This is a genomic window from Mucilaginibacter phyllosphaerae (genome assembly GCF_004378255.1).
GTDB lineage: Bacteria > Bacteroidota > Bacteroidia > Sphingobacteriales > Sphingobacteriaceae > Mucilaginibacter > Mucilaginibacter phyllosphaerae.
This window is the reverse complement of record NZ_SNQG01000005.1, coordinates 230687-346029: the sequence shown is the minus strand read 5'-3', so window position 1 is coordinate 346029 and position 115343 is coordinate 230687. Positions and strand designations below refer to the sequence as shown.

The 115343-nt window shown below is 43.0% G+C and carries 117 protein-coding genes and 1 riboswitch (2 of these 118 running past the window's edge); of the genes, 42 read left to right on the top strand and 75 right to left on the bottom strand.

Annotation, left to right across the window (positions count from 1 at the left end; genetic code table 11):
* The 16 genes from E2R65_RS15085 to upp form a co-directional block, all read right to left on the bottom strand.
* On the bottom strand, positions 1-299 hold the start of the coding sequence (locus tag E2R65_RS15085; protein ID WP_373867799.1) for a gliding motility protein RemB. It extends 1270 nt beyond the left edge of the window; the window shows 299 of its 1569 coding nt (coding positions 1-299); the start codon lies at positions 297-299; the stop codon falls past the left edge of the window.
* 70 nt (positions 300-369) lie between these two features.
* Positions 370-1506 (bottom strand): GDP-mannose 4,6-dehydratase, encoded by a 1137-nt coding sequence (gmd, locus tag E2R65_RS15080; protein ID WP_134337307.1) that lies wholly within the window; start codon positions 1504-1506, stop codon positions 370-372.
* A gap of 65 nt (positions 1507-1571) precedes the next feature.
* Entirely contained in the window at positions 1572-2135 is a 564-nt protein-coding gene (locus tag E2R65_RS15075; protein ID WP_134337306.1) for a DUF3109 family protein, read from the bottom strand.
* 7 nt (positions 2136-2142) lie between these two features.
* Complete coding sequence (locus E2R65_RS15070; protein ID WP_134337305.1) at positions 2143-2925, bottom strand: DUF3108 domain-containing protein; 783 nt, start codon at positions 2923-2925, stop codon at positions 2143-2145.
* A gap of 34 nt (positions 2926-2959) precedes the next feature.
* Positions 2960-3475: a DUF2480 family protein gene (locus E2R65_RS15065; RefSeq protein WP_134337304.1), complete on the bottom strand. Its 516-nt coding sequence runs from the start codon at positions 3473-3475 to the stop codon at positions 2960-2962.
* 72 nt (positions 3476-3547) lie between these two features.
* Positions 3548-5644 carry a peptidylprolyl isomerase gene (locus E2R65_RS15060; RefSeq protein ID WP_260172225.1) on the bottom strand — a complete coding sequence of 699 codons (2097 nt, stop codon included), beginning with the start codon at positions 5642-5644 and terminating at the stop codon, positions 3548-3550.
* A 108-nt stretch (positions 5645-5752) separates the two neighbouring features.
* Positions 5753-6319: an LPS export ABC transporter periplasmic protein LptC gene (lptC, locus tag E2R65_RS15055; protein ID WP_134337302.1), complete on the bottom strand. Its 567-nt coding sequence runs from the start codon at positions 6317-6319 to the stop codon at positions 5753-5755.
* 6 nt (positions 6320-6325) lie between these two features.
* Positions 6326-7648, bottom strand: a complete 1323-nt coding sequence (locus E2R65_RS15050; protein WP_134337301.1) for a hypothetical protein — start codon at positions 7646-7648, stop codon at positions 6326-6328.
* Positions 7641-8384, bottom strand: a complete 744-nt coding sequence (locus E2R65_RS15045) for a type III pantothenate kinase (protein ID WP_134337300.1) — start codon at positions 8382-8384, stop codon at positions 7641-7643. Before E2R65_RS15045 ends, E2R65_RS15050 begins: the two co-directional genes overlap by 8 nt.
* Positions 8385-9077 (bottom strand): phosphoribosylformylglycinamidine synthase subunit PurQ, encoded by a 693-nt coding sequence (purQ, locus tag E2R65_RS15040; RefSeq protein ID WP_134337299.1) that lies wholly within the window; start codon positions 9075-9077, stop codon positions 8385-8387.
* A 45-nt stretch (positions 9078-9122) separates the two neighbouring features.
* On the bottom strand, positions 9123-10109 hold the full coding sequence (locus E2R65_RS15035; RefSeq protein ID WP_134337298.1) for a DUF6427 family protein: 987 nt from the start codon (positions 10107-10109) through the stop codon (positions 9123-9125).
* Positions 10110-10321: 212 nt separating this feature from the next.
* Positions 10322-11305: a glycosyltransferase family protein gene (locus E2R65_RS15030; RefSeq protein WP_134337297.1), complete on the bottom strand. Its 984-nt coding sequence runs from the start codon at positions 11303-11305 to the stop codon at positions 10322-10324.
* 32 nt (positions 11306-11337) lie between these two features.
* Positions 11338-12192, bottom strand: a complete 855-nt coding sequence (locus tag E2R65_RS15025; RefSeq protein WP_134337296.1) for a UDP-2,3-diacylglucosamine diphosphatase — start codon at positions 12190-12192, stop codon at positions 11338-11340.
* A 447-nt stretch (positions 12193-12639) separates the two neighbouring features.
* Complete coding sequence (locus E2R65_RS15020) at positions 12640-13170, bottom strand: DinB family protein (RefSeq protein ID WP_134337295.1); 531 nt, start codon at positions 13168-13170, stop codon at positions 12640-12642.
* Positions 13167-13889 carry a YjjG family noncanonical pyrimidine nucleotidase gene (locus E2R65_RS15015; protein WP_134337294.1) on the bottom strand — a complete coding sequence of 241 codons (723 nt, stop codon included), beginning with the start codon at positions 13887-13889 and terminating at the stop codon, positions 13167-13169. Before E2R65_RS15015 ends, E2R65_RS15020 begins: the two co-directional genes overlap by 4 nt.
* A 62-nt stretch (positions 13890-13951) precedes the next feature.
* Positions 13952-14608, bottom strand: a complete 657-nt coding sequence (gene upp, locus E2R65_RS15010) for a uracil phosphoribosyltransferase (protein ID WP_134337293.1) — start codon at positions 14606-14608, stop codon at positions 13952-13954.
* Between the two features lie 250 nt (positions 14609-14858).
* Here upp and uvrB point away from each other — a divergent pair, with 250 nt between their 5' ends.
* The 4 genes from uvrB to E2R65_RS14990 all read left to right on the top strand — a co-directional run bounded on the left by uvrB (position 14859) and on the right by E2R65_RS14990 (position 20130).
* Positions 14859-16886: an excinuclease ABC subunit UvrB gene (gene uvrB, locus E2R65_RS15005; RefSeq protein ID WP_134337292.1), complete on the top strand. Its 2028-nt coding sequence runs from the start codon at positions 14859-14861 to the stop codon at positions 16884-16886.
* A gap of 127 nt (positions 16887-17013) precedes the next feature.
* Positions 17014-17262, top strand: coding sequence for a DUF4834 domain-containing protein (locus tag E2R65_RS15000; protein WP_134337291.1), 249 nt, complete (start codon positions 17014-17016; stop codon positions 17260-17262).
* Positions 17263-17266: 4 nt separating this feature from the next.
* Complete coding sequence (locus tag E2R65_RS14995; protein ID WP_134337290.1) at positions 17267-17563, top strand: hypothetical protein; 297 nt, start codon at positions 17267-17269, stop codon at positions 17561-17563.
* An 89-nt stretch (positions 17564-17652) separates the two neighbouring features.
* A complete protein-coding gene (locus E2R65_RS14990) occupies positions 17653-20130 on the top strand; it encodes a YfhO family protein (RefSeq protein WP_134337289.1) in 2478 nt (825 codons plus the stop codon).
* 259 nt (positions 20131-20389) lie between these two features.
* Here the strand turns inward: E2R65_RS14990 and E2R65_RS14985 are convergent, their stop codons facing one another.
* Together E2R65_RS14985 and E2R65_RS14980 are read right to left on the bottom strand one after the other, a co-directional pair.
* Positions 20390-21139, bottom strand: a complete 750-nt coding sequence (locus tag E2R65_RS14985) for a glycosyltransferase family 2 protein (protein ID WP_134337288.1) — start codon at positions 21137-21139, stop codon at positions 20390-20392.
* Complete coding sequence (locus E2R65_RS14980; RefSeq protein WP_134337287.1) at positions 21136-22398, bottom strand: glycosyltransferase family 4 protein; 1263 nt, start codon at positions 22396-22398, stop codon at positions 21136-21138. Before E2R65_RS14980 ends, E2R65_RS14985 begins: the two co-directional genes overlap by 4 nt.
* 99 nt (positions 22399-22497) lie before the next feature.
* Here E2R65_RS14980 and E2R65_RS19940 point away from each other — a divergent pair, with 99 nt between their 5' ends.
* From E2R65_RS19940 to E2R65_RS14965, 3 genes are all read left to right on the top strand, one after another.
* Positions 22498-23031 carry a serine acetyltransferase gene (locus tag E2R65_RS19940; protein WP_134337286.1) on the top strand — a complete coding sequence of 178 codons (534 nt, stop codon included), beginning with the start codon at positions 22498-22500 and terminating at the stop codon, positions 23029-23031.
* A complete protein-coding gene (locus E2R65_RS14970; protein WP_134337285.1) occupies positions 23031-23777 on the top strand; it encodes a class I SAM-dependent methyltransferase in 747 nt (248 codons plus the stop codon). The genes E2R65_RS19940 and E2R65_RS14970 overlap by 1 nt, the downstream gene beginning before the upstream one ends.
* Before the next feature lie 131 nt (positions 23778-23908).
* Entirely contained in the window at positions 23909-24130 is a 222-nt protein-coding gene (locus tag E2R65_RS14965) for a GIY-YIG nuclease family protein (RefSeq protein ID WP_317131554.1), read from the top strand.
* 201 nt (positions 24131-24331) lie between these two features.
* Here E2R65_RS14965 and E2R65_RS14960 read toward each other — a convergent pair whose 3' ends face one another.
* The gene (locus E2R65_RS14960) at positions 24332-25396 is read right to left on the bottom strand and encodes a branched-chain amino acid aminotransferase (RefSeq protein WP_134337284.1); all 1065 of its coding nucleotides are present in this window, start codon (positions 25394-25396) and stop codon (positions 24332-24334) included.
* Positions 25397-25499: 103 nt separating this feature from the next.
* Between E2R65_RS14960 and E2R65_RS14955 the strand changes: the two genes are divergently transcribed.
* Positions 25500-25946: a hypothetical protein gene (locus E2R65_RS14955; protein ID WP_134337283.1), complete on the top strand. Its 447-nt coding sequence runs from the start codon at positions 25500-25502 to the stop codon at positions 25944-25946.
* Here the strand turns inward: E2R65_RS14955 and E2R65_RS14950 are convergent, their stop codons facing one another.
* Complete coding sequence (locus tag E2R65_RS14950) at positions 25947-26900, bottom strand: tryptophan 2,3-dioxygenase family protein (protein WP_134337282.1); 954 nt, start codon at positions 26898-26900, stop codon at positions 25947-25949.
* A 109-nt stretch (positions 26901-27009) separates the two neighbouring features.
* A riboswitch (Fluoride riboswitch) is annotated at positions 27010-27074 on the top strand.
* A gap of 28 nt (positions 27075-27102) precedes the next feature.
* Between E2R65_RS14950 and E2R65_RS14945 the strand changes: the two genes are divergently transcribed.
* Positions 27103-28431, top strand: coding sequence for a voltage-gated chloride channel family protein (locus E2R65_RS14945; RefSeq protein WP_134337281.1), 1329 nt, complete (start codon positions 27103-27105; stop codon positions 28429-28431).
* 67 nt (positions 28432-28498) lie between these two features.
* Positions 28499-28975: a universal stress protein gene (locus tag E2R65_RS14940; RefSeq protein WP_134337280.1), complete on the top strand. Its 477-nt coding sequence runs from the start codon at positions 28499-28501 to the stop codon at positions 28973-28975.
* A 62-nt stretch (positions 28976-29037) separates the two neighbouring features.
* Here the strand turns inward: E2R65_RS14940 and E2R65_RS14935 are convergent, their stop codons facing one another.
* Positions 29038-30327, bottom strand: coding sequence for an HAD-IB family phosphatase (locus E2R65_RS14935; RefSeq protein ID WP_134337279.1), 1290 nt, complete (start codon positions 30325-30327; stop codon positions 29038-29040).
* Positions 30328-30536: 209 nt separating this feature from the next.
* Between E2R65_RS14935 and ku the strand changes: the two genes are divergently transcribed.
* From ku to E2R65_RS14895, 8 genes are all read left to right on the top strand, one after another.
* Positions 30537-31310 (top strand): non-homologous end joining protein Ku, encoded by a 774-nt coding sequence (gene ku / locus E2R65_RS14930; protein ID WP_134337278.1) that lies wholly within the window; start codon positions 30537-30539, stop codon positions 31308-31310.
* 102 nt (positions 31311-31412) lie between these two features.
* Complete coding sequence (locus E2R65_RS14925) at positions 31413-32006, top strand: YciE/YciF ferroxidase family protein (protein ID WP_134337277.1); 594 nt, start codon at positions 31413-31415, stop codon at positions 32004-32006.
* A 152-nt stretch (positions 32007-32158) separates the two neighbouring features.
* Positions 32159-32851, top strand: a complete 693-nt coding sequence (locus E2R65_RS14920) for a hypothetical protein (protein ID WP_134337276.1) — start codon at positions 32159-32161, stop codon at positions 32849-32851.
* Positions 32852-33017: 166 nt separating this feature from the next.
* Entirely contained in the window at positions 33018-33479 is a 462-nt protein-coding gene (locus tag E2R65_RS14915; RefSeq protein WP_134337275.1) for a ferritin-like domain-containing protein, read from the top strand.
* Positions 33480-33635: 156 nt separating this feature from the next.
* Entirely contained in the window at positions 33636-34370 is a 735-nt protein-coding gene (locus E2R65_RS14910; protein ID WP_134337274.1) for an acyl-CoA desaturase, read from the top strand.
* A gap of 235 nt (positions 34371-34605) precedes the next feature.
* On the top strand, positions 34606-35862 hold the full coding sequence (locus E2R65_RS14905; RefSeq protein WP_134337273.1) for a pyridoxal phosphate-dependent aminotransferase: 1257 nt from the start codon (positions 34606-34608) through the stop codon (positions 35860-35862).
* Between the two features lie 91 nt (positions 35863-35953).
* Positions 35954-36664, top strand: a complete 711-nt coding sequence (locus tag E2R65_RS14900; protein ID WP_134337272.1) for an SAM-dependent methyltransferase — start codon at positions 35954-35956, stop codon at positions 36662-36664.
* A gap of 7 nt (positions 36665-36671) precedes the next feature.
* Positions 36672-38270, top strand: a complete 1599-nt coding sequence (locus tag E2R65_RS14895; protein ID WP_134337271.1) for an FAD-dependent monooxygenase — start codon at positions 36672-36674, stop codon at positions 38268-38270.
* Between the two features lie 104 nt (positions 38271-38374).
* On the opposite strand, the gene E2R65_RS14890 is transcribed toward E2R65_RS14895, so the two are convergent.
* The 12 genes from E2R65_RS14890 to E2R65_RS14835 form a co-directional block, all read right to left on the bottom strand.
* A complete protein-coding gene (locus E2R65_RS14890) occupies positions 38375-39319 on the bottom strand; it encodes a hypothetical protein (RefSeq protein WP_134337270.1) in 945 nt (314 codons plus the stop codon).
* 52 nt (positions 39320-39371) lie between these two features.
* Positions 39372-39749: a response regulator gene (locus E2R65_RS14885; RefSeq protein ID WP_134337269.1), complete on the bottom strand. Its 378-nt coding sequence runs from the start codon at positions 39747-39749 to the stop codon at positions 39372-39374.
* Positions 39750-39822: 73 nt separating this feature from the next.
* Positions 39823-40347 carry a hypothetical protein gene (locus E2R65_RS14880; protein WP_134337268.1) on the bottom strand — a complete coding sequence of 175 codons (525 nt, stop codon included), beginning with the start codon at positions 40345-40347 and terminating at the stop codon, positions 39823-39825.
* An 11-nt stretch (positions 40348-40358) separates the two neighbouring features.
* Positions 40359-41105: a dioxygenase family protein gene (locus E2R65_RS14875; protein WP_134337267.1), complete on the bottom strand. Its 747-nt coding sequence runs from the start codon at positions 41103-41105 to the stop codon at positions 40359-40361.
* A gap of 111 nt (positions 41106-41216) precedes the next feature.
* Positions 41217-41918, bottom strand: a complete 702-nt coding sequence (locus tag E2R65_RS14870; protein WP_134337266.1) for a LytR/AlgR family response regulator transcription factor — start codon at positions 41916-41918, stop codon at positions 41217-41219.
* 4 nt (positions 41919-41922) lie between these two features.
* Entirely contained in the window at positions 41923-43041 is a 1119-nt protein-coding gene (locus E2R65_RS14865; protein ID WP_134337265.1) for a sensor histidine kinase, read from the bottom strand.
* A 70-nt stretch (positions 43042-43111) separates the two neighbouring features.
* A complete protein-coding gene (gene miaE / locus E2R65_RS14860; RefSeq protein ID WP_229704667.1) occupies positions 43112-43711 on the bottom strand; it encodes a tRNA-(ms[2]io[6]A)-hydroxylase in 600 nt (199 codons plus the stop codon).
* A 46-nt stretch (positions 43712-43757) separates the two neighbouring features.
* The gene (locus tag E2R65_RS14855; RefSeq protein WP_134337264.1) at positions 43758-44069 is read right to left on the bottom strand and encodes a type II toxin-antitoxin system RelE/ParE family toxin; all 312 of its coding nucleotides are present in this window, start codon (positions 44067-44069) and stop codon (positions 43758-43760) included.
* A complete protein-coding gene (locus E2R65_RS14850; protein WP_134337263.1) occupies positions 44060-44251 on the bottom strand; it encodes a hypothetical protein in 192 nt (63 codons plus the stop codon). The genes E2R65_RS14855 and E2R65_RS14850 overlap by 10 nt, the downstream gene beginning before the upstream one ends.
* 29 nt (positions 44252-44280) lie before the next feature.
* Positions 44281-44856: a nicotinate (nicotinamide) nucleotide adenylyltransferase gene (nadD, locus tag E2R65_RS14845; RefSeq protein ID WP_134337262.1), complete on the bottom strand. Its 576-nt coding sequence runs from the start codon at positions 44854-44856 to the stop codon at positions 44281-44283.
* Positions 44857-44944: 88 nt separating this feature from the next.
* Positions 44945-45526, bottom strand: coding sequence for a guanylate kinase (gene gmk / locus E2R65_RS14840; protein WP_134337261.1), 582 nt, complete (start codon positions 45524-45526; stop codon positions 44945-44947).
* Between the two features lie 98 nt (positions 45527-45624).
* On the bottom strand, positions 45625-46500 hold the full coding sequence (locus E2R65_RS14835) for a YicC/YloC family endoribonuclease (RefSeq protein ID WP_229704668.1): 876 nt from the start codon (positions 46498-46500) through the stop codon (positions 45625-45627).
* Between the two features lie 178 nt (positions 46501-46678).
* On the opposite strand from E2R65_RS14835, the gene E2R65_RS14830 reads away from it, so the two are divergent.
* Positions 46679-47401: a hypothetical protein gene (locus E2R65_RS14830; RefSeq protein ID WP_134337260.1), complete on the top strand. Its 723-nt coding sequence runs from the start codon at positions 46679-46681 to the stop codon at positions 47399-47401.
* A gap of 40 nt (positions 47402-47441) precedes the next feature.
* Here E2R65_RS14830 and E2R65_RS14825 read toward each other — a convergent pair whose 3' ends face one another.
* Genes E2R65_RS14825 through E2R65_RS14810 form a run of 4 tightly spaced genes read right to left on the bottom strand, consistent with a single transcriptional unit; the run spans position 47442 to position 50095 of the window.
* On the bottom strand, positions 47442-47801 hold the full coding sequence (locus E2R65_RS14825) for a four helix bundle protein (RefSeq protein WP_134337259.1): 360 nt from the start codon (positions 47799-47801) through the stop codon (positions 47442-47444).
* 41 nt (positions 47802-47842) lie between these two features.
* Entirely contained in the window at positions 47843-48568 is a 726-nt protein-coding gene (gene rnc, locus E2R65_RS14820; RefSeq protein WP_134337258.1) for a ribonuclease III, read from the bottom strand.
* 9 nt (positions 48569-48577) lie between these two features.
* Positions 48578-49831 carry a beta-ketoacyl-ACP synthase II gene (gene fabF / locus E2R65_RS14815; protein WP_134337257.1) on the bottom strand — a complete coding sequence of 418 codons (1254 nt, stop codon included), beginning with the start codon at positions 49829-49831 and terminating at the stop codon, positions 48578-48580.
* Positions 49832-49855: 24 nt separating this feature from the next.
* Positions 49856-50095 carry an acyl carrier protein gene (locus E2R65_RS14810; RefSeq protein WP_067058906.1) on the bottom strand — a complete coding sequence of 80 codons (240 nt, stop codon included), beginning with the start codon at positions 50093-50095 and terminating at the stop codon, positions 49856-49858.
* 502 nt (positions 50096-50597) lie between these two features.
* On the opposite strand from E2R65_RS14810, the gene E2R65_RS14805 reads away from it, so the two are divergent.
* Positions 50598-51017, top strand: coding sequence for an IPExxxVDY family protein (locus E2R65_RS14805; protein WP_134337256.1), 420 nt, complete (start codon positions 50598-50600; stop codon positions 51015-51017).
* Between the two features lie 63 nt (positions 51018-51080).
* A complete protein-coding gene (gene pyk, locus E2R65_RS14800; protein ID WP_134337255.1) occupies positions 51081-52517 on the top strand; it encodes a pyruvate kinase in 1437 nt (478 codons plus the stop codon).
* A 134-nt stretch (positions 52518-52651) separates the two neighbouring features.
* Here pyk and E2R65_RS14795 read toward each other — a convergent pair whose 3' ends face one another.
* From E2R65_RS14795 to E2R65_RS14755, 9 genes are all read right to left on the bottom strand, one after another.
* On the bottom strand, positions 52652-53182 hold the full coding sequence (locus E2R65_RS14795) for a thioredoxin family protein (RefSeq protein WP_134337254.1): 531 nt from the start codon (positions 53180-53182) through the stop codon (positions 52652-52654).
* A 99-nt stretch (positions 53183-53281) separates the two neighbouring features.
* A complete protein-coding gene (locus E2R65_RS14790) occupies positions 53282-53554 on the bottom strand; it encodes a hypothetical protein (RefSeq protein ID WP_134337253.1) in 273 nt (90 codons plus the stop codon).
* A gap of 331 nt (positions 53555-53885) precedes the next feature.
* Positions 53886-54644, bottom strand: a complete 759-nt coding sequence (locus tag E2R65_RS14785) for a DUF4846 domain-containing protein (protein WP_134337252.1) — start codon at positions 54642-54644, stop codon at positions 53886-53888.
* Positions 54641-55351 (bottom strand): M23 family metallopeptidase, encoded by a 711-nt coding sequence (locus E2R65_RS14780; RefSeq protein WP_134337251.1) that lies wholly within the window; start codon positions 55349-55351, stop codon positions 54641-54643. The genes E2R65_RS14785 and E2R65_RS14780 overlap by 4 nt, the downstream gene beginning before the upstream one ends.
* 519 nt (positions 55352-55870) lie before the next feature.
* Positions 55871-59266, bottom strand: coding sequence for a methylmalonyl-CoA mutase family protein (locus tag E2R65_RS14775; protein WP_134337250.1), 3396 nt, complete (start codon positions 59264-59266; stop codon positions 55871-55873).
* 63 nt (positions 59267-59329) lie between these two features.
* Positions 59330-61009, bottom strand: a complete 1680-nt coding sequence (locus E2R65_RS14770) for an LIC_10190 family membrane protein (RefSeq protein ID WP_134337249.1) — start codon at positions 61007-61009, stop codon at positions 59330-59332.
* A gap of 140 nt (positions 61010-61149) precedes the next feature.
* A complete protein-coding gene (locus E2R65_RS14765) occupies positions 61150-63669 on the bottom strand; it encodes a nucleoside triphosphate pyrophosphohydrolase (RefSeq protein ID WP_134337248.1) in 2520 nt (839 codons plus the stop codon).
* Entirely contained in the window at positions 63666-64205 is a 540-nt protein-coding gene (locus tag E2R65_RS14760) for a hypothetical protein (RefSeq protein WP_134337247.1), read from the bottom strand. Before E2R65_RS14760 ends, E2R65_RS14765 begins: the two co-directional genes overlap by 4 nt.
* Positions 64198-64851 (bottom strand): HIT family protein, encoded by a 654-nt coding sequence (locus E2R65_RS14755; RefSeq protein ID WP_134337246.1) that lies wholly within the window; start codon positions 64849-64851, stop codon positions 64198-64200. The genes E2R65_RS14760 and E2R65_RS14755 overlap by 8 nt, the downstream gene beginning before the upstream one ends.
* A gap of 814 nt (positions 64852-65665) precedes the next feature.
* Here E2R65_RS14755 and E2R65_RS14750 point away from each other — a divergent pair.
* The 5 genes from E2R65_RS14750 (at position 65666) to E2R65_RS14730 (ending at position 72255) form a co-directional block, all read left to right on the top strand.
* Positions 65666-66616 (top strand): TIGR01212 family radical SAM protein, encoded by a 951-nt coding sequence (locus tag E2R65_RS14750; RefSeq protein ID WP_229704670.1) that lies wholly within the window; start codon positions 65666-65668, stop codon positions 66614-66616.
* Positions 66617-66798: 182 nt separating this feature from the next.
* Positions 66799-68040, top strand: coding sequence for an acyltransferase family protein (locus E2R65_RS14745; protein WP_158285286.1), 1242 nt, complete (start codon positions 66799-66801; stop codon positions 68038-68040).
* Between the two features lie 57 nt (positions 68041-68097).
* A complete protein-coding gene (locus E2R65_RS14740) occupies positions 68098-69363 on the top strand; it encodes an acetylxylan esterase (protein ID WP_158285285.1) in 1266 nt (421 codons plus the stop codon).
* A gap of 9 nt (positions 69364-69372) precedes the next feature.
* Complete coding sequence (locus E2R65_RS14735) at positions 69373-70218, top strand: hypothetical protein (protein ID WP_134337243.1); 846 nt, start codon at positions 69373-69375, stop codon at positions 70216-70218.
* 15 nt (positions 70219-70233) lie between these two features.
* Positions 70234-72255: a tetratricopeptide repeat protein gene (locus tag E2R65_RS14730; RefSeq protein WP_134337242.1), complete on the top strand. Its 2022-nt coding sequence runs from the start codon at positions 70234-70236 to the stop codon at positions 72253-72255.
* A 165-nt stretch (positions 72256-72420) separates the two neighbouring features.
* On the opposite strand, the gene E2R65_RS14725 is transcribed toward E2R65_RS14730, so the two are convergent.
* The 4 genes from E2R65_RS14725 to E2R65_RS14710 all read right to left on the bottom strand — a co-directional run bounded on the left by E2R65_RS14725 (position 72421) and on the right by E2R65_RS14710 (position 76330).
* Entirely contained in the window at positions 72421-72888 is a 468-nt protein-coding gene (locus E2R65_RS14725; RefSeq protein WP_134337241.1) for an SRPBCC family protein, read from the bottom strand.
* A 92-nt stretch (positions 72889-72980) separates the two neighbouring features.
* Positions 72981-73823 (bottom strand): sulfurtransferase, encoded by an 843-nt coding sequence (locus tag E2R65_RS14720; protein ID WP_134337240.1) that lies wholly within the window; start codon positions 73821-73823, stop codon positions 72981-72983.
* Positions 73824-73977: 154 nt separating this feature from the next.
* The gene (locus E2R65_RS14715; protein ID WP_134337239.1) at positions 73978-74451 is read right to left on the bottom strand and encodes a ribonuclease H-like YkuK family protein; all 474 of its coding nucleotides are present in this window, start codon (positions 74449-74451) and stop codon (positions 73978-73980) included.
* A 244-nt stretch (positions 74452-74695) separates the two neighbouring features.
* Positions 74696-76330 carry an SUMF1/EgtB/PvdO family nonheme iron enzyme gene (locus E2R65_RS14710; RefSeq protein ID WP_134337238.1) on the bottom strand — a complete coding sequence of 545 codons (1635 nt, stop codon included), beginning with the start codon at positions 76328-76330 and terminating at the stop codon, positions 74696-74698.
* A gap of 230 nt (positions 76331-76560) precedes the next feature.
* Between E2R65_RS14710 and porV the strand changes: the two genes are divergently transcribed.
* Positions 76561-77736: a type IX secretion system outer membrane channel protein PorV gene (gene porV, locus E2R65_RS14705; RefSeq protein ID WP_134337237.1), complete on the top strand. Its 1176-nt coding sequence runs from the start codon at positions 76561-76563 to the stop codon at positions 77734-77736.
* Positions 77737-78219: a 2-C-methyl-D-erythritol 2,4-cyclodiphosphate synthase gene (gene ispF / locus E2R65_RS14700; RefSeq protein WP_134337236.1), complete on the top strand. Its 483-nt coding sequence runs from the start codon at positions 77737-77739 to the stop codon at positions 78217-78219. It abuts the gene before it with no gap.
* A 107-nt stretch (positions 78220-78326) separates the two neighbouring features.
* On the opposite strand, the gene E2R65_RS14695 is transcribed toward ispF, so the two are convergent.
* From E2R65_RS14695 to E2R65_RS14660, 8 genes are all read right to left on the bottom strand, one after another.
* Positions 78327-78905, bottom strand: a complete 579-nt coding sequence (locus tag E2R65_RS14695) for a hypothetical protein (RefSeq protein WP_134337235.1) — start codon at positions 78903-78905, stop codon at positions 78327-78329.
* A 127-nt stretch (positions 78906-79032) separates the two neighbouring features.
* Positions 79033-82413, bottom strand: coding sequence for a glycosyltransferase (locus E2R65_RS14690; protein ID WP_134337234.1), 3381 nt, complete (start codon positions 82411-82413; stop codon positions 79033-79035).
* Between the two features lie 54 nt (positions 82414-82467).
* Positions 82468-82629, bottom strand: a complete 162-nt coding sequence (locus E2R65_RS14685; RefSeq protein ID WP_134337233.1) for a FeoB-associated Cys-rich membrane protein — start codon at positions 82627-82629, stop codon at positions 82468-82470.
* A 55-nt stretch (positions 82630-82684) separates the two neighbouring features.
* Entirely contained in the window at positions 82685-83881 is a 1197-nt protein-coding gene (locus tag E2R65_RS14680) for a hypothetical protein (RefSeq protein ID WP_134337232.1), read from the bottom strand.
* Positions 83882-84020: 139 nt separating this feature from the next.
* Positions 84021-84866: a type 1 glutamine amidotransferase gene (locus tag E2R65_RS14675; protein WP_134337231.1), complete on the bottom strand. Its 846-nt coding sequence runs from the start codon at positions 84864-84866 to the stop codon at positions 84021-84023.
* 107 nt (positions 84867-84973) lie between these two features.
* A complete protein-coding gene (locus E2R65_RS14670; protein WP_134337230.1) occupies positions 84974-86071 on the bottom strand; it encodes a carboxylate-amine ligase in 1098 nt (365 codons plus the stop codon).
* 150 nt (positions 86072-86221) lie between these two features.
* Positions 86222-87292: an ATP-grasp domain-containing protein gene (locus tag E2R65_RS14665; protein ID WP_134337229.1), complete on the bottom strand. Its 1071-nt coding sequence runs from the start codon at positions 87290-87292 to the stop codon at positions 86222-86224.
* A gap of 116 nt (positions 87293-87408) precedes the next feature.
* Entirely contained in the window at positions 87409-88116 is a 708-nt protein-coding gene (locus E2R65_RS14660) for an alpha/beta fold hydrolase (RefSeq protein ID WP_134337228.1), read from the bottom strand.
* 128 nt (positions 88117-88244) lie between these two features.
* On the opposite strand from E2R65_RS14660, the gene E2R65_RS14655 reads away from it, so the two are divergent.
* On the top strand, positions 88245-89057 hold the full coding sequence (locus E2R65_RS14655; protein WP_134337227.1) for an alpha/beta hydrolase: 813 nt from the start codon (positions 88245-88247) through the stop codon (positions 89055-89057).
* 101 nt (positions 89058-89158) lie between these two features.
* On the opposite strand, the gene E2R65_RS14650 is transcribed toward E2R65_RS14655, so the two are convergent.
* On the bottom strand, positions 89159-89488 hold the full coding sequence (locus tag E2R65_RS14650; RefSeq protein ID WP_204986320.1) for an Imm32 family immunity protein: 330 nt from the start codon (positions 89486-89488) through the stop codon (positions 89159-89161).
* A 269-nt stretch (positions 89489-89757) separates the two neighbouring features.
* On the opposite strand from E2R65_RS14650, the gene typA reads away from it, so the two are divergent.
* The 8 genes from typA to E2R65_RS14610 all read left to right on the top strand — a co-directional run bounded on the left by typA (position 89758) and on the right by E2R65_RS14610 (position 98178).
* On the top strand, positions 89758-91569 hold the full coding sequence (gene typA / locus E2R65_RS14645; protein WP_134337226.1) for a translational GTPase TypA: 1812 nt from the start codon (positions 89758-89760) through the stop codon (positions 91567-91569).
* Positions 91570-91661: 92 nt separating this feature from the next.
* Positions 91662-92660, top strand: a complete 999-nt coding sequence (locus E2R65_RS14640; RefSeq protein WP_134337225.1) for an Ig-like domain-containing protein — start codon at positions 91662-91664, stop codon at positions 92658-92660.
* Between the two features lie 86 nt (positions 92661-92746).
* On the top strand, positions 92747-94078 hold the full coding sequence (locus E2R65_RS14635; RefSeq protein WP_134337224.1) for a flippase: 1332 nt from the start codon (positions 92747-92749) through the stop codon (positions 94076-94078).
* Complete coding sequence (locus tag E2R65_RS14630; protein ID WP_134337223.1) at positions 94075-94728, top strand: FkbM family methyltransferase; 654 nt, start codon at positions 94075-94077, stop codon at positions 94726-94728. The genes E2R65_RS14635 and E2R65_RS14630 overlap by 4 nt, the downstream gene beginning before the upstream one ends.
* 2 nt (positions 94729-94730) lie before the next feature.
* Entirely contained in the window at positions 94731-95501 is a 771-nt protein-coding gene (locus tag E2R65_RS14625; protein WP_134337222.1) for a class I SAM-dependent methyltransferase, read from the top strand.
* A 134-nt stretch (positions 95502-95635) separates the two neighbouring features.
* Positions 95636-96481: a sugar transferase gene (locus tag E2R65_RS14620; RefSeq protein WP_308472301.1), complete on the top strand. Its 846-nt coding sequence runs from the start codon at positions 95636-95638 to the stop codon at positions 96479-96481.
* A 241-nt stretch (positions 96482-96722) separates the two neighbouring features.
* Positions 96723-96965: a hypothetical protein gene (locus E2R65_RS14615; protein WP_134337220.1), complete on the top strand. Its 243-nt coding sequence runs from the start codon at positions 96723-96725 to the stop codon at positions 96963-96965.
* A gap of 118 nt (positions 96966-97083) precedes the next feature.
* Complete coding sequence (locus E2R65_RS14610) at positions 97084-98178, top strand: AI-2E family transporter (RefSeq protein WP_134337219.1); 1095 nt, start codon at positions 97084-97086, stop codon at positions 98176-98178.
* A gap of 5 nt (positions 98179-98183) precedes the next feature.
* On the opposite strand, the gene E2R65_RS14605 is transcribed toward E2R65_RS14610, so the two are convergent.
* Genes E2R65_RS14605 through E2R65_RS14590 form a run of 4 tightly spaced genes read right to left on the bottom strand, consistent with a single transcriptional unit; the run spans position 98184 to position 100450 of the window.
* The gene (locus E2R65_RS14605) at positions 98184-99128 is read right to left on the bottom strand and encodes a hypothetical protein (RefSeq protein WP_134337218.1); all 945 of its coding nucleotides are present in this window, start codon (positions 99126-99128) and stop codon (positions 98184-98186) included.
* 52 nt (positions 99129-99180) lie between these two features.
* Positions 99181-99906, bottom strand: coding sequence for a DNA repair protein RecO (gene recO / locus E2R65_RS14600; protein ID WP_134337217.1), 726 nt, complete (start codon positions 99904-99906; stop codon positions 99181-99183).
* Complete coding sequence (locus E2R65_RS14595) at positions 99896-100261, bottom strand: diacylglycerol kinase family protein (protein ID WP_134337216.1); 366 nt, start codon at positions 100259-100261, stop codon at positions 99896-99898. The genes recO and E2R65_RS14595 overlap by 11 nt, the downstream gene beginning before the upstream one ends.
* A gap of 3 nt (positions 100262-100264) precedes the next feature.
* A complete protein-coding gene (locus tag E2R65_RS14590; protein WP_134337215.1) occupies positions 100265-100450 on the bottom strand; it encodes a hypothetical protein in 186 nt (61 codons plus the stop codon).
* 125 nt (positions 100451-100575) lie between these two features.
* Here E2R65_RS14590 and E2R65_RS14585 point away from each other — a divergent pair, with 125 nt between their 5' ends.
* Positions 100576-101352, top strand: coding sequence for an SDR family oxidoreductase (locus tag E2R65_RS14585; RefSeq protein WP_134337214.1), 777 nt, complete (start codon positions 100576-100578; stop codon positions 101350-101352).
* On the opposite strand, the gene E2R65_RS14580 is transcribed toward E2R65_RS14585, so the two are convergent.
* Positions 101346-101540 (bottom strand): hypothetical protein, encoded by a 195-nt coding sequence (locus tag E2R65_RS14580; RefSeq protein WP_134337213.1) that lies wholly within the window; start codon positions 101538-101540, stop codon positions 101346-101348. The genes E2R65_RS14585 and E2R65_RS14580 overlap by 7 nt on opposite strands.
* 146 nt (positions 101541-101686) lie before the next feature.
* On the opposite strand from E2R65_RS14580, the gene E2R65_RS14575 reads away from it, so the two are divergent.
* Entirely contained in the window at positions 101687-102304 is a 618-nt protein-coding gene (locus tag E2R65_RS14575) for an HAD family hydrolase (protein ID WP_134337212.1), read from the top strand.
* A 34-nt stretch (positions 102305-102338) separates the two neighbouring features.
* Positions 102339-103127 carry a tRNA pseudouridine synthase A gene (locus E2R65_RS14570; protein ID WP_134337211.1) on the top strand — a complete coding sequence of 263 codons (789 nt, stop codon included), beginning with the start codon at positions 102339-102341 and terminating at the stop codon, positions 103125-103127.
* Between the two features lie 32 nt (positions 103128-103159).
* Here E2R65_RS14570 and uvrA read toward each other — a convergent pair whose 3' ends face one another.
* The 3 genes from uvrA to E2R65_RS14555 all read right to left on the bottom strand — a co-directional run bounded on the left by uvrA (position 103160) and on the right by E2R65_RS14555 (position 107449).
* On the bottom strand, positions 103160-106006 hold the full coding sequence (gene uvrA, locus E2R65_RS14565; RefSeq protein ID WP_134337210.1) for an excinuclease ABC subunit UvrA: 2847 nt from the start codon (positions 106004-106006) through the stop codon (positions 103160-103162).
* 260 nt (positions 106007-106266) lie between these two features.
* Positions 106267-106464 (bottom strand): hypothetical protein, encoded by a 198-nt coding sequence (locus E2R65_RS14560; RefSeq protein ID WP_134337209.1) that lies wholly within the window; start codon positions 106462-106464, stop codon positions 106267-106269.
* A gap of 196 nt (positions 106465-106660) precedes the next feature.
* The gene (locus E2R65_RS14555) at positions 106661-107449 is read right to left on the bottom strand and encodes a lytic transglycosylase domain-containing protein (protein WP_134337208.1); all 789 of its coding nucleotides are present in this window, start codon (positions 107447-107449) and stop codon (positions 106661-106663) included.
* 222 nt (positions 107450-107671) lie between these two features.
* Between E2R65_RS14555 and E2R65_RS14550 the strand changes: the two genes are divergently transcribed.
* The gene (locus E2R65_RS14550; RefSeq protein WP_134337207.1) at positions 107672-109087 is read left to right on the top strand and encodes a pseudouridine synthase; all 1416 of its coding nucleotides are present in this window, start codon (positions 107672-107674) and stop codon (positions 109085-109087) included.
* A 249-nt stretch (positions 109088-109336) separates the two neighbouring features.
* Positions 109337-110404, top strand: a complete 1068-nt coding sequence (locus E2R65_RS14545; protein ID WP_229704671.1) for a lactonase family protein — start codon at positions 109337-109339, stop codon at positions 110402-110404.
* Between the two features lie 104 nt (positions 110405-110508).
* Here E2R65_RS14545 and E2R65_RS14540 read toward each other — a convergent pair whose 3' ends face one another.
* The 8 genes from E2R65_RS14540 to ileS form a co-directional block, all read right to left on the bottom strand.
* Positions 110509-110991 (bottom strand): lipocalin family protein, encoded by a 483-nt coding sequence (locus tag E2R65_RS14540; protein WP_134337206.1) that lies wholly within the window; start codon positions 110989-110991, stop codon positions 110509-110511.
* A 75-nt stretch (positions 110992-111066) separates the two neighbouring features.
* Positions 111067-112206, bottom strand: a complete 1140-nt coding sequence (bshA, locus tag E2R65_RS14535; RefSeq protein ID WP_134337205.1) for an N-acetyl-alpha-D-glucosaminyl L-malate synthase BshA — start codon at positions 112204-112206, stop codon at positions 111067-111069.
* A 188-nt stretch (positions 112207-112394) separates the two neighbouring features.
* Positions 112395-112808: a hypothetical protein gene (locus E2R65_RS14530; RefSeq protein ID WP_134337204.1), complete on the bottom strand. Its 414-nt coding sequence runs from the start codon at positions 112806-112808 to the stop codon at positions 112395-112397.
* 85 nt (positions 112809-112893) lie between these two features.
* Complete coding sequence (locus tag E2R65_RS14525; RefSeq protein WP_134337203.1) at positions 112894-113136, bottom strand: hypothetical protein; 243 nt, start codon at positions 113134-113136, stop codon at positions 112894-112896.
* Positions 113137-113244: 108 nt separating this feature from the next.
* Complete coding sequence (locus tag E2R65_RS14520) at positions 113245-113937, bottom strand: SIMPL domain-containing protein (protein ID WP_134337202.1); 693 nt, start codon at positions 113935-113937, stop codon at positions 113245-113247.
* A gap of 233 nt (positions 113938-114170) precedes the next feature.
* Positions 114171-114776, bottom strand: coding sequence for a lipoprotein signal peptidase (locus tag E2R65_RS14515; RefSeq protein WP_134337201.1), 606 nt, complete (start codon positions 114774-114776; stop codon positions 114171-114173).
* Entirely contained in the window at positions 114777-115154 is a 378-nt protein-coding gene (locus tag E2R65_RS14510; RefSeq protein WP_067055645.1) for a TraR/DksA family transcriptional regulator, read from the bottom strand. It lies immediately after the preceding gene.
* A protein-coding gene (gene ileS, locus E2R65_RS14505; RefSeq protein WP_134337456.1) for an isoleucine--tRNA ligase crosses the window boundary here: on the bottom strand, positions 115155-115343 show its 3' portion. Its footprint extends 3195 nt past the window's final position; the window shows 189 of its 3384 coding nt (coding positions 3196-3384); the start codon falls outside the window, past its right edge; the stop codon is at positions 115155-115157. It abuts the gene before it with no gap.

The following is a 115343-nucleotide window of genomic DNA, read 5'->3' as shown; positions in this document are numbered from 1 at the left end:
TTCTGCGAAAAATCCCGGCCTACATTAAAATCCGGCAACAGGTCTGCATAAAAAGTAGAGTTAGCGCCTTTTATATCTATTTGGTGTTCGTTAAAAAGTTTGCGGTATAAAATATCTTTATTAGATGCATTGCTGCCATAATTGATGATCGAATCATAACTGCGCATCAGTAAGGAATCGTCAACAAAGAAGGGTTTCAGCGAAGTATGCAGCCGTGTTTTAGTAGAATAGGCGTCAGTATTAAACTTTTGATAAAATTCGTAAGAGTAAGGCTGATAGATTGATTGCGAACGGGCAATGCCTGCCGTAACCAATATTAATGTTATACTGATAAGTATTATTCTCTTCATATCATTCCGTTTGGGCTGACTATTCAAAATAGTTTAAAGTTTTAAAGCCGCCTTTTTTCATGTGCTCATCTTTTTTGGCCAGGTGCAGGTCAGACTGAACCATGTCTGTAACCAGCGCCTGCAGATCGTAGCCTGGTTCCCAGCCCAGTTGTTTTTTAGCTTTGGATGGGTCGCCGATCAAAAGGTCAACCTCGGTAGGCCTAAAATATTTAGGATCAACCTTAACAATGGTTTGCCCGAATTTTAAAGCGTCGGCGTTTAAGCCCAATGCTTCTATTTTTTGCTGGTCGATATCAATGATCACTCCGCGTTCATGCTCGTCTTTGCCGCTAAATTCAACTTCAATGCCCAGCTCATTAAAGGCCATTTTAATAAATTCGCGCACGGTGGTGGTTACACCTGTTGCTATTACATAGTCCTCGGGCTTATCCTGCTGCAACATCAGCCACATGGCTACAATATAATCCTTGGCATGCCCCCAATCGCGCTGGGCCGATAAATTGCCTATATACAGGCATTCCTGCAGGCCTAACCCAATCTTGGCTACAGCACGTGTAATTTTACGCGTAACAAAAGTTTCGCCGCGTATCGGGCTTTCATGGTTAAATAAAATACCATTGCAGGCATACATCTGGTAAGCTTCGCGATAATTCACAATGATCCAGTATCCGTAAAGTTTGGCCACTGCATAAGGCGAGCGTGGATAGAAAGGGGTTGTTTCGCTTTGCGGCACATGCTGCACCAAACCATAAAGCTCTGATGTAGATGCCTGGTATAGGCGGGTTTTTTTGGTAAGCCCTAAAAGCCTGATGGCTTCCAGTATGCGCAATACACCAATACCATCGGCATTGGCTGTGTACTCGGGCGAATCAAAACTCACCTTAACGTGGCTTTGTGCACCCAGGTTATAGATCTCATCGGGCTGAATTTCCTGTATCAGCCGGGTTAGGTTCATAGAATCGGTAAGGTCGCCGTAATGAAGCATTAATTTTGCACCGCTTTCATGCGGATCCTGGTACAGGTGGTCTATCCTGTCGGTGTTAAAAGATGATGCCCTGCGTTTTATGCCATGAACTTCATACCCTTTTTTCAGCAAAAATTCAGCTAAGTATGCACCATCCTGCCCCGTAATACCAGTTATTAAAGCTTTTTTCATCAACAATTTATTATAAGCTACAATATTATTTAAATTAATTGTAAAAGCAGGCATTGGCTTAACTGTTAAATACCGGCAACAGTATCTTCCAGTTCGCGATACCAGTTTTCGCCGTATTTGCGGATAAGAGGGCCTTTTAAAAATTCATGCACTTTTACCTGTAGTTCATCCCCAAAAGTACATGCGGGGCTACAGATGTTCCACCGGTCGTAATTTAAAACATCAAATTCCGGATAGGCTGTTATACGGATAGGGTATAAGTGGCACGAGATTGGTTTTTGCCAATTAACAGCGCCTTCTTCATAAGCTTTTTCAATGGCGCATTTGGTGATACCGTTTTCCCAGGTAACATAAGCGCATTCTTTGTTAGTATCTACACAGGGGGTGGTATAATCACCTTCAAAATCGGTAACGTGTGTACCTTCCCGCTCAATAGTAGCAATACCTTTGGCTGTCATGTATGGTTTTACCTTCGGATAAATATCTGCCAGTATCTCCAGTTCATCATGGTTTAGGGGCGCGCCCGAATCGCCCTCCAGGCAGCATGCACCTTTGCACTTGTTTAAATTGCAAACAAAATTGTTTTTAATCACATCCTCGTGCAACAACACGCTTCCTACTTCAATCATCTTATATTTATTTTTTTACCGGGTTTAAGGGATATTTAAGCCCGCTGGCCTGGCTAAGGTCCATTACCAAACTGCCAACTACAAGTTCTACATGCGCCTTAATAGGAATGCGGTTCTTATCGTCGGTTATCCACAAATATAGCATACTGTTTTTTCTGAATATGCGGCCGGGAATAATTGTGGGGTTAAATTTTAAACAATTAAATGTACCCAACCCGCATTTTACCTGCTCTTTACCCAGGTAAGTAATGGTTAACGAGTGAATCCCATCTTCTAAAAAATAGCGTAATTCCAGTTTTTCGCCAATCTGCAGATGCGATACATCAATATTACGGGCAAAATAATAGCAGGATAAAAAATCAAACACATTACCTGTAAAAGGGAACTTGCCCTTATCGGCAGTAATCACGTTCTTTTCCCTGTCAAATGTAACCTTATCGCTGTGCCTGTACTTTGATTCCTGCCTGTTTTCGGCATAGTAATAAGGCAGCAGGGTAACCGGGTCTATATAGGAATGATACTCGTTACGGGTTTTAAACAGCAGGTTAAAAGTGCCGATTGTTTTGGCGCTGGCATTAATATGCAGGGCAGCGTGTCCGTTAAACTTTTGTGGCGTGTTCTCTACCTTTATCATCGCCTCGGCCGCGCTGAAAAAGCCATATTTTAATTTATAAGTTATTTGTTCGCCCGCCTGAAAGGCAACCTCTTTGGTTTTAGTGGCCTGCTGATCCTGACTGTAAGCGCCAATAAAGCCGTTAAGCAGTATAAGGATTAAATAGTATTTCTTCATTTGTTTGATATAGACGCAATTACCGCTACCCGGTTTAATCCTTGCGTTTATAAATAGGTACGGTAGAACAGGGTTCGCCAAACATCAGGCTTTTGGCAATAGGGGTAAGGCGCTGCGTTAGCTCTACGTAGGCAGATACCGGTACCGGGATATCCCCGCAGCCTTTTATCACCACGCGCTGGTCGCGGTACTGCTCCACATCAAGGGCTTTAAGTTCTGTTACAAATAACACGGTTTCCAGCACTTCGGCATCACCAAAAACAACCTGGCGGGCGTAGGGCGCCATACGGTTTGCCAGCAGCATGTAAGCCCATGCGGGCACAATGGCATCGGCAGTGCAGGTTATAGCTACATTCTTATCCTGGTATTGTGCCCAGTCGTGCGTTTTAACAAATTCACGAAAATCTTTTTCGCGCAGCATCAGGCCATGGAAAAGGTTATCCTTAATATCATAAACCAGGCGTTCGCCGGGTGCATAAAATTGTGCCGGGTCTAAAGTAACCAGGCCGCTTTGTGCAACTTTATTGATGATGTTTTCCTGTATTTCCATAACGGTATTTAATAAAAAAATCCGGCATCAACTATAACGTTAATGCCGGATGCAAAATTACTTTAAATTTTGTTACATAAACTTAGCCCTGTTATCTTTTACATTCGCCTTATCTTTTAAGGCATCAAGCACCGAACCTTGCGAGCGTTGCAGCAATACCTGGCCAATTTGCTGTTTTTCGCGGATGTTGTTGGTAAGCTGTGCCGGGTTGGTGAAGCTATCTAATGTAAATACATAAACCCCTTGCTGGCCTTCAATTGGTTTTGACAGCTTGTTTGGCTGTGAACCAAATACGGTACCAATAACTTTATATTCTGCTGCCGAACCAGGGATAACCGGGTTAGCAAATACAATGTTTTGTAAAGGTGTAACCTTGCTGCCGGCTTTTTGAGCAACCTGATCGATGTTTGAAGCACCGTTTAATGCAGACTGGAATTTATCTGAAAGCTGTTTGCCTTTAACCTGGATACGAACCGCAGGCTCAATTTGCTTTTTAACATCCTCTAATGATAGTATGCCTTTAGGTTTAATGGCAGATAAACGAGCTACTACGTATTGGTCGCCTGATGCGAATACCTGGTCAGAAAAGTCTCCTTTTTCTGATTTAAATGCCCATTTAACAATTTCGCGTGCATTATCTAAACCGATTACGCTTGCTGCAACGGCGTTTACATCCTCGGCTTTTTTAAGCGGAAGGTTTGCCTTTTTAGCCTGCGCATCAAAATTATCTTTGTTTAACGAGCTTAAGAAAGCCTGGGCTTTGCTGTAAACCGCAGCTTGTGTTTTGCTGCTTGGCGTTAACGGTTTATCTACTACAGCTATTTTAACGTATTTAGACGAGCCCTTTTGCTCTTCTACCTGGTAAAGGTGAACACCAAATTGCGTGGTAACCACTTTTAATTCTCCAGGTTTAGCACTAAATACCGCATCATCAAAAGCAGGTACCATAGCGCCGCGGCCAAAAGTACCCAGGTCGCCGCCTTTTTCGCCGGAAGCTTTATCGATCGAGTACATTTTAGCCAGGTCTGCAAATGATTTACCACCGGCAATTAATTTTTTAATAGAATCTGCCTTAGCCAATGCCTTGTCAATACCCCCTTCGGTAGTTGGGTTTATCAGGATATGCCTTGCTTTTATAGAATCGGGCCCAACACGCGAATCGATCAGTTTAGCTACTTTATAGCTGCCGTTTGAAAAATATGGGCCGTAAATAAAGCCTTTATCTGCAGTAAACATTACCGAATCCAGCTTAGGCTCTAACTGGCCTTTTTTCTGGTAGGTAAGCTGCCCTTTTGTTTCAGAGTTGATCTGTACAAAAAGCGAATCATTAGCCGTGGCTTTGAAATCGCCAACCAGTTTTTCAACCTGTGCTTTTACAGCAGCGGTATCATCTTTAGATGGTGCTGCGTTAAAGCTGATGTATTCAAAGCTGCGCAGTTCCTGCTGATTTTTAAATTCGTTTTTGTGTGCGTTGTAATAGGTGCTGTAATCGTCGTCGGTTAGTTTAATGTTAGCATCCGGTATAGATGCATAATCCAGCACGGTGTATTTAAAGTTAGCCAGCTTGTTTTTCGCCAGGTAATCGTCCTGCGCATCAAGCGAGTTTACATAAAGGCCGTTGGTAACCAACGCCATGTATTTTTGCTGTTTTTTTGCAGTGATCAGTTGCCTTACAAAATCATTCCATGCGGCAAGCTGTGCTGCATCTGCCTTAGGTGTTTGCAGGTACTGTAAAAACTGGTTCAGTTTGCTTTTATCAAACTGCCCGTCCTGGCCTACAAACTGGCGCTGTATCTGTGGGTCGGGGTTGCTGCCGCTTATCATCGACTGGCTTTCGGCCTCGCCAACAACAATACCCAGTTTGTTTATCTCTTTATTTAAAAGTAGTTCGGTTAAATACTGGTTCCAGGTGGTTTCCTGGATGTAGTTAGATACCTGTGGCGTGATGCTTTGCCCGCTTTGCTGTTTAAACTGATTAGTGCTTTGCTCTAACTTCTGGCTAAAATCAGCATAGGCGATTTTTTCGCCGTTTACTTCACCAATATTGGTATTGTCGCCCCTGAAAAAAGAACTGCCGGAACGAACCACTTCTTCGGCAATAAAGCCTAAAAGCGCTACACCAATCACTATTGCGAGAATCTTTCCCATTCGTTCCCGCAAAAAACCCATTATGCCCATATAATTATCTATGTTTTATATTTCTCAAAAAGAGGCGCAAGATACAATTTTTACTAAAATTCTATAACACAAAATTTTGTGTAAATAAATAGGGGGATATTATTGCGAAAGATCGCCGTTAACATGTATAACTGCGGTGGAGTTTTGAAACACCGGGTTTAAGAATTTATCATCGCTTAAAAAGCTGGTGCCGGTCATCTCGTCGCCGTTGGGTTTGGTCATCACTACCTTTTTGTCTGAGTAGATCTGTTTTTTTTTCATATCCCACATAAGTTCTTCAGACCGGTAAACAGAGCCGTCGCCTTTAGTAGCAACCACATTTTTACGAAAAACGATCAGGTCTTTTTCTTTATAATAAAAGCCGGTATCTGCTATTACATTGCCATCTTCAGAATAAAGGATAACCTTTACACCCTTTGGCATTATTGTGTAAGGATTTTTTTTAGTGTCGTAGTCTATCATCAGCGGGGTTAGCAGCCGGGCCTTTACGATAGCGTCATCGCTGAATATCATATCAACACCGGTTGTGCGCTGGATGGGTTTGGTGGCATCGGCCGCAGCAATAGCCTTTACCTTATTGATATCGTTTTCGCAGGCGCTTAAAAGCAGGGCTGCAAAAACAGCCGGTAAATAAATGCACAGTTGCTTTAGCCTGCCTGGTATCATACAAAATTAATCAAACCTGTATTTCTGGAACCACTTATCGTTAAGCGTGAATGACAAGTGAACGTTAATATAATTCTCTTGAACCAGGCTATTGGTAAGTGTACCGCGTTTGCCAACTTCGGCACCAATATTTATACGGTAAAAGCTGGTATTGTTTGCCCTTAAAGGCAAGCCCAGGCCGCCTGTTACGGCGTATCTTTTAATATCGGTATTGTTTACCCTAAGATAAGTTTGGTCGTAAATAAAACCTAAGCGGTAGTCTACAGATGCAAAATAGTTTGACAGCGAGTTAACGTTTGGAGTAAACTGGCCGCCAACATTAATGGTTTTGCTATCATTAAGGCTTTTATTAACACCGGCTACGGTTAGTTTAGACCAATTGCTCATGGTATAATCTGCACCTATCAAAAATTTGCCGTCGTATTGGTATGATACCCCAAAACGGTTGATCATAGGGAGCTGTATTTTGGCAGATGGCTGCTGGTTGTTTACCAGGCTGTCTGTCGCTACGCCTTCGTCGCCGCTTGCGTTTCTGTAATAACTGCTTACGATGTAGTTGTTAGCTGTGTTTAGTTTGGTATTGGCAGATGCCGAGTAGCCAAAGGTTAAATGTTTACGCGGAGAAAAATCTACCGAATACTGTACGCCGTAATCATAGTTTAAACCTGTTATGCTATTGCTTTCTTCGATGCGCGAGTTGAGTACACCGGCCAGTGAGGGTACTTCTGTTGATTGGGTTTCTTTAAGGTTACCAAATATATAAGAGATGTTAGCACCAATAGATAAGTGTTTGCCTATGCCAAAACCATAACCGATATAAAATTTAGATAAGCCCCCGTCGCCATTATAGATATAATTAACTGCGCTGGTATCTGATGGCAGGCCTGTGCTGAAATTGGGGCTTACCTGTTTGTAGCTGTAACCCAGTTCGCTGTAAGGCATTAAACCAAAACTAAGTGCAGAGCGTTTTGAAACAGGGATGCCAAAGGCAACATGACTAAGCCTGAAATTGGCATTGGTTTGCGATGCCTGGCCGCTTTTTTCGAGCGTGTTGAATTTGCCGTATATCCCGGCGTCAATAACGGTTAAGCCAATTGCAGAATAGGATGCAGGGTTAAGCGGGTTGATGGTATAAAAGTTATTGATGCGGTTGGTTGCTACGCCAATGCCGCCCATTGCCAGGTTTTGCGGCAGCAACATGGGGCTTATATCGCCTAAACCATAACGTGAATATGGGGAACTGGTAGTTGCAGTAGATTGTGCCTTTACGCCAAATGCCGTTACAGTAAATAAGAACAATATTATCAGGAACCTTATATTTTTAATCATTATGCTTTTGTATCGCTGCGTTTAATCCTTTAAGAACCAGGTAAGGTTCAATTTTAATATAGGGGGCAAAGATGCTATTTTTCAATAGAGTATCAAAAAAAATACTATCGCCCCCGCTTAGTATAATGTTGTATCCTTGTGTTGTTTTAATGTACTCTTTTATGAAGCCTTCCAGCTCATATTTTATACCGTTTTGCACGCCCGACCGGATGGCCGATGCCGTATCATCGCCATAAGCAGCCGTAAAGTTTTTATCGGCTTCTAAAAAAGGCAATGCCGCGGTATAATGGTTAACGGCTTTATAACGCATATTTAATCCCGGTGATATACTGCCGCCAAAATAATTTGCATCGGCGTCAATATAATCATAGGTTATACAGGTGCCTCCGCTTATAATTATATTATTGGTATCGGGGTATAAATAATTAGCCCCAATTACAGCTGCAAGCCTGTCGGCGCCAAGTGTATCGGGTGTTTTGTAAAGGTTATTGATGCCTGCTTTTATGCTGCTGTTAAAATATGTTACCGGCAGCGTGGCCTCCAGCAGCATTTGCCAGGGTTGTTTTGTTGTTTTTACAGATGCTATGATAACCCTATCGGCTTTATATTCGCTTAAAAAGCCTTTAATATGCGTTTCTTCCGGGTTTTGATATTGCCCGGCTTTTAAGAGGTGGTCGTTTTCAAAAACGGCCACTTTGGTAAGCGTGTTGCCAATATCAATAACCAGGTTTGGCATTTAAGCTTTAGCCAGTGATAATATAGATTCGAAAATGGCCAGGCCATCCTCGTTACCCACCAGGCTTTCTGATGCGCGCTCGGGGTGTGGCATAAAGCCAAACACGTTGCGGCCGGCATTAGTTACCCCTGCTATGTTTTCGATAGAGCCGTTAGGGTTGCTTTCGTCGGTAACATTACCTGCCACGTCGCAGTAACGGAACAGCACCTGGTCGTTATCATTTAACGCCTTTATTACGTCGGCATCGGCAAAGTAATTACCCTCGCCATGGGCTAAAGGTATTTTTAATGCGCGCTGCGGATCAATAAATTGCGTAACCAGCGAATTTTGGGTTTGCGCTTTCATGTGAATGTTGCGGCAAATAAACTTGCGGTTTTTATTATGCAGCAATGCACCCGGTAACAGGCCGGCCTCTGTCAATATCTGGAAACCGTTGCAGATGCCCATTACTTTGCCGCCTTTAGCTGCAAACTGTATCACCTCTTGCATAATAGGCGAGAAGCGCGCAATGGCGCCTGAACGCAAATAATCGCCGAAGGAGAAGCCGCCCGGCAATACAATAAACTCAGCACCCTGCAAATCATGGTCTTTATGCCATAACCGCACCACCTGCTGGCCCATTACATTTTGAAGAACATGGATGATATCCTCATCACAATTTGAGCCTGGAAATATTACTACACCGAATTTCATGCTACAAAACTAATATAACCTATGAAATTTGAACGAATGTAAAAGTTAAAAAGTGTTAAACTGAAAATATATGATGCTGATAAGCAGTAATAAATACAAACTTTCGTACATCCACTTTACGCTGGCATTGATAAAATAATACGACAAGAACACCGCCGCAGGCACCGCACACAATAAAAAGTGGTTTAAATTAAACTGCGATTTTACATAAAATGACAGGCCGCCAATTAAAAATATGATTAGCAGTAGCTGGAACGATTTGCGCACCTGTACGTAGCTTTTATAATAGTTTTGCTGCAATTTAAAAAAGTAAAGTATCAGAATGATCAGTACCGGCACCAATACCAGGTAATTATAATACTTAATGTTGATGCTGTTTGGGAACCGGGTACCCAGCGGCGCCCAGATATGGTAAAAGCTGCCCAGCTTATTATTGAGATAATAAAAAACTGCGAAAAAGAAGAATACGGTAAGGTAACCCAAAATGCCGGAAACCCATTCGCGCCAGTTAAAAGGCTTAAAGATGATCAGGGCTATCCAGATAGCCAGGAACAGGTAAATATAGGGTAAGTAAATAATGGAGCCTATGGCAACAATCATCCCCAGGTCAAACGCGGTAGATTTGGCATCATCGCTTTTATAAAAGCTAAAGAGTTTAAATAGCATCCATATTACCAAAAAGTTACAGATAAGCGGTGAGCTTAATACCATAAACGGCGCAAACAGCGACGTAAGCGTAACATACATTAGGGAGGGTAAAAAAGTAGGCCTGCCCAATAGGTTGTAATGGTTAACCAGATAGTTAAGCAGCAGCGCCTGCCCCAGTACCAGCACGGCGGCTAAAAAAACGTTAAGCATGGGAGAGAAAGCATACTCGTAAGATACCGGTACCAGCAGGCGGGCAAAGGGCTCAACAAAAATAAACTCAAGCTTATCCGGCACCCGGGCAATGTAGCCTATACGCAGCACAAACATTAAAATGGCCAGCCATATTACGTTAAGCGGATTAAATATCTTAAAAATACTGATCATACGGGTTGGCCTGTGCACGCAAAATTAGCAGAAAAATTTAGAGTTGCAGGCAGTGGGCATTATTGTCAGTCTGAGCTTGTCGAAGACTTGTACGCTTTGCTAATGGTTCGACAGGCTCACCCTGACAATCTCTGCTATGTCAGTCTGAGCTTGTCGAAGACCTGTGCGCCTCACTAATGGTTCGACAGGCTCACCATGACACGTTTAAATACTTACCGCGCGTATTTCTTCACCATATCATCCACTATTTTAGCGGTTTCATTCGGAAAGTCAACCACAATGCGTCGGTCATCGGCCAACCAGTTGTTAATGCGCGATACAAAGTCGTGATTAATGGTATGCACTACTTCTACCCCTAATTTTGATGCAGACAGGGCATTACATTGCTGCTCGTACTGCCCGCGCATAGGTATCATCAAAACCTTTTTACCCAAAAACAGGGCTTCGGCAGGGCCTTCAAACCCCCCGCCGGTAAGCAGGCCGGTGCAACTTGCCAGGCTAATGTTAAATGCTTCGTTATTTACCGGGTACACGCTTACATTACCTTCGCGATAGGCTATTTTGGTGCGTTTGCTAAAAATCTGCCATTCGGCCTTGGTTTCTTTTAAATGCTTGATGAGTGTTTTATCGCTGTAGGCAGGCAGGTAAACGGTGTAATGGCCTAAGTTGCTGGTAACCATGCTGCGGATATCGCTGCGGATAACCGGGGTGTGGATAAAATCGTCATACCGCTCAAAGTGGAAACCAATATGGTGCGTGGTGGGCGAATAATATTCAAACAGCCATTCGGCATAATTCCATTTTTTAGGGCGCGGCGTTTTTTGCGATACAAAAGAGCATTGGTGGCTTAATGATACCGATGGAACTTTTTGCAACCGGCAGGCCCAGGCGCTTACAGGTTCAAAATCGTTGATGACCAAATTATAATCTTTTAGCGGAAGGCTGTGCATATCTTTCCAAAGCTGGCGCAGATTCATGATCTTAAAAGTGGCCCAATTATCTACCCCGCCATTTTTGCCAAATACAAAGCTAAAACCATGCAAGTGGTATTTCAGCGGCTGCGATAAACTAACTTCAGCTTCGGTGCCGCTTATCAGCAGGTCTACGTCGCCATATTGCTGCAACAGGGGCACAATTTCGCGGGCACGACTAATGTGGCCGTTACCTGTTCCCTGAATACCGAACAATATTTTCATAGATAGCTGATGTGACGGGCAAATATAATGGATTAATGCGCTTCCTGCTTAAATCTTTCTAACAGGCTGCGTACATCCAGTTTGGCGTTAAGGTCCTCGGTGTCTGAGGTGTCATCTTCGTCGTTATCCTGTTTAAAATCTTCAGGCCGGTATTTAAACACCGTCCATTGCTTATCATGATATTCTAAAGCGGTAAGGCTTTCCACCCAGTCGCCGCTGTTTAGATATAATACCGAACCTGTGTTTTCGGTAGATTGGATCTCGCGGATCTCGGCATGGTGGATATGCCCGCAGATAACGTAGGTGTAGGCTTTCTCTACGGCCAGGTCGGCAGCCGTTTGCTCAAACTGATTAATAAACTTTACGGCATCTTTAAATTTAGCCTTTATTTTTTGCGAGAAGCTCATCTTTGGCCTGCCCATAGCGGTCAGTAACCAATTGGTCATACTGTTGATCAGGATCAGCGTATCGTAACCCACCGCACCTAATTTGGCCAGCCATTTAGAGTGTTGCATGGTTACATCAAATACATCACCATGAAAGATCCAGGCTTTATGCCCGTCAATATTCAGCACGATCTTATCCAGCAGCTGAAAGGTGCCCAGGTTAAAATCAGTAAATTTACGCAGCATTTCATCGTGGTTGCCGGTAAGGTAATACACGGGTACGCCCTCGGTTACAAACTTCAAAATGCGGCGCACCACCTTCATGTGTGTTTCGGGCCAATAAGATTTACTGAATTGCCAAATGTCTATAATATCCCCGTTGAGGATAAGCATTTTGGGCTTAATACTTTTAAGATATTTAAGGAGTTCTTTGGCGTGGCAGCCGTATGTGCCTAAATGGACATCAGATATGATAACTATATCTACTTCGCGTTTTGCCATTAAAATGGATGGGCTAAGTTAATAGCCGTTAATTTATGTACGCCGGGTGTTGGGCAAACGGGAGGATCTTATTCCTCGTCGTCGTCTTCGTTAACCTTTAGTTCGTAAGGGCTTAGATAAAATGCACCAAGCAATACCAGCAATCCTATTACAAACAAGTAAGTAAATTCAAAATTCATCTTTCCTTATTTTTACAAATATCAACTAATCAAATTATTGTAGTGTTAAGACTGTGTTAAATGTTAAAGGTTACGCAAAACAAAAAATAATTAGATAGCAGGCGTTTGCAGGCCGTTATTGGCCTGTTTGGGTATGGTAAGTTACCCAAATCAAATGAAAAGTACATGAAAGTTTAGCGGTATCAGTAAGTATAATACTAAATGTCTGACTATGAATTATTTGTGTAAATGGTATAGTGTTCACGCTGTGAACATGAACGCTTTAAGGCTATCCTTTGGCAAAGTTATTTTTAATACGTTCTAATTGCTTTAAATGATGCTGCAAATGCACGCGGATAAATTTAAACCATTGCGGGGCATTTAACATACCCAGGCGCGGATGCGCCCAGCGGGCATTTTTAGGTGCATCGTTTACCATTGCAGCAACTAATTCAATTTTTTTGCGGGTTTTTATGATCAAATTTTTAATGTCTTCTTTATCTGACTTTTTGGGAGATATTTTTTCAGATACGGATCTGGGTACTTTAAATTTACCGGGCGGGAAACTCCCCATAAACATTACATAATGCCCCCAAAAGTTCATGCCTTTTTTAGTAGGCGGGCAGGTATTATTAGTACAGCATTCTAAAGCTATTGCCGAATTTAGGCTTGCCTTAAGTATATGGTCGTAAACTTCGGTATAACTCCACCCACCCATGGGCGGTGTTTGTGTAAACCGCTCGTCGGTAAAAGTATCCAATTGCCGGCGGTAGGTATCTAATGCGGTATCAATTGCGCGGCGCTCTTTGGTGAGGTTCATAACAGTAAAGTTAACTCTTTTAAATGGTGTATCTGCATGTCCACATCTGCAGGTTTTTCTGCCTGCAGAGGGTTAAAATAAATGGCATCCATACCTACGCCCATAGCTCCGCGGATATCTGCCTCAATGCTGTCCCCAATCATTACACTTTCGGGGATGGTGGCACCCGCCAGTTCAATAGCATGTTTAAATATGGCCGGGTCGGGTTTATTAACGCCCACCACTTCGGATATAATGATGTTTTGAAAGTAGGGCGACAGGTTAGTGCCTGCAACCTTCATTTCGGTAGATTCTTTAAACCCGTTAGAGATCAAATGCAGCGTGTACTTGCCTTGCAGGTAAGCCAGCGTTTCGTGCGCATGCGGAAACAAGTTTGTTTTAGTAGGGCCAAGCATTACATAAGCGTCCTCAAAATCCGCAGGCATTAGGTCGGGCTGTACACCTAATTCAATAAAGGTGCTTTTAAAACGGGCTTCGCGCAGTTCATCCTTGGTGATTTCGCCCAGGTGATATTGTGCCCAAAGCCGGTGGTTATGGCGGGTATAAGTTTCGATAAACAGGTCTGCCGATTTTAGGCCGATATCTTTTAACTTATAAGTGCTATAAAGTTCGTGCAGGGTTTCTTCAGCGTTCTTATCAAAATCCCAAATGGTGTGGTCAAGGTCGAAGAAGATGTGTTTGTATTTAGATGTGCGGTTTACGATTGTAGATTGGGCCATGCATTCACATTTTGATTCAAAGGTATTATATTTCAAATCGTAAATTTCAAATCGTCTATCAATTACACCTTCTCCCCAAACGCCAAATCGCCTGCATCGCCTAAACCCGGTACGATGTAAGCCTTGCTCGTCATTTCGTCATCAACGGCGCAGGTCCATATTTTTGCGTTCGGTAAGTTGGCGCGTACATGGGCAATACCTTCGTTGCTGGCTATAACGGCAGCTATATGCAGGGCTTTTAGTTGATATTGGGCTATAATCTCTTTACAAACCAATACGGTACTTTGCCCGGTGGCCAGCATGGTATCGCACATAATTAGGGTTTTGCCGTCCAGGTTAGGGGCGGAAATCTGATCGATCTGAATAGTAAAGGCGCCGCTCTTTTTTGTTTTGCGACAGGCGGTGATAAAGGCACTATCGGCACGGTCAAAAAAATTGATGAAGCCCTGATGAAAGGGCAGCCCGGCGCGTAGTATAGTAGCAACAACGGGTTGCTCTGCCGCTAAATTAATATTGGCTGTGCCCAATGGTGTTTGTACATCAGCAGATTTATAGTTAAGGATTTTGCTGATCTCGTAGGCCAGTATTTCGCCCAGTCTTTCCTGGTTCTTGCGGAAACGGTATTTATCCTGCTGTATGGTAACATCCCGCAGCTCGGCTAAAAACTGGTTGGCAATGCTATTGGTTTTATTGAGGATGAAAGGCTGTGTTAATGGCATGGTTAAAGATAATGCTTTTTAGTTGGAAGCCCCTCCAAAAGCCTCACCTAAATCCTCTCCAAAGGAGAGGGGCAGGGGAGAGGCCTTGCTAATTAGATGGAATTTACCAATCAATATTTAAATAATTTGGTTGTGTAAAAGATGCTGACATAGGGTTGTCATTAACAGGTATTTTATTTGCAACTAAAATACTTAGCAATCTTGACAGCCTAATCACAAATCTTCGGTCACTAATCACTATTTTTGAGTAATGGATTTTAAAATAACTTCTCAGTACGTACCCACCGGTGATCAGCCCGGCGCTATTAAGCAACTGGTTGATGGTGTAAATAATGCCGATCCGTTCCAGACCCTGTTGGGGGTTACGGGCTCGGGTAAAACCTTTACTATTGCCAACGTAATTGAGCAAACCCAAAAGCCTACGCTAATACTGAGTCATAATAAAACCCTGGCGGCACAATTGTATGGCGAATTTAAACAGTTCTTCCCGGATAATGCCGTGAACTACTTTGTATCCTACTATGATTATTACCAGCCCGAGGCGTTTATCCCCTCATCAAATACCTACATTGAAAAAGATCTGCAGATTAACGAGGAAATAGAAAAACTCCGTTTGCGCACCACATCGGCACTGATGAGTGGCCGCAGGGATGTAATAGTAGTATCATCCATATCCTGTATTTATGGTATGGGTAATCCCGAGGATTTTGCCAATTCGGTATTTAAATTTGCGGTAGGTACCCGCATTAGCAGGAATGCTTTTTTACATCGTTTGGTAGAGATACTATACGCCCGTACCACGGCTGATTTTAAACGTGGTACATTTAGGGTAAAAGGAGATACGGTGGATATTTTCCCGGCATATATGGATTATGCTTATCGCATCAGCTTTTTTGGGGATGATATAGAAGAGTTAAGCACCTTTGATATCACCACCGGTAAAACCATCGAGAAGATGACGCATATGGTGGTTTATCCCGCCAACTTATACGTTGCCCCGCGAGAGCGTTTTCAGCAATCTGTTTGGGCGATACAGGAAGAACTGGAAAGCCGTAAAAAGCAGTTTATAGACGATGGCCGCTTTATAGAGGCCAAGCGATTGGAAGAAAGGGTTAATTACGACCTGGAGATGATCCGCGAATTGGGTTACTGTAGTGGTATCGAAAATTATTCGCGCTTTTTTGATGGCCGCCAACCGGGTATGCGCCCGTTCTGTTTATTAGATTATTTCCCGGATGATTACCTGATGGTGATTGATGAAAGCCACGTTACCGTACCACAGATCCGCGCGATGTATGGCGGTGACAGGTCCAGGAAGATCTCGTTGGTTGATTATGGTTTCCGTTTGCCTGCGGCAATGGATAACAGGCCGTTAAACTTCCAGGAGTTTGAACGCCTGGCCCCGCAAACCATTTATGTAAGCGCAACCCCTGCCGATTTCGAACTGGAGAAATCTGGCGGGGTAGTGGTAGAACAGGTGATACGCCCAACCGGCCTGCTCGATCCGATAATTGAAGTGCGCCCGGTAATTAACCAGGTAGATGATTTGCTGGATGAGGTGGATAAAACTATTAAAATGGGCGATCGCGTGCTGGTGACCACCCTGACTAAACGCATGGCCGAAGAACTGGCCAAGTATATGGATAGGCTGGGCATTAAATGCCGCTACATCCACTCGGAAGTAAAAACCTTGCAGCGTGTAGAGATCTTACGCGGCCTGCGCCTGGGCGAGTTTGATGTACTGATAGGGATCAACTTATTGCGCGAGGGACTGGATCTGCCCGAGGTATCATTAGTAGCCATTTTGGATGCGGATAAAGAAGGTTTCCTGCGGTCGGAGCGTTCGCTGATCCAAACCATTGGTCGTGCGGCCCGTAACGATAGGGGGCGGGTTATTATGTATGCCGATAAGATCACCGACTCGATGGAGATAACGATGTCTGAAACTATGCGCCGCCGCGAATTGCAGATAAAGTATAACGAGGAGCATGGCATTACGCCGCGTACGGTAGGCAAATCAAAAGAAGAGATCATGGAGCAAACCTCGGTGGTAGACTTTAAGGGCGGTGTGCAAAAGGCTTACGTGGAAACAGATACCCTGACCCTTGCTGCCGACCCAATAGTGCAATACATGACCAAGGCCGATCTGAAAAAATCTATCGAGAATACCCGTAAGGACATGGTTGCCGCCGCAAAAAATATGGACTTTTTGTTAGCAGCCAAACTGCGCGACGAAATGTTTGCGCTGGAAAAAACGATGGAAGAAAAGTTTTCGTAAATATGCAAATGGGGGAGAATAACTGCGCCAATGGACTTGTCTATCTAACCTCGCATCTGGACATTATATAAATCGAAACAAATTTTCCGTTATATACTTATATTTGTAAAGCTAAATTTAATTTGAGATGGGTGTTTTAATCCGTTTTTTGATCATTACCATTTGTTCGTTATACATTATACGTGCCTTAGTGCGCTTGTTTTTGCCGATGCTTTTTAACAGTGTAATTAATAAAGCGCAGGAGCAGGCCCGTCAGCAAAACAACTATCAGCAACCAAAGCCGGATGGCCGCGTACGGGTTGATTACAAGCCCGAAGCTAAAAGTGCTGTTCCGGATTCTGAAGGAGAGTTTGTAGATTACGAAGAAATTAAATAAACCAATGTTACCCGAAGGCCTATATAAACGCAGGCGTAACCATAATAATACGCCACCATCTTTACTTTTAGTACTTACTAACTGCATTGTACTGGCTGTATTGATACAGCTGTTTACGGGCTGCCGTACCATTAATAACTTTTTTTGGGCTGCAATTGGTATCCTTGCCCTTTACAATGTTTACACCATTCGCCGCAACTGCGAGGAGTATAATAAGCTTAATATTTTGATCTACATATTAAGTTTATTGTTCATGGTATTCCTGTTCTTCTATTTTAGCAACCAGCCCCACCGTTGCTAAGTAAATATCTTATAAAAACTTATCGTTTCTAATCTCGTTCAATTTTCTATTTTTGAAGATTGAAAATTACTATCCCTAAAAAAGTTTAAATGAATAACTGGATAAAGCGTAATAGTGGCCATCTTATAGTCGCTGCAATATTTTTCGTACTGGCCTTTGCCTACTTCTTTAACCCCATTATGCAGGGTAAGGTAATGTACCAGGGCGACGTTTTGCAAGCCCAGGCCATGCAAAAAGAAATAATGGACGTTAAAGCTAAAACAGGCCACGCCCCATTATGGACAAACCAGATGTTTGGCGGTATGCCAAGTTATCAAATTTGGGCAAAATATGGCTCTAATGCCACTACTTACGTAATTGATGCCTTAAAAACGGTATTCCCAAACCCGGTTGATACTATTTTGCTTTACATGTTTGGTGCCTACTTTTTGTTCTGCACTTTAAAGCTAAACAACTGGCTGGCAGCAGCAGGCGCCGTTGCCTTCGCATTCTCATCCTACAACTTTATTTATATTGAAGCCGGGCATGCTAACCAGGCTTATGCTATAGCGTTTTTTGCACCAATAGTTGCAGGTATTATCATGACGCTTAGAGGCCAGTATATTACAGGCGGCGCTTTAACAGCGTTTTTCCTGGCGATGGAGATCCGCTCCAACCACGTGCAGATGACCTTTTACCTGCTATTGGCGGTTGCTATATTAATAGGTATAGAGCTTTACCATGCAATAAAAGCCAAACTTACCACGCCATTTTTTAAAGCTATCGGCTTTTTGGCAGGTGCAACAATACTGGCTGTGCTGGTAAACGCAGGCTCGCTATGGACAACCTATGAATACAGTAAATACACTATACGCGGTAAACCGAATTTAAAAAGCGAAACCACTACGGCAAGCACAGGTTTAGCAAAAGATTACGCCTACACCTGGAGTGAAAGCGTTACAGAAGTTTTTACCTTTTTTATCCCTAATGCTTATGGCGGCGGTACCGGCACCACTGCAGGCGAAGATTCAAAGGTTGCCAAAGTTTTAACAGATAAGGGTATCGACCCGGCGCAGGCACAACAATTTGCCGCACAGGTGCCTTTATATTGGGGTAACAAGCCAAGCACAAACGGCCCATGGTATTTTGGGGCAGTAGTGTTCTTTTTATTCGTATTAGGATTGCTGATCGTTAAGAACCGGATTAAATGGTGGTTATTATCAGCCGTATTGTTAAGCGTGTTCTTGTCATTCGGTAAAAATTTGCCGTTCCTGTCAGATCTTTTCTTTAATTATTTCCCGCTCTATAATAAGTTTCGAGCAGTAGAATCTACGTTGGTAATTGCGTCGCTCTGCTTCCCTATATTAGGTTTCCTGGCGCTTAACGAGGTATTTATTAACCGCGATAAGGCATATGTTTTTAATAAAACCAAAATAGCATTTTACATTACCGGTGGTATAACCCTATTAATGATAGCCTTACCGGGCTTGATTTTAAGCTTTAAATCTACCGAGCATCAAACGCTTATAACAGGCTTAACCCAGGCTTTCAGAGGGGATGGTGCTATGGCTAATTCTGTTGCCAATGCCCTGATCCAGGATCGCGAAGCTTTGGAAAGAGCCGATGCCATCCGTACTTTTATTTTTGTAGCACTTATTTTTGGCTTGCTGTACATTGTTATCAAACAAAAAATAAGTACCACATTTGCTGCTTTTGCAGTTATGGGCCTGGTAGTGGTAGATATGTGGAGCGTTGACAAACGCTATCTGAAAGATGATACCTTTATCCCCAAAGAAAATTTAGCACAGGTTTATACCCCACGTGAAGTTGATGAATTTGTGATGCGCGATAAAGACCCTAATTTCAGGGTATTTGACTTGAGCCTGTCTGACCCCTTTCATGATTCCCGTTCATCTTATTTTTATAAAACAGTGGGTGGATTCCATTCGGCACGTTTAAGGCGCTTTGATGAGTTGGTAGAAAACCAGTTTACCAAAAGTATTAACCAGGATGTTTTGGATATGCTGAACACCAAATACATCATCACTGCCGACCCTAAAACAGGCGCCGCAGGCATGCGTGCAAACCCAACTGCCTGTGGTAACGCATGGTTTGTAAAAACGGTTAAGTATGTAAAAGATGCCGACCAGGAAATGCAGGCTATCAGCAGTTTCTCGCCTAAAGATGAGGCTATGATTGACCAGAGCTACAAAAAGGTTGTAGAAGCGTTGCCATTAGGCCCTGATGACAACAGCACCATCAAACTAATAAGCTACGAGCCTGAGCATTTAACTTATCAAACCAGTTCAAGCGCCAACCAGGTAGCTGTATTTTCTGAGATCTATTACGACAAAGGCTGGACGATGCTGATAGACGGTAAGGAGCAGCCATACTACCGTGCCGATTACCTGTTACGTGCGGCAACCATCCCTGTGGGTAATCACAAAGTTGAATTTATATTCCACCCAACATCCTACTACGCAGGCGAAAATATCTCGTTAGCAGGATCGGTGTTATTGATACTGGCACTGGGTGGTGCTGTATATTCAGAACGTAAAAAGAAACAACCGGAAGCTAAAAAAGCATAAGGATATATCTTGATATCAAAAGAGCGATGGGTTAATACTCGTCGCTCTTTTTGTTTGGCGGTAGATTTGACAACTTTTAAAAAGTTGTCAAATCTTAATTCGGTCAATCATTCGTCTGTAGCACAGGGTCAGCTTTCAGCCGACGTAAGCAGAATGCTTACAATATGCAGTATCAAGAGTTACGCTACGCTAAACTCGCGACAGCAATTATTGGAGGTAGATTTGACAACTTTTAAAAAGTTGTCAAATCTTAATTCGGTCAATCATTCGTCCTTTTATTCAACAGCCAATACCAGCCCAAATTAAAGGTGATTACTACATGGTTAAGCACAGTAGGTATCAGCCCGTAATGGCGTTTCATGATATCAAAACGTTCTAAAAGGCTTTGTTTATGTTTGGCTTTAGACATGCCGCCAACCAGGTATCTGGCCACATAACCATCAGCTTTAATTATTTTTTTAGCTTTTTTAGCTGCGCGGATGATCCAGTCGATGTCGGCACTCAACTGGTATCGCGGGTCATAAGGTTCTGTAAGTGTGCGCCTGATATAAATAGCCTGGTGACTAACACTCATCCCCAATTTAAAACTACGCCAGGTAAATTTATCGGGGGCTTTGTGGCGGCGCCGGCCAAGGCTTTCGCGTTCATCGTTCACCATTTCGGTTTCGCCGTAGTAGATATCAGCATCGGGGGCGGTAGCAAAAACTTTGGCTACGGTATCCTTAGCATAAAACTCATCGCCCGAGTTCATGAAGATCACATAATCGCCTTTAGCAAGGGCAAGCCCTTTGTTCATGGCATCATAAATACCTTTATCTTTTTCGCTGATGAATTTAGCGATGCGGTTTTCGTAGCGTTTGATGATCTCCAGCGTACCATCGTTAGATGCACCGTCAACCACTATATATTCTATCGCGCCATAAGTTTGATTAAGCACTGAAAGCAGCGTACGCTCGATATCGCGGGCATTATTGTAAACAATGGTAATTACCGATAGTACGGGTTTCATACAATAGATTTATATAGATCGATATACTGCCCGGCAACCTTCTCGTTATTAAACATACGTTTTACCTTGTATCGCGCAGCAGAGCCATATTTATTATGGTTAGCCGTATTAAGTACATAGTTTATTCCTGCGGCCAGGTCTGCCGATGATTTAAATTCGGCCATATAACCATTCACCAGGTGGTCAATCAGATCGGGTATGCCACCTGTATTAAAGGCTGCAACAGGCGTGCCGCAACTCATGGCCTCCATGATCATGTTAGGCAGGTTGTCTTCTATAGATGGCGATACAAAAACATCTGCCATACTGTATATCTCGGCCAGGTCTGCAGGCGAGGTTATCATATTTAGCTGCTGCACCGGGAATGGCAGGGTGGTAACATCAAAATGTTTATTTTTCCCAAAAATTACGATTTCCATCGGCGTGTCTTCGGTGTATTTATTCTTCAGGATGTGCAGGGCATCCACCAAATAGCTGATGCCTTTGCGCCGATCGTTGATATTGGCTGCACCAAATAAAATAATTTTGGCAGATGGGTTAGCGCCCCATTTGGCCCGTGCTGCAATTTTATCTTTTGGCGAGAATAGCTCCGTATCAATAGGGTTGGGGATGGCCTGTATCATCAATCCTTTAAGTAATGTGCTTTTCATCGCAACCTCGCCAAGCCAGTGGCTACAGGTAACTACCGAGAGGCTCTTAGCTACGCCCAGCATATTTTTTTTACGCAGCCAGCCATCATGCGATAGGTCGTTATCTTCCGGATTACGTAAAAAGTAGCAATTGCCGCATTGGTTTTTAAAGTGGTTACAAGGCCCTGCATAGTGGCAGCCGCCGGTAAAAGCCCACATATCATGCAGGGTCCAAACAATGGGTTTATTAAGGGCGAAAATTTTTTTCAGGTCTTTGATGGATAAAAATCCGGAGTTGGTCCAATGCAGGTGAATAATATCAGCCTCGCGAATAACTTTTGAGCGGCTGATATCTGTACCGGCATCTGCCGGCGAAAAGGCAAAGCGTACCAGTTTGTCACGCTCCTGAAAAAGCATAAAGGGAATGCGTTCCATTAAAAAATTAAGGCTTGAACGCATTTTGCCAAAAAAGTTTTTTTCGACCGTATATACCGCATCGTCTGCGCGTTTTTTATGCTGCACCACCATAGTTACATCTACCTGCTGTAATTGCAGGGCCTTTAATAAGCGCATGCAGGCCTCGGCGGCGCCGCCGCCGGCATCTGATGTATTGATGAGTGCAACTTTCATTTATCGTGGCAAGTATAATGATACTAAAATTAAAAATTTTACTTTTGAATGCTTCATTATTATCAAAATGAAGTTTAAAAGCAAAACAGCCACATAAGCATGAATTTTTTAGCCTATTTATTCCAGGATTGGAGCGCCAACCGGGGCAATATAAAAGGGCGGCTGGTATTGTTTTTATTCCGGTCGGTACAGCTGGTTAACCGGAATATGTTGTTAAAGATACTTTTTTGCTGGCACCTGGTGCTTTACCGGGTGTTTGTAGAATGGCATTTAGGCATCGAACTGCCCCGAAAACTTACCGCAGGCAAAGGCCTGATTGTTTATCATGGGCAGGCATTGGTGGTTAACCAGGGCGTTGTTATAGGCGAAAATTGTGTTTTACGTAATAGCGTGACCATAGGCCATAAAAAACTGGCCGACGGTACGTTTAGCAAATGCCCGCGTTTGGGTAATCATGTGGATGTTGGCGCTAATGTTTGTATCATAGGCGATGTAACCATAGGTGATAATGTGATTATTGGCGCAGGCGCAGTTGTGATAAAGGATGTACCCGATAACAGCGTTGCAGTGGGTAACCCCGCAAGAATATTAGAACAAAAAACAGAGGCGGCAACCCGTATTGAACTTATTTAATGGAGAATAATTTAACCGACCGTTCCTTCTGGAAATCATTTTGGGAATCGCGCAAGGGGCTGATATTTAAATTGAAGCCTAACTATGTTTTTGGCGATATACTGGCAAAAATAATTGCCGAAAAGGGTGTGCAGAATGCTATTGAGCTGGGCGGTTTCCCAGGGTATTATTCCATTTATCTCAAAAAGTATCAGCAACTAAGAACCACACTGCTTGATTATTTTATCCACCCGGAGCTGGTTAACAAACTGCTTGCCGCCAATGACTTGGAGCCCGGTGATATCAATATAATAGAAGCCGACCTGTTCACCTACCAGCCTGCCGAAAAGTTTGATATGGTGCTTTCCTTCGGGTTGATTGAGCATTTTAACGATACGCAATTCATCATTAACGAGCACCTTAAATTTTTAAAGCCCGGCGGTACCTTATTTATTACGCTACCAAACTTTAAAAGCGTGAACGGCTGGGTACAAAAAAACTTTGATAAAGACAATTATGATAAGCACAACATTAACAGTATGGACCTAACCCTGCTGCGCGATAGTTGTAAAGCACTTGGCCTAAAAGATATTGAAACGTACTATCACGGTAAATTCACGGTTTGGCTGGAAAATAAATCTGAACAGAAGGCCTTATCAAAAGCTATCGTTAAAGCCATTTGGGTAGCCGGTAAGGTATTTACCAAAATTATCCCGGTGGATAGTAAAGCATTGTCGCCCTATATTGTAGTTAAGGCTACGATGTAGTTTAGGATTGATCTTTAAAAACGATGTCATTTCGAATGAGCCCAGGCCGGCCAAAGCGTTGGCGCGAAGAGAAATCTTATACGCCATGCTATCTCAAATAAGAAATGTAGAACTATAACTATTACGTTTATATAACAACCAATCCTGACAAAACGGTTCTGTACATTGGTGTCAAAAATGACCTTAATATCCGGTTAGATCAACATAAAGAAAATAGGGGTGCTGCAAAGTCTTTTTCTGGCAAGTATTATAGCTATAATTTATTTTACTATGAACATTTCTCGAATATTGACACGCCATTGCACGTGAAAAAGAGATCAAGAAATGGAGAAGAGAAAAGAAAGATGCTTTGATTTCATCTACTAATCCTGAATGGAAATTCTTAAATGATGAGATAGGCGGCGATTAATTTGCTACTGGGCGTACAAGATTTCTCCTCGCCCCCAACGCGCAACCTTCTCCCGCTCGTTCGAAATGACATGTGGATTATGCTGGCAACTACATAACCAAAAAAGCCCCGCATTGCTGCAGGGCTCCCATATCTAAGCCAGATATTATACCGTATAATTCCAACCGTGTGCGTCCTCTGCTCGGCCGTATTTGATATCATCCAGGGTGGTTAAAACCTTTTTAGAAAACTCGCGGGTTGCAGGGTCGCTCAATGGATATTCAACGCCCTCGTAGGTAATAGAAGCTACTGATGCAATGGTTGCGGCAGTACCGGCACCAAAGGCATCTGTTAATTTGCCATTTTTAGCGCCTTCTATCAGTTCGGCAACAGATACCTTACGTTCTTCTACCGGGATGCCCCAGTTTTTTGCTAAAGCAATAACAGTATCCCGGGTTACGCCGTCCAGTATGGTGTCTTTAGCTTCGGCGGTTATCAATTTACCATCTAACAAAAACATAGCGTTAGCGGCACCCATTTCTTCAATGTATTTATGCTCTTTAGCGTCTGTCCAGATCAGTTGGTCAAAACCTTCTTCGGTAGCTTTGCGGGCAGGTAGCATAGATGAACCATAGTTGCCGGCAGCTTTTGCATACCCCATACCGCCTTCGGCAGCGCGGGTATAATGCGTTTCTATTTTAACCTTAAGCGGTTTGGAGAAGTAAGGGCCTACCGGGCCAACTATTACTACAAATTTATAAGTAGCAGATGGCGTTACACCTAAAAACGCGTCGGTAGCAAACATAAACGGGCGGATATACAAGGCATGATTAGGCTTGCCGGGAATCCACTCGCGGTCAATATCTACCAAAGCGGCAATGCTTTGTACAAAAATATCTTCGGGCAAGGTTGGCATACACAGGCGCTCTGCCGATTTATTAAAACGAATTGCATTCTTGTCCGGCCGGAAAATAGAAACCTCGCCGTTGGCGTGTTTATATGCTTTAATGCCTTCAAAAAATGCCTGGCCGTAATGCAGTGCAGATATTGCCGGGCTCATTAAAATAGGGCCGTAAGGTAAAATTTCAAAATTTTTCCATTCGCCATCGGCGTAGTCGGCCACAAGCATGTGGTCAGAGAAAACCTTGCCAAAAGGCAGGTTGTTAAAATCCGTTTCCGCTAAACGTGATTGAGCGGCTTTGGTTATTTTTATGTCCAGTGTATCGGTCATGTCAGTAGGTATATAATTCAGAAAGTGGCAAGGTAAGAATTTTCGCAGATTTTTTCAGTTTTTACACTTTGAAAGGTATATTACAGCAAATTAGCACTATAAAATGACGGTTTATAAATATAGCCAGGACGGGAATACAGAATTAAAACGCAGCTGGACGCGTACCATGATGATCTATTATGCGGTTATTATACTTGTTTTGGCTTATAACCTGCTTTATCGCAACCCAACCACACTAAGCGTTAGTATTTATGCAATAATTATTATTGCCCTGGTTGCAGCGTATATTTTTGGCCGAAGAAAGTATTATGCGATTATTGACAATACAGAGCTGATTGTAACCGATATCGATGTAACCCTGCATATAACGAATAAGCCTGATGTAGTTATTGCTTACAGTAATATTAAAGATATTAAACAACGTAAAGATGGTATTTATCTGCAAAGCAAGGCAAGCAATAAACCATCAGTACTGGTTAGTAACTGCTTTGAATGTTTTGAGGAGATAGAAAAGGTAATTGCAGATAGGCAGCTGCAAATCACAAACTAACTATAATTCGTTAACCACTTTATCTACCCAGGCTTTGCCCCAGTTTTCCAGCTCATCAACCCTCCATAGTGCCGGGTAAAATATGCGTCGCTGAAAACGCGGAGGCAGGTACTTTTGCCAGTTGGTACCGCCTGTGGCCTTAATTTCTTCGGGTTCGCGGTGCAGATAGCGCACGGCAGATTTATAGTGCGATAGCGGCCAGTTGATATTCACGTTCACATCCAGCTGCCTTAATTGTTCTTCTAAAGCTATGGTACTTTCGCCTTTGTATTTTAGCTGTTGCAGCAGGCTGTTAAAATTGGTGTTGGCTACGCTTTTGCCCAGTTCTATAAACGTTTTGGCGTATTTTTTTTCGAATTGATTTAGGGTAAGTGTTTTTTTACCGGTAGATAGTTCGGTTGCGCCATATTTCCAATAGATCTGCTCAAACTGTTCTTCCACCGTTGCAGCGCTTAATGCCTCGCGATGATCGGGGGCTACCAGGTTAATAAAATCAGTAGCGTAAATTTCTATCATGCGGTATTGCCCGCTCTGGAAACCACTGGCCGGCAGCAAACTCATCCGGAATTGCAGAAACTGCTCTTTCTCCATACCATCTACCATGATCTCGAAGGAATTAGTGAGCGCTTCGAAATAGCGGTTAATGCGTTTTACACGGGCAGTAAAAAAATCGGTGGTCAGATTTTCGGCTTCGGCTAGTTGTTTGCACTCATGCAAACTAAGTTTAAAGTAAAGCTCCGTTATCTGGTGATACATAATAAAGATCTCTTCATCCGGGAACGGCGTTTTGGGGCTTTGCAGGCTTAAAAGCGTATCCAGGTGAATATAATCCCAATAGGTTAAAAAATCGGCGTGCAGCAGGCCATCCAGGTAGGATGTCATATCCTGGCCCATGGCATTATATTTTTCCTGCAGCAGGGTAAGCCTTTTTTCTATTTCGGGAGAGATGCTCATAGGGCAAAGATATAGGTATGGGTTGAAACTTGAAGGTTAAAAGTTTAAAGTCAAAAAAACTGCATAGCATTTACTTTCTACTTTAAACTTTTCGCTTACATTTGCTTTATACAAACAAGGCAATGGTGTTCTGCCTACTTGAACCGCTGCAAAGCTGATGACGCCTACCCAAATAAGTTGTTTATTTATTTGCACGTAGGTTATGTTTAAAAATATCTTTTCCAAACAATTCGCATTACTAACTTACCTTACCAGGTGGGCTGTTATTATAACCCCTGCAGCTGTAACCATTGGCAGTATGGTAGCCTTATTTTTGTGGCTGTTAAATTGGGCCATCCATTTTAGGTTTGCGCATGCCTGGTTTTTATATCTGTTGCCTGCCGCCGGTGTAGCTATCCACCTGTTGTATAAATGGTATGGCAAAAGTGCCGAGCGGGGCAATAATTTAATTATAGATGAGATCCATCAGCCTGGGGCGGGCGTGCCCAAACGTATGGCACCGCTTATTTTGGTTACTACGGTTATTACTCACTTATTTGGCGGCTCGGCCGGGCGCGAGGGTACTGCGGTACAAATTGGCGGTAGTGTTGCCAACCAGTTTGGCAGCTGGTTTAATCTGACTGAAAGTGATAAAAAGATTATGCTTACTGCGGGTGTAGCTGCGGGCTTTGGCGCTGTATTTGGCACGCCATTAACCGGTACCATCTTCGCGCTGGAGGTAATTGCCATTGGCCGCATACAGTATGGTGCTTTGCCGGCCTGCTTAATTGCCGGTATAGTAGGGGATGTAACAGTATCTGCCTGGGGTATTCACCACACGCCTTACCATGTAGATATTGTGGATACCGGGCAAACGCTGTACAACGTTCACCTACCGGTTAGTTTTTGGCTGTTGGCAAAAGTGATTGTAGCCTCGGTCATATTCGGTTTAGTGAGTATGGCTTTTGCCGGTGGGGTAAAACTTGTAAAAAATTATTGTTTAAAATGGATCAGGGTAAGCTGGCTCATACCTGTTTGTGGGGGTATTGCCATTATATTATTAACTTTTATATTAGGTAAGCCCGACTATTTAAGTTTAGGCGTAAATGCAGAATATCCCGGTGCAGTAACCATTGTATCAGCCTTTCATCATGCCGGGGCCGATGCCTTTAGCTGGCTTTGGAAATTGATCTACACGGCTATTACCCTGGGTACCGGCTTTAAAGGGGGCGAAGTTACGCCGCTATTTTACATAGGGAGTACCCTGGGTAATACCCTGGCCGAATGGATGAATGCACCCGTAAGCCTGTTTGCTGCTTTAGGTTTTATAGCGGTTTTTGCCGGCGCTACCAATACGCCCCTTGCCTGTACGCTAATGGGAATTGAATTGTTTGGTGGCGAATACGCCTTGTTTTTTGCCGTAGCCTGTTTTACTGCTTATTTTTTCAGCGGCGATAACGGCATTTATTCGGCACAAAAAACAGCTGTACCCAAACTTATAGCTGATGAAAGCAACTATTTAAAGCGCATGTTTTCAAAATATAAGCTATAGGCAATTTCTGTTTTTACTAAAACATATTTATGGTGGATTGTTTAGTAAGTAAACAGCCCAACTAACTATGAAAATCAGCAAGATCCTTATTGGTATCGACGATAGTAAATTTGCCGAATATGCAGCCTCTTACGGGTTTGATATTGCCCGTACTTTTAACGCGCATGTAGGCCTGGTGCATATTGTTGAACCGGGCATAGTTACCAATACAAGTAGTGATAGCATAACAGGCATGCCTATTCAGGCTCCTGTTTATGATGAAATAAATTTGCTGGATATACAAAAAGACCAGGCCGAGAATGTTATTGAGCGTACCATAAAAAAGTATGCCCAGGGGCTGCAGGTAACACACTTTAATGAATATGGATCTACAGCTGATGGCATTTTAAACTGTAGCCAGGAATTTAATGCCGACCTGATCGTTCTCGGTACCCATAGCCGCAGCGGCTTAGACCGGCTGCTGATGGGCAGTGTTGCCGAAAGTGTGGTGCGCAACTCGCAGGTGCCTGTGTTGGTGGTGCCTTTGGTAGAGATTGGTGAATAGGGATAAGACATCAGAGTTACAATGTTTGATAGTCTGATCTTCAATCACAAACCTTTAATCTCTTAATAAAGCAGCCTGAATTTTATTGTTTGGTCAATAGCTTTAAGCTGGTTGAGTACCTGTGTATCGTAACCGGTATTTACATCGGTAATAACGTAACCTATTTGCGGGTTGGTCACCAAAAACTCGCCTACAATATTGATGTTATGATTGGCAAACACCTCGTTGATCTGGGCCAGTATGCCCGGTACGTTCTTGTGGATATGTATCAGGCGGTGGGCGTTATTGATACGTGGCGGCTGCAGATCGGGAAAGTTGCAACTCATGTGGGTTTTACCTTCGTTCATAAAAGCAATTACCCTGCGGGGGATAAAATCGGTATTGCGGGGGTTGGCTTTCGGGTCGTCAAAAATAATGATGCCCTTATCGCAGGCTGCCTCGGCCAGCTTACGGTTTACGCGGCCAAAACAGCCAATTACTTTTAGGCGCCAGGCGTTTCCAAGCTGATCTGGTTTTGGCTGGTTGGCTTCATCACAAAATAATACACCGGCTTCTTCCAGGTATTTCTCTTCAATATTATCACGATGGCGCAGGTTATAGCCTTCGCGTTTCATTTGGGCCAGGGCATCTTCGTCAATATGGCCAACAACTAAACATTTAATACGGTTTTTAGGGTATGATATAGCCCGGGGTAGTTTATTGATGTATAAAAACTCGTCAAAACTTGGTGTAATGTGGTCGGCTTTTTCAGCTACAGATTTACGCTCGATATTTTCGGTAAAGGCAAAGAATTTCTTGATCATGCCCGATTCCTTCAGCTGGAAATCCGAATATCCGTCACCTATCCCAAAAATCTCTCCGGGCAGGTTTAATTCTTTTAACAGCTTAACCTTGCCACCTTCTTGCGATAGGGGGTTCTCCTTATCATAACCTATAATGTTGCCATCTTCATCAAAAACAAAGGTGTTGGCATAAATATTCTCTTTTTTGATATGATATTCGGTAACAACCGGTATAATGAACTCCTTAAACCCTCCCGAAACGATCAGCACCTCGTCCTGGTGGTTTTTAAAGAAGATGGTGTTACGCGAAAAAGACGTAGATACCTTTTTTTTGAGATGAGTGATCAGCATCTTCAGGTGATCGCGATTGGCGCAAAGCAGCTTTACCCGTTGCTGTAAACTTTCGGTGAACGAAAGGCGGCCTTCCATCGACGCGTTGGTGAGGTCTTCTATCTGTTTATAGATAGCCTCGCGCTCGGGATGGTTTTTTAAAGATATACGTGCTAATTCGTCTAAAGCCTCCACCTGGGTAAAGGTACTGTCGAAATCTATGATAAAATACTGCTCCATTGGGTATAAGATGCTGAATTGCAAATGTGCAAAAAAATTGCGGATGCGATGAACAGTATGTGTAATAAGCACACTTGCCACTTTGTTAAGCCGGGTATAATTGCGCAGGGCTTAAAAGCACACCTGTCAGCTGGTATGCTTAATCGTTTCATTTTAAAACCGTTCGCATTTTTAGCGGTTGTTATAATTGCACTAAGGCAAGATGTATTATGAGATCTATCTGGAAAGGTTCGCTTGGGTTTGGGTTGGTAAGTATCCCGGTTAAGTTGTATTCGGCAGTACAAAGCAGCAGTATAGACCTAGATATGCTGGACGCCCGCGACCACGAACGCATCCGTTATCAGCGCGTGAACGAGAAAACACATAAAGAGGTGCCTTACGATAAAATTGTAAAGGGCTACAAAATAAACGATGATGATTACGTGATTGTGGAAGAAGCCGATTTTGAAGCAGCCGCACCCGAAAAAAGCAAGGTGATAGAGATTGAGAGCTTTGTTGATATTGGCGATGTTAACCCCATGTTTTACGAAACATCCTACTACACCGAGCCCGATACCAAAAATAACAAGGCTTATGCATTATTAGTGCAGGCGCTAAAAAAATCGGGCAAAGCCGGCCTGGCGCGTTTTGTTTTGCGCAGCACCGAAAGCCTTTGCATTGTACACCCGGTAGAGCATGTGCTGGTGATAACCCGTATCCGCTTTGGCCAGGAAATTCGCGGTACCGAAGACCTGGATGTTGGTGATAGCGTGAACGTAAGCAAAAAAGAACTTGATGTTGGCCTGGCCCTCATCAACCAATATGCCGAAGATTTTGATGTTTCTAAATTTAAAGACGAGTATAACGACGAACTTTTAAAAATTATAAAAGCTAAGGCCAAAGGTAAGCGCCCCACTATTAAAAAGCTTAAACCACGCAAATCCGGCAGTGACGATCTGTATGAACAATTGATGGAAAGTTTAAAAAGCAAGAAGGGTGCGTGATTTTATTAATTAAATAATTATCTTATTAGTAAAACTTATAAAGGTGGGTGTTGTTTATGTAGTAAGAAATTAATTATATAAACAAATTAAACATTTACCATAATGGCAACTACTAAAACAGCATCAGCTAAAAAGGCTCCTGCAGCTAAAGCAGCTACGAAAGCCCCAAAAGCACCTGAATCAACAGAGATTGTTGAAGAATCGGCATTGAATGAGTTATTTATTGACGAACTGAAAGATATTTACTGGGCCGAAAAGCACCTGACCAAAGCGTTGGCTAAACTTGCTAAAAAATCAACAACTGATGAATTACGTAGTGCGATTGAAACCCATATCGAGCAAACAGAAAACCAGATTACCCGCCTGGAATCAGTATTTGAATCGATAGATGAAAAGGCTGTAGCAAAAAAATGCGAAGCAATGGCCGGCCTCATTAAGGAGTCGGAAGAAATTGTTGAAAGCACCGAAGATGGCAGCATCACCCGCGATGCAGGTATCATATCTGCCTGCCAAAAGGTAGAGCATTACGAAATTGCATCATACGGTACCCTTAAAACACTGGCAGGTGTATTAGGTTACACAGAAGCTGTTGAGCTGCTGGATGCAACTTTGCAGGAAGAAAAACAAACGGATGAGCTGCTTACCCAGGTTGCAGAAGGTGCAATTAATCAATCGGCAAAAAGCGAGAAAGCATAATTTAATAAACAAACTAAACTGAAGAAGGCTGCCTGTAAGGGCGGCCTTTTTATTTGCGAAAAAATTATACAGGGTAACAAGCCGTTTTGCATTTGTGGGTGCACTTTGTTTGTTTATCTTTATGAAGATTATAAACAATTAAATTTTAAAGCTTGAAAAAATATTTACTTCTACTGTTCCCGGTTATTGCATTATGCCTTGCTTCCTGTAAAAAAGATGCTGTTGACTATGCCGGGTATAATGTTTCCGTAAACCCCGGTAATACATCTACCACAAAAACTAACGATAGTTATTTGCCTACTTCAAAAGGTAGCTCGTGGACGTATGAAAACAATCTTACAGGCACTGTGGAAAGCACCGAAGCCCATATCTCGGGTGTGATTACACCTATTAACGGCCAAAATTATTACGAGGTTAGAAGCGCTACCAAAGGCAAAGAGAACACGTTTCAATACTATTATGTAAAAGATAAAAAGTATAAGATAATGGCTACCACTGTACAGGAAAAAGTAACCGTTGAGTTTTTTTTGCTGGATGATAACCTTAAAGTTGGCGACGAGTGGACGGCTAATATGTCGCCAAATGGTTTAGTAAATGGTGTTCCAGCCCGTACAGTAGGCAAGATCATCGAATCGGGAATTACTAAAACAGTGCTTAATAAAACCTACAAAAACGTAATACATACCCGCCTTACCGTACAATATGATTTTGGCTTGGGGAGTGGATTTGAGGATTATGGTACATATGATTACTATCTGGCTAAGGAGATTGGATTGATACAAACGGATGCCGAATTGTTTGGCTTTAAAAGTTCTACTTATTTGTCTGCTTACACCATAAAGTAATTTGGCAACATCCCGAATTATAAAACGGCTCCCGAATTTGTGCGCCTTTCATATTAAAAAGATATAAACCTTTGGGGATAAGTTTTTTAATAATTTATTTAATTACAAATTAAAATTGTGGCATGGTGGTTGCATTGGTATCATCAAACAAAATATAATTACTACCATGGAAACTACCACAGAAAAATCAGTTGAAGTATTAAACGATTTAATAGAGATTAATAACGACCGTATAGATGGCTTTGACCGCGCATCAAAAGGTTTAGGCGAAGGCGATGCTGATCTTAAAGCTATATTTGATCAGTTTGCAAGTGATAGCCGCCGCAATGTACAAGAACTTAGTGCTGCAGTAGGCCAGGCAGGCGGCGAAGTTGAAACCGGTAATTCTGCAACAGGCACCATTCACCGTGCATGGCTGGACGTGAAAGCCACATTTAGCGGGCACGACCGTAAGAGCATTTTAGAAGAATGCGAGCGCGGCGAGGATGCCATTAAAAAAGCATATCGTGATGCTTTATCAGAAGACAATGGTTTAGCACCGCAGTATGCCACAATTATTGCACAGCAACAACAAGCTATAAACGAAGGGCATGATAAGATCAAAGCCTTAAGAGATAGCCAGGTATAAGGTTAATTAACCTGCAATACAAAGAGTCGCCCGGTTTAAATCGGGCGACTCTTTGTATTTAAAAAGCTTCTTAATTGTATTTTTAAAATCCCGAATGGTGTTTTAATCGTATATTTGTAATCATTATAAATAACATTACCTCATAAATCTATTTTTGTGATCATACTAATTTTCTTTTTAGCCCACTGGTTTCTGTCGCTGTTCTTCCAAACGTTTTTCCTGCACAGATACGCTTCTCATAAAATGTTTACTACAAACAAGTTTTTTGAGCGAACCTTTTACGTAATGACCTACGTTTTTCAAGGATCATCATACTTAAACCCGCGCGCCTATGCCATTATGCACCGCGAACATCATGCTTACAGCGATACCGAAAAAGATCCTCACTCTCCGCATTTTTTTAAAGATGTGTTCCAGATGATGTATTATACGGCTATAAGCTATCGTAAACATGAGAAAAGATTAAAAGAGCCGGAAGAGCAGTTTAAAGGCAATTATCCGGAGTGGAAGTTTTTAGATTATGTGGGCTCTTCCATCGCATCACGTGTATTTTTTGGCCTGTTTTATATAGCCTTTTATGTAGTATTTGCTACACAATGGTGGATGTACCTGCTGATACCTATCCATTTTATTATGGGCCCTTTGCATGGTGCTATTGTAAACTGGTGCGGCCACAAATACGGCTACTCAAATTTTGATAATAACGACAAATCAAAAAATACAACACCGTTTGACTTTTTAATGCTGGGCGAATTGTTCCAGAATAACCACCATAAACGGCCTAATAACGCCAATTTTGGCGCCAAATGGTTCGAAATTGACCCTGTTTATCCCATCATGAAACTAATGCACTGGGCCCGTATCATCAGGCTGAGAAAAGCATATTTGTAAAAAGCAGAAAACTTAAAGCAGAAAGCGAAAAGCAGTATCGATTGATATTCTTTTCGCTTTTTTGTTTTGGTCCTCTCTCCAGCCCTTTCTGAAGGAGAGGAAGTTAAACTTAGTTAGTTAAAAAGTCTCCCCTTTCGGGGGAGATTATTCACATTATTATATTTTGCGGGCGTTCATGAATGCTTCGCAATTTAGAGGGGGCTTTACTATCTTTACCCCTCGTAAAAGTTTACAAATGAAAATATCGGTATTAGCAGAAAATTTAAGCGGCTCGGAGATCATCAAAATAGCCGGCGAAATAAACGAGTTAAAAAAGCAGGGACAAAATATTGCCAACCTAACCATTGGCGATTTTGATTCTAATGTTTATCCTATCCCAACAGAATTGAAGGATGGTATTATTGATGCCTATAACCATAACCAAACCAATTACCCGCCTGCTGATGGTATGCTTAACCTGCGCGAAAGCGTATCGGCATTCCTGAAAAACAGGATGGGCCTGGAGTATGCTGCTAATCAAATCTTAATATCCGGCGGATCGCGCCCGCTGATCTACTCTACCTACCTGGCCCTGGTTGATCCGGGAGATAAGGTAGTTTTCCCGACACCATCATGGAACAATAACCATTATTGCGACCTGACAGGTGCCGAAGCCATTTTGGTAGAAACCCGCCCCGAGAATAATTTTATGCCTACGGCAGATGAGATCGCCCCGCATTTAAAGGGCGCAACTATGCTGGCATTATGCTCGCCGCTTAACCCAACAGGTACCATGTTCGGTAAAAAGGATCTGGAAGAAATTTGCGACCTGGTGATTGCCGAAAACAAAAGCCGCAGCGCAGATGAAAAACCGTTGTATTTACTATACGATCAGATCTATTCGCAACTAACCTTTGGCGAATACCAGCATTACGACCCGGTTACCCTACGCCCTGAACTGAAGGATTACACCGTGTTTATCGACGGTGGATCTAAATGTTTTGCGGCAACAGGTGTGCGTGTGGGCTGGGGCTTTGGCCCGGCATTTATTGTTAACAACATGAAAGCCATTGTTGGCCACATGGGGGCATGGTCGCCAAAGGCAGAGCAAGTAGCCATGGCCAAATACCTGGAGAACGAAACGGATGTAAATACCTATCTTGATCATTTGAAGGGTAATATACAGGCCAGCTTAAGTACCCTGCACCAAGGTTTCCAGGCGTTAAAGGCGGATGGTTTTAGCGTGGATTCTATCGAGCCGATGGGTGCCATCTACTTAACCATTAAAATTGATTATACGGGAAAAACCACGCCGGACGGTAAAATATTGAGCAACAGCGCCGATGTGAATTTTTACCTGATCAAAGAAGCGGGTGTGGCTTTTGTGCCGTTCTCGGCCTTTGGCACCGGCGAAGAAGTTACCTGGTTCCGGGCATCGGTAGGGGCAAGTACCCTGGCAGATATCCAGCAGATGATCCCGCGCATCCGCGAAGCATTGATTAAATTGAAATAATCAAATAACCGTAGAGGCGCGATACTTCGCGCCTCTTTTAACATACAGCAAAACAGTTGCTGCACTTTTTATATTATACAATAAAGACAAAATGCCCAACGGAACCCTCTTTTTAATACCTGTACCCCTTGCAGATGAGGCTGCGGCCCAATCTTTTACGCCTTACCTGGTTGATACCATTAACAGCGTAAAAGAGTATATTGTAGAGAATGAAAAAACTGCCCGTCGCTTTTTGAAGCTGGCCGGTTTAAAAACGCCGCAAAGCGAACTGCTGATACACGACTATGGCAAACACAACCGCGATGCCGGCCTGAAAGAGTTTTTTACGGGATTAACAGCCGGTAACGATGTTGGCCTGATGAGCGAAGCCGGCTGCCCCGGCATTGCCGACCCTGGCGCTGATATTGTTGCCGAGGCGCACCGTAAAGGTATAAAGGTTGTACCGCTGGTTGGCCCAAGTTCTATACTGCTGGCGCTGATGGTATCAGGCTTTAACGGGCAAAGCTTTACATTTAACGGTTACCTGCCTATTGATAAATTAGAGCGCAGTAAACGCATTAAAGAACTGGAAGCCCTGGCCGAAAAGAACAAGCAAACACAGCTGTTTATAGAAACTCCTTTCCGTAACGATAGTATGCTGCAGGAAGTGCTAAAAAGCTGCAAGCCAACAACCCGCCTTTGCATTGCCTGCGATATTACCGCCCCAACTGAATTTATTAAAACGCTTACCATTGCCGAATGGCAAAAACAAGTGCCTGATCTGCGTAAACGCCCGGCCATATTTTTACTTTTCCACGCGTAAACATGTAATGATAGCCCTGCCGCAACATACCGGTGTGCTGATTGTAGGCGCCGGGCCTTCCGGCCTGATGATGGCCGCACAGCTGTTAAGGTATGGTGTGCAGCCTGTTATTATCGATCTGAAAAAGGGGCCAACCAATCAGTCGAAAGCCCTGGCAGTGCAGGCCCGTTCGCTGGAAATTTACCGGCAAATGGGTTTGGTAGACAAGGTGCTGGAAGGTGGCAAACAAGCCGGCGGACTTGCCCTTTATACCGAAGGCGAACAAGCCGCAACAATATCTTTAAAAGATGTTGGTAAAACCGATACCCTTTATCCGTTTATCCATCTTTACCAGCAAAGCAAGAACGAACGCGCACTGCTGGATTACTTAACAACTGCCTGCTGCCCCGTTTACTGGGAAACTACGCTCATCAGCCTCAAACAAAATAAAGATAATGCCGAAGTGATACTGCAAAGCGGCAATACCAACCACACCCTTTTGTGCAACTACGTTATTGGTGCAGATGGTGCGCACAGCGCTGTGCGCAAGCAGTTGGATATACCTTTTACCGGCGATACGTATCAGCATCAGTTTTACCTGGCCGATGTTGAAATAACCAATAAAACGCCTGGCGATATTGTTAGCCTGTTTTTAGCTAAAAGTGGTTTTGCAGGGTTTTTCCCGATGCCCGAAGAGCATTCCTACAGGATAGTAGGTAGCCTGCCCGATAAGTTGGCAAACAAAGCCGACCTGAACATTAATGATATTTTACCTGCGCTTAAAGGGATAACCACAGCAGATGTGGAGATAGCAGAAACGCGTTGGTTTACCCTATACAAGCTGCACCACCGTATGGCCGGCAGGTTTAGCGATGGCCGCTGTTTTTTAATTGGCGATGCTGCGCATATCCATTCGCCGGTTGGCGGGCAGGGCATGAATACCGGCCTGCAGGATGCTTACAACCTGGCCTGGAAACTGGCTGCAGTAGTAAAGGGGCAAATAAAGCAAAGCATCCTGAGCAGCTACGCTGACGAAAGGATGCCGGTAGCAAAAGAGCTGCTTAACACTACCGACCGGATTTTTAACATCATCACCTCGCGTGGTTGGTTTAGCGGTTTGTTAAAGCGTTATGTAATACCCAATGTGCTAAAATTATTGTGGAAGAACCATCAACTGCGCGAATATTTTTTCCGCAGAGTGTCGCAAACGGGTATCAGCTATCGCGATAGCAAAATAAACCTGCAACTTAGCCGGGATACAAAAATAAAAGCAGGCGACCGCCTGCCGTACCTGGAGATCTTCGACGAAAAGAAAAAGGCCAAAACCGATATACATACCTGGTGCAGCAAACCCGGCTTTACGCTTATCACCCTGGGCGAAATAAAAGAAGCTTACCTGTTTACCCTGGCCAAATGGATAACGCAGGACTACCGAGGCGGGCTCAATTTTTTTCATTTGCCGCCATCAAATACCAACTGGCATGTGTTTGATGCCTTTGAGGTAAAACCCGGGATGCGCAGGGCGCTCATCATCCGGCCGGATCTGCATATCGGTTATATGAATGATGTGGTGGATATAGAAATGATGAATAACTACCTAAAAAATGTGGTAGGCTTTGCAGGTTAAATGCAGGTATAATGCATTTGATAAAAACCCCGGCTCCGTTTTACCAGAACCAGGGTTACAGAAGAAACTATATAGATGTTAGGGGAAACTATTTATCAGGGCTTTTACCTGATTGTTTTTGCAGCTACAAATATCCCCGTAGCGCTAAAAGCTACAACATACCTGGTGCTGTTTACCGTTATAAAAACATAATACCGTTGTAGTGTACCAGCCGTGTTACTTGTAGAGAAGGCTTTGCCAAATACGTATCCCGGATAGGTTGTGGTTAAATAAGCGGTAGCAGAGGCAGGTAAGGCAGCAGCAGTAACAGCTGCAGTTTTGCCACGGTAGGCAGCTATTTGTAAACGGCTAACCAAGCTGCCGGCAGCGGTAACAGAGGTGCCGAACAGGCCATTATTTTTACTGATGAGCACATAGGTGGTATCAAGCGTTACAAAAGCATGCAGCAGGGTATCTGTAGGATAAGTGGCAGTGAAAAAGGTGCTAACCGCAGTTGGTATGGCCGATAAAGAGATGGTATCCTTGTTCAGGCCATTCCTATAATTAAAAAGGCCGCCTTGTTTATAGCTTCTGTTTTGCCGCAGGTCATCGCCTATGCGTTGCTCTAATACATTTACAAAAGTACCATCGGCATTAAAATTTAAGCCTACGTAATTACCGTTATAGGTAATAGCTACTACATAGTTGGTAACGGCGCTTAGGGTATTTTTTATATTATAAGCCCTTACAAAGGTGTAGCCCGAATAATTTGCAGCTAAATAGGTACCTATAGCAGCCGGTAAAGCGCTAAAGGCAGCGGTATCTATTGTGCTTTGTTTGCCCAGGCAGCCAACCAGGTACAAGCTATCGGTAGTGCCTGTTGTGGATACTGCTGCAATAGCAACAGAGCCAGTTGATGCAACCGCCGTTGCCAGTATTGTACCGGCTGTAGTGGCAGCTGTAGTATTAGCCGTGGTTGATGCTGCTTTGTCTGCATCTTTTGTGCATGATGCCAGAAAGCTTATTAGCCCCAATAGCATTAAACTGTAGTAGGTGGTTTTCATTTTCATTGTGTTTGTTATTGATTTAGTTTGAGTATTCAATGTTGTTATCTGCCAATGATCAGGAAGCTATGAGATAGTTGATATGCGATGCAAACAAGGGGATATCTAACGGTTTTACAAACAGTGCATCGCACTGGCAGGCTTCATCGCATGCCTTTTTTGATTTATAGGCGGTAACCACTATCAGCGGTACAGCACTCATTTCGCTATCATTTTTAAAATCCCGGCATATTTCTGCACACTCATTATTCAGAAGCAGGTAATCCAGTATCACCAGATCGGGCTTAAGTGTTTTGGCCTTGTCAAAAACCGAATTGGGATCGAACAGGATATGCACATCGTAATTACCCTTATGCATAATGTCATCCACCGCCGTTAAGATCCTGCTATCCTTATCCAGTATCAGGATGGATTTTTTTGTTGCTGATGTTTCCATGAATTGATTTTTAAAGTTTAAGTCAGGGTTGTCATCATAAGCTACAACAGAATGTATCGGTATGCTTTTTTTATTAATAAGCTAAAACACTTTGCCCGGCCAACTCAAGTTTAGGTTGCTCCTGGTAGCTGCTAATGGCTAAACCATCCTGCAGTTTAACTGTAAATGTTTCCTCCCCGTCGCCGGTGGTTAATATCATATAGTCGCCTATGGTATTAAGCAGGGTTAAGCTGCCGGTTATGTAATTAATCGCTACGGTATGCGTGGCTATGTTGTTCACATCAGATTCTATCAATTCAAATTTAGGTACCTCAAAACTTATGTTATTACCCAGGGTATCTGTTATCACCGGGATCCTGTTCTTCAGCATTTCGATATAATAGCCAATGGCAAAACTGAGTTTGTAATGCAACGAATTGGCACGGCCATCGTAATTTTTCATTTCGCTGAAAGTGTTTAGTTTGCCCCCCGGGTTATAAGCCTGCGATTTAAGCAGAAACTCCTGGTAAGAAGCTAACCGTACGTTCTTTCCAAAATCTGTTGTGGATGCTGCATCTATAACTTGTTTATAGGTGAGCTTGATAGTTGCCTGTGCCATATAGATAAAATTTATAATGCGATGCCAAATGTATAAGTGCCGGTATAGCCTGCCGCAATACTGCCTGCCAGCGAAAGTGTTTCGTTAGCCAGATCGGTAGCCGAATTGCCAAAGATGCCGTCGGATGCGTTGCGGGTGGTATTTACACCTAAGTTGTAGGTGCTGCTGGTATGCACAGCATCAGATATGGTTTCAGAAAAAGTTAACTGGCAGGCTTTTTTAAGCACGCCGTTAACAAATATCTCGAAATGGATGTGCGTAGCCCTGCCGCCATACCAGCCGGGGTAAATGGTAGTAAATGCTACCGCGCCATTAGTATCTGTTGCCTGGTAACCGCGCAGCCAGGTTTGCCCGATGTAACTTTGGTTGCCCGATTGCCCGTTTTGGTTGGCATAGCCGGAGTAGTAGCCATCTTTATTGCAATGCCAGATATCTGCACGCGCGTTGGTAACCACATTACAGTTATCATTTGTATTTACTACCAACAGGTTAAGGGTTAGCGGTACACCGGTTTGCCCGTCGGTAATATCTGTGCGGTTAAGCGGGTTTTTAAGTTCGCCGCCGGGGTATGGGTAGGGGCCTTCCACTTCGGTAGGGGTTACGCGGCAGGCGCTGCTGTTGGCGATAGTATCTGCCGCTGATGTAGTGCCCGATGCGTTAGCGGTGGTTTTAGCCGAATCTTTTTTACAGGCTTCTAAAAGGATCGGGCCGGCAAGTGCGGCTAATGCAAATGTCGTAAGAAATTCTTTCCGTTCCATAGATACAAATTATAAGGGGCTGTTTATTAATATGTAAATATAGCCGGAAGGAATACGGGGGTAAAGCGAGTGTCGGTAAAGGGATGTGATGTGTCGACTATCAGATCTTTTTCATCTTAATTTCATCCATCTGCGGGCAAAATCAGCATAACTGTCGCTAATGGGCAGTTCAACAGCCGGGAGTTTTACCTTTCGGTTCTGGATGGATATGATCTTGCCTACCGGCACAATATAACTGCGGTGAATACGCTGAAACTTATCCTCGGGAAGTTTTTCCAGCACTTTTTTAAGGGGCATCAGCGTAAGTATTGTTTTATCGAATTGCAGGTGGATCTTGATGTAATCTTCCATGCTTTCTATATATTCAATATCCTTCAGGTTGATCTTAACCATCCGGTATTCCGAATACACATACAGGCTCTCGTCCTTGCCCTCGGCAGTGGTGGCTGTTTTATAACGGTAATAATCGGTTGCCTTTTCTATCGCCTTGCCAAAACGCTTTAAATCTATGGGTTTTAACAGGTAATCTATTGCTTCCAGCTCAAAACCCTCTAAGGCGAAATTTTTATAAGCGGTGGTAAATATTACCATGGGCTTACTGGTTAGTGCCCGTACCAGGTCTATCCCCGTAATATCGGGCATATTAATATCTACAAAAAGCAGGTCTGCGGCGTTATAACGCAGGTACTCTGCGCCGGATACGGCATCCTCAAACGTTTGCAGCAATTGCAGGGCCGGGAACCTCGATACGTAATTTTTGATCAGTTCCAGCGCCAGCGGCTCGTCATCAATGGCAACACATTTTAATACCATAATACTAAGTATGTAAAGTTAACAGCACCGTAAACAGGTTGTTATTATTGGTAATGTTTAAGATATGCCTGCCCGGATACAGGTGCTGTAAACGTTGCCTGGTATTAGCAATGCCTATACCGGTGCGCTCCAGGTTTTCCTTCCGCTCAAACACGGGGTTGCTGCACAAAAACGTTACGGTATCTGTAGTTATCATCAGGCTAATATCGAGAGTACTTTGGTACTGTTTACTTATGCCGTATTTAAACACATTTTCTACAAAGGTCATCAGCAATAAAGGGGCTATCTTTTGCTGCGCGATAACCCCGTCGATAATAAAATTCACAGTAGTTTTGTCCCCAAGGCGTAACTGTTGCAGTGCAATATAATCTTCAATACAATCCACTTCGCTTTGCAGGCTCACGTAATCAAGCGTAACCTCATCGGTAACATACCGCATAATGTTCGAGAGTTTCATAATGCTTTCGGCCGTATTGGCATTGTTGGTAACGGCCAGCGTATAAATGTTATTAAGTGTATTAAATAAAAAGTGCGGGTTGATCTGCGCCTTTAAAAATGATAGTTCGGCACTGGCCTTTTCAGCTTCGGCGCTGATAGCGCGCTGCTCGGTAAGGCGCCACTGCTGTAATGTTTTTATAGCGGTACTAAGCGTCATCACCATCAAAAAAAGGAAGAAACTAAAAAAGTCGAAATGGTGAAAGCCCGGCCCCCGGCCCGGCCTGCCAAATTGCGGTGGCGGCCCCAACGGCAAATTGCCCGGTGGCGGGCCAAACCGGTGCGGTAAATGGTTAAACTGTTTAGCCGGATTAAAATTTTTAAATGCGGTGTGGCGTAAAAACTTATCTGCAGGCTGCAAAAAGTGAATGCAGCCGTATAGGCACAGGCAGATGATGGCATAAACGATGTGCTTATTGCGCAAAAAATATCTGGGTAAAAATACAACGGTATTAAGATAGAAAAGGGCAATATAGGTAGCGCAGAAAAGCCAGTAGTAAGGCGAGATTAATAACGTTGATACAGGTATGCTGCTATCGCGCCCGCTCACAAATAAAAGCGGGAACGCCATAAACAGCAGCCAGCCGGCTACGTGTATAATTACCGAAAAGGTTTTTAAGCGAAACATCCCCAAAGCAACTGCTATTAAGCCGTAATATACCTAAAGTATCGGTAAGCAGGTATATTGTATAGATTAACTACCCGTGTATAGTTTCGCCTTTGCCGTAGTTTTGAATCACCTGTGCCTCGTAAGCTAAAAAGGCTTTCCAGCGGGCGTCTACATCAATCTCTACGGCATGTTTTTTGGCCAGCCTTAAAAACATAGCGTAGTGGGTAGCCTCGCTCACCATCAACTCGTGGTAAAATGCCGCCAGGGCCTCATCATTAATATTTTCTGACAGTACCTTAAAGCGTTCGCAGCTCCTGGCTTCTATCATGGCCGAAAACAGCAGCCGGTCTATCAGCTGTGCTTCGCGGCCGCCGCCTATAATAATAAATTTACGCAGTTCGTTTACGTAATTATCCTTCCGTTCTTTACCCAGGGTAAAGCCGCGCTGTAAAAGTATTTCGTGTACGCGTTTAAAGTGTTCCATCTCTTCTTGCGCCAGGGCTATCATTTCCTGCACCACATCGCTCAGATTTGGGTTTTGTATGATCAGCGTAATGGCATTGGTAGCCGCTTTTTGCTCACAATAGGCATGGTCTGTTAACAGCTCTTCTATATTACTTTCTACCACGTTTTTCACCCAAAGCGGGTCGGTAGGTAACTGAAGTTTAAGGATGGTTTTCTCGCTCACAAAGGCAAAGATAGGGTGTTGGTGGTAAAAGGCGAAAGGTAAAGGATTATTCGCCTGATTTAACCGCGGGGTTATTGCTTAAGTTGCGCGAATGATGATGGATAGTTAAGATGTTGATTTGGTTTTTGGTAGCGTAATAAAAGATTATATAATTCTTAAATACAGTACTTCGGATAGCTTTATCCTTAACTGTTTTAAATTCTTTACCTTTTAGTGGCTGATGTTTTATTGTTTCGCAGTAGGCCTTTATTTTTTGCACCTCTAAACGAGCGTATTTTACAGAATCATAACTAATGAATTTAAAAACAGCAGCTAAGTCTTCTATTGCTGTGTTTAAATAAACAACTTTTATTGCCATTTATTTATTTCTTCATCTAATTGCTCTGAGGTTAGAAAATCGCCATTAGCTAATTGATCCAAAGCTTTTTCAACCTTAGCCGTAATAATTATCTGATCAATAAAGTCTTCAATTTCAATATTATCAGGGGAATTATTTAGCATTTCCTGAATTTTAACCTTTTCTATGCTTAACGTTCTCATATCTAAAAATAAGTAAATTTATGCAATAGTTAAACCCTGTATAACCCCTTGCTTTCTATAAACTTTAAAACAGCATCGGGCACAAAATATTGTATGTTCTTTTTTTCGGCGATGGATTTGCGGATAAAGGTTGCCGATAGTTCCATCTGCGGCGTCATGGTGATGGTAACAGATGGGTTAGATGCCAGTTCGGCGTTTTCGTAGCCGGGGCGGGGGTACACAAATATCCGGTAGTCGCGTAGTATCAGCCGGTAGTTTTTCCACTTGTGCAGGGTAACCAGGTTGTCAGATCCCATAATGAGGGCAAATTCGTGGTCGGGGTGTTTTTCTTTTAAATGGGTAAGCGTATCTATGGTGTAGGATGGCTGCGGCATTTTTAACTCCACGCCGCTTACTTCGATATTGGTGGAGTTATCGGTGGCCAGTTTGGCCATCTCCAGCCTGTCGTAGGTATTGATCAGGTCGCCGTACTTTTTTAGCGGGTTTTGGGGCGATACTACCAGCCATACCTTATCTAAAGTAGTGTGGTTAGCCATGTAGTTGGCAATAATTAAATGCCCAATGTGTATGGGATTAAACGAACCGAATAGTAAGCCTACTTTCATTCTTGTTACCCCTAACCCCCTGAAGGGGAATGTTTTAAAAAAGTGAATTAAAAGGGTCCCCCTGCTTAAGGTTTCATAACCACCCCCTTTAGGGGGTCGGGGGGCTAATAAAGCTGGTCACCAATTCTTCAGCCTCATTACAAGCCGTTTCAAGGTCGTAATTTTTTAGGATAACATCAAATTGCGGCGCATAATTAAGTTCTTTTTCTGCCTTTGCAAAGCGTTCCTGCAGTTTTTCGGCGCTATCGGTACCGCGGCCTGTTAATCTTTCTATTAAAACCTCTAATGATGGTGGCTGTACAAATATAGCCAGGGCCTGTTCGCCGTACTTGCGTTTAAGGTGCATGCCGCCTTCTACATCAATATCAAAAATTACGGTTTTGCCTTTTGCCCAGATCCGCTCAATCTCGGTACGCAGGGTGCCGTAGAATGTACCGGTATAAACCTCTTCAAACTCTACAAATTGTTTTTTGGCAATACGGTGGGTAAACTCGGGCAGGCTGATAAAATAATAATCTTTACCATCAACTTCTTCGCCGCGTGGCGGCCTTGTTGTAGCCGAAATAGAAAACTCCAGTTGGGCCATTTTACCAAGCAGATGTTGCACAATAGTTGTTTTACCTGCGCCGGATGGGGCCGAAAATATGATGAGTTTACCGTTTTGGCTCATTGTTCATTAGTTCATTTGCTCATTAGTTCATTGGTGAAAAGCTTTACCGGTTTGCCTCAATGCCAACCAATAAACTAATGAACCAGTGAACCAATAAACTATAATACGTTTAATAATTGTTCTTTAATTTTTTCAAGCTCTTCTTTCATGCCTACCACCAGTTTTTGCATGTTGGCGTCATTCGCTTTAGAGCCCAGGGTATTTATCTCGCGGCCAATCTCCTGCGAGATGAAGCCAAGCTTTTTGCCATTGGCATCGGCATTTTTAAGCGTCTCTAAAAAATAATCGCAATGGCTTTTCAGGCGGATCTTTTCTTCTGTAATATCCAGCTTATCAATAAAATAGATCAGCTCCTGTTCAAAACGGTTTTTGTCCATGCTCTCGGCACCAACTGCTTCGCTTAAAAACTGGTTTAGCCGCTCGCGGATCACGGGCACACGCTTAGGTTCTTCTACTTCTACAAGCTCCAGGTTTTTAAGAATGATGCCTATACGCATTTTGATATCGCCCTCTAAAACATTCCCTTCATCGCTCCTGAACTGCTGAAAGGCTGCCATCGCCTGCTGAAAGGTTTTCTCAACCAGTTTCCACTCGTCATCAGATACGGTATCTTCTTCGTACTTAACAACCTCGGGCAGGCCCAATGCCAGTTGCAGCAGATTGCCGCCCGGTTCATTTAGCTCATCGCTTACACTTTTTAACTGGTTGTAATAATGTTTAAGCAGTTCGCGGTCAATACCTGCAGCTTTTACATTTGAATTGGCCTGTTCTACATTGATAGACAGGTTTACCTTGCCGCGGTCTATCTGCTTGCTGCATTCATTACGCAGCTGAAATTCTTTTTCAGAAAATATTTTGGGCAGTCGCAGGGAAAGTTCAAGGAATTTACTGTTCAGGGATTTTATCTCAACGGTATATTTTGTTTTGCCCGAATCGAAGCTGGCAATTCCATACCCTGTCATGGATTTTATCATGTGCAAAGATAAATATTTTTTAGATTAGAGATGGGAGATTTGGCTATCAGATTAAGGCAAGATCATTTTACCGAGATCTGATATCTTTTTCACAAACCGCTAACCACCAACTTTAACATTTTTTCACAGTTTATACCGCATACATTTTATAAATTTGTTACGTTAATATAGGATGCCCTTGAAGTTTTTAATTGCTTGTTTTATAAATATTGCTTGTTTTAGTTTATTTGTTTCTGCACAGCAAATTGTAATTAAGGGAGCCATCTACAGGCGCATCTCGTCAGAAAAACTGGCAGAGGTTTTTATTACAAACAAGCGCACCAAGGGTGTTGCCATTGCAGATAACCTGGGCGACTTTAGTATTAACGCCACTGTGGGCGATACGCTGGTTTTTACCAAGAAAGGCTTTACCCCCCAGATGCAGGAAGCTACTAAGTACGGCATGATTGTTTACATGCAACCCGAAATGCAACTGGATGAAGTGCGTATTGTAGGCCAAACCCGCAAGCAGGAACTTAAAGAAGTGATGAGCGATTACCGCAAGCAGGGTACTTTTTATAATGGTAACCCGCCGGTACTTTCTATGCTTACATCGCCGATTACAGGTTTGTATGAATTGTTTGGCAAAACCCCCGGGAGGGCCAAACGGTTTGCTGCCTATAGCAAAGGCGAACTGGAGGCTACCGAGGTTGACCGGCGTTATAACCGGCCGCTGGTAATGCGCGTTACCGGCTTAACGGATAATGATAGTACAGCGGTAACAAAATTTATGCAGTATTACCGCCCATCATACGAGGACCTGAAAATATGGGCAGATTACGATTTGATCCAAAAAATAAAAGCCCAGTACGAATATTTTAAGAAAAACGGCGACAGGGATAATTTGCAGAAGTTGTATTAAAAATTAGAGATAAGAGGTGAAGGTTAGAGATTAGTTGGATTTACGCTTTGCTTCTTAGGTAATTGATATAGCCGTTAATCATTTTTGAACACTCTTCACAATCTGCTTTTAGTGCATCGAACGTTTGGTTATCTATGAAATTATTATCTAAGGCTATAATAAGATGGTCTATAGTTTCGGAGGCAGACCCTCTGGCGTTGAGTAGAAATTTTGATGCATCAAGGTAATGAAAACGGCCATGGCCTTCTGCAATGTTATTACCAATAGATCTTGAAGAACGTATAATTTGATCAGTTAACCGGTATTTTTCATCAGATGGAAAGGATTTGACAAGCTCCGTAATATTGTTTCTCAACAATCGTGCTTTTTTCCAAACTTCAAGATCTGTAAAACCTCCCATGTTTTTAACTAATCTCTATTCACCAAACTTTTAATCTCTTCCTATATTCCTAATGAAGTACAGGCCTTTTCTGCAGCTAATTTTTCGGCGTTCTTTTTACTGAATTCTTTGCCTGCTCCCATAATTTCGCCATCAACACTGGCTTGTACGGTAAACAGTTTGTTGCTTTCGCCTTCCTGGTTCTCTATCACATCAAAGCTGATGTCTTTACCGTGGCGTTGGCACCATTCAATCAATTTACTTTTAAAATTGGTTTCGGTTTGCTCCAGCGTGTGGATATCAATGTGCGATTTGATGATGTGATTTACCAAAAAGTTACGGGTAAAATCATACCCTTTGTCAAGATAAACAGCGCCTATTAAGGCTTCAAAGGCATCGCCCAGCAGGGAGCCCTGCCTGCCCGTATTTAATACTTTGGTATCAAACTCTATCAGCTTATCAAAGCCTAATTTGCGGCCAAGCGCGTTAAGGTTGTTGCGGCTTACTATTTTCGAGCGCAATTCGGTTAAAAAGCCCTCATCCTCATATGGGTATAACTTAAAAAGCACTTCGGCCACTACACTGCCTAAAACGGCATCGCCCAAAAACTCCAGGCGTTCGTTGCTGTTCTTTACGCCCTTTTTGATATTTTGCGCAACAGATTTATGGCGGAATGCCAACCGGTATAACGACAAATTGCCCGGCACAAAACCGAGCAAATTTTTTAAAACCTTAACGTGTTTTCTATTTGGCGAAAGGTATAGCTTATAAAAGCGGCTAATTGGCATCCAACGAAATTATTGCTGGTACTTTTTAAAAATAACAGAAGCATTGTGCCCGCCAAAACCAAAGCCATTGCTTTGTGCTATGTTAACCACACGTTTTTGCGCCTTATTAAAGGTAAAGTTAATTTTAGGATCAAAAGCCGGGTCATCAGTAAAATGGTTGATGGTTGGCGGTATAATATCATGTTTCAGCGCCAGGATAGAGGCTATTGCTTCAACAGCACCGGCAGCGCCCAGTAAATGGCCTGTCATTGATTTTGTTGAACTGATGTTGATATTGTAAATATGATCGCCAAAGGCATCGGTAATAGCTTTTACTTCCTGCGGGTCGCCAATTGGGGTTGAGGTACCGTGTACGTTGACGTAATCGATATCAGCAGGCACCAAACCTGCATCCTCCAACGCTGCTTTCATCACCAGTGATGCACCTAAACCTTCCGGGTGAGGGGCTGTCATGTGGTAAGCATCAGCGCTCATGCCGCCGCCCACCATTTCAGCATAAATTTTAGCACCGCGTTTAAGGGCGTGCTCCAATTCTTCTAAAATTATGGTTCCTGCACCTTCGCCGGCAACAAAGCCGTCGCGGTCCAGATCAAACGGGCGCGATGCGGTTGCAGGGTCGTCATTACGGGTACTTAAGGCATGCATGGCGTTAAAACCACCAATACCGGCTTCGTTTATAATAGCTTCAGACCCGCCGGTGATAAACATATTTGCTTTACCAAGGCGCAGGTAGTTAAAAGCATCAATAAGCGAATTGTTTGATGATGCGCAGGCAGATACCGTAGTAAAGTTTGGCCCGCGCAAGCCGTATTTGATAGAGATATGGCCGGGTGCAATATCGGCTATCATTTTAGGGATAAAAAATGGGTTAAACTTGGGTGTACCATCGCCTTTGGCAAAGTTCACAACCTCATCTAAAAATGTTTTTAAACCACCAATGCCCGATCCCCAGATAACGCCGATGCGGCTGGTATCCAGTTTCTCAAAATCCAATCCGGCATCTTTAACAGCTTCCTCTGTAGAAAATAAAGCATATTGCACAAACGGATCAAGCTTGCGGGCCTCTTTACGGCCTAAAAAACCTTCCGCGTCAAAATTCTTTACCTCACAGGCAAATTTAGTTTTGAATTTTTCAACATCAAAACTCTTAATAAAGGCAGCGCCGCTTACTCCGTTGATCAGGCTGTCCCAATATTCCGGCACAGTGTTACCAATCGGAGTAAGCGCTCCAAGCCCGGTTACTACAACTCGTTTAAACTCCATTTAACAGTTTTAGGGAGCTTTAAATTAAGCTTTAACGTTTTTCTCTAAGTAAGCAACAGCCTGGCCAACAGTGCCAATAGTTTCTGCCTGATCGTCAGGAATTGCAACGTTAAATTCTTTTTCAAACTCCATGATTAATTCCACGGTGTCTAAAGAGTCAGCACCAAGATCGTTGGTGAAGCTTGCTTCTGGTGTAACTTCACTTTCGTCAACACCCAGTTTTTCCACGATAATAGCTTTTACTCTTGAAGCGATATCAGACATAGTCTTTATAGTTTAATGATTAATAATTCAGTGCAAAGAAAAATAAATTATGTTAAATATCAAATCTAAAAACTTTGACAATATTGTGTGAACAATTATTTATTGCAAAAGGTTTGATTTGGTTTTTAACCGGCGTAAAAGTAATGATTTTGAACAGAAGTATTAAAGTTTAATATCTATTTTGATTTTATTATAATAAAGTTAAAAGGCTTTGTTGTAACTATTTAGTAAACAGGCATTTGTTGTGCTTGTTGATAGCAAAGCGCAAAGTTAAAAATACAAATAACAGTACTTATAAAGGGGTAACCCGGCAGGCTGAGGATTTTAAAAACCATTTAACACCACAGGCCCGCGCTATAAAAGCACGCTTGTGGATTTGTTAGCCGCCCTTGCATAAACTGCTATTTACAGGCTTGCTTTTTATTTTTTAAATAGTATCAATAAAAAATATAGGCTAAGTGCCTGCGTTTTGTATTTTTACCACCTTAAACATTATATGGTTTTGAACAAGAAAATTTTAAAGTTTGAGATCGATCTGGATTTTATACTGATAGCCGTTACCACATCTTTAAAAGATTACCGGATCTGCTACCATATAAACAAATGTTTAAATTTTAATTTTACCAGGGTAGATGATCTGAAACTGGATACCAGCGTAAAGGGTTCGCCGCTGTTGTTTTCTTTATATCATTACAGTTGGGAGAGTACCGAAACGGATTTTTATTTTATTGGTAATAAGGGGAATGACGGCTATTTGGTACCCGAAATGCGCGAGGCGGATTATTTTATAATGATTAAAAATTATATAGATGACGAGGACCTTGACAGCCTGATTTATAGCCTGAATAAGATCCCCGAAATTGTTGCTGCCGTAAAGATTGATCCGAAAAAAATAAAATCACGCGAAAATCTGTTATTTTAGCGGAAATTTAGATGTGTAAATTATACACAATAACGTAATATAGCCTGAATTTAACCTGAAAATATGAAATTTTACTATAATCGTACTAAGATTGTTGCTACAATGGGCCCTGCCTCAGCAAAAAAAGAAGTGTTGCTGTCGATGATCAGAGCCGGATTAAATGTGTGCCGATTAAATTTTTCGCACGGTAAACCAGAGGATCACAAAAGATTTGTTGACCTGATCCGTGAGATCAACTCAGAATATAAAACAAACGTAGGGATCCTGGCCGATTTACAGGGCCCCAAGATCCGCATAGGATTGGTAAAAGATGGCGGCATACACCTGGTAAACGGTACCCGCATCAACATTACCACCCACGAATGCATTGGCGATGACAGCCAGATTTATATCACTTACGAAACCTTCCCGCAGGATGTACAGGCTAACGAGATCATTTTACTGGATGACGGTAAGCTGCAACTGAAAGTTATCGAAACCAACCGTAAGGATACCGTTATTTGCGAAGTAGTGCATGGCGGTATCTTAACCTCGCGTAAAGGGGTTAACCTGCCCAATACCAAAGTATCTATCCCGAGCTTAACCCCGGAAGACCTTGAAAACCTTAAATACGCCCTGGAGTGGGAAGTTGACTGGGTAGGCCTTTCATTTGTACGCACCGGGCAGGATATTATCGACCTGAAACGTATCATCCGCGAGAGTGGCAAGCAATCGCGCGTTATTGCCAAGGTTGAAAAACCCGAGGCTATTGAAAATATAGACGATATTATTGCCGCTACGGATGCGGTGATGATCGCCCGTGGCGACCTTGGGGTAGAGTGCCCGCTGGAAGAAGTGCCTTTATTGCAAAAAATGATCGCACGTAAATGCCGCGACGCTTCAAAACCGGTTATTGTGGCCACGCAAATGCTGGAATCGATGATCACCACCCCCCGCCCAACACGTGCCGAGGTGAATGACGTAGCCAACTCTGTACTGGATGGTGCCGATGCGGTGATGTTAAGCGGTGAAACATCGGTAGGTGAGTTTCCGGTTATTGTTATCGAAACGATGGCGAAGATCGTACGGAACGTAGAGGACCTTGGGTATCCGTTTAATGCCACTAAGGCCGAAAATAAAGATACCGCATCTGCTAATTACTTAAGTGATGCATTGTGCGGTTCGGCAGTTTACTTAGCCGAACATACCAAAGCCAAAGGTATCGTGAGCATGACAGTTAGCGGTTACACTGCTTTTGAAATATCGAGCTACCGCCCCGAAGCCGGTACCTACATCTTTACATCAAACAAGCAATTGCTGAATGCATTAAGCCTGGTATGGGGTGTAAGGGCTTTCTACTACGATAAATCTGACAGTACCGACGAAACCATTGCAGATGTAAACGCCATCTTAAAAGAAGAGCAATTGCTTAACGCAGGCGACGTGGTAATTAATACCGCGGCTGTGCCAATTGTTAAAAAGGGTAAAACCAATATGCTTAAAGTAAGCGTTATTGAGTAATAGAGATTAGAGATTAGTGATTGGAGATTAGTTTCCTGTCGCTTGGTTATATAGAAAAAGAGGGTTATGCGTAAGCGTAACCCTCTTTTTTTATTAATGTCCCGTCGTTGCGAGGTATGAAGCAATCTTAAAACTTATTTAGCTTTTTCCTTTTCCTGGTAAGTTTTTGGATCAATGGCCTTTGGCGACCAGTTTTCAAAAAACTCCATTACTTTAGCTTTACTGTGGCCTTTGCCTTCTTCCAGGTAGCTGGAGTTTTGGGTATGCAGGCGGTTGCCCTTACCATCCAGTATTACAAACACCGGGAACCCAAAACGCTGCGGATAGCCCAAGCTTGCCAATACCTTTTGGTTCATGTTCTCTTTACTGTAGTTTACATGCAGCACCACATAATTATCATTCATGTATTTATTCAGCTCGGCATCCTTTGTAACCAGGCCGTTAAAAAGCAGGCACCAGCTGCACCAGTTACCGCCTATTTGCAGCAATACGTTTTTGTGCTGCGCAGCCGCAGTTTTTACTGCAGCGGCAATTTCTGCTCCGGCATCAGCAGCCGGGTTATATAGTTTGGGCGCTACCCGGGTAGTGGTATCGGTTGATTTTTGCTGCGCATTGGCATAAAAACCAAATGCGATCATGATCGCTATAAAGTATATCTTTTTCATGGGATTTATTTTTTTAAATATATAAATAGTAACACAATAGATAAGTAGCAATTGGGTAATAATGCAAAACGCCCCGCATGTGCGGGGCGTTACAATGTGTTAAGCGTATCTGTTATACAAGCTTATTTTGTATAAGCTTGTTGTTTTTTTATCGGGTATGGCCGAGTAGTAAGGCGTAGTGTTACTTGATATATTACCCTTGTTTTTATTTGGGAATTTATCTTTTATCAAACGTCTGCGGCGTTGTTTCAAACGATAGCGCTCTGTCCAGTGGTCAAATGTACCGGTTAGTGCAAGTATTGCCCCAACAACAAACGTAGCCATCATAAATATCACGAATATGTGTAATGCATCTGAAAGTAGCTGTCTCATAACAATTAAATTATTTCGGTAATGATAAGGCAATAGCCGTGCCTTAATACATTACTTATCGTGTAAAAATAAAATAAGGAAAGGTTTAACAGGTAAATAGTGCTGTTATAAATAAACTCCCGTAATAGGGCTTTATTATATCTAAAACACATTTTTGTGTATCTTAAACTGTACAAAAGGGTTAAATACGCCCCAATTAAAGCGGGTTGATAGATTATAAATACAACCACCATGTTTATACGCAAACAGCCTGTATATAGGGCCTGGTGGCAGGTTATTACACAATGCGGGTAGCCCATGCCCCGCCGGTTATGGTAGCTTATGCCATTAATTAAAACCTTTTTAAATACCGGGTATCTATCAATTCGCCGTAGGGTATTTGGGCGGTTGCGGCCAGGCTAAACCATGGCGAGCCATTTTGCAGCACCTGTATATTTTGTGCCGGCATAAAGCTTTGCGCCAGCAAAAACTGTTTTTGATGGGCGCTATTTTCGGCCACATCCATCACCATAAAACAATGGCCCGGCGAACCTCCTTTGATGAACACATCACCGGCTTTTAAATCGTTAGGGTTGGTAACAGGTTTTAATTCTTTTTGTAAGGATAGGGTACCCGCGTAAGAAAATACCAGGTTCATGTATCGTAAAAAATTGGGGTAGCTATAATCCTTTTTTTCCTTTAACACCCAGCGCTCGTTGGCATAGCGGTAGCCGTTGGCATAATGCACATAATCGCACTTAAAACCGCTGGTAAAATTAAAGGTAATGGCGGGGTAGTTTTTTTGCTGATACAGGTATTCGGCACGCAGGCGCATTACAGCGTCGGCGCATTGCTGCAGGTTCTGGCTGCCAATGCTCATGTCTATCACGGCGGCGGTGTAAGCGTCGGTACGGGCAATGCTACCGGTATAGGTTTTGGTGTGGCTACCGGCCGGTTTAAGCAATAATGCCTGTAAGTATGCCCCAAAGCTATCGGGCGCAACAGCTACGCGTGTGTAGCCTGCAGGTGGCTTAAAACGGGTATGCACATTATCTGCCGGGATAAATGCTGCGAGTACAATTAGTAATATTATACCTAAAATGTTTTTCATCGTTTGGTTGAACTAAGTAGCTGCTGATAAGGGTTAAAGGGTACCGGCAAGCCGTCTACAAGCCGGAAAGCTGAAAAATGTAAATGTGTTGGCGAACGTTTTTTACAGGCGTTTAAGCCTGTACGGCCAACCTCGGCAATTTTATCGCCTTGCTTTACCTCGTCGCCCGGTTGTACAAATATGGCCCGGTTGTGGGCGTAGTAGCTAAAAATATGCAACGACCTATGGTACACCCAAATAAACTTGCCACCGCGCCAGGCGCTTGTGGTTTCCCAATTATTGGTGCAGGCCACTACAATGCCATCGGCTATGGCCAGTACATCAACAGGTTTACCTGTGTTATCATCCAGATCGTCCTGGTTTTTGTCATTAATAAAAATATCGTGCGCAGGGTGGGCGCTGTGTTTATTACCATCCAGGTAGTTATATCCCTTAGCACTGTAGCCGTTGCCATGGGTGCCGCCAATAGCATTTGCTTGATAACCTTTCAGCGGGAAGGTCCATGAGGCTTGATCATTGAGCGGAAGCTTTTCGCTTAATGATGATAATAGGGTTTTAAACTGTTTGGCTGCATCCGCCCGTTTAATAGTGCCATGTAGCACGCGATTATTCAATTCGTTTATTTTTTGGCAGATGGAGGCTGCATCCTGCGCAGATGCGGCATTTGCCAAAATGATGAGCGTAACTATTAGGAGCAGCTTTTTCATAGATGAATAAAATTAGGTAAAAGCCGGGCGGGATGCAAACGTTGGTTCCGTCTGTCCGTTTAGGGGAGCGGGACAGTTTGGACAAAAAGCGGACGGGCGTGTGAATAGTTCTTTGTTAGGAATGGGTTTGCTTTATTAATCGTCAGTGGATGTTCATTTCTTTTTTGTCGCAAAAAAGAAACGAACCAAAGAAAAAACACGCGGCTGTACCGCGTCGCTGTTAAAGGGTGTATTAAGGCAGTGCCTGTGCTATCCGCAACGCGTTAAGGCCGCATTAGGAGAGCTAACGTTCGGTTCATCAGGCTCTTTTGTCTTTTTTGTTATGCTGAACGATAGCGAAGCATCTATTCGCCGCCTTGCAAATCACATATGCACAATTCACTGACAGATCCCGTCCCTTCCTGCCAATGTTACAGCTAAACGCAAATAAGGCAAACCTCCTAAAGGGGAAACAGAAGGGGTAAAGGTTGAATCTTTCGCCTTGCTTTCAAAAACTCCCCCTTCAGGGGGTTGTGGGGACTACATATTCCGCCGATACTGCCCGCCTACTTCGTAAAGCGCATGGCTTATCTGGCCCAGGCTGCAATACTTACAGGCCTGCATCAGCGCTTCGAAGATATTATCGCCGGCTATGGCTTTCTCCTGCAACGCTTTTAACAGGGCGGGGGCATGATCCTCATTACGTTGTTTGAACAGGTACAGGGCCGCTATCTGAAACTGCTTCTCCTCCTCGGTAGCGCGGATTACTTCTGATGGTACGATAGTGGGCGACCCCTTCTTGTTCAGGAAGGTATTTACACCGATGATAGGGTACTCGCCGGTATGTTTCAGGGTTTCGTAATAAAGCGATTCTTCCTGGATCTTGCTGCGCTGGTACATAGTTTCCATAGCGCCCAGTACACCGCCACGATCATTGATGGCCTTAAACTCGGTTAGCACGGCCTGCTCTACCAGGTCGGTTAATTCTTCGATGATGAAGGCACCCTGTATGGGGTTCTCGTTTTTGGCCAGGCCCAGCTCCCGGTTAATGATGAGCTGAATAGCCATCGCCCTGCGTACAGATTCTTCGGTAGGGGTGGTGATGGCCTCGTCGTAAGCGTTGGTGTGTAGGGAGTTGCAATTATCGTAAATAGCGTACAATGCCTGCAGGGTGGTACGAATATCGTTAAAATCAATCTCCTGCGCATGCAGCGACCTTCCGCTGGTTTGGATATGGTACTTCAACTTCTGCGACCTATCATTCCCCTTATACTTATTTTTGATGGCCTTGGCCCAGATGCGCCTGGCCACACGGCCTATCACCGAATACTCCGGATCGATACCATTACTGAAGAAGAAGGACAGGTTGGGTGCAAAATCATCTATGTGCATCCCCCGGCTCAGGTAATACTCTACATAAGTAAAGCCGTTACTCAGCGTAAAGGCCAGCTGGGTGATAGGATTAGCGCCGGCCTCGGCAATGTGGTAACCCGAGATCGACACCGAATAAAAATTCCTCACCTTCTCCCTGATAAAATACTGCTGGATATCGCCCATCATCCGCAGGGCAAACTCTGTTGAGAAGATACAGGTATTCTGCGCCTGATCTTCCTTCAAAATATCCGCCTGAACGGTACCGCGAACGGTGGCTATAGCATACGCCCGGATCTGCCCGTAAACATCCGCCGGTAAAACCTGGTCGCCGGTTAGGCCTAATAACATTAAACCCAAACCACTATTGCCATTCGGTAATGAACCTCCCTGATATTGTGGGCGGGTAAGCCCCCTATCATCATAAACCCTCCTATACGCAGCCTCCACCAAATGCTGTAGCCCATGTTCGGTGATGTATTTTTCGCATTGCTGGTCTATGGCGGCATTCATGAAGAAACCGAGTAGCATGGGGGCAGGGCCATTGATGGTCATGCTTACGGAGGTGGAGGCGTGGCAAAGGTCAAACCCCGAGTAAAGCTTTTTGGCATCATCCAGCGTGGCGATGCTTACGCCCGAGTTACCAATTTTTCCGTAAATATCCGGCCGTTCGTGCGGGTCTTCGCCGTAAAGGGTAACAGAGTCAAACGCGGTAGACAACCTATGCGCAGGCTGACCAAGCGATACATAATGGAACCTTTTGTTCGTCCGTTCGGGGCCGCCCTCTCCGGCAAACATGCGGGTTGGGTCTTCCCCGTCGCGCTTTAGCGGGAACACCCCTGCGGCATACGGAAACTCGCCCGGTACATTCTCGGTAAGCAGCCAGCGCAGTATATCGCCCCAGGCCTCGTACTTAGGCAGCGCTATTTTAGGTATTTGCAACTGCGAAAGCGAAGTATAGTACAAAGGCTGTTTGATCTCTTTATCCCTCACCTTATAAATAAAATTATCCGCCTTGTATTTGGCAACCGTTTCCGGCCATTCCTTTAACAGGCGCTTGCAATCGGGGTGCAGGTGGTTTTCGAGGTTTTGATAAATCTGTTGTAGAGACGCGATACTTCGCGTCTTAAACTCCTGTGCATCGGCAGCCTGCATGGCGGGAGGCGCAAAGTATTGTGCCTCTACGGTTTCCATCGCCCCACTTACCTGGTACATTTGCTGTGCTATCTTACACTGCCCGTTCACCCAGTCGGTGTAGGCGGCGCTGCTCTCGGCTATCTCGGCCAAATACCTTACCCTATCCGGCGGGATGATATAGATCTTCTCCGATTCCCCCTCTTTAACCTTTAACCTTTCACCTTTTCCCTCCAAAAGATCCACCCCTGTCTTCTCCTTCACGGTTTTCATCAGGGCGGTAAACAGGGTGTTCATACCAGGGTCGTTAAACTGCGAGGCCATGGTGCCGTAAACAGGCAGGTCGTCATCCTTAGCATCAAAAAGCATATGGTTGCGCTTATATTGCTTGCGCACATCGCGTATGGCATCTAAAGCGCCGCGTTTATCAAACTTGTTCAGGGCCACCAGGTCGGCAAAATCAAGCATGTCTATTTTTTCCAGCTGGGTAGCCGCGCCAAACTCGGGGGTCATTACGTAAAGGGAAAGGTCGCAGTAGTCGGTGATCATCGTGTCCGACTGGCCTATGCCGCTCGTTTCCACTATCACCATATCATACCCTGCTGCCTTGCAAATATCAATAGCCTCCTGCACGTGCTTACTGAGGGCCAGGTTGGCCTGCCGCGTGGCTAACGAGCGCATATACACCCGAGGGTTATTGATCGCATTCATCCGGATGCGGTCGCCCAGCAGGGCGCCGCCCGTTTTACGCTTGCTGGGGTCTACCGATATAATGGCCAGCGTTTTATCCGTCTCCATCAAAAAACGCCGTACAAACTCATCCACCAAACTCGACTTGCCCGACCCGCCCGTGCCGGTGATACCAAGTACAGGGATATGGAGTGGGGGTTTAGGAGCGGTGAGTGCGGTGTAACTGCCGGCTTCGGCAGCGGAAATATGACGTGCTATCTGTTTAACCTTATCCGCACCCGCACCTAATTCCGGCTCCGTTAACGAAAAATCACATTGCCTCATCATATCGTTGATCATCCCCTGCAGGCCCATGGTGCGGCCGTCATCGGGCGAATAGATCTTGCTGATGCCATAAGCCTGCAGCTCGGCGATCTCGTGGGGCAGAAAAACCCCGCCGCCGCCGCCAAAGATCTTGATATGGCCTGCGCCGCGTTCGGCCAGCAGATCGTGCATGTATTTAAAATACTCTACGTGGCCGCCCTGGTAGCTGGTGAGGGCAATGCCCTGTACATCCTCCTGTATCGCACAATTTACAATTTCATCCACACTGCGGTTGTGCCCCAGGTGTATCACCTCGGCGCCGGTAGATTGCAAAATACGGCGCATAATGTTGATGGTAGCGTCGTGCCCGTCAAACAACGAGGCGGCCGTAACAAAGCGGATCTTGTACTTGGATTGATAAGGAGCAATGCTTTCCATGAAGGCGGTATAATTGGTAAAACACAAAATTAGTGAATTTACATAACTATGCATGCATAGTTTTTAGCGTGCCTGCGGAGGCGTATTTTTAGCAGGCAGGGCCAGCTTAAAGCCGTTTTGAATGGTGCTGCCACGCATTGTTAACGCGCTATCGGGATGTACCGAGCAGGGGATATCGCAGTCGCCGATGATCCAGTCATCAGAGGTGGCCGAGTTGGCTACCACGTTTATTTTTAAGCCCGATGCGGTTACAAATACCTTACTATTGATGTGCTGCACATCGCCCAGGGGGGTAATATCTTTATTAAAATTGCGTACCATCATCAGCAAACAGCAAACAAAAATAAAGGGCAAAAACAGCCGGAGGTATTTAACAGGATAATGGCTGATAAGGTATGCGGCAGGCGCCAGCCCAAAGGCCCAAAAGGCGAACGCCGCAAAGCGGATATCGGGCGCGATTACCAGCCAAAAGGCCATCGCAATAACCAGGGGGATCAGTACGGCATATAGTTTGGCGGCGCCGATGCGTTTAATGCGCAGTAAAACAGCTGCACCAACAGCCAACAGCACCGGCACTATAAAACCAAATGTGGTAAGCATCCTTTTGATCCAGGCGGGGATCCAGGTGTAGGTGTAGGCGGCATCAATGGCGGGCTGCCCGTGCAGGTGCGTACGGGCAAAGCCTTTAACATAGGCCAGGTAATACGTTAGTTCTTTGGCGGGCATGCGCCAGTCGGCAGGCAGCGGCAAGGCCGTAGCCGGGAAGGCGATATACCCGCTGGTAATACCACCCCTGATCACCCAGGGCACTATCAGCAGCAAAGCTATGCCTGCTGCTATCAGCATGCTGCCCGCCCGGTAAAGCTTGTTGGTTATTAACGCCCATAGCAACACCATGGCAGCGCCCAGGGCAACGCCAATAAAGCTAAACTTCATTACAACGCCCAGCAGGCAGTAAAAAGCCGGTAAAAACAAATCTAAAAAGGTTAACTTTTCTTTCGCTTCTATACAGGCAATCATATCTGCCATCACCTTAAAGGTAAGCAGGTTAATGAATACATCGGGCGTGGGGCTGCTTAGGTTTTGCACGCCTACATTAATGCACAGCGGCAAAAACAACAGCTGGAACAATGCATAAAAGCTTAACTTTTGTTTGCCCTGCAGGCAGGCGGCGTTTCGCCATACAATCTCGGTGCATATCACCAAAGCCAGCAGTCCGTTGGCTGCGCAGGCGCCCTGGTAATGCCCCCACAGCGCATTTAAAAAAGCCGGGTATAAAAAGTACGACTGATTGATGCCCAGATACGTAAACAAATTACCTATGCCCGGTATGGCAGGGTAGGCGCCCAGCACCTTAATGGTATAAAAATGGTAAACAAGCGTATCGTATATAAAGCTGTTATCCAGGCTGCTGACAATCAAAAATACCACTATCATCAGCCAAAGCACCCCCGCAAGCACCCCCGGTTGGGTAAAACCACTGCGCGTGGGCCACAGCAACCGGCACCCGTAGGCAGCAACCGGCAGCAGGCACAGCCAGCAAAGGCTGTTAACGGGTAAAAACAGGTTCCATAACTGTAAAAACAGGATAACCATGCCCAGCCCATACCAAAACCCGCTGAACAAACTGCCCCCCGGCACACCCCTTTGTTTGCCAAAAGGCATGCAGGCCACCCCAACGCCCGTAATAAAAATAAAGGCCAGCAGCCAAAAAAAGGGTAAAATAAATGCCTGGGTAATCAATTAGCTATTTTTGGCTAAGATGCAATATTTTTTAATAACCCGAAAAAGCAAATACAGTGGTGCTTCGGTTACAGCAGCCCCGCTATCCGCTTATACGGCACAGGCTTTAGGCTCGAGGCCGGTATCCGCTGTTATCGGGTTTAGGGGGCAACTGCAAACAGTGATAATTGACTAGGATCAACATAATCTTGATTGGGAGATTTAAACATTATTTTTAAGCCTTTAATACTATACTGCAAAATCACATCTTTATCTATATCTTTTATATATATAGGTTTTAAGAAAACGGTTTTGGAACTATAAGGAACTAATGGAGCGGTTAATTCATCGAAACTAGATATAATTTTATTTTGGTAATCCTGTTTTTTATTAGTTATTGGGTGTTTTTGAGGTTTACTATTAATATTTTGCACTAACGACACCTCAGTTGTTTCTTCTAAAAACACACCATCTTCAAATCCCCCTCTTTCAGCCCTTTTAGCATCAGCTTTGTTTTCCAAATCTGAAAAATTAACACCCAGTACTTTAGATATACTCCTAATAACTTCCAGAACGTCAGCAAGCTCTTCAATAATATTTTTGTTATTTGTTTCAAAGAATAACTCTAAAGCTTCCTCTACCGCCTTTGTTTTTAATAAAGAAATTAATTTTTCAGGTGCTAATTTGTGTGTAACAGCTAGTTCTCCTTTAGATGTTATTTTTTCGGGGATTTTATCTCTAACTAATTTATTGAATTCTTGTTTTATGTAGTTAGGGCTAAAATCATAAGTGCATTTTACTTTTACATTTTCACGTGATAGGATATAGTAAACATGTGAAAGGATGCTTCCAATAAGTTCTACATAATAACTTTTTTCATTTGCAAACCGTCCAATTTCACTAATGAAATCTGTATTACGGAGCAAATCTGTATCTAGTTTTAAGACTATAGTTGATTTAGCGTTATTTTCATTATTCTCTACTTTACTTTTAAAGTTTTCAAAATCAAGTTTATTAGAGATGATGATTTTTCTAATTAAAAATACGGATTCACTTAAAGTTCTTTCTTGATTATATTTTGGTACCTCCTTAGTAGAATAATGCCAAGGTAATATTTTGGGATGTATTGTTGATTGGTCCCCTCCAATGAAGAACATAATAATAACATCAGAGTCCAACTTATTAGCTATTTGAACACTCATATTAGCTATCTCAAACAGTTCTTCACTATCTAGAGATTCTTTCCAGTCCCAAGCACTACCGGCTTTTTTTAAAATCCAGTTTCCTACGTTGTCAACGTCTAAGTATTCTTTTTTACATCTAATTTGTTTCTTAATACTTGACTTGGAAGAAATATCTAACTCGAAAGAATCATATGGATTGTATCCTAACCCGTCAGCAAAGCCCCAACTCGAATCTATCCTAACTTTTGATGAATTTGGTTTTGATAGTACTAAAGCGCACGACTTTGAAATAATAAAACGATGTATTAAAAAAGAAAATTGGTCTAGTCTCAAGTCGTTGTCAATAAACTCTTGACTTCGATTTTTAATGAATGCTAACGCATCATTTGCATTAAATACGGTTTCAGTACGAGGAAGATTTAAGTTAAAAAGATTTTCATTTTGTTTATGGGAGGTACGAATAACAATTGGGTATTCTGTAAGCCAATCTAAGTCATCGATTAAACTCTTAACATTTTTACCATTTAGAACCTTTTGAATTATAGTCGTATTTTCTAGTATGAAAATATCACTTACTTTAAATCCTAATTCCCTAAAAACTTTTACGTGTAAAGCTTTATTCCATTTATAAAGGGAATCTTTTTCTTTTACAAAAGCTTTTAGTTTATAAATGGAACATATCTTCTCTTTTAATTTCCAATCGCTACCAGGAGCGCTCCCTATATATTCTAATTCAACATCGCATTGCAAAACGTACAATTCTTTCCCATTCCATAACCATTCAAAATGACACCTTTTATTTAAATCGTAAGATAAAATAGCCAGTTCTTTTAATTTTGTGTGAAGTTCATTAATGTTTTTGCAAAGCAATTTGCTTGATGTTGGAACTAACTGCGTTTTATGGACCGTTACATTTTTATTTTGAATGGTACCAGTTTTATTATAAGTTTCAATGACCCAGTTATTGAAATTTCTACTGACTCTTCTTTCGTTGGAAAAATGACCGTTTTTTAATGGTGTTATATATGCTTGAATAATTAATGCTAATTCATTGTTTAAATGATTTCTTTTGGATAGTTTTTTTTTGGCATCAGTCCAAATAGTAAATATTTTATTTATTATGTGTTCAACATCTAATTCACTGACCAAACTATCAAATTCACCTCTTTCTTCGAACGTTTCTATTTTCGCACTAGATCTAATAATTGCATTTTTGAATAAAAGTCCTTTAGTTAACCATACAAATTCAACTATACTTTTTCTTAAGTGGTTTTCTAAAACACTTAAATCACCTGTTTCAGTTTGTAAAAGCCAATTTTGATAAGATGTGGTAGTGACAACAATATAGGGGAGGGTCCAATCAGCATTGAGTTTAAGCAGCCCTAATGCTTTTTGACCTATAATACCAATAGCCTTTTGTTGTTCAATTTCACTAAGGTTTTTAAAGTGAGGGCCGTGAAAAATAAAAATATCTTTGTTTTCACGTAAGAGATTCATCTTGAATGTTCTTCAAGGTTACCAAATATATTTTTAGCAGCATCTGATAATCTAGCAATAGCACTATCAGTAAAATAACCAACTAAAAAGCCAAAGCCAAATGCAGAAGAGCTGGCTTCAACAGATTTTGGATCGAAAATTTTAACAAAGGTTGTTAACATTAATACAAAAACTAGTGCAAAGCCTCCAGACAAAAATGGAACAAATAGTCTCCATAGCCTGCGATCAACATGCCATTTGTTTTTAGCAACAGCATGTATAAGCCATTTAATATCAAATAATGTTCCTCCGAAAACTCCGCCTAATGATGTTATTACATATTTTGTGAACACTTTACAGTCGCTATCATTAAGGCCAAATAATTGTTGAGGTATTTTCTGCCAAAATAGAAACGCTAATACAGGTGTTCCAATCAGTAATAGGCTCAAAAAAGATGCTTCACACGAAATATGAAATAATGCTTTACCCGCATATTTTGATTTCCAATCTAGAGGTTCCCTACCATCATTATTGTCCGGATTGGGTAGACTAGTCATAAACAGAAAGTTCTAGATTATCACACTCAGTATAAAAAGGACTATTTTGAATTGTCTTTATTGTAGACATAATATGGTCGATCTCTAAATTATTTCTCCAATTATATTTTTCAAATTTATTTATTTCATAAGCGATAGCTTGTCTCAATGTTTGGCTTGGAAAGACGTTGCTAGTTGCAATAAATTGCTCATTTTTAGGGTTTTTAATATAAACATATGGTTTAGACCTATTAAAATATTCTTTAGATTGTTTAAAATCTACTAATTCTGTCCACTCTAAATCAATAATGTTTTTGGTAGCTCCCAAAAGGTCAAATGATAAAGGAGCTAGATGCAAATGAAGATGATCTACGCTACATCCAACTAATTGATTGGGTACCGCTGGACCATGCTCAAAAATTGTTATATCGCCATATAGCTTAGTTAAAAAATTACTCACTTTAAATGTAAGCTTTTCTAACTCTTCAAATAATTCACTATCTAGTTCTCCTACACATAAATAATGCTCCTTTGATACAATTAACAACCAGCCTTCAACTAGTGCACCTAATGTTGGCACAACGAAGAAGTTCGAAGTTTCAAATAATACAGTATTCCAAATTTCAGGATTCTTGCTTCTATCTAAATTACAAAAACCACAATTCATAGACTTTCTCAATTTTAAGTAAATATATAACTATAAAAACACGTTTTCAAATAGTTTTTATTGCGTCATAAATTTTTTGCTTCAATGTATTTTATATATAATCATTATCTCAGTATGTTAATAGGCTGCTTTTTGCAAACACGCATATTTACTTGCAGCACCCAACTTAAGATTTCTATATCTGCCTGGTATAACAAACTAACCAGGGGCGAAAAAAAGTCATTTCAGGGCGAAAAAATGTGCGTCCAATTTGGCCCAATTAAAAAGAGCGGAGCCGCACTTTAAAAACTCAGCTATATATTTGTATATACCCAGTGGTGGCACTAATTTGTCAGTAGCTTGTTTTTTAATTCGCTGATAATTAATAAGTTGCAATGTTCACGTGTGTTCACGGTTGTGAACGTGAACACTTTGCTGCGTAAACGTGCTTAACAGCTACCACATCCAAACCGCCCTTTTAGTGTAAATTGGTTTTTTGGGTGTCCGGCCGGCGTCCGCACCCACCCGTACCTGCGGACGGACGGACACCATCTCCCTAAAAGCATAAAAGCCATAAGCGGTTGCTTACGGCCTTATACTTAGCTAACGCACAAGCTAATAATTGATCAGGTTTAGGTGCCCTAATATTGGGTATAAAAACCATCTATCCTATACGTAAAAACCCGTGTTTTTCAAATAACTAATAGTTAATTTATAGCTAAAAAATATTGCTTTGCCAATTAGGGCAATAAATTGGCCGCCTAAAACAGGCTAAACGGTTGCCATGATGTAAATTATCGGGGGTTGTTTCTAAAACTGTATCTTTGCGGCAATCATGATGTTAACGAATACGGCAGGGGCACAGTGGGAAAAAGGTTACAACAACTATGGCCCCTGGCTTAAAGATAAATATAAGGGTCACCGGGTGTTTAAAGTGATTGTAGACGGCGGCTTTACCTGCCCCAACCGCGATGGATCTAAAGGCTATGGCGGCTGCACGTACTGCAATGTAGATTCGTTTACGCCCAGTGTTAGCCGCAACGCCCCCACGGTTAAACAGCAGGTAATAGAGGGGATGGAGCGCGCCCGCAAGGGTAACAAGGCCGATAAGTTTATTATCTACTTTCAGCCCAATACCAATACCTATGCGCCCACCCATTACCTAAAAATGATGTATGACGAGGCCCTGAGCTACGGCACCGATGATATTGTAGGCCTGAGCGTAGGTACCCGCCCCGATTGTATCGACGCCGAAAAGATTGCCCTGCTGGAAAGCTATACCGACCGCTTTGATGTTGACCTGGAGATGGGTATGGAGAGCATTTATGATGATACTCTTAACCAGATAAACCGAGGCTGCAGCCACGACGAACTACTGAAAGCCCTTAAGCTTACCGAGAATACCAGGCTGGATGTATGCGTGCACACCATCTTCGGTTTCCCCTGGGAAACGCACGATATGATGCTTAAATACGCCGACGAGATCAACCGCCACGGGCAGATCAAATTTGTAAAATTCCACCACCTGCATATTGTAGAGGGCAGTGTAATGGGCGTTAAGTATAAACGCGAACCGTTTAAACTCTTCGGGATTGAAGAGTACGCCGACTTTTTGTGCGAGCTGCTGCCGCGCGTAAGGCCGGATATCGTGATCCAGCGCCTGTTTGGCCTAAGCGACCGCGAGTTGCTGATAGCGCCCAACTGGGGCCTCAAAAAAAGCGAGATCCAGTACTTTATCGATCAGCGCATACTAAGCCGCGGGATAGTGCAGGGAAGCGCGTTGTAAATGTGCAGATATGCAGATGAGGACACCAATGAACTTTACGGCTATTCCCTGTAGTTTTAAGCCTTTTTAAACAATTTGGCGGCTGATGGCTTGTAGAGTTAATTTCAATTTTTGATGTTGGTATCGGGTTTGTATAACCTATATGTACATTTATCCGTAAAATACAATCTTAAATAACTGTTTTGGCTCAAAAACCTTTACAAAACTACATTCCGGCGCTTACCGGGGTGCGTGCATTGGCGGCGTACCTGGTATTTATATCGCATTATGCTTATGCGTTTGATGAAAATTTTCCCCGTGCTGTGCAACGTTTTCTTAACGAGTTCCACATCGGGGTTACCATTTTCTTTGTTTTATCGGGCTTTTTAATCGCTTTCAGGTATTTCGATAATTTTAAACTTACCGGCAACTGGTTTAAGCAGTATCTTAAAAACAGGGTGGCGCGTATTTATCCCATGTATTTTATACTTACGCTGGGGGCCTTTGTTGCCTACTACTTTACGCATGATGAGAAGATAACCGGTGGCTTTGCCAGCCCTGTGGGCCTGTTTTTTATGCACATTACCTTTGTAAGGGGCTTTTTTGATCAGCTTAAGTTTACCGGTATAGCCCAGGGATGGAGCCTTACGGTAGAGGAATGCTTTTACTTTTCGGCCCCGTTCATCTTTTACTTCGCTAAAAAGTATAATAAGTTTTGGCTGCAATGCGCTGTGGTTACCTTGTTTGGCGCAGGGCTGGTGATGATATTCCGTAATGTAAACTGGTATGGTTTCTTCGGCAACTTTACGTTTATGATGCTGTACACCTTTTTGGGCCGCTGCTTTGAGTTTTTTGCGGGAATACAGCTTGCCCTCATCGTTAAAAAACGGCAGGTAAGCATAGGCGGCGAGGCCAAAACATGGTTTACTTACCTGGGCTTCGCGCTGATATTTGTATGCGTGGGCATCATGAGCGTATTGCCCATCCCCAAAGGTGAGGTAGCCGGGTTGCATAACCCCTTCGGCATTTTTACCAATAACTACCTGCTGGCGGGCTCTATAGCGTTGTTTTTTTACGGCCTGCTAACCGAAACCACGGTGCTGAAAAAGATACTATCTAATCCCTTTGTAGAGCTGCTGGGTAAAAGTTCGTATATATTTTACCTGATCCATCTGGGTTATATGTACGATTTTCTGCATAACTATTTTAACAAATGGAACGATGATATTTTTGAATTGTACGATAAGTGGGGGAAGGACTGGGTGTCGCCGTTCCAGTACGATAACCTGAACGTTTTATATGCCTTTATTATCCTTAACGCGGTATCTGTACTGTTGTTTAAGCTGATAGAGGAGCCTTTAAATCATTATATTCGCCAGTCGGATTTTTTGATCAAAAATAAACCCCGTAACCCGGATAATCAATCAGAAGCGATTAAGGCCTAAGCCGCAATTACTCATATGGTGAACAGATCAAATAAGATAATTTTTATACTAAGCTGCATGCTTGCAGCAGTATGTTCTCAGTATCTTCCTGCTGCTGCGCAGGACGACGAAGAGGGCATATCCACGGTATTAACCCCCGGCAGCAAAAATGCTATTTTCGATAGCCGGGCAACCTACACCTTCGAGGTTAAAAACCCTACAGATGCCGCGCAAACGGGCACGGTATCGTACCAGATAACGCAGCATGGTAAAAAGCTGGGCTCGGGCAAGCAAAATGTTAAACTGGGCAAAAAGGCATCAGAGAAATATAGCTTTGAGCTGCCGGCCTTAAAAACGGGCTTTTACAAGGTTGATTTTATGGTGAACATTACCGAGTATGACGATACCACCCGCCGGGTATTCGGTATCCAGCCGGAGGAGATCCGCTCAAAATACGCCCCTCCGGCAGATTTTGATGCCTTTTGGCAACAAGCTAAAAACGACCTGGCAAAAGTAAAGCCCCAGTTTAAGTTAACCCCGATGCCTAAAATGAATACCGATAACCGCAAGGTATTCCTGATAGAAATGAAATCGCTGGATAACTATACCGTTAAAGGCTGGATGACCATACCCATCAATAAAGACCCTAACCGTAAGTTTTCGGTACTGCTGGGTTTGCCGGGTTACCAGGTAAACCTGATGCCCATAACCGGCCTGGATGAAGATCTGGCCATCATTACCCTTAATGTAAGGGGGCAGGGTAACAGCCGGGGGCCTATAGATACCCGCCGCGATGAATTTATTTTTTACCGCATAGAAGACCGCGACAATTACGTCATGCGCGGGGTGATCATGGATTGCATCCGTGCGGTTGATTTTGTGTATGCACAGCCCAATTTAAAACACGATAATATTCTGGTATCCGGCGGTAGTATGGGCGGTTACCTGGCGCTGGCTACAGCCGCGTTAGATAAAAGGGTAAACCTTTGCTCGGCGCAAAACCCCATCCTGTGCGATGTAAACGATTTGGATGGCGAGGTTACCTGGCCCATAAGCGATATTAAAAAGTACATCCGCACACAGCCGGGGCTAACGTTTGATAAGGTTTTAAGTAATATGAATTATTACGATGGTAAAAACTTTGCCGGTAAAGTTACCTGCCCCATGATAATGGGGATAGGTTTATTAGACCCCTACGCCCCACCTTTTAACGAGTATGCTACGTATAACGTAATACCCGGCAAAAAAAGGCTGATGGTATTTAAGGATCTTGGTCATGAGATCTCGCAATCATACAAAGATCTGGAGGGCAGATGGATGCGCGATCATTTTGCATTATTTTAACAGCATGAAATGAATTTACCTAAAACGTACTTTAAGTATTTACTAATAGCCATCGGTTTTATACTGCTGGCACCAAACAGCAGCCATGCAGGGGGCTTCCCGGTAAGGCCAAAAAGACTGTTGCTTTCGCCGTCGTTCAGTTACTTTTATGCAGATAGGGGGTGGGACTCCCTGCGCCGTAAAAAATTGTTTGACAATGGCGGCCAGTTCGAGTCGTTAGGCTTTTCGCTTTATGCAGAATATGGCTTAAGCCGCAGGTTTACGCTGGTAGCCCTGCTGCCCTATGTAAAAAACACTTATGAAGATAACACCGCCAAGACCGTAAGCCGCGGCTTTACCGATTTGGAGGTGGGCGTGCGCTATTACCTGGCCAATATCAATTACATTTACTATTTTACAGTGCAGGGCACCTATGTGCAGCCCCTTTATACAGATCTTGGCCTGGGTTACAAACAACAGGGTGCCGAAATTAAGCTGGCTTTTGCAGGCAGCGGCAAAGTGTTGGGCAAAAACTATTACTTTACGGCAGAAAATGGCGTACGCCAGTATTTTGGCCCCGACGGCCCGATACAGGACAGGTACAATGCCACCTTCGGCCTAACGCTGGATAGGAAGTTCCGTCATCAGGTTTCGGCTTCATTCAGCGGCTTTTATTCATCCAGTAACTTTACCAAATTTTCGCCTATCCAGGCAATAAACAAAAACTTTGCTTTTAACCAGGTATCGTTAACATACGGTTATACGTTTAGCAGGCGGTTTTCTACCTTCCTGTCTGCCGGCCACTTTATCAACGGGCGCAACACCGGTGATGGTGCTACAGCAAACGTATCCCTCCTGTTTAAACCCTTCAGATAGTTTAATAAATTAACAATGGCCAAATTCCTTATAATACTGTTTTTTTTACCCGTTTGCTGTTTTGGGCAAAGTGCCGAAACTTATATCGGTTTGGGCAATACCGAAGCTAATATCAAAAATTATAAAGAAGCCATTGCCGATTTTTCAAAGGCTATCCAGTTACAGCCCAATAATGCCCGCGCTTATTTTTATCGCGGTAACGCCTACAATAATCTTAAAGATCAGCCCAACGCTTTACAGGATTATACCAAAGCCATACAGTTTGATGCTAAAAGTACGTTTGCTTATTTTTACCGGGGCAATATTTATAATGACCGGGGCAAGTTTGCCGATGCCATAACAGATTTTACCAAAGCCATTGAATTGGCCCCCCGTGCAGATATGTACCACTACCGTGCAAATGCAAAAGCCGGTATGGGTAACCATCAGGGCGCTGTTGAAGATTTTACAAAAGCGATAACGCTCGACCCTAAGGATGCATCACTGTATGAGTACCGTGGCGTAGCCAAAAGCAATTTAAAGGATAACGAAGGTGCTATTGAAGATTATAACAAAGCGGTAGCGCTTGATCCTAAAAACGCTGATTTGATTTATTACCGCGGTAATGCTAAAGGTAACCTGGGCGATTATAAAGGCGCTATTGCCGATTATACCGCTGCACTTGCCCTTAACCCTAAAAATGCCGAAGCTACCTTTTATCGTGGTAACGCATATGGTAACCTTAAAAATTATAATGCCGCCATTGCTGATTATAAAAGGACTATCGCCCTTAACCCAAAACTGCCAAACTTGTATAAGTACCTGGCAAATGCCCTGGGCAATAACAACGATAAGAAAGGCGCAGTTGAATATTTTGCGCAGGCTATAAAGCAAGACCCTAACAACGCCGAGCTTTATCTGTACGATGGTTTGGTAAAATATAACCTGAATGATAAGGAAGGTGCACTGGCTGATTTTGATAAATCGATAACCTTAAAGGAAACAGCCGAAGCCTACCAGAGCCGTGCTGACTTAAAGCTGGATGCGCGCAATTTTGATGATGCTAAAGACGATGCCGACCAGGCTATAAAACTCGACCCTAAAAATGCTTATGCTTATGTTAGCCGGGCAAGGGCCAACCTGGAATTAAAGGATACCACTGCTGCCCTGGCCGATTTGAATTTGGGTATAAAAATGAACCCGTCTAACGATTATTCTTACGTGCTGTTGGGTAACATTGCGGCAGGTAAACATAATTATGATAGTGCTTTGGGCTATTACGATAAGGCATTAAGCTATAGCCCCGGCGATTCGGAAACGTTACTGAAACGGGCCGAAACACGCCTTAAAGTAAATAACCGCGATGGTGCATTTGCTGATTACAAACGGATAGCTGCTATTGATAAGGATGATGATAACCTGCGCGACAGGTTTGTAAAATCGATGATCAGGGCTAAGTTTTACAGCGAGGGTTTACCCCTGTTTAATACCTTGATAACCAAAAATGGTAAAGTAGCCAACTATTATGTAGGCCGTGGGGTTGCCAAACAACATACCGGCGATATACCGGGAGCTATTGTTGATTACAACGCCGCTTTAAAGCTTGATACAGCCTCTACACTGGCTTATTTTAATCGCGGCAGCGCCAAGTTTGATCAAAGGGATTATGCCGGCGCACTGGCGGATATTGCCAAAGGCATTAAGATAAACGACGGGCAGGAAGATGCTTATTTTATTCGTGGGCAAATACGCATAGCCATGAAAAATTATCAGGGTGCGGTTGATGACTTTAACAGCGTAACCTTTATTAACCTGGATAATACTGTGGCTTATGCCTGGCGCGGATATGCCCGCAGCTTTTTAGGTGATAAAGACCGCATGAACGCCGACTTTAATTACGCCGTAAAAATAGAACCTAAAAACCCCGAGATATATACTTTACGCGGCCTTGCGCGCATCAATACAAAGGACGCCGGTAACGCCTGTACAGATTTTAAGCAAGCCGTAAGCCTGGGCTCTAAAACAGCCGCCGCAGAAGCGGCTAAGTATTGTAAGTAAAGATGTAACTAACGGGGTTGTGCTGCTGAAAACAAGCATCTATTGGCAGGCATGCGATTTTTAGCGTGTCATGGTGAGCCTGTCGAACCATTAGCCACTCGACAAGTCTTTGGCCGGCTGACTGACTGACACCATCTATTAGTAGTTATAACTCGCAATGGAGAACTACATTTTCCCAAAAAGGTCTTCCACAGCTTTTACTCTGTATTCAAATATCTGCTTAACCTTTTTACCTACAAATACGTTGTTGGCTATGGTGCCTAAAACACTGTAGGGAATGGCATAATTTAAAATGTCGGTCATTTCTACTCCGCCGGGTATTTCCTTAAAGTGATGCTGATGATGCCACAAGGCATAAGGGCCAAAGCGTTGTTCGTCTACAAAATATTTTTTATCGGCAACGTGGGTTATCTCTGTCATCCAGTTCATCTTAATATCCAGCAAGGGCGATATTTTATAAGTGATGATCATCCCGGCATACATTTTGGTTTGCTGCGTGTAATCGGATGTTACCACAAAGCGCATATCTGCAGGGGTTATTTTTTGCAGGTTTAAAGGCGACGAAAAGAAATCCCAGGCCTCATCAAGGCTGATGGGGATGTTCTGTTTCAATTTTAAGGCGTATGTTTTCACAATAGGGTAACATTTAAAACAGGCGATTGTTATACCAGCTATCAGTTATTTACCGGATAGATTATGGTTAACGGCCTGGTATCTAATCATAACTATAACCCGTTAGCTTCTGTGGCTACCGGCAAATCATTGCGGCTCCATTCGCTCCATGATCCTACATAAAGCTTTGGCCCCGTGATGCCGGCATGTTCCATCCCAAGCAAAGTATGGCAGGCCGTAACGCCCGACCCGCAATGTACGATCACATCACCTGGTTTAACGTCGCCAATGGCATCTTTATAAAGGGTTGCCAATGCCTGCGAGGTAAGGTATTTCCCCTCTGGCGACAAACTGTTGCTGTAAAACAAATTAACAGCACCGGGGATATGGCCTGCAATCAGATCCAAAGGTTCGGTGTGGCCCAGGTAGCGTACGCCTTCACGCACATCAATAACTACACGGTCAGCCGCCTTAGCCGCCTTTTTTACTTCCTCAATATCTGCCGTATTACTGTATTGCTGCGGGATAGGGTAAAGGCCCGTGGCGGCAGGTAAATATTCTTCGGTACTCAGTTCTACACCTTCATCTGTTGCGGCCTTTAAGCCGCCGTTTAGCACCTGTACATTAGTATGCCCAACAGACCGTAACATCCACCAAAGGCGTGCGCCGCCCATAGCTGCATTTTTATCATCATAAACCACTACATGGCTATCGGGTGTTATGCCCCATCGGCCAAGGGTTTCGGCAAAATCGGTTAAGGCAGGTAGCGGGTGCCTCCCGCCAACAGCCGCATCGGCCGGGTGCGACGCCAGGTCGTCATCCAGCGTAGCAAAAATGGCATTGGGCAGGTGCCCGGCCAGGTAACGCTCGTGTGCGTTGGCACCGGCACGTACATCAATTAATATAGTTGCCGGGTCAAATACCCGCGGGTCGGTAATTTCAATTAAAGGGGACATAGGTGTTAGAGGTTAGTTAATCAGAGCTCAGAGATTGGTTGGCCTAATTGTCAAATAATCTCTAAACACTTGGCAGGCAAGTTAAAAAAAGCCCGGCACAAATAAAACCACCCCGGTAACTAATATCTAACCGCCAGTCTCTGATCCCTAAACCCTACTGCACTATCTTATTAGCACAGCACGAGCTGGCAAAAGCTTCGGGTTTGGCTTTAAATACAAAGCCCATGCTTAATATATAACCCATCGCCTCGTGCAGGGCAGCATTGCTTTTAAACATCGGGTTAGTATTGATGTCGGCGTGTACTTCCAGGCCCACGTCGTACAGATCCAGCAGGTCGCAAAGTTTGTAGGCAATATCTATAGATTTTTGCACCTCGTAAAGCATACGTTCTTTAATGCTCATTTTTTGAGAGGTGCGTTCCTGGTGAATGAACATAAACGCACCGCGCTGCTCACGAATAAAAACAATTACGGTGGCAAAATCGGTAACAGAACCCTTCACCTGCGAATCTGTACCGATACAAACCTTTAATTTATTGCCCAGGTTGGTTTCCCGTTCAATGGCAGCTTCAACCTCTTCCAATATGGGTGTTTGGATCACCTCTCCGCTAAATTTTCTCCAGGTCATAAAAATTGTTTTAAAGTGAATTTTAATTGACCCGTTTTACAGGTCTATAAAAATAAGCGATAAACTATTTTATAAACGTTAATTACCGGTGATTTATTTGTTAACATTTAACTGAATACTAACAGGTTATGATGTGTTGACTGTTCTTGACCACACCCGCGCCGGATGAAAAAGCGCAGGTGTAACAAGCAAAAAGCCGCTTCCTTTTCAGGGAGCGGCTTTATAATAGGGTTAAGATTAAATATTAGCGGGTAGCTTTATAATTTTTGGCTTTTTTAACCGGCAGGTGCGGTTTGCCGTTAGGGTTAATTTCCGGCGCGCCAACCATGGTCATAGCACAACGGAAACCAACTTCGGCGCTGGTTGCTTCCTGGTCCATAAAGCGGCGGGTGCCCGGGTTTAACCAGTAGGCCATATCATTCCAAGAGCCGCCTTTGTACACTTTAGAATGGTTGTTAACCAAAGTAGTATTACCATACAAAGCGGTGCTTACGGTGTCGTTAAAGTCCCGGTAATCCGGCGTATAGGCTTTGCCTGCCAGTGGGTCTTTAACACTTGCCGTGGTAGCGCCGGGTTGTGCGTTGTTGGCCGGTTGATTGCCCGCAGCCGTCTGTGCCTGTTGCTGCGCTATCATATCGGCATATTTTAATTTTTTATTTGATTTAGCCGGGTCTTTAATAGGGCGGCCATATTTATCTTTAGCATAGATGCCTTTTACAGGGTCGGCAAGGCGTTTGTTGCTAAACTCGTTACCACGGAAGGGGTTCAGATCATCAAATTCCTCAAACGATGTTTGGCGATAGGTATCGGCTACCCATTCATTAACGTTGCCGGCCATGTTGTATAAGCCAAAATCATTCGGTTCGTAAGAGCGCACGGGGGCCGTTATAATAGCCTTATCATTTAAGCCGCCTGCAACACCGGCGTTATCGCCAGATCCGCGTTTAAAGTTAGCCAAGATCAAACCGCGGGTTTTTCTGCTTGGCGAACGTACACCCAGGCCGTTCCATGGATAAACGCGGCCGTCGTTAATGTTTTCAAACTGCGTATTGCCGGCAAGGGCCAAAGCAGCGTATTCCCATTCTGCCTCAGATGGCAGGCGGTAACCTTGTTTCAGGATACCATCCTCTAAACGTACGGGCCTTACCGCACGGCCGTTCTTTCCGGTTCCTTTGGCATTGGGGCTAATATCTGCAAGCATTTTTTTACCATCTATGCCCTGTCCTCTTATCTGCCCGTTTAAATAGATATCGGTATTAAAAGGCTCTTTTGCACCGGTAGTTGCCGCACCGCCTTTTTTGCCCGCGGCATCTTTCCAGGTAACCAGGTTACCACGCTCGCGCAAAATATTTTCGTTGGTACGGTCTGTACGCCATACGCAATACTCCTGGGCCTGCTCCCAGGTAACACCCACTACGGGGTAATCCTGAAACGCGGGGTGGCGCAGATAGTTATCTACATAAGGTTCGTTGTATGATAATGGTTTACGCCATACCAGCGTATCAGGCAATGCGTTATAATAAAGCTCATTATCATCCGGGAAATTGATGCCTATCCAGTGCAGGTAATCCAGCCAATCCTGGTTAGATACCTCGGTTTCATCCATATAAAATGAAGGTACTGTTACTCTGCGGCGCAGGTTATTATATTCATAGGTAACATCCTGATCTGCACTGCCGCCCAAAACAAAGGTACCGCCTTCTATAGGCACCAGGCCGGGGCCGGGCGTTGGATGGCTTTGTTTAAAACGTAAATAGCCACCGTTGGTGCGGTCGTTATAAGCTAAACCTGTTTTTTGCGATTGCTGTTTTTTACTGCAGCTGCTAAACATAACACCTAACGCCAACATCACTAAAGCAGTATTAGTAAGTACTTTCATATTTTGCAAAATATATTTGGAGGTAAATTTAAAAAAAATCAATTATAAAATCTTTGTATTTATAAGATATCATAAAGGCAAAAACCTCTGCGCTTATTTTAACGTATAATCCCCTAAGCAAGTTACAATAATTTACGCCTTTAATGGTTTTAGGGTGTACTTGCACAAAAACGGTTACAATACCATTATATATTTTATTATTTTTAAATAATAAGACTAAATTGCACCCAATGAAGTTTTTGAATACTAAAAACCTTGCCGTATATATATTATTGGTTTTGCCTGCAGTTGCTGCAGCGCAAAGTACAACTACAACAACAGGCAGCAGTTCAAATGCTATACCCACGGCGGTTCCGTTTCTGAATATTTCACCAGATTCGCGTTCGGGCGCCATGGGTGATGCGGGTGTGGCCCTGTCGCCGGATGTAAACGCTAATTACTGGAACCCGGCTAAACTTGCCTTTTTAGAAAATAACGACGATATATCACTTTCTTACAGCCCCTGGCTCAGAAATTTAGTGCCTGATGTTAATCTGGCTTATTTAAGCTACGCCCATAAAATTGATGAGCGAAACAGCTTTGGCGCATCATTGCGATATTTTAACCTGGGGTCTATCCAGCTTATTGATAATAACCAAACAGATTTAGGTACCTATAAGCCTAATGAGCTTTCCCTTGATGCATCTTTTGCACGTAAATTTGGTAATAACCTGTCTTTAGGCCTTACGTTACGCTACATCTACTCTAACTTTAGCAGCGGGGCGTTTGTATCGGGTTCGGGGCAGCAAAATAAAGCCGGTAATGCTGTATCTGCGGGGGTATCCATGTATTATACCAAGCCTTACGGCAATAATTCTGTTTTTGCGTTTGGCGCCCATATTTCAAATATTGGTAATAAAATAAGTTATACCTCAACCGGGCCAAGCTATTTTTTACCGGCAAACCTTAAGCTGGGTGTCGCTAACACCTGGACCATAGACGACCTGAGCAAGTTTACCGTTGCTTTTGATATTAACAAATTACTGGTGCCAACGCCCCCTATAAGGGATAATGACGGCAATATTGTAAAAGGGCGTAATGATGATGTATCTGTACCTGCAGGGATCTTCCAATCGTTTGGTGATGCGCCCGGTGGTTTTAGCGAAGAATTAAAGGAATTAACCTTTTCGCCAGGGGTAGAGTATCTTTACAACAACCTTTTTGCCGTAAGGGCGGGTTATTTTTACGAAAACCCGGATAAAGGCGGGAGGCATTATGCAACTACAGGCGTTGGGGTTAAATATGATATTTTCAAGTTTGATTTTTCTTACCTTATCGCCAGCCAAAAAAACAGCCCGCTGGCCAATACACTTCGTTTTACACTGTCGGCCAGTTTTGGCGGCACTAATAACGCTTCTAAAAGATAGATGGCTAAAATTAAAGTAGGCTTTGGGTTTGATGTACATCAGCTCAGGCAAAACCATCCATTTGTTTTGGGTGGGGTAACCCTTGAACATACCAGTGGTGCATACGGCCACTCTGATGCCGATGTAATGCTGCATGCGATATGTGATGCCTTGTTAGGCGCCGCCAACCTGCGCGATATAGGTTTCCATTTCTCTAATACAGATGATAGGTGGAAAGGCATCAGCAGTTTAATACTGTTGCAGCATGTTGTTGCCCTGCTGGCAGAAAAGGGCTGGCAAATAGGCAATATTGATGCTATGGTATGCCTGGAGGCCCCTAAAATAAACCCGCATATCCCGGCTATGCAAGCCAATATTGCTAAAGCCGCCGGTATAGCTATTGATGATATATCCATTAAAGCTACCACCAACGAGCAGCTTGGCTTTATAGGCCGGCACGAGGGTATTGTTGCCTACGCGGTTTGCCTGATAGAAAAGAGATAATAGCCGGATATTATTAATTTTAAATACAATAAAAAATACCTGTATAGCTCCGTAATTCAGGCGGGTTATACAGGTATTTTAAAACTATCTTTTTTGGATGAGCTGTACTATCCTTCAGAATTAATAACTTGTTTTAGGTATTCCAGCGAGCGCAAAAATTGCTCCTGCGTATCGGGCATGTACACAAGCGTTACTTCCAGATCAAGATATAAGCGGCCCGGCCTCCTGCTAAAATATTCGTTATTACCGCGTACCGAACCGGTGGTAGTAATCTGCGAGTGGGTGGTAACTACCTTGCTGTAATATTTTTCGTAATCGCTTCTCATCTGGTTAATGCGGCCCTCGTATTTTTGTGCTGCATTTTTTTGTGCTGCTAATTCTAACAGTTCATTAAATTTAGAATCGATAACAGATGTAGAGGTGTACACAAAGTTGGATGGCGTTTGGGAGAAAGTAAATGATACCCTTTGCCTGCGGGAAACCACCTTTGGCGTAAACGATAAAATTTGCCAGCCGGAAGGTGCCGCGTAAACATTATTAATACCGCTCCGGCCATTCCAGGATACATCAATGTGGCAAACCGTTGTTTGTACCTTCATGGTTTTTCCGATAGATGCCGTGTCTGTTTGGGCCGAGGCATAATTAAATGCAACTGCCATTACTAAAAGTGTTAAGATCTTTTTCATGATTAAGGTTTTTATATATGCCAAAATTATGATCAGATCAAAATTAAAACCCTGTATAAAACACGTTTTATACAGGGTTTTTTAACGGTGTAAAACCTTGGTTTAACAAGTGTGGTTGTGGCTTAAGTTACGGCATCTTTTGCTCTTCGCCTGCCAGTTCGCCCTTTTTTAAAGTTACGTTGCCTGTACGTTTTAGCACGCCCCAGGTATTTAATTCACCTTTAAGCGCCTTGCGGATTGATTTAAAGAGGATGTAATACATCAGCTGCCGCCAAATAAACCGCTGCGGTATCAGATACACCAGCTTATAGTATTTTTCTTTCTCCATCCGGAAGGCTATAAAGCCTACAATAAAATCAACCATCAGGAATGCCACATAAAATACCAGCAGTTTTTCGGGATGACTGCCAAAAATACCCAGGATCATGATCAGGTCTGCCAGGGGCGAGAACAGGGGCAAGATGATCTGGAAGATGAGGATGTTTGGCATCCCTACCATACCAAAATAGCTGAATTTTTTGTTGAACAGCGCATCCCGGTTTTTCCAAAAGCTTTGGATCACCCCAAAACTCCAGCGGAAACGCTGCTTAAGCAGGGCGTTAAGGCTTTCGGGGGCTTCGGTAAAGGCAATTGCCTCGGCACAGTTTTTTATAACGTAGCCTTGTTTCAGGATACGCATGGTCAGGTCGCAATCCTCGGCCAGGGTATCATAAGTAAAGCCGCCTGCCTGGAAAATAGCCGCTTTGCGGAATGCCCCGATAGCGCCGGGTACTACCGTAATGCTGTTGATGATATCAAACGCGCGGCGATCCATGTTTTGGGCAGTAATGTACTCGATAGATTGCCATTTGGTAATGATATTCGTTTCGTTTCCCACTTTAACGGTGCCTGCCACCGCGCCAATTTCCTTATCGGTAAAATAGGCCATCAGGTGGTATATGGCATCTGTTTTTAGCTGGGTATCGGCATCAATGCAAACTACAAAATCATGTTCGGCATGGGTAATACCAAAGTTTAACGCCGATGCTTTGCCTCCGTTTGGCTTGGTAAGCACTTTTACCAACGGGTGGCTGCCATAAGCTTCGGCCACTACCTGGTATGTTTTATCCTTCGACCCATCATCCACAAAAATGATGTTGAAGTTAGGATACTCGGTTTTTAGCAGGCTTTGGATAGTTTTAATAGCCGTAATTTCTTCGTTGTAGGCCGGTACAATAATACTTATTGGCGGCTGGGGGTGCGGCGCGGCATCTATTTTTTTGTTATTGTTAAACTGTTTTGTAGCCAATATACCTATGAGTATAATGCGGCCCATAGCCAAAAATATGGCCGACAGAAATAAGTAAAATAAAAACCGGTTGCCTATAAAAAAGCCTACCACAACAACATCATAAAAACGGCCCCAAAAGGTTTTATCGTCGCTGGTTGGCATCGGCATCAGGTCGTCTTTACTTTTACCCAAAATATCGGCAATGGTGGTAAACTCGTAACCATTCTTTTTAAAATAATGGATGATGGCCGGCAGTGCCTTTACGGTTTCTTCGCGGGTATCGCCCCCGGCATCGTGCAGCAATATCATACTGCCGTTATCTTTTTGGCGAATGGTACGCGCAATGATGCTATCGGCGGTTACACCGGGCTGCCAGTCCCACGGGTCTATAGATTCGCCTATGGTAATGTAGCTTTGCCTGCGGCTTTCTGCCACGGGGATCACTTCTGCCAGGGTTTGCGGCTCGGCATCGGCGTTAAACGGAGGGCGGAATAAGATAGTACTGCGCCCCGTTACCGATTCTATCAGTTTACGGGTAGCGTTTAGTTCCAGGTTTACACGTTCTATGCTGATAGTTGAAATATCCGGATGCAGGTAGGTATGGTTACCAATTTCGTACCCCTCATCATAAATACGTTTAAGCAGCGGTATGTTTTTTTCTACCATCGACCCAACTACAAAAAAGGATGCCGGTACTTTTTCTTTTTTTAAGATATCCAGTATCCGTGGCGTAAAATCAGGGTCGGGGCCATCATCAAAAGTTAAAACAACTTTACCCCGCTTATAACCATACTTGCGAATAACGTATTTGGTAGGAATGGTTATATAATCCTGGTTAGTTATGGTGTAGTTTGTGGTATCAAGGCTTACCTTAATTTCGCCTTTGTTGGGCACGGTTATCAGATCCAGTACCTCCCCGTCGCCGGCATAGCTTATGTTGTTGCTTAGGCCAACCGTGGTTAGCCGTTTAACATCTATCCCTGTTTTTTTAAGAGAATCTATCGAAAGGTTTTTTTGGAAGAAACTCCATAAGCGAGGATCTTCGGCACCTAAGCGCCATAAAGCAACACCGCCTGTGGCCCAGTCGTCTGCCATGCGGATAACATTAAAATTGGTGGCGGCATCGGTAAAATAAACGGTATGGTCTACACCATCGTTACCCAGATAAGTATAATGGAGGTTGGCGGATAGCGGATCGTAAATTATTTTTTGCTTTTTTTGCTGTGCAGTACTAATAGCCTGCTGATAACCTATGGCCTGCCCTATACTACCTTCGGGCCAGTCGAAACCACCGCCTGCAAAGGTTAAAATAACCTTTTCGCTTGGGATAACAGAACACACCTGGTCTAAAATCTCTTCTACCCAATGCTGGTGGGACACATCGCCGGCGTTGGTGCCCTCGGTATGCTCGTCAATAGCCGTTACAAACAAAAAGTCGTTTATTTTTTGTAAGCGCTTCAGGTCGTACTCATCATCATTCGGTAATATGTTTTGGGTAACTAACAGCCCTTTGGCTTTAAAAATACTGTACAGGTCATTCTGAAAAGCGATGTACTCTTTGCTGTTTCGGTCTTTAATATCTTCCAGGTCAACATTTATTCCATTAAAGTTATAATGCTGCAGCCTATCGGCCATGCTGTTGATAAAAGCTACACGCAGCTTTTTATTTTTAAAGATCCGTTCAACATCTTTAGTATCATATTCGCCCGATTTATTATCGATGTTAACGTAATTAGATAAGGTAAGAAGCACCTGCTTTTTATATCTTTTGTTAAGATTGATCAGGCCCGTATCTATGGTAGCTTTGAGTGTATCTGCGTTACGCGAAAACGAAAAGCCTTCAGACACCACCATATCTAAACGGGGCATATTTTCTGCAAGGGAGGTATAGGCCTGCGCTTCCCAGGCTTTATAAAAAGCAGCATTTATACGGTTGGCATTGTTGGGATGCTTAAGCTGATGTAAACGGCGTGCTTTTGCCAGTACGGCTATTTCGGCTTTTTCTATTTTAAAGTCCTTGTATTTTTTTGATTTTTTGAGGGCTTCCATTTCCTCCTTACCGATGCGTTGCGGAACCGGATCAAGGATAGGTAGCGTAGGATATTCAGTTGAGGTAACGGTAATTACCGCAGCCACAGCGCCAACAACCAATATAATAATAATGATGCGGCTTAACCATTTAAAACGGGTCCACCTGCCGGGGTTATCAGCCTGAAATATCTGCTTATTAGAAGACATGAAAAGGAATATCTATAATGTGAATGATAAAGGTACGGTTTAATACAGCACAAACTATCCGGGTTGCTTTCCGGTATCGATATTAGAAAAATCTACACCACATTTGCAATTGCTGCGGCAGCCTTTTTTTGCGAACAGGCTTTTATACAATAAACGGCCTACGTAAAAAACTGCTGCAATAAACAATACCATAATAATAACTGCCTGCATGCTCATGTCACAAAATTAATACTTTATTATATACGTACAGACTGTTAAAAAAGTATAAGGTTTATTTGTGCATAAAAGCTACGGTGCCGCCAACCCAGTCAAAATCTTTATTATATCTAACGCCTATCATTTTACCGCGACTAAGCCTGGCCAGGTTTACGGCAAGTGTGGGCCCGGCATCACCATCGGGCCAAAGGTACAGCAGGCGGATCTCTATTTTAACCCCACCATCGGGCGACTCTAAAACAGGCTGGTAGGTCACTTTTTCCTGCAGGATCCAGTTCTCCGGATCCTGAATCTGTTCGATATCACCATCCATAATATCGATGATAACACCCTGCCCTGCAAAACTGAACAGGGGTTTTAAAACATAATTCTGCAGGTCTTCCGGAATGTTTTTTACCTCATGCAAAAATTGTGTTTTTGGGATATAATCGCCCTGTAAAAAAGGCATAGTAAACTTACTGATACGGTAAAACCAGTTTGGATGCGCTATCCATTCCACATCCAGCGGTTTACGAATGTCTGCTACTTTGTTAAATATCTCGGGGTCGTTATCTATTTCATCAAATATTAGCCGGTTATAAATTCGGCGGATGCGTTTCTTTTCGCCAACGGCCGTTTTGTAAAAAAGCTGATCGCCCTCCTGTATCAGATCTGCCAGGGAAACTACAGGTGTGCCAATGTAGCCTTCGGTGATGTAAAAGTCTACCGCAGTTTTTTGATTGGGGGCGTCTACATCCATCAGCACCACCTCATCGGGCTGGTAGGGGCCTATAATGGTTTTACGAAGTAAATCTAAATAGCCGCTTTTGCTTAAGCCATTAAAAAATATGGTTTGGTTACCGGGAATATTATAAGCATGCCTGTAATTTTCTGCCAAATGTGCCTGGAAACCATACAGCGAGGGGAACCCCTGCATTTCTATCAGCTTAGGAACAGGGTTACCGGCATCATCTTTACAAACCCCAAAATCCAAAGCAATAAAATGCGCATGATCGTTCTCGTTAGCTACCCGCCATTTATCAGGAATGGCGCGTTCGCTTATTTCCTTAAAATCGGGTTTAAGAATGGCAGCTATTATTTCCTCTCCGGCTTGTAATAACTTATCCCTAAAATCATCAGTTAAAAATACCGGTGTTTCGGCAATGCGAAACTCTATCGGTTTTTTAAGGCCGGTATTCAGGTCTACCAAAAAATCAGCATACTTCTCTTCTGTGAAGTTTTGGTTGAATGTTTTTCTGGCTGATGGGTTCATATTGATCTTATTAATTTGTTTTGGTGCCGCGAGCCTGTGGCTTGTGGTAAAGCATGGCTGCAGCTTTCAGCTGCCGTAAGCCGAAAGCTTACCTTGTGCTCTCGTGGGTTACGCTACGCTAAACCCGCGAGAGCATTAGCTATTCTCCAATATCTACCCTCTGGTAACTCAATATCGCTTCATCCAGAAAATTAGGGATAATGGTATTTTGGGTAAGTATAATTTTATCCGGGTCTTCTAAACGCTCCAGCATCTCGCGGTATTTGCCTTCGCCATGCTCACGTATCACATCTTCTTTTTTATCCTCGCGCTGCAGCATTACACTCATGCCGTGTGCATCAGCCTCGGGATGGAACTGTGTGGCGAAAAAATAGTCGTTAAAACGGATGGCCATTATAGCCCGCGGCAAATCTACATATGGTCGTTCTTTTTCCAATGCCAGTATTTCCATGCCCAGTTCCTTAAATCTGCTCATATCCGGGTTTACTACCTGCCAGCTGCGCGAATCTACTGTGTAAAAAGGGTTGGCAAGGCCGTTAAAAACAGGCTCGTTATTCCCCGCACCGGTCATGTGCACCGGCAATATGCCAAATGACGCCGAACGCCTCAGGTTAATATCCCCTAATCTATATTTACGGCACATCAGCTGGAACGAATGGCATACAAAAAAAACATGCTTTTTGATAGTGCCTGCCTGTTTGTTATGTGCTTCCAGTTTATCTATCAGGCGAAAGTATTTCTTTTCCCACTCGGTACCTTCACTATCCAGCGGGCTGCCCGGCCCGCCGCTGGAGATGTACACATCAAAGGAGGTATCGGGTACCTGCCCTTTCAGGCGCACATCAAAAATCTGATAGGTCAGATCAAGGTTGTGCTGTACCTTGTAACGGCCCAGTATCTCCCGGAAACCCCGCATCCCTTCGTTAGCCACACCTTCGTAAAGGTCTAATATGGCTACTCTCACTTCCGGTTTATCTGTATTCATTTAATCTATCTAATCTCTACCGGTAGGGTGGAGAATTTACTTTTATATTTTGTTGCCTAACACCTTTCAATAAGCCCTCTCCTTAGGGGAGGGTTTGGGTGGGGCTTTTATATCCCCTTTAAAGTTTGCGATGTAATGTAGTCCACCACGTCTACAAAGTTATTACTTTGCTGGTAAATGGCCAGCTGCCTGTCGGCTCCGGTGCCGTTTTCTAATATTTTGTGTACATATTGCAAATCGTCTCGGCAACCCAGGTCGTCTACTACGTCATCAATAAAATCTAAAAGTTCCAGTATTAGCGCACGCGTGTTCACTTCAAGTTCCTTGCCAAAATCTATCATTTTGCCATCAATGCCATAACGTGCGGCGCGCCATTTGTTTTCATTGATCAAAGCACGGTTATAAGTAATGAATTTCATGTTGCTTTGGCGCAACTTGTATAGCTTGGCGCAGATACACTGAAACAGCGCCACAAAAGTCATGGTTTCATCTATCAGCATCGGGCAATCGCAAACGCGGAATTCAATGGTTTCAAAGAAAGGGTGAACGCGCAGGTCCCACCAGATTTTTTTGGCATTATCTATACAATTGGTTTTTACCAGCAGTTTAATATACCTGTCGTAATCTTCAATGCTGTCAAAATAATCGGGGATGCCCGTACGCGGAAATTTGTCAAACACCTTGGTGCGGAATGATTTATAGCCCGTGTTCCGGCCTTCCCAAAAAGGGGAATTGGTTGATAATGCATAAACGTGCGGCAAAAAATAACGTGCCTGGTTGGCAATGTGTATGGCCATATCCCGCGACTGGATGCCCACATGTACATGCAACCCGAAGATAAGGTTGGAGCGTGCCGCTTCCTGTAACTCGTCTACGATCTCGAAATACCGGGGATGATCTGTTATCAGTTGATGCTGCCAATGCGAGAAGGGATGGGTGCCGGCAGCGCCAATGCGCAGGCCAATATCACCCGCAAGCTGGGCTACGGTTGTACGCAGCTTACCTACCTCTTTACGCGCCTCTTCGGTATTGCGGCAAATGTGGGTGCCCACCTCTACAACAGCCTGGTGCATTTCGGCTTTTACCTGATCCTCATGGATTTTTTGCGCACTATCCACAATTCTTTGGTCATGCGATTGCAGTTCCCGGGTTACGGGGTCAATCACCATAAATTCTTCTTCAACACCTAAGGTAAACTCGTTCATGATCGGTTAGGGGTTATTGGTTTCATGTAAGTGTCATTTCGAACGATAGAGAGAAATCTTATACAAGCGATTTTAGCGAACTTTGCAATGCTATTGCATGGTGTAAAAGATTTCTCCTCGTACCTCGTTCGAAATGACAACACTATAATTTTATTTCTTCGCCACCTTTTTAGGCGCTGGCACTTTCTTTTTAGGTTTCGCTTCTTCACTTATAGCATGGTCAACCGTGCCAACGCTGGTATCGGCTTTTGGTGCTTTGGCTGCAGCAACAAGCGGTTTCCCTGCCACTCCGGTACGTACGTATTCGCCCCAGGTAAGGTTATCCTTGTTGTCTTTTTGGGCTTTGGCGCGTTCTATGGCGTAAGATGCAGCGGTTTCTACCACCCATTCAAAGTTATCCTGGCCAACGCTGGTTACTTCGGCATCCGGTGCGGGGTTGCAAAAATCAATAGCGTATGGTATGCCATCGCGTACGGCAAATTCTACGGTGTTAAAATCGTAACCTAAATACTGGTTTAATTGCAGCACATATTTGGTGATGGTATCCAACATTTTTTTAGATGCCGGGGCTTTGCCGTGCTCATAACGCAGGTGATGCGGGTTGCGCGGCTCATACTGCATAATGCGCACGTGCTTGCCGCCAATGCAGTAACAGCGAAAATAATCATCAAAAATGATCTCTTCCTGCAGCAGCATTACCAGTTGCTTGGTTTCGGCAAATTTTGCCCAAAGGTCTTCCTTGTCTGCAATTTTGTAAACATCGCGCCAGCCGCCGCCGTCAAACGGTTTCATGTATGCCGGGAAACCAACATAATCAAATATCCCGTCCCAATCTAATGGGAAGGCCAGGTTGCGGAAAGAGCGGTCGGTTGTGCTATCCGGATGGTCTTTTGAAGGCAGCAAAACGGTTTTAGGTACAGGTACCCCCAATTTAACAGCTAAAGCATTGTTGAAGAATTTTTCATCAGCGCTCCACCAGAATGGATTGTTGATAACCGCTGTGCCGGTGATAGCAGCATTTTTTAAGGATGCCCGGTAAAATGGTACATCCTGAGAGATACGGTCTACAATTACGGAGTAACCTAAAGGCTCGCCCTGCATCATTTTATCAATGCGTACAAATTCAGCAGAAATTCCCTTTTCGGCCTTTTCGTTTATCCTGTCTACAAATGCCTGGGGGAAAGAATTTTCCTGCCCGAATAAGATGCCTATTTTTTTCATGGTAGTATGTTTTTAAATTCTAAACGCTAATTTCTAAATTCTAAAAAGGAAAATTGTAAATCCTAATCCATAAACTGTAAGACCCTATCTCAGATCTCTTATCTCAAATCTCATGTCTACTTAATCGTGCTTAAATAATGCGGAAACATTTCTTTCCAAATTGGCCAATCATGATCGGCAAACGGGCGAATATCCAGCCAGTGGTTTATGTTTTTTTCTTTCAGGATGTTAGCCATGCGGATATTATAATCCTTACACATATCATGCTCTGATGTACCCAGTACAATGTTCATCTGCCAAAGTTCGGGCTTGTTGCTGCCGGGCAGAAAATCTACCGGGTTGTTATAAAATATGTTATCATCGTAGTAACCATCTGTAAACATGGTAATATCAAAAGCGCCGCCCATAGTGAATAAATGCGCTACCATTTCGGGGTGTTTAAAGGCGAAATTTGCCGCGTGATAGCCGCCAAAGCTACAACCTGCAACAGCTACTTTGCCCACAGCGGTTTCGTGCATGGCCCAGGGGGCAAGTTCTTCTACCAGCATTTTATCGTACCAGGCGTAGTTGCGGGCACGGTCGGCAGGGTGGATGCCTTTGTCATACCAGCTGCGGTCGTCGATGGTATCCGGGCAGTAAATTTTCACCAGTCCCTCGTCTACAAACCACTTTACACTATCTATCAAGCCAAAATCTTTATTTTGATGATAGCGGCCTTTGGTAGTAGGGAAAAGTATTACCGGGAAGCCCCTGTCGCCAAAAACCAGCATTTCAAGATCAAGGTTCAGGTTATGAGAATGCCAGCGGTGATATTGTTCAGTCAAAATATAACGTTTAAGAGGGTAATATAGCAGGATTGTGTGTAAATGTCAACAACGTGCCAAATAATTATGTTTTAAGCAATCTTTAAAAGTTTAAGGGTATTTTTGTACCCTTAATAATTAAAATTATAATGTACTACAGTACAGATATTGAAATGAATATAGCGCAGCAGGAACTAACCATAGCATCGAAAGTATTAGAACGCGAAGTTACCCTTACCCTGCTGATGCCTGGGGATAATGCTGTGGCAGAGCCTCTTAACCTGCTTTTATTGAACGATGGCCAGGACCTGGAAGATTTAAAGCTGGCCGATACACTGCAAAACTTATACGACCGAAACTGCATAAAGCCCTTGCTTACCGTAGCCATACATGCGGGCGAAGAACGCATACAAGAATATGGTATTGCAGGCAAGCCCGACTTTAAAAAGCGCGGTGCCAAAGCAGATACATACACCAAATTTATCCAAACAGAGCTTTTGCCATTTATAAAGGAGCATACGGGCATCGAGCATTTTGAGGTCACCGCATTCGCCGGCTTTTCGCTGGGTGGATTAAGCGCGATGGATATTGCCTGGAATAATCCGGAATTATTTGATAAAGTGGGCGTGTTCTCGGCATCTTTTTGGTGGAGAAGTAAGGACCTGATTAAGGGTTACACCGATGAAGACCGCCTGATGCACAGCATGCTGAAAAATACCATCGGCAAACCCGAATTAAAGTTTTGGCTGCAAACCGGCACTAAAGATGAAACTGCCGACCGCAACAAGAATGGCATTATAGATTCTATTGACGATACTATAGACATTATTAAAGAACTGCTTGCCAAAGGCTACCAGCGCCCTGCCGATATCCAATACCTGGAAGTACTAAACGGCACGCATAACCCGGAAACCTGGGGAAAAGCCATGCCTAAGTTTTTGCAATGGGCTTTTGGGAAGTAGGGAGGATTAAGGAGATTTGACAGATTACTGCGATTGTAAAATAGGATCAAAGCAACTTACCGGTAAATAAGCATTCAAAGTTTATTACTGTCAGTTGGGTATTAGTCTTTATCCTTTTCTATATATGCATCATAGAAACTGCCAGTTCGTTTCGCATCAAGTCTGCCAAGAATAATTTCCACCGAACTTTTGCTGGTATTTATATTTGGAAACAAATGATAGTGCTCTCTTGCACCTATTGGTAATTTTTTCATTTTCTCCTGGTTAGTATCGGCAAGTTCTAACAAAAGGCGCGCTAAAGATCTAAGTCCGTTTGGGTCACCATGAATCATCACCTCCTGCCACTTTTCTACAATGCCTTCAAATTCGTCCTCTTTATCAGATATAATAATGTCAAGGTGCCCTGTGATATCATGATGAATCATTTTCATAGCTCGAATATATTAAATGATTCAGAGAATAATTAAAGACTCAATTTTTAGCTTAAGAATTATAGCGATACATGCCTTAGCATAAGGCCTGCAGGGCATTTGCGATTAGAATACATATTTCCTCACACTTCGCTCTCTACACCATCTTCCTCAACCGTCGCATGTTACCAAACAATTAAGTAATAATCAGATAATTGTAAAATGCCGCCGGCCCTTTCAAATGCCATTTCTAAAACGTATCTTTGCGCAAAATTTAGAGGCCGCATTTCATGCAAAAAATAAGAAATATTGCGATTATCGCACACGTTGACCACGGTAAAACCACATTGGTTGACAAAATTTTACACAGCTGCTCTATCTTCAGAGATAACGAGCAAACTGGTGAATTGATACTGGATAACAATGACCTGGAGCGTGAGCGTGGTATTACCATCGTATCAAAAAACGTTTCGGTAATGTATAAAGATGTTAAGATCAACATTATTGATACCCCTGGTCACGCCGATTTTGGCGGAGAGGTTGAGCGTGTATTGAAAATGGCTGATGGTGTTCTTTTACTTTGCGACGCTTTTGAAGGTGCTATGCCTCAAACACGCTTTGTAACCCAAAAAGCTTTGGCTTTAGGCTTAAAACCAATTGTGGTTGTAAATAAGGTAGATAAAGAGAACTGCCGCCCCGAAGAAGTTTACGAACAGATCTTTGAATTATTCTTCAACCTTGAAGCTACTGAAGAGCAACTGGATTTCCCGGTGATCTATGGTTCATCAAAGCAAGGCTGGATGAGCACAGACTATAAAAAACCAACGGAAGATATTTTTCCGTTAATGGATGCCATCTTGGAGAACATCCCACCGGCACCTATCAATGAAGGTACTCTGCAAATGCAGATCACTTCGTTAGATTACTCATCTTTCGTAGGTCGTATTGCTATTGGCCGTGTAGCACGTGGTACCATTAAAGAAAACATGCCGGTATCATTGGTTAAACGCGATGGTACTATCCAAAAAACACGTATAAAAGAACTTTATACTTTTGAAGGTTTAGGCAAGGTTAAAGCTACATCTGTAAGCGCAGGTGATATTTGTGCCGTTGTAGGTATAGAAGGTTTTGATATTGGCGATACCATTGCTGATTTTGAAAAACCTGAGCAATTAGAGGTTATCAAAATTGACGAGCCTACCATGAACATGTTGTTCACCATCAATACTTCACCATTTTTTGGTAAAGAGGGTAAATTTGTAACATCACGCCACCTGCGCGACCGTTTGTACAAAGAGATGGAGAAAAACCTGGCACTTAAGGTTGTTGAAACCGAATCGCCTGATTCTTACCTGGTTTACGGCCGTGGTATCCTTCACTTATCTGTACTGATAGAAACGATGCGCCGCGAAGGTTATGAGTTACAGGTAGGCCAGCCGCAGGTTATCGTTAAAGAAATTGACGGTGTTAAATGTGAGCCGGTTGAAACCCTGATTGTAGATGTACCTGGCGACGTTGCAGGTAAAGTAATTGAGTTGGTAACACAACGCAAAGGCGACCTGTTGGTAATGGAGCCTAAAGGCGACTTACAGCACCTGGAGTTTGATATACCTGCACGTGGTATCATCGGTTTACGTAACAACGTATTAACTGCAACAGGTGGCGAGGCTATAATGGCCCACCGCTTTAAAGCATACGAGCCTTGGAAAGGCCAGATCCCTGGCAGATTAAATGGTGTATTGGTATCTATGGATACCGGTAAAACTACTGCCTTTGCTATTGATAAATTACAGGACAGGGGCCGTTTCCATGTTGACCCGGGTACTGATATTTACGAAGGACAGGTTTTAGGCGAGCACATTCGCGATAACGATTTGGTTATTAACTTAACTAAAGGCAAGCAGTTAACCAACATGCGTGCATCCGGTAGCGATACCAACGTGCGTATTGCACCAGCTATTAAATTCTCTTTAGAAGAATCTATGGAGTACATCCAGGCCGACGAATACATTGAGGTAACCCCGCAAAGCATCCGTTTACGCAAGATCTACCTGAACGAGAACGAACGCAGAATTAACGCTAAAAAATTCCAGAGCCAGTAATTGAATAGCACTAAATAAAAGGAGCCTTCGGTTTGATACTGAAGGCTCTTTGTGTTATAGTGGAATTTATTATATTAAACAAAACAACCTAAATGAAATTTTTTTTACAATTATTATTGCCCTGTTTGTTGTTATTAACGATATCGTGCGTTAAAAGTGTGGATGAAACACCAGAGTCGATCACCCTTAATTATACCGACTTGCCATTGCAGGTTGGCAGCTCAAAATTACTCTTAGCCCGTAAGTATGATGCTACCGAAATTATATGGTCATCATCTGATAGTACAGTTGCCTCAATCACAGATAAAGGAATAATTACAGCTTTAAAGGTGGGGCAAACTACGATGACGGCTAAAAGCAAAAAATATAATATTTCAGCTACGTGCATGGTTATTGTATCGCCAATGATTATAGAGGGTAAAGATATAGGCATAGGCGCCAATGGTTCTATATTTATTATTGGAACTGACAGCACTTCGGCAAGCAGCGGTTACAGTATATCTGAATTAAAGAACAACCAACTTACCAAGTTGCCCGATTGCGGTGCAGTCCGGGTAGCGGTATCGCCTTTAGGAATGCCATGGGTGGTAAACAAAGCACACAAAATATTAAAATATAATGGCACTGGTTGGGATGAACTTCCTGGTTTAGCGACTGATATTGCTATTGGTGCAAACGGCAGCGTATTTACAATTGGTACAATCGAGGTTTCGCCAACTGGTGGTAACAACATTATGAGATGGACCGGAACCGCCTGGGAAGATATGTTAGATTGCGCAGGTACCCGTATAGCAGTTACACCGGCAGGCATCCCGTGGGTAGTTAATAAATCAGGGCTTGTTTATCAGTTTGGCGGCACATATTTGTGGTCGGCATTTAATAATGTTACAGCATCAGATATTGGTATTGGCACTAATGGCAGTGTGTTTGTAACAGGGAAAAATACCGGTGAAGGTAACCCGGATATATTCAAATTCGACGGTGTGTATGATTGGAGTAATATTGGTGTAACCGGCGGTACAAATATATCAGTAACGCCGGATGGTAAAGCCTGGTGGATAGATAAAGCTAATTTGGTGCATCACCAATAGTAGTAAATTGCTTATATTTGATTATATAAAGTAAAGCCCTGATAATTATCAGGGCTTTTTCTTTTTTGATACATTTGCACATAATTATGCGCATACCCAGCATCCCCGGATTTGATCAGCAAGCCTTAGAAAAGTATTTTAAAAATACCGGGTGGCTTTTAATTGCCAGGGTAGGCAGCATGGTAGTTAAGTTTGTTATTAACAGTGTTTTGCTTTCGCGATACCTTAGCACTGCTGAATTTGGGATACTCAACTACCCAATGGCTATAGTTACATTTACTATGGCTATTGCAGCTTTAGGGTTAGATGGTTTTATTACCCGCGAATTAATAACACATCCTGAGAAAAAAGACACTTTATTGGGTACTGCGTTTTGGTTAAGATTAACAGCAGGATTAGGTACACTGCCACTTGTTTTTTTGATATATGTATTGCTATCATTAGCTAAACCTTTAGAAACACCTTTTAGTTATGTGCTGATAGTAGCTTTTACTTCTATAGTACAATCGGCCAATATCATCGATAGTTTTTTTCAATCAAAAGTGCAAGGAAAAAGCATTATGTACGTGCAGGTATCGGGGAATATTATTTCTGCATTGGTAAAGCTATTATTTGTTATTTTGCAACTGCCGCTTATTTGGTTTGTTTACTCGCTCTTATTTGATGCTGTTATTTTAGCTTTAGGTTACCTACTAATATATCAAAAGGGAGGTAACCATATTCGGTCATGGAGGTATGATGGCAGGCTTACAAGCTACTTGCTTAAACATTCCTGGCCACTGGCATTTTCAGCAATACTTGTAACCATTTACATGAAAATAGACCAGGTAATGATACCGATGTATGTTAAAGCAAGCCAATTAGGGATATACACTACAGCAGCAAGTTTAAGCGAAAACTGGTATTTTATTCCAGTGGCTATTGTAACATCTGTTTTCCCCGCAATTATGCACGCTCGTAAAACGGATATTGAGCGCTACTACAAGCGATTGCAAAATATGTATGATCTGATGGTCGTGTTAAGTGTGGGTATTGCGGTTGTAATGAGTTTAGGTTCCAATCTAATTTACCATTTATTATATACAAAGCCGTATTGGCCTGCTGCACCGGTGCTTGCTGTACATGTTTGGGCCGGTGTTTTTGTTTTTTTGGGGAGTGCCAGCGGGCAATATTTGATAGCAGAAGGCTATTTTAAGCTGTCTATGCTTCGTACCGGTGTGGGCGCTATTGTAAACATAGTGTTGAATTTATTTTTTATACCAAAGTATGGTATAATTGGTGCAGCTTATGCAACGTTAATAGCTTACGCAGTAGCTACTTTCTTTATATTATTTATACCTAAAACAAGGCATCAGGGCGTTATGATGTTAAAATCATTATTTTTAATTTCACTTTTTCAAAAAATCGTAAAGCGTTGAGCACATTTTCATCATTACTAAAAGTATTAATCAATCCGTCGCATTTGCGCGCGCTGCTGTCATTTAATAAAAAGGGATATCTTAATGATATCGGCTGGTTCAAGGCCTTTGATACTAAATCACCGGTAGATCAGGATGGTAATCCTATCCCCTGGGTTACATATTCTTTTATAGATTTTGTAAAAACGAGGCTTAGTAAAGAGCACACCGTATTTGAATTTGGCTCGGGTAACTCCACTTACTTTTATGCAAAATATGCCAGCCTGGTAATGTCTGTAGAGCATGATAAAGAGTGGTTCGATAAAATAGAGAAGTCGCCAGCTAAACCCAAGAATTCAGAATTAATTTATTCAGAACTGATACGCGATGGCGATTATTGCCGCATGCCTGTTAAACTGGGCAAAAAGTTTGATATAATTATAGTAGATGGCCGCGACCGTGTAAATTGCTGCAAGCAGGGGATAGAAGCGCTTACTACAAACGGTGTAATGGTGCTTGATGACTCGGAACGGGATGTTTATAAAGAAGGGGTTGAATTTCTGCTAAGTAAAGGCTTTAAACATTTGTTGTTTAGTGGTATTTCACCAGGCTTATTTTATCGTAAATCTACATCTGTTTTTTATAAATCTGATAACTGCCTGGGGATATAGTTATGTCAAAAAAAATTATAAGCAACAACGTAAAAACCGCGTATGATGAGTTTTATAAAACTCATGATGAAGACTGGCGTATGCTGGGGGCTAAGTATAAGGCGCAGCATATAGTTGATGTTTGTAAAGGCAAACAATTTAATAAAGTGCTGGAGGTTGGTGCAGGCGATGGCAGCATCCTAAAAATACTATCAGACCATGATTTTGCCCCAGAATTGTACGCGGTAGAAATATCTGATAGCGGGGTAGCACATATTAAAGGCCGCAATATCAAAAACCTGGTATCTGTACAGGAATTTGATGGGTATAAATTGCCTTTTGAGGATGACAGCTTCGATCTAATCATCCTGTCGCATGTGCTGGAGCATGTAGAGCATGAGCGGCTGTTGCTGCGCGAAATCAAGCGTGTAGGTAAAAACGTTGTGATAGAAGTGCCTATTGATTATAAAACTAATGTAGATAAGCGCATTAAGCATTTTTTGGCTTACGGGCATATTAATGTTTATACACCAACATCGTTAAGATATTTACTGCAAACCGAGGGTTTCGAGATCCGGAAAGATCTTAACTCGATCATCAGCCCGGAGGTTACCCGGTTTAACACTTTTATCAACCAAAAAAAGCCCGAAACATTTGTTAACAAGTTTAAGATACTGGCCACATTTGCAGCAAAAAATACATTAATTGAACTAAGTAATAAATTAAAAGAACGCCTGGCCAACGCTTATACCGTATTATGTACTAAAACAAATAGGCAAGCCGATATCTTTTAAACTCCAAAGCCCCTTATCAGCACAACAATAATTATTAATTTTATAACTCAACAAACCAGTAATTGCCTGCCACTGCACCTATAGCACTATTTGTATATAACCGGCCCCATCATACGAGCCAAACGCTAAGTTATTTGCAGCAAAATTTATTATCGGCAGAGTCGGATCTGTTTATTTTTGCTGATGGGCCGAAAACTGCTGCGGACAAGCCAAGTGTTGAAGCGGTTAGAGCGATGGCCGATCGTGTAACCGGCTTTAAATCGGTAAAGGTTATAGCACGTACACAAAATATGGGGTTAGCTAATTCCATTATTAGCGGCGTAACGCAATTGGTTAATCAATACGGTAGTGTTATCGTTTTTGAGGATGATCTAATATCGTCACCGTACACGCTCCAATATTTTAACGATGCCCTTTTGCGGTATCAGAATGCAGATGAAGTGATGCACATCAGCGCCTACATGTTTCCGTTGCCGAATAAAGACCTGCCCGAAACGTTTTTTTTTCGTGCAGCGTTTAGTTGGGGATGGGCCACATGGGCAAATTCCTGGAATAGTTTTGAACCTGATATAGATAAACTAATGGCGCAGTTTGACGCCGGGAAGATAAACCAGTTCTCGATAGAGGGCACCATGAATTTTTGGAAACAAATGCAGGATTTTAAGGCCCGTAAAAACAACTCATGGGCTATACGCTGGTATGCTTCTGTTTTTTTAAAAGGTGGGTTAACATTAAATCCATCACAATCCCTCATTCATAATATCGGGCATGATGGCAGCGGCGTACATTCTAATATAGAAGATACTTATGGCGTGCAGATATCACAGCAACAGGTTAAGTATTTCCCGGATATTTTAACGGAAAATATACCTGCTTATGAAGCTATAAAGTATTTTTTAAAAAACCGTAAGGGGAATTTTATTATGCGTGGTTTACGCTTTGCTAAACAGCTTACAATCAAATATCTGCCCAAGAAATAGTGTTTATTAACATTTAGCCAAATTTTATTGCCGGTGTTAATAAAATATATTATTTAAATATTGTCTACTTAGTATATAGATATTATATTTGGTTAATTATTATATATCCTACCTACCCAATTGTTCTTTATGATATAATGAGGTCAGTAAAAACACAAAAAGAGAAAGCCATAAGTTTTCTCTTTTTTGCTTTCTGAAACATTGCCGCCCGCTTGGTGTTATATTTAAAAATCACTAAACCATGATTGAAGATAAAGATACCACCCCGGCCGAAAAAGATGGCAAATATGAGTTTTTGATGCATTACTCGGGTCGTGAAGTACCCTGCAAGGTCGAAAAAAATCAGAATAAACTTAATGTACATATCGAAGATAACATCCAGGCCGAATTAACTATTCAGCAGGATGGCTGTATTTTGCAAACCGGTGGCAGCGAATTGCCGGATTCTGCCATCGACTATATTAAAAAACGTATCCTGGGCTAATACCCTGCAAAATTATACCAAGCGCTTAGGGATAGCGGTAAGCTATCTGCTGATGGCTTATCGCATAATTAACGCGCTTTACTCATTTATTTGTATTGCCAATCCTGCCTTTTTGTATATGAATGTAACTTACCTTAATCAAACGCTCCGTATTTTGTTGTTATTTGTGTTGGTATTTGGTATTCTGTACTTTGCCTCGGCAGTTTTAATTCCGCTTACGTTTGGCATGATACTATCTATGCTGCTTTTACCTGTTTGCCATTGGCTGCAAAGTAAAGGAATGGGTAATGGTATGGCATCTGTTTTAAGTGTGCTGGCACTACTTGTATTAATTGGCGGAGTGATAACCCTGCTGCAGTATCAGATAAGCGATCTGGCAGATGACCTTTCAAAGATTGAAGAGCGGGTAAATAGTATAATAGCCGGGGCAAAAGATTATGTTAAACAGCATTTTGGCATATCACATCGCGAGCAGCAAAAAATAATTAAAGAACAGCAGGGTAGTGGCATGGGCAAAGCAGCCGGGATGATTACCACCCTTTTAGGCTCGTTAGCGGGTATTTTGGTTGATGCTATTTTAGTGCTGGTTTATACTTTTCTTTTTATTTTTTACAGGGGGCATTTCAAAAAATTTATACTGCGCCTGTTTAAACCGGATGATCGTAAAGAAACGGCGCTTGTGCTTGATAAAGCAGGTGCCGTAACCCAAAACTATTTAGGTGGTTTAGGCTTGATGATTGTAATGCTATGGATAATGTATGGCATTGGCTTTAGCATAGCTGGTGTAAACAATGCACTATTTTTTGCGGTATTATGCGGTATATTGGAGCTGGTGCCTTTTGCAGGGAATATTACCGGTACATCCATTACCATTTTAATGGCTTTGGCACAAAGTGGCGATACCCGTATTGTGATAGGTGTAATTATAACCTACGGCTTGGTGCAGCTTATTCAAACCTACATACTGGAGCCGCTTGTAGTAGGCGACAGGCTAAATATCAATCCGCTATTTACTATTTTTATTATTGTAGTGGGCGAGGCTGTTTGGGGCATACCGGGCATGATTCTGGCTGTACCGCTTTTAGGTATGTTTAAAATAGTTTGCGACCATGTAGAACCCCTTCATGACTATGCCTTTTTAATTGGACCGCCTAAAGAGAAAAAAGGTGAAGAAGGTAACTTTTTAACCCGGCTGTTTAAACCAGGTAAATAGGCTGCTTATTTAGCCGCCATAATCCCCTTAACGTTTACGGCTACAGTACTGGCATGCGCCATTCCCAAAGTTTTGCCCGGTACGGTTTTCATAAACAGTTTTAAATAGGTGTTCATAATACCTGTTGATACCTTGATGAAATTCTTTTCGGCTGCGTCATCACCCAAAAACACAACCAATGGTTTATCATAATGCCATACGCCAACAGAATCTATCGTAGCTTTAAAGGAGTAATCGAAATTTTGATACGCTTTGTGGATCACGATGTCGTAAACCGGGTTAAGGTAATCATCATCAGTACTATACTTATTATCAATAAGGCTGGGTTTTGCTTTACGCTGATTAACTGCCAAATTGGGGTTGGTGCTGATCATTTGCACCGGCTGCGATGCAGCGAACGCTTTTTTAATATCGCTGTTGGCTTTAGCTACAAGGCCACGCACATACACACTATCACGCTTACTGGCACGCTGCAGCACAGATACATCGGTTTTTAATTTATTTTTGATGTAATCCTCAGAGTAAAGCCTCATGGTTACCCTTGATTTATTCAGATTTATCGAATCGCCCTGCGCTTCTAACAATAAAAATATCAAGCTATCCTTGCTCATCACCTTCATCTTTAAAAAGGCATGGGCAATGTTAAAAACCGAATCTGTACCCAAGGCCAGCGGGAAGTTGAAGAACTTGCCTTTAACCGGGCTATATAACGCTGCCGAATCTTCAGATACGAAACGCAAACGCCAATCTGGCATCAGGTGAAAGCCATATTCGTTAAACGACAGCCCATTGTTTTGCTTACGCGATACCTCCAGGAAAGTAATCCCTTCTACGCTTTTGAACGATATTTTGGTTTTATCTTTCTTTTTGGGGCCGCAGGCAGTAAGCGAAAATATTGCTGTTAAAATTAATAAGGCGTTTTTGATTGCTTTTTGATAGATGACAGGCATTTTGCTAAATTATAAAATTTGTTTTTTGTAAGCGAAGTATTAGGTTAACAACCTATCCTAAAACCTCTTCTAATACTTCATGCGATCTGATGTTGCCAAAACCTTCTATGTGCATGGCATAATATTCTAATAGTTTATTGATGAGGTAACGCCGCTCGTCGTTGTTTAGTTTTACTTCATTAATATTGCCGAAGTTACTTTTTAACAGCGTATAAAAATTTTTGGTATGCGGCGGCGATAAATAAGAAAGGCTATCGGGCCTGTAATTGCTGAACACGCCATCCTTCATGTCAAAGTAATCGGCATCAGCAGCTACTTTGCCATGCGGGTAAAAACCCAGATAGCGCGTTAATTGCACCAAAAACAGCAAATGAAAGTTTGCAAGTCCGCGGGTTTTATGGTCCAATAATTCGATGGCATTAAAAACGAAATCGAAGATGTTTTCATCTGGTGTTTGTTGCTTTACCGCTTTATATAATACCTCGTTCAGAAACATGGCAATGCAGCTTTTAATCACATCATACGGGATGGTTTGCAACATAGGTGCATTCTTTAATTCGGCTATGCGCTGTACGTTTCCATTGGCTTTGTGGTAAACCACCATATCTACCAGGTGCAGCGGCTGCAGCATATTACGGTTTATTTTAGCCTTAGGCTTTTTTGCACCGTTAATGATGTATGATTGCAACCCGAATTTTTCGGTAAAGATCTGTACTACAACGCTGCTTTCGCTGTAATCGGTAGTTTTAAAAACAATGCCACGGGTTTTATGCAGCATGGAAAAGTAAAAGTAATTTGGGTGCAAAAATAATAATACCGGTTATCAGCGTAAATAAAGCCATTATTAAAACTGCTGCTGCGCTTACATCTTTAACATGGCCGGCCAGTTTATTATATTGTGGCGATACCAGGTCTACAAGGGCTTCTATGCCGGTATTAAAAAGTTCCATTACCAGCACCAGGGCAATACATAGGTTTATCCAGTGCCATTCCTGCGTATTGATATTTAAATATAGCCCCAGTGCAATAACTACACATGCCGCACTGGTTTGTATCCTGAAGTTAAGCTGTGTAATAAAGGCATACCTTAGGCCCTTTAGCGCAAAACCAACACTCCGGATAAATTTGTTCATGTTTTAGCGTTTCTTAAAATTAGCTATCAGTAACATTACAAAACTAATGCAGCCCGCAAGTGCAAACCCTGCCGAACCACCGTTCATAAAATCTTTAACCTTGCCAGGCCCAACAAAAAGCTCGGCAGATGCAAATAGTATGAGTGCTATGCCCAGCAGTAAATAAGTACGTGCAACCTGGTTTTTCATCTTGTATGATCAGTAATGTTTGCGCGGTTAAGCTTAGTGCAAATATATTTTATTTATGTTAGCTAAAACACTATAACCTTGTAAACCAAAAATCAACAAGTAATACAATTTGGCGTTATCATTATATGGATTTAAAACTAACTAATAAGGTAGCTATAGTATTGGCAGCCAGCAAAGGTTTGGGTAAAGCAATTGCCATGTCGCTCTCTGCCGAAGGCGCCAAAGTTATTATTGGCTCGCGCGATGAAGAACTGTTGAAAGATACTGCTGCAGAGATTACACAAGCCACCGGTAACACTGTGCTGGCCATACCTGTTGATGTTGCTAACGCCACGCAGGTAGCTGAATTTATAAGCAAAGCAGCCAATGCTTTTGGGCGGATAGATATATTATTGAATAATGCCGGCGGCCCCCCGTTTGATAAGTTTGAGAATTTTGACGACCAGCAATGGCAGCAAGCCTTTGACCTTAATTTACTAAGCATGGCGCGCACCAGCCGTTTAGTATTGCCTCATCTGCAAAAAACCGGTAGCGGGCGCATCATTAATATCATCAGCGGTTCGGTAAAAACGGTGCTGGATAATTCGGTGCTTTCTACCGCTATGCGGATGGGCGTTGTAGGGATGGCAAAGCTAATGGCCGATGAATTTGGGCCTTATCATATCACGGTTAATAATGTAGCGCCGGGATTAATATTAACGGAACGTATTAAGCACACCTTGCCCAAAAATGTTACACCCGAAGAAGCCATGCAGCAAAAAACCAAAGCTATCCCCCTGGGGCGCATTGGCAAGCCGCAAGAACTGGCAGCACTGGTTACTTTTTTGGCATCAGAGCAGGCGGCCTACATAAGCGGGCAAACTATACAGGTTGATGGCGGCGCCGGCCGCAATATTTATTGAGCTTTTTTATTGTCCAGCCTTTTCTTTTTAGAAAAACGGAAGCCAACAGCAAGTAAACAGCCAATGGCAGCACCTAAAAAAAGGCTCCCCCACTGTTCGCTATTTGCACCAACGGCAAAAAAGCTGAATATGGCAAACAATATAATCAGCACACCGGCAAAAATCACCAGATAGATCTTAAAATTCATAACGTAATTTACAAATAATATTTATTGGGCTTTACAGGTTGAAAAGCCATTTTAAAGTTACAGTTTATTTAACTACAAAGTGAATGCAGCCTATTTACTTACCTGTTACAATAATATTTACAGGTTTGTTTATACTTGCAGCCATAATGGATCAGCAACTATCAGCTCAAAAATATAAAGCTTTAACCAAAATTTCTTCGGGCGATTATAAAGCATTTTTATACGATTGCGACGGCACCCTTGCCGATAATATGGGCGCCCATAAAGAAAGCTATATACGTGTTGCTGCAGATGACGGTTATGTAATTGAAGGCGATATTATAGATGAGTTTGCCGGCCTGCCTATATTAAACGTAGTTGGTGAAATAAATAAACGCTATAATACTACGTTTGATCCGGTAGATTTTGCCGCCCGTAAGCACAAAGTTTTTTTTAGCGAGTACATTGAGAAAACACAGCCTATTGATTACGTAGTGAACCATCTTATTAATCACGCAGGCAAGGTTAAAATTGGTGTGGTATCCGGCGGGAGCCGTACTTCGGTTGAAAAGACCTTGCAGGTTTTAGGTATAAGGGAAATGGTGGAGGTACTGATATGCGCCGGTGAAACTACCCATGGTAAACCCTATGCCGATCCGTTTTTGGCTGCTGCCAAACAGCTTGGCGTTGAGCCCCGGCACTGCCTGGTGTTTGAAGACGGCGAGCCTGGTGTACAGGCAGCCGAAGCGGCAGGTATGCAATGGGTACGGATAGATAAGATATAAAATGGTAAGTTAGCCTCTACAATAATCACCCGCTTTGCGATATTTTTTTCATTCAGGGTATTTAGGTACAAACTACAGCGGGTGGCAAAAGCATCCAGATGGCTTAAGCGTGCAGCAGGTTTTAGAAGAAACCCTGAGCCGGGTATTAAAAAAGCCTGTTTATATAACCGGTTGTGGGCGTACAGACGCGCGGGTGCATGCCAGCCAGTTCTTTTTTCATGCAGATGTAGAGGAGCCATGGGATTTTGACCTGATATTTAGGGTAAATAAACTATTACCTGATGATATTGCCCTATTTGATATCATCCCGATGGAAGGCCAGCCGCATGCCCGCTTTGATGCTACCGAACGCAGTTACGATTATTTTATCCATACTTATAAAGACCCTTTTTTGAACGGCCGCAGTGCATTGTATCTTATTAAAGATTGGGATATCGGGCGTATGCAGCAAGCCGCCGGCCTGCTGTTAAAATATAACGACTACCACGCTTTTTGTAAAATGCCCGGCAGAAACGATCATACTATCTGTAACGTGTCCTTAGCCCAGGTATCTGTTAACGTTAAAGGCGACAGGCTGCGTTTCCAAATCTCGGCCAATCGCTTTCTGGGCAGAATGGTGCGCATTATTGCAGGTAAACTTATTGCTATTGGCACCGGTAACTTAAGCGTAGATGAATTTGAGCATTACCTGATAAACCCACAGCATAAACAGCTGATACAACCGGCATATCCGCAGGGCCTGTATCTTAGTAAAGTAAAATATCCCTACCTGGAATTTCCATCCCGCAGTGATTTTATTAATATACTGGGCGAGGGGTTTTAACAAAGGGTTTACCTATAGGTAATAACACCACTTTACTTTATTCCCATTTCTTTTTTCAGAAACTGGCCGGTAAAGCTATCTTTTACTTTACACAAGCCTTCGGGTGTGCCGCTGTATAATACTTTACCGCCACCAGATCCACCTTCGGGCCCCAGATCTATCACATGGTCTACCACTTTGATCACATCCAGGTTGTGCTCAATAACCAGCACAGAGTTTCCTTTATCCACCAATTGGTTAATAACGCCAAGCAATACGTTAATATCCTCGAAGTGCAAACCGGTTGTTGGCTCATCCAAAATATAGAAAGTATTGCCTGTATCTTTCTTAGAAAGCTCGGTAGCCAGTTTAACACGCTGCGCTTCACCGCCCGACAAGGTGGTAGACGATTGCCCCAGCGTAATATAGCCCAAGCCAACATCATAAAGTGTTTTAACCTTACGGTAGATAGACGGGATATGCTCAAAAAACGGCGTAGCATCCTCAATGCTCATATCCAGCACATCGCTTATGGATTTACCACGATAGCGCACTTCCAGTGTTTCGCGGTTATAACGGCGGCCTCCGCATTCTTCGCAAGGCACCTGCACATCCGGCAAAAAATTCATTTCTATCACTTTTTGGCCTGCCCCCTGGCAGGTTTCGCAACGGCCTCCCTTTACATTGAACGAGAAGCGGCCCGGTTTGTATCCACGGATCCTTGATTCTGGCAGGGCTACAAACAGGTTACGGATGTCAGAGAACACCCCTGTGTAAGTTGCCGGATTTGAACGCGGTGTACGCCCAATGGGTGTTTGGTCTATCTCGATAACTTTATCGATATGTTCCAGGCCTTCAATTTTATCATAAGGCAATGGCACTTTTTTAGCCCGAAAGAAGTGATGGTTTAATATCGGGTATAATGTTTCGGTAATTAAACTTGATTTACCGCTGCCAGACACGCCGGTTACGCCGATCAGTTTACCTAACGGGAAATCAACCGATACCTTTTTTAAATTATGGCCTGTGGCCTTTTTAAGCGATAGGGTTTTACCGTTGCCTTCGCGGCGTTTTTTAGGGACGGCTATCTCACGTTCGCCGTTGATATAGGATGTGGTAAGAGTATGATGCGCCATTAACTCGGCAGGGGTACCCTGCGCTACAATAGTGCCGCCGTGTACGCCGGCAGCCGGGCCCATATCAATTACATGGTCGGCTTCCAGTATCATATCTTTATCATGTTCTACAACCAAAACGGTGTTACCCAGGTCGCGCAGGTTTTTAAGGGCGTTAATTAAACGCTCGTTGTCGCGCTGGTGCAGGCCGATGCTGGGCTCATCTAAAATGTACATTACATTCATCAGTTGCGAACCGATCTGCGTAGCCAGCCTGATGCGCTGCGCTTCACCGCCTGATAGGGTTTTGGCTGTGCGGTCAAGCGTTAAATAGCTTAAGCCTACATCCAGCAAAAAGCCTATCCTTGCACGTATCTCTTTCAAAATCTCTTTGGCAATAACATTTTGCCGTTCGCTCAGGCGGTCTTCCAGGCCGGTGTACCACTTGTTAAGCGTAGTAATATCCATGCAGGATAGCTCAAAAATGTTTTTTTCATCGATCTTAAAATGCAGTGATTCTTTTTTAAGCCTTGCGCCATCGCAAACCGGGCAGGTACGTAGTACACGATAGTTTTCCATATCGTCCATTCCTTCGTCATTACGGCGTTCCTGCTGTTCTTCCAGCATGCGGATGATGCCGTCAAAGGTTATCTGGTAACTTTGTACATTCCATTTATTATACTCCACGGCAACGGTTATCATATCCGGCGAACCGTTCAGGATAAGATCCAGCTGTTCGCGGGTTAGCTTTTCTATCGGGGTGGATAATGAGAACTCATACTTTTTAGCCAACGCTTTTAATACCTGGAAGATCCAGGTTTCGCGATACTCGCCTATTGGTGCTAAACCACCATTTAAGATGCTTAATTTAGGATTCGGCACTACCGAGGCTTCATCTACTTCAAATATATAACCTAAGCCGTTACACTTTTCGCAGGCACCATAAGGCGAGTTAAACGAAAATGTATTAGGCTGCGGCTCGTCATAAGAGATACCCGATACCGGGTCCATCAGGTATTTGCTAAAATAGGCTACATTATTATCCTTATCCGCAATGCGGATAATGCCCTTGGCTGTTTTTAGGGCCGATTGTACCGAGGTATATAACCTTTTGCTATCGGCCTCGCTCACCACCAGGCGGTCAACCACTATATCAATATCATGTATCTTGTAACGGTCAACCTGCATCTTGGCTTCTACATCGGCAATGGCACCGTCAATGTAAACTTTTAGATAGCCTTGCTTTCTGATCTGCTCAAAAAGTTCGCGGTAATGGCCTTTACGGGCTTTTACCACCGGTGCCAATATGTTGATTGGCTGGCCGTCAAACTTTTCCATTATCGTTTTCAGGATCTGGTCTTCGCTCATGCGCTCCATCTTTTCGCCGGTGGTGTAGCTGTAGGCATCACCCGCCCGTGCAAAAAGCAGGCGCATAAAATCGTATATCTCGGTAATGGTACCAACTGTACTGCGCGGGTTTTTGCTGGTTGTTTTTTGCTCGATAGCGATAACCGGGCTAAGGCCCGATACCTTATCCACATCCGGCCTTTCCATACCACCCATAAACTGGCGCGAGTAGGCCGAAAATGTTTCCATGTAACGGCGTTGCCCTTCGGCATAAATAGTATCAAATGCCAGTGATGATTTGCCGCTGCCACTAAGCCCGGTTATAACAACCAGCTTATTACGCGGAAAAGAAACATCTATATTTTTTAAATTATGCACCCGTGCACCATAAACTTCAACTTCGCTTTGCTCGCCCAGGTCTAATGTTTTTTCGCTCATATATTTTCACAAAACAAGACAGCTACGGCATAGTTTTTAAAAGGCCGTACTATTACTAAAAAAGTTCGCAAATATACGCAATAACCGTGGTGATTTACAGGGGCGGAAGTGATATGTAGTGCCGATTAATGTAAAATTCTATTCTCATCATCAAGGCTTTATTAAATGTTTATAAGACACTTTTTTATTGATGCTGCAAAGCTTCATACTCTTATTTTTACAAAGTAAAAGTTTAAATGCTTAACCCTAAACGGTTAGCATCACAGCCAAAACATAGCCTTAATATCATCCTTAATACTCGCGGGCAGCGATTTGTTGATGATAGCTACATTAACCGTGTTGCCATTATTGGTAAGGTCTACACAATCCGCTATTTTAAGGTTGTGTTCTTTAAAAAAACCTTTGTTTTTTTTCTCAACGGCAATCAAATACCTCAGGGCATGCTCCATTTTAGTCATAGCAAAAAAGTTTAAGTATCGTAAAAAACTGGAGTTATGATGCAGTAGGGGTTACTGTTATTAATCAGGGTTTAGGTACGTAAGTTTCGGCTGAAAAACACATGTACGATATAATAGCTCTTTTGGTTTTAAAAAAATGAAAAAAGCCACCCTAACCGGGGTGGCTTTTAAATGTGCTCCGTAATATTAAATTACTTTAATTGTATGCCAAAAAGAATGGCAATGGTTTTTGATTGTAGCTATAAAAGTTTTTATAACCGTATTTATCAGGCTTATTGATGATCTCTTTCATGGCAATAAGCTTGTAAATGTAAGAACCGGTTTCGCGGTTAAGGCTCATGCGGAAATAATTATCCTCATTCTGCCTGTTCATAGCGCGTTCCAGTTTAATAGAACCATTGTTGTAAGCGGCGGCGGCCAGTGTCCAGCTGTTAAATTCACCATACAGTTCTTTAATGTATTTGCAGGCCGCAATGGTAGATTTACGCAGATTTAAGCGTTCGTCTTTCCCCTTGCCAACCTTTAAACCATAACTGCGTGCAGTGCCCGGCATAAACTGCCATACGCCGCGTGCGCCTTTTGGTGATGTGCCCCCGCATAAGCCCGATTCTACCAGCGGTACAAACTTAAAATCTTCGGGGATACCGTAGGCTCTTAAGATAGGTTCGATGATAGGGAACATTTTGTCGGCTTTAGCATGTAAAACATTCGACTGGATGTTTTTGTACCTGTGTTTTGCTATTGATTTTTTTAATTTAAAATCTACTTTCTTGTCGTTAACAGGCAGTGCCTCGTTGGCAAAATTATACACTACATCAGCTTCTTCGGCAGGCTTGCTAAAGATGAGATTTGAGGGCGTATAAGCGATGTGATTTGCCGGATAAACAGGGTCTGTACTGAAAATGTTAAGTCTGGAAATGATAACCAGCACCAGGATTACGGAGCACGTAATTAAGTGTTTTTTAGTCATTTCAATTTTACTCATTAATTATACTTTTTGGTATGATGTGCGGCAAAGGTAAGCTATATAAAGCAGATTATCAAATACTTACTATGTGCTTAGTGTTTTGAGATTTTAAAATAGGCGTCAAAATCGCGGTTTAAAGCACTTTAAACGTTGTTTTTGAACCGGGATAAAAAGTTGTTTTTTTGGTTAAAATGTTGTACTTTTGTACCCTCACGCTGCGAAAGCGCAAAACAAAAAATTATGGTATTTAAAAGACCAGCAGGTAGTCGCGACGACAGGCCCAACAAATCACAAGGCCGCTCAAAAAGCGGTGGTGAAAACTCCAGAAAGCCATCATCTTCGGCCACCGGAAAACCCTTCGGCGCAGGCCGTACAGACGGTAAAAAAAACTTCTCTACTGATAAGAGGGGCTCATCATACGCAAAACCCAATACAGGTAAACCAGATGCTGACGGCACCGAAAGGCCCGGAAAAAGCTATGGGCAATCTTCATCATTTAGCGGCGATAAAAAGGCATTTACCGCCAAAGGGCGACCTTATACCGGCCGTCCGGCGGACACAGACCGCCCTAAACGTAGTTTTGGAGATGCACCCGCAGGCGAACGTAAAAATTTTACCCCGCGCGATAAACCCTACAGCGGCCGCCCGCAAAACGGCGACAGCGAAGGCGGGAGTTTTAAGAAGCCGGGTTTAGGCCCTGCATCGTATGGCCCGCGTAAAACTTCTGCTGCCGGGGATAAACCATTTAACAGGCGCCCTGCCGGCACCGACGGGCCAAAGAAAAGTTTTGGCGGCGATAAAAAGTTTGGCGGCACCCGTGGCGGTACTAAAGATTTCCCAAGTACATCAACAGGTTTCAGGAAACGGGAGGGGGATGATGCTGTATCAAAACCAACTATGCGCGGCCGTAAAAATCCGGTTGTTAAAACCAAGGATGACGGCCTGATACGCCTGAACCGTTATATAGCCAATGCCGGTATCTGCAGCCGCCGCAAGGCCGATGAATTGATTGCTGCCGGTGTGGTATCGGTAAACGGAGAGGTGATATCTGAACTTGGCCACAAGGTTGACCCGCTTAAAGACCTGGTACGCTACAACGGTGAGGCTTTAAAACGCGAAAAGAACGTTTACGTATTGCTTAACAAGCCCAAAGACTACATCACCACTACAGACGACCCGCAAGAGCGCCGCACCGTGATGCACCTGGTAGAAAAAGCCAGCCGCGAACGTATTTACCCGGTAGGCCGCCTGGACCGCAATACCACCGGTTTAATATTAATGACCAACGACGGCGACCTTGCCGATAAGCTATCGCATCCGCGTAACAGCGTAACCAAGCTTTACCTGGTTGAGTTAAACAAAGCCCTTAGCCAGGGCGACCTTAATAAAATTAGTTTTGGTTTAGAACTGGAAGATGGCTTTATTAAACCCGATAGCGTATCTTATGTTACAGGGGGTACTAAGAAAGAAATAGGCATACAGATACATAGCGGCAAAAACCGTATTGTACGCCGCATATTCGAATCATTAGGGTACGATGTGGTAAAGCTTGACCGTTCTGTTTATGCCAACCTTACTAAAAAAGATCTGCCGCGCGGCAGATGGCGATATCTTGATGAAAAAGAAGTGATCCAATTAAAGCACCTGATCCAATAGTTTTTCGGATCAGCATGTTTAATGAATAGAACATTTGGAGGCGCTTACTTAGCGCCTTTTTTTATGGTATGGCTTATCTGAATTTAAACTAATAGTTATGCACGCTGTCTTACTCAATATTAATAAGTAACTGCTATTTTTTAATTGTTTTATTAACTTGCAATATAAACCAATGTATTAATGATGAAAAAAATCCTGATTGTTGTTTTAACCCTTATTCCTGGGCTGATTTTTGCTCAAAAGAAAAATATGGGACCAAAAAGTTTTGACCTGGTTATAGGCGCCTATACTACCGGTAAAAGTAAAGGGATTGCCGTGTACCGTTTTTATACCGAAACCGGCCGGCTGGCCTATTTAAGCCAAACAGACGATGTTAGCAATCCATCTTACCTTGCAGTATCGGCTAACAACAAATTTGTTTATGCGGTTAACGAGAATGATAATGGCGAGGTGAGCTCGTTTTCCTTCGAGCCGAAAACGGGTAAGTTAACATTCATTAATAAGGTACCAACATTAGGCGGTTCGCCGTGTTATGTATCTGTAGATAAAGATCAGAAAAACCTTTTTGTAGCCAACTACTCGGGGGGAAATATTGCGGTACTGCCTTTGAATGCCGACGGCTCTATCGCACCCGCTGTACAAACCATAAAGGATAGTGGCCACGGTATTAATAAAGAGCGCCAGGAAAAAGCCCATGTGCACACAGCGGTATTATCGCCCGATGAAAAATACGTGCTGTACACCGATCTGGGCACCGATAAAATAAACATTACTAAATACAAAGGGGGCAAGGATAACCCGATAGTACCTGCTAAACCGGCATTTGTTAATGTTACGCCGGGTTATGGGCCACGCCACCTGGCTTTCTCAGCGGATAAAAAATACCTTTACCTGATAACCGAAATGGGCAGTTCGGTTATCGTTTACGATTACAATAACGGCAAGCCGAAACAGAAACAGGATATTTCTTTACTGCCCGATGGCTTTAAAGGTGCCACAGGCGCTGCAGATATTCATATCTCGCCAAACGGAAAATTTTTATACGCCACTAACCGGGGCGATGCCAACGATATATCGTTATTTGCAATTAACCAGGACAATGGCGAACTAACCTTTATTGAGCGCAGGCCTACAGGCGGCAAAGGCCCGCGTAACTTTGTGATAGACCCAACCGGGAAATATCTGTTAATAGCGCATCAAAACAGCGATAGCATTATAGTTTATCGTTTAGATGAAACAACCGGCAAACTATCGCAACCTGTTAACAGGTTAGAAATTGGCAACCCGGTATGCTTAAAGTTTGCACCGGCCATGTAACTTAAAATTGCAAAGTTTAAAGGCTAAAAGCTTTTAGTATAATGTTAATAAGAAAACCCTGAAGCGATATCGCTTCAGGGTTTTCCTTTATACTTTTAAGCTTATTAATTTGCTTTGGTAAACGAGTAGATGATGTAGCCATTGCTGTTGCCTATTGCAACAGGCGAGCGCAAGGTCATGCTGGTGCCATTCATAACGCCGATATCCAGGCGGTAACCCTCCTGCACATTTTTAGCTTTATCGCCTTGGTATAATTTTTTAAACTGGAATTGTGTACCGTTAAATACCGACCAGAAGATGGTTTGAGATGCACCGTTGCTTAAGGTATAGATACCATTACCGCTGTTGGTGAATTTCCAGGTGCTGCCTACAAATGCTTCGGGAGGGGCCTGGTCAAATACATTTTGTACAGCGCCTTGTACCAATCCATCGTAAGTTACATTGGTAAGTGTCCATGTGCCTACAAATTTACCGCGCGAAACATTGCCCGATGATGTACCGGCTGATGTGTTTTGTGGTGTAGAGCAAGCAGAAATAATAAAAGTAAGGGCTAAAATAGCAAGCGATGTTTGAAATATTCTTTTCATGGGTTGATCGTGTATGATTAATATATTGTTGTTTGGTGTATTAACACAAATCAAGCCAAAAGGTTATAATAATATTTACTGTTGCTGCATGCTTTGCTCTATAACCTCTTTATAATAGTTTTCATACTGGGGCATAATATTAGCCAGTTCCAGTTCTTTGGCGCGTTTAAGGGCATTATCTTTAAACTGGTTTAGCCTTTCTTCATCCTCTAATATATAAATAGCTTTTTCGGCCATGCCGTCTACATCGCCAACATTCAGCAAAAAGCCGGTAACGCCTTCAATGTTCAACTCGGGCAAACCACCGGCGTTGCTGCTTATCACCGGCACTTTGCAGGCCATCGCCTCTAACGCGGCCAGGCCAAAGCTTTCTGATTGCGACGGCATCAGGAACAGGTCTGATACGGATAGGATCTCTTCTATAGCGTCCTGCTTCCCTAAAAAGCGCACATGCTCGGCAATGCCCAAATCGCGGCACAAGCGCTCGCATAATGATCTTTCACCGCCATCGCCCACCATCAATAATTTAGAGGGGATCTTTTCTATCACTTTGGCAAACATCTTTATCACATCTTCGGTGCGTTTCACCTTACGGAAGTTGGAAGTGTGCACCAAAACCTTTTCGCCGTTGGGCGCAATAGCCTTTTTAAAATGGTCTTTAGCTTTCAGGCTAAAACGGGTAAGGTCTATAAAGTTTGGTATCACTTTTATATCCTTCTCTATCTTAAAGTATTTGTAAGTATCGTTCTTTAAATGTTCGGATACTGCCGTTACCCCATCGCTTTGATTAATAGAAAATGTTACTACGGGCTTGTAGGTGCTATCCTGCCCAACCAGCGTAATATCCGTACCATGCAGTGTGGTGATAACCGGGATAGAGATACCATAGGTTAACAGTATTTGTTTGGCCATAAATGCTGCAGAGGCATGGGGTATAGCATAATGCACATGCAGCAGATCCAGTTTCTCAAATCTTACCACATCTACCAGGCGGCTGGCCAGTGCCAGTTCATAAGGCGGATAATCAAACAAAGGATATTGTGATACCGATACCTCATGGTAAAAAAGGTTCTCTGAGAAAAAATCAAGCCGCGCAGGCTGGTTGTAGGTAACAAAATGAATTTGATGGCCCCTGTCTGCAAGGGCTTTACCTAATTCTGTAGCAACAACACCGCTTCCGCCAAACGTGGGGTAACAAACTATTCCTATTTTCATTTTTTGTGATACGCTTAAGCCTTAACCTATGTTAACTTATTTAACATCGATAACCGGCATGCAAGTTTAACAGCAATTTATGGTAAATGTGTTACCACTATGTAAAATGATTGATAGGCTTAAATGAAGTACGGTAAGATGAAGAATAAAAGACAATTACCCCAATAACAACCAGGCAAACCTTAGTATTAATGCGACACACCGGCTATCAATTTAATAAGCGATGCATTTACCAGGTTGGTAATGGCGTTGAAGGCTGCACTGCTTTTTGTTTGTTTTTGCACATCGGTGTGATAGATCATATGGTGTACACCTAAAGCCTTTAAGGTTGCATCGGCAGTGATGCTTTCCTGATGCTTATAGCAGCAAATTTTAATGTGTTTATAAAAGGGATTGGTTTGCAGGCGGCGCAGCACGCGGTCAAAATTACCGGCCATGTGTGCATGGTCAAATAGTATCACATCCGGCTTTAATTCATGTATGGATGGGAATATAGCCATCATTGCAGAAACATGATGCACGTTATCGTTCCCGGCCAGTAACTGATCGGGAAAAGTATGCGAAGCCACCAGAAGCACTTTCTTAGGACGGGTACGTATCATGCTCAAATGATTTGGGGGACACGAATATAAAATCAAAAATTTATAATAGCAACCCTTTTTGAGCAAAAATATTTTTAACCGCCTGTTAATGAACAGGTCTGGAATTTAAGGTATCGCTTGCGCCGCGGCCGCTGGGGTCGGCATTACCTTTGTTAACGCTGTCTGTTTTGGCCGAGTCGAGGGCGTGCGTGTTATTAGGGTCGCCGGTACCGGCTTTGGCAACGGTATCCTGCGTGCCGCCAAGTGTGGCCTTGCTGCGGTCGCCGGTGCAGGCGCTTACCGATGCTGATAATAAAAAGATCACTGCGATATATTTTAATGCTTTCATGATGGTTAATTTACGGTACACTATAAATAACATTACCCTAAATTAAATGTTTTAGCATAAAAAAGCAGCTGCTTTATAGGCGGCTGCTTTAAATTATACCGGCGGGAATTATTTTATTTCGAACACTGCCTGAATCTGGAAACTCAGTTTTATTTTTTTAAAGTCGATGTCTGATTCTGGTGTAGCCGCCATATCAGCACTCATTGCTTTTGCCATATACATTACATTACGTGGCTGCGGGAAACTGCTGTTATCGCTTTCGGTGATATTTAGTGCATTGCCCAGTTTATCGCCCAGGCCATTTACTAAAAATGCTGCTTTATCCCTGGCGGCAATTAAGGCTTTAAGCTTTAGGGTGTTTTTGATCTGGTCTATCTTAGAGTAATCATAGCTATCGATGTTGGTGTTTTGGATGCCTTTCGGGTCTATTTTGCTCATGATCTGGTTAAACCTGTTCAGGTCGCGAAATTTGATACCGTATTGTTTGCTGGCTAAAAAATCAGGATTCTTCTTTTTCTCGGTCTCATAGTTCCATGATGACAGGTTGTTCACTGTAAAATCCTCTTTAGCAATACCCGCCTCGGCAACTGCTTTCTCTAATTGGGCCTCTAACTGGCTGATGGTAACTTTCTTTTTGCCGTTTAAATACTCTTTTAAAGAGATAGATACGTTAATAATATCGGGGGTTACTTCCTGCTCGGCAATGCCGGTAACCTCAATTTTGCGGCGCAGATCTGCATTTTGTGCGAACGCCCCAAATGTGGTGGCTACTAATGCGGCTAATAAAAATATTTTTTTCATAGTATCAATATGTATGTATAGTATAGAGTTATTTACGCAGCGATAGTTTAATATGCAACAGCATAAATAATAAATGTGTAACCTTAAACGTGCCCGGGGGTTTTAATAAGCAAATAATAAAGGTAAAAATTAAGGTTTTTCGCCGCGGCCTCATACATCGCTTCTCCCGTTTGCCGTAAACAAAAAAAACCCGGTTTCCCGGAGCTTTTCTGTGTGTGTAATCAGGATGAGCATTACTCCTCTACCATTTCGCTGTTTGGGCTGCTTACCTCAGGCTCTTCTTGTTTAAAGTAGCGCTTCTGGTTGAGCAGTATCATTATAACCCCTACAGATATGGCAGCATCGGCCAGGTTAAATACCGGACGGAAGAAGATATATTCTTCACCACCCCATATAGGTAACCATGCCGGGAACTGCCCGGTTAATAGCGGGAAATAAAACATATCTACCACACGGCCATGAAATATGCCCGCATAGTTGTATATCACCCCATAAAAGGTAGAATCAATAATATTACCCAAAGCGCCGGCCAGTATCAGGGCTACCATCATTACCAGGCCGCGGTGATATTTGTGTTTGATCAGGAATACAAGTGCATACCCAATACCGCAAACGGCTACAATACGAAACAGCGTTAAAGCCAGCTTGCCAAATTCGCCGCCCAGTTCCATGCCAAAAGCCATACCGTTATTTTCGGTGTAGTGCAGCATGCCCCTGTTGCCTAAAAAGCGGATCTCTTCACCCAAAAACATATGTTTCCTCACCCAGATCTTAATGACCTGATCGAGCAGGATAATAAGTGCAGCAGTAAAAAAAGGTTTTGTATAAGCTGCCTTCATTTATTGCTTTAGTTTGGCTTCCATCGTAAGCGTAGTGTGCGGCACGGCACGCAGGCGTTCTTTTGGGATCAGCTTACCGGTTTCGCGGCAAATACCATAGGTTTTGTTTTCGATACGCACCAAAGCGGCCTCCAACTGCTCAATAAATTTCTTTTGGCGGGCAGCTAACTGGTTAATCTGTTCTTTCTCTAACGTTGCAGAACCATCCTCCAGTGTTTTGTAGGTACCGGCGGTATCATCTGTACCATTCGCGTTTGGCGAACTTAAAGAAGTGGCCAATGCGTTAAGCTCTTCTTTAGAGCTGCGTAATTTTTCTAATAATAGATCCTTAAATTCTTTTAATTCTGAATCAGAATACCTTGTTTTTTCGTTTTCCATTTAACTTTTAATTATAGCAATCAAAATTTCATATTCGTCAATTACGGCTTTTTCACCTTCACTCAGGTGATTATCAAGCACTAAGGTATCGGCTAAAATTTCGGCGCAAATATAGGATAAATTATTTTCCGTCGCTTTCCAGATCTCCGCACCACAACTCACGGTTACGGTTATCTTGTCGGTAACTTC

Bases quoted from the DNA above. Each gene is read 5' to 3' on its own strand.
- gmd (WP_134337307.1), bottom strand. From the start codon at position 1,506: ATGAAAAAAGCTTTAATAACTGGTATTACGGGGCAGGATGGTGCATAC.
- E2R65_RS15075 (WP_134337306.1), bottom strand. From the start codon at position 2,135: ATGATTGAAGTAGGAAGCGTGTTGTTGCACGAGGATGTGATTAAAAAC.
- E2R65_RS15070 (WP_134337305.1), bottom strand. From the start codon at position 2,925: ATGAAGAAATACTATTTAATCCTTATACTGCTTAACGGCTTTATTGGC.
- E2R65_RS15065 (WP_134337304.1), bottom strand. From the start codon at position 3,475: ATGGAAATACAGGAAAACATCATCAATAAAGTTGCACAAAGCGGCCTG.
- E2R65_RS15060 (WP_260172225.1), bottom strand. From the start codon at position 5,644: ATGGGTTTTTTGCGGGAACGAATGGGAAAGATTCTCGCAATAGTGATT.
- lptC (WP_134337302.1), bottom strand. From the start codon at position 6,319: ATGATACCAGGCAGGCTAAAGCAACTGTGCATTTATTTACCGGCTGTT.
- E2R65_RS15050 (WP_134337301.1), bottom strand. From the start codon at position 7,648: ATGATTAAAAATATAAGGTTCCTGATAATATTGTTCTTATTTACTGTA.
- E2R65_RS15045 (WP_134337300.1), bottom strand. From the start codon at position 8,384: ATGCCAAACCTGGTTATTGATATTGGCAACACGCTTACCAAAGTGGCC.
- purQ (WP_134337299.1), bottom strand. From the start codon at position 9,077: ATGAAATTCGGTGTAGTAATATTTCCAGGCTCAAATTGTGATGAGGAT.
- E2R65_RS15035 (WP_134337298.1), bottom strand. From the start codon at position 10,109: ATGATCAGTATTTTTAAGATATTTAATCCGCTTAACGTAATATGGCTG.
- E2R65_RS15030 (WP_134337297.1), bottom strand. From the start codon at position 11,305: ATGAAAATATTGTTCGGTATTCAGGGAACAGGTAACGGCCACATTAGT.
- E2R65_RS15025 (WP_134337296.1), bottom strand. From the start codon at position 12,192: ATGGCAAAACGCGAAGTAGATATAGTTATCATATCTGATGTCCATTTA.
- E2R65_RS15020 (WP_134337295.1), bottom strand. From the start codon at position 13,170: ATGAACCTCACCAAAGAGCGCCGCGCAATTGATACCGCATTAGATACC.
- E2R65_RS15015 (WP_134337294.1), bottom strand. From the start codon at position 13,889: ATGGCCCAATCTACAATCGTAAACCGCACATCTAAATACAAACACATC.
- upp (WP_134337293.1), bottom strand. From the start codon at position 14,608: ATGCCATTAACACAGCCTTTCATCCTCAATAAAACCAATAGCATTGCC.
- uvrB (WP_134337292.1), top strand. From the start codon at position 14,859: ATGGATTTTAAAATAACTTCTCAGTACGTACCCACCGGTGATCAGCCC.
- E2R65_RS15000 (WP_134337291.1), top strand. From the start codon at position 17,014: ATGGGTGTTTTAATCCGTTTTTTGATCATTACCATTTGTTCGTTATAC.
- E2R65_RS14995 (WP_134337290.1), top strand. From the start codon at position 17,267: ATGTTACCCGAAGGCCTATATAAACGCAGGCGTAACCATAATAATACG.
- E2R65_RS14990 (WP_134337289.1), top strand. From the start codon at position 17,653: ATGAATAACTGGATAAAGCGTAATAGTGGCCATCTTATAGTCGCTGCA.
- E2R65_RS14985 (WP_134337288.1), bottom strand. From the start codon at position 21,139: ATGAAACCCGTACTATCGGTAATTACCATTGTTTACAATAATGCCCGC.
- E2R65_RS14980 (WP_134337287.1), bottom strand. From the start codon at position 22,398: ATGAAAGTTGCACTCATCAATACATCAGATGCCGGCGGCGGCGCCGCC.
- E2R65_RS19940 (WP_134337286.1), top strand. From the start codon at position 22,498: ATGAATTTTTTAGCCTATTTATTCCAGGATTGGAGCGCCAACCGGGGC.
- E2R65_RS14970 (WP_134337285.1), top strand. From the start codon at position 23,031: ATGGAGAATAATTTAACCGACCGTTCCTTCTGGAAATCATTTTGGGAA.
- E2R65_RS14960 (WP_134337284.1), bottom strand. From the start codon at position 25,396: ATGACCGATACACTGGACATAAAAATAACCAAAGCCGCTCAATCACGT.
- E2R65_RS14955 (WP_134337283.1), top strand. From the start codon at position 25,500: ATGACGGTTTATAAATATAGCCAGGACGGGAATACAGAATTAAAACGC.
- E2R65_RS14950 (WP_134337282.1), bottom strand. From the start codon at position 26,900: ATGAGCATCTCTCCCGAAATAGAAAAAAGGCTTACCCTGCTGCAGGAA.
- E2R65_RS14945 (WP_134337281.1), top strand. From the start codon at position 27,103: ATGTTTAAAAATATCTTTTCCAAACAATTCGCATTACTAACTTACCTT.
- E2R65_RS14940 (WP_134337280.1), top strand. From the start codon at position 28,499: ATGAAAATCAGCAAGATCCTTATTGGTATCGACGATAGTAAATTTGCC.
- E2R65_RS14935 (WP_134337279.1), bottom strand. From the start codon at position 30,327: ATGGAGCAGTATTTTATCATAGATTTCGACAGTACCTTTACCCAGGTG.
- ku (WP_134337278.1), top strand. From the start codon at position 30,537: ATGAGATCTATCTGGAAAGGTTCGCTTGGGTTTGGGTTGGTAAGTATC.
- E2R65_RS14925 (WP_134337277.1), top strand. From the start codon at position 31,413: ATGGCAACTACTAAAACAGCATCAGCTAAAAAGGCTCCTGCAGCTAAA.
- E2R65_RS14915 (WP_134337275.1), top strand. From the start codon at position 33,018: ATGGAAACTACCACAGAAAAATCAGTTGAAGTATTAAACGATTTAATA.
- E2R65_RS14905 (WP_134337273.1), top strand. From the start codon at position 34,606: ATGAAAATATCGGTATTAGCAGAAAATTTAAGCGGCTCGGAGATCATC.
- E2R65_RS14900 (WP_134337272.1), top strand. From the start codon at position 35,954: ATGCCCAACGGAACCCTCTTTTTAATACCTGTACCCCTTGCAGATGAG.
- E2R65_RS14895 (WP_134337271.1), top strand. From the start codon at position 36,672: ATGATAGCCCTGCCGCAACATACCGGTGTGCTGATTGTAGGCGCCGGG.
- E2R65_RS14890 (WP_134337270.1), bottom strand. From the start codon at position 39,319: ATGAAAATGAAAACCACCTACTACAGTTTAATGCTATTGGGGCTAATA.
- E2R65_RS14885 (WP_134337269.1), bottom strand. From the start codon at position 39,749: ATGGAAACATCAGCAACAAAAAAATCCATCCTGATACTGGATAAGGAT.
- E2R65_RS14880 (WP_134337268.1), bottom strand. From the start codon at position 40,347: ATGGCACAGGCAACTATCAAGCTCACCTATAAACAAGTTATAGATGCA.
- E2R65_RS14875 (WP_134337267.1), bottom strand. From the start codon at position 41,105: ATGGAACGGAAAGAATTTCTTACGACATTTGCATTAGCCGCACTTGCC.
- E2R65_RS14870 (WP_134337266.1), bottom strand. From the start codon at position 41,918: ATGGTATTAAAATGTGTTGCCATTGATGACGAGCCGCTGGCGCTGGAA.
- E2R65_RS14865 (WP_134337265.1), bottom strand. From the start codon at position 43,041: ATGTTTCGCTTAAAAACCTTTTCGGTAATTATACACGTAGCCGGCTGG.
- E2R65_RS14855 (WP_134337264.1), bottom strand. From the start codon at position 44,069: ATGGCAATAAAAGTTGTTTATTTAAACACAGCAATAGAAGACTTAGCT.
- E2R65_RS14850 (WP_134337263.1), bottom strand. From the start codon at position 44,251: ATGAGAACGTTAAGCATAGAAAAGGTTAAAATTCAGGAAATGCTAAAT.
- nadD (WP_134337262.1), bottom strand. From the start codon at position 44,856: ATGAAAGTAGGCTTACTATTCGGTTCGTTTAATCCCATACACATTGGG.
- gmk (WP_134337261.1), bottom strand. From the start codon at position 45,526: ATGAGCCAAAACGGTAAACTCATCATATTTTCGGCCCCATCCGGCGCA.
- E2R65_RS14835 (WP_229704668.1), bottom strand. From the start codon at position 46,500: ATGATAAAATCCATGACAGGGTATGGAATTGCCAGCTTCGATTCGGGC.
- E2R65_RS14825 (WP_134337259.1), bottom strand. From the start codon at position 47,801: ATGGGAGGTTTTACAGATCTTGAAGTTTGGAAAAAAGCACGATTGTTG.
- rnc (WP_134337258.1), bottom strand. From the start codon at position 48,568: ATGCCAATTAGCCGCTTTTATAAGCTATACCTTTCGCCAAATAGAAAA.
- fabF (WP_134337257.1), bottom strand. From the start codon at position 49,831: ATGGAGTTTAAACGAGTTGTAGTAACCGGGCTTGGAGCGCTTACTCCG.
- E2R65_RS14810 (WP_067058906.1), bottom strand. From the start codon at position 50,095: ATGTCTGATATCGCTTCAAGAGTAAAAGCTATTATCGTGGAAAAACTG.
- pyk (WP_134337255.1), top strand. From the start codon at position 51,081: ATGAAATTTTACTATAATCGTACTAAGATTGTTGCTACAATGGGCCCT.
- E2R65_RS14795 (WP_134337254.1), bottom strand. From the start codon at position 53,182: ATGAAAAAGATATACTTTATAGCGATCATGATCGCATTTGGTTTTTAT.
- E2R65_RS14790 (WP_134337253.1), bottom strand. From the start codon at position 53,554: ATGAGACAGCTACTTTCAGATGCATTACACATATTCGTGATATTTATG.
- E2R65_RS14785 (WP_134337252.1), bottom strand. From the start codon at position 54,644: ATGAAAAACATTTTAGGTATAATATTACTAATTGTACTCGCAGCATTT.
- E2R65_RS14780 (WP_134337251.1), bottom strand. From the start codon at position 55,351: ATGAAAAAGCTGCTCCTAATAGTTACGCTCATCATTTTGGCAAATGCC.
- E2R65_RS14775 (WP_134337250.1), bottom strand. From the start codon at position 59,266: ATGGAAAGCATTGCTCCTTATCAATCCAAGTACAAGATCCGCTTTGTT.
- E2R65_RS14765 (WP_134337248.1), bottom strand. From the start codon at position 63,669: ATGAATCTCTTACGTGAAAACAAAGATATTTTTATTTTTCACGGCCCT.
- E2R65_RS14760 (WP_134337247.1), bottom strand. From the start codon at position 64,205: ATGACTAGTCTACCCAATCCGGACAATAATGATGGTAGGGAACCTCTA.
- E2R65_RS14755 (WP_134337246.1), bottom strand. From the start codon at position 64,851: ATGAATTGTGGTTTTTGTAATTTAGATAGAAGCAAGAATCCTGAAATT.
- E2R65_RS14750 (WP_229704670.1), top strand. From the start codon at position 65,666: ATGATGTTAACGAATACGGCAGGGGCACAGTGGGAAAAAGGTTACAAC.
- E2R65_RS14740 (WP_158285285.1), top strand. From the start codon at position 68,098: ATGCTTGCAGCAGTATGTTCTCAGTATCTTCCTGCTGCTGCGCAGGAC.
- E2R65_RS14735 (WP_134337243.1), top strand. From the start codon at position 69,373: ATGAATTTACCTAAAACGTACTTTAAGTATTTACTAATAGCCATCGGT.
- E2R65_RS14730 (WP_134337242.1), top strand. From the start codon at position 70,234: ATGGCCAAATTCCTTATAATACTGTTTTTTTTACCCGTTTGCTGTTTT.
- E2R65_RS14720 (WP_134337240.1), bottom strand. From the start codon at position 73,823: ATGTCCCCTTTAATTGAAATTACCGACCCGCGGGTATTTGACCCGGCA.
- E2R65_RS14715 (WP_134337239.1), bottom strand. From the start codon at position 74,451: ATGACCTGGAGAAAATTTAGCGGAGAGGTGATCCAAACACCCATATTG.
- E2R65_RS14710 (WP_134337238.1), bottom strand. From the start codon at position 76,330: ATGAAAGTACTTACTAATACTGCTTTAGTGATGTTGGCGTTAGGTGTT.
- porV (WP_134337237.1), top strand. From the start codon at position 76,561: ATGAAGTTTTTGAATACTAAAAACCTTGCCGTATATATATTATTGGTT.
- ispF (WP_134337236.1), top strand. From the start codon at position 77,737: ATGGCTAAAATTAAAGTAGGCTTTGGGTTTGATGTACATCAGCTCAGG.
- E2R65_RS14695 (WP_134337235.1), bottom strand. From the start codon at position 78,905: ATGAAAAAGATCTTAACACTTTTAGTAATGGCAGTTGCATTTAATTAT.
- E2R65_RS14690 (WP_134337234.1), bottom strand. From the start codon at position 82,413: ATGTCTTCTAATAAGCAGATATTTCAGGCTGATAACCCCGGCAGGTGG.
- E2R65_RS14685 (WP_134337233.1), bottom strand. From the start codon at position 82,629: ATGAGCATGCAGGCAGTTATTATTATGGTATTGTTTATTGCAGCAGTT.
- E2R65_RS14680 (WP_134337232.1), bottom strand. From the start codon at position 83,881: ATGAACCCATCAGCCAGAAAAACATTCAACCAAAACTTCACAGAAGAG.
- E2R65_RS14675 (WP_134337231.1), bottom strand. From the start codon at position 84,866: ATGAATACAGATAAACCGGAAGTGAGAGTAGCCATATTAGACCTTTAC.
- E2R65_RS14670 (WP_134337230.1), bottom strand. From the start codon at position 86,071: ATGAACGAGTTTACCTTAGGTGTTGAAGAAGAATTTATGGTGATTGAC.
- E2R65_RS14665 (WP_134337229.1), bottom strand. From the start codon at position 87,292: ATGAAAAAAATAGGCATCTTATTCGGGCAGGAAAATTCTTTCCCCCAG.
- E2R65_RS14655 (WP_134337227.1), top strand. From the start codon at position 88,245: ATGTACTACAGTACAGATATTGAAATGAATATAGCGCAGCAGGAACTA.
- E2R65_RS14650 (WP_204986320.1), bottom strand. From the start codon at position 89,488: ATGAAAATGATTCATCATGATATCACAGGGCACCTTGACATTATTATA.
- typA (WP_134337226.1), top strand. From the start codon at position 89,758: ATGCAAAAAATAAGAAATATTGCGATTATCGCACACGTTGACCACGGT.
- E2R65_RS14640 (WP_134337225.1), top strand. From the start codon at position 91,662: ATGAAATTTTTTTTACAATTATTATTGCCCTGTTTGTTGTTATTAACG.
- E2R65_RS14635 (WP_134337224.1), top strand. From the start codon at position 92,747: ATGCGCATACCCAGCATCCCCGGATTTGATCAGCAAGCCTTAGAAAAG.
- E2R65_RS14625 (WP_134337222.1), top strand. From the start codon at position 94,731: ATGTCAAAAAAAATTATAAGCAACAACGTAAAAACCGCGTATGATGAG.
- E2R65_RS14615 (WP_134337220.1), top strand. From the start codon at position 96,723: ATGATTGAAGATAAAGATACCACCCCGGCCGAAAAAGATGGCAAATAT.
- E2R65_RS14610 (WP_134337219.1), top strand. From the start codon at position 97,084: ATGAATGTAACTTACCTTAATCAAACGCTCCGTATTTTGTTGTTATTT.
- E2R65_RS14605 (WP_134337218.1), bottom strand. From the start codon at position 99,128: ATGCCTGTCATCTATCAAAAAGCAATCAAAAACGCCTTATTAATTTTA.
- recO (WP_134337217.1), bottom strand. From the start codon at position 99,906: ATGCTGCATAAAACCCGTGGCATTGTTTTTAAAACTACCGATTACAGC.
- E2R65_RS14595 (WP_134337216.1), bottom strand. From the start codon at position 100,261: ATGAACAAATTTATCCGGAGTGTTGGTTTTGCGCTAAAGGGCCTAAGG.
- E2R65_RS14590 (WP_134337215.1), bottom strand. From the start codon at position 100,450: ATGAAAAACCAGGTTGCACGTACTTATTTACTGCTGGGCATAGCACTC.
- E2R65_RS14585 (WP_134337214.1), top strand. From the start codon at position 100,576: ATGGATTTAAAACTAACTAATAAGGTAGCTATAGTATTGGCAGCCAGC.
- E2R65_RS14580 (WP_134337213.1), bottom strand. From the start codon at position 101,540: ATGAATTTTAAGATCTATCTGGTGATTTTTGCCGGTGTGCTGATTATA.
- E2R65_RS14575 (WP_134337212.1), top strand. From the start codon at position 101,687: ATGGATCAGCAACTATCAGCTCAAAAATATAAAGCTTTAACCAAAATT.
- uvrA (WP_134337210.1), bottom strand. From the start codon at position 106,006: ATGAGCGAAAAAACATTAGACCTGGGCGAGCAAAGCGAAGTTGAAGTT.
- E2R65_RS14560 (WP_134337209.1), bottom strand. From the start codon at position 106,464: ATGACTAAAATGGAGCATGCCCTGAGGTATTTGATTGCCGTTGAGAAA.
- E2R65_RS14555 (WP_134337208.1), bottom strand. From the start codon at position 107,449: ATGAGTAAAATTGAAATGACTAAAAAACACTTAATTACGTGCTCCGTA.
- E2R65_RS14550 (WP_134337207.1), top strand. From the start codon at position 107,672: ATGGTATTTAAAAGACCAGCAGGTAGTCGCGACGACAGGCCCAACAAA.
- E2R65_RS14545 (WP_229704671.1), top strand. From the start codon at position 109,337: ATGGGACCAAAAAGTTTTGACCTGGTTATAGGCGCCTATACTACCGGT.
- E2R65_RS14540 (WP_134337206.1), bottom strand. From the start codon at position 110,991: ATGAAAAGAATATTTCAAACATCGCTTGCTATTTTAGCCCTTACTTTT.
- bshA (WP_134337205.1), bottom strand. From the start codon at position 112,206: ATGAAAATAGGAATAGTTTGTTACCCCACGTTTGGCGGAAGCGGTGTT.
- E2R65_RS14530 (WP_134337204.1), bottom strand. From the start codon at position 112,808: ATGATACGTACCCGTCCTAAGAAAGTGCTTCTGGTGGCTTCGCATACT.
- E2R65_RS14525 (WP_134337203.1), bottom strand. From the start codon at position 113,136: ATGAAAGCATTAAAATATATCGCAGTGATCTTTTTATTATCAGCATCG.
- E2R65_RS14520 (WP_134337202.1), bottom strand. From the start codon at position 113,937: ATGAAAAAAATATTTTTATTAGCCGCATTAGTAGCCACCACATTTGGG.
- E2R65_RS14515 (WP_134337201.1), bottom strand. From the start codon at position 114,776: ATGAAGGCAGCTTATACAAAACCTTTTTTTACTGCTGCACTTATTATC.
- E2R65_RS14510 (WP_067055645.1), bottom strand. From the start codon at position 115,154: ATGGAAAACGAAAAAACAAGGTATTCTGATTCAGAATTAAAAGAATTT.